General features: G+C 65.6%; 97 protein-coding genes and 2 tRNA genes (2 of these 99 only partly in view). 60 read left to right on the forward strand and 39 right to left on the reverse strand.

All coding sequences use genetic code 11. The annotated features are described in order from the left end of the window. The 6 genes from accB to IFT67_RS13505 form a co-directional block, all read left to right on the forward strand. Window positions 1-264: the 3' portion of an acetyl-CoA carboxylase biotin carboxyl carrier protein gene (accB, locus tag IFT67_RS13480; RefSeq protein ID WP_107955192.1), read on the forward strand. It extends 225 nt beyond the left edge of the window; the window shows 264 of its 489 coding nt (coding positions 226-489); its start codon lies beyond the left edge, outside the window; it ends in the stop codon at window positions 262-264. Beyond that, entirely contained in the window at window positions 264-1,616 is a 1,353-nt protein-coding gene (accC, locus tag IFT67_RS13485) for an acetyl-CoA carboxylase biotin carboxylase subunit (RefSeq protein WP_192238774.1), read from the forward strand. Before accB ends, accC begins: the two co-directional genes overlap by 1 nt. Window positions 1,617-1,798: 182 nt before the next feature. After that, window positions 1,799-2,134 carry an ArsC/Spx/MgsR family protein gene (locus IFT67_RS13490; RefSeq protein ID WP_192238775.1) on the forward strand — a complete coding sequence of 112 codons (336 nt, stop codon included), beginning with the start codon at window positions 1,799-1,801 and terminating at the stop codon, window positions 2,132-2,134. A gap of 181 nt (window positions 2,135-2,315) precedes the next feature. Then, window positions 2,316-2,654: a P-II family nitrogen regulator gene (locus IFT67_RS13495; RefSeq protein ID WP_055875939.1), complete on the forward strand. Its 339-nt coding sequence runs from the start codon at window positions 2,316-2,318 to the stop codon at window positions 2,652-2,654. A gap of 143 nt (window positions 2,655-2,797) precedes the next feature. Continuing rightward, window positions 2,798-4,210: a type I glutamate--ammonia ligase gene (gene glnA / locus IFT67_RS13500; RefSeq protein ID WP_056062965.1), complete on the forward strand. Its 1,413-nt coding sequence runs from the start codon at window positions 2,798-2,800 to the stop codon at window positions 4,208-4,210. 588 nt (window positions 4,211-4,798) lie between these two features. Beyond that, window positions 4,799-6,136 carry an AarF/UbiB family protein gene (locus tag IFT67_RS13505; protein ID WP_192238776.1) on the forward strand — a complete coding sequence of 446 codons (1,338 nt, stop codon included), beginning with the start codon at window positions 4,799-4,801 and terminating at the stop codon, window positions 6,134-6,136. 3 nt (window positions 6,137-6,139) lie between these two features. Here the strand turns inward: IFT67_RS13505 and IFT67_RS13510 are convergent, their stop codons facing one another. Both IFT67_RS13510 and IFT67_RS13515 read right to left on the reverse strand, forming a co-directional pair. Continuing rightward, window positions 6,140-7,156 (reverse strand): phytase, encoded by a 1,017-nt coding sequence (locus IFT67_RS13510; RefSeq protein ID WP_192239130.1) that lies wholly within the window; start codon window positions 7,154-7,156, stop codon window positions 6,140-6,142. 5 nt (window positions 7,157-7,161) lie between these two features. Then, window positions 7,162-10,224: a TonB-dependent receptor gene (locus tag IFT67_RS13515; protein ID WP_192238777.1), complete on the reverse strand. Its 3,063-nt coding sequence runs from the start codon at window positions 10,222-10,224 to the stop codon at window positions 7,162-7,164. 264 nt (window positions 10,225-10,488) lie between these two features. On the opposite strand from IFT67_RS13515, the gene IFT67_RS13520 reads away from it, so the two are divergent. Then, the gene (locus IFT67_RS13520) at window positions 10,489-13,086 is read left to right on the forward strand and encodes a TonB-dependent receptor (RefSeq protein WP_192238778.1); all 2,598 of its coding nucleotides are present in this window, start codon (window positions 10,489-10,491) and stop codon (window positions 13,084-13,086) included. A gap of 63 nt (window positions 13,087-13,149) precedes the next feature. Here the strand turns inward: IFT67_RS13520 and IFT67_RS13525 are convergent, their stop codons facing one another. From IFT67_RS13525 to IFT67_RS13540, 4 genes are all read right to left on the reverse strand, one after another. Continuing rightward, window positions 13,150-14,487, reverse strand: coding sequence for a sensor histidine kinase (locus IFT67_RS13525; RefSeq protein ID WP_192238779.1), 1,338 nt, complete (start codon window positions 14,485-14,487; stop codon window positions 13,150-13,152). After that, the gene (locus tag IFT67_RS13530; protein ID WP_192238780.1) at window positions 14,487-15,167 is read right to left on the reverse strand and encodes a response regulator transcription factor; all 681 of its coding nucleotides are present in this window, start codon (window positions 15,165-15,167) and stop codon (window positions 14,487-14,489) included. The genes IFT67_RS13525 and IFT67_RS13530 overlap by 1 nt, the downstream gene beginning before the upstream one ends. Continuing rightward, the gene (locus IFT67_RS13535; protein ID WP_192238781.1) at window positions 15,167-16,192 is read right to left on the reverse strand and encodes a LacI family DNA-binding transcriptional regulator; all 1,026 of its coding nucleotides are present in this window, start codon (window positions 16,190-16,192) and stop codon (window positions 15,167-15,169) included. Before IFT67_RS13535 ends, IFT67_RS13530 begins: the two co-directional genes overlap by 1 nt. 61 nt (window positions 16,193-16,253) lie before the next feature. Further along, window positions 16,254-17,228, reverse strand: coding sequence for a quinone oxidoreductase family protein (locus IFT67_RS13540; RefSeq protein WP_192238782.1), 975 nt, complete (start codon window positions 17,226-17,228; stop codon window positions 16,254-16,256). A gap of 105 nt (window positions 17,229-17,333) precedes the next feature. On the opposite strand from IFT67_RS13540, the gene IFT67_RS13545 reads away from it, so the two are divergent. Next, entirely contained in the window at window positions 17,334-18,758 is a 1,425-nt protein-coding gene (locus IFT67_RS13545) for an aldehyde dehydrogenase family protein (RefSeq protein WP_192238783.1), read from the forward strand. Window positions 18,759-18,821: 63 nt separating this feature from the next. Here IFT67_RS13545 and IFT67_RS13550 read toward each other — a convergent pair whose 3' ends face one another. The 5 genes from IFT67_RS13550 to IFT67_RS13570 all read right to left on the reverse strand — a co-directional run bounded on the left by IFT67_RS13550 (window position 18,822) and on the right by IFT67_RS13570 (window position 25,040). Next, on the reverse strand, window positions 18,822-19,106 hold the full coding sequence (locus tag IFT67_RS13550; RefSeq protein ID WP_192238784.1) for a CsbD family protein: 285 nt from the start codon (window positions 19,104-19,106) through the stop codon (window positions 18,822-18,824). 83 nt (window positions 19,107-19,189) lie between these two features. Then, window positions 19,190-21,910: a methionine synthase gene (metH, locus tag IFT67_RS13555; protein WP_192238785.1), complete on the reverse strand. Its 2,721-nt coding sequence runs from the start codon at window positions 21,908-21,910 to the stop codon at window positions 19,190-19,192. A gap of 134 nt (window positions 21,911-22,044) precedes the next feature. Continuing rightward, entirely contained in the window at window positions 22,045-23,103 is a 1,059-nt protein-coding gene (locus IFT67_RS13560) for a homocysteine S-methyltransferase family protein (protein WP_192238786.1), read from the reverse strand. A gap of 42 nt (window positions 23,104-23,145) precedes the next feature. Continuing rightward, window positions 23,146-24,090: a methylenetetrahydrofolate reductase gene (metF, locus tag IFT67_RS13565; protein WP_192238787.1), complete on the reverse strand. Its 945-nt coding sequence runs from the start codon at window positions 24,088-24,090 to the stop codon at window positions 23,146-23,148. Beyond that, window positions 24,087-25,040: an ArsR/SmtB family transcription factor gene (locus IFT67_RS13570; protein ID WP_192238788.1), complete on the reverse strand. Its 954-nt coding sequence runs from the start codon at window positions 25,038-25,040 to the stop codon at window positions 24,087-24,089. Before IFT67_RS13570 ends, metF begins: the two co-directional genes overlap by 4 nt. A 193-nt stretch (window positions 25,041-25,233) precedes the next feature. On the opposite strand from IFT67_RS13570, the gene IFT67_RS13575 reads away from it, so the two are divergent. From IFT67_RS13575 to IFT67_RS13585, 3 genes are all read left to right on the forward strand, one after another. Then, window positions 25,234-25,605 carry a hypothetical protein gene (locus IFT67_RS13575; RefSeq protein ID WP_107963640.1) on the forward strand — a complete coding sequence of 124 codons (372 nt, stop codon included), beginning with the start codon at window positions 25,234-25,236 and terminating at the stop codon, window positions 25,603-25,605. Window positions 25,606-25,722: 117 nt separating this feature from the next. After that, window positions 25,723-25,920 carry a hypothetical protein gene (locus IFT67_RS13580; RefSeq protein ID WP_342450619.1) on the forward strand — a complete coding sequence of 66 codons (198 nt, stop codon included), beginning with the start codon at window positions 25,723-25,725 and terminating at the stop codon, window positions 25,918-25,920. Beyond that, on the forward strand, window positions 25,917-26,864 hold the full coding sequence (locus IFT67_RS13585; RefSeq protein WP_192238790.1) for an aldo/keto reductase: 948 nt from the start codon (window positions 25,917-25,919) through the stop codon (window positions 26,862-26,864). The genes IFT67_RS13580 and IFT67_RS13585 overlap by 4 nt, the downstream gene beginning before the upstream one ends. Before the next feature lie 144 nt (window positions 26,865-27,008). Here the strand turns inward: IFT67_RS13585 and IFT67_RS13590 are convergent, their stop codons facing one another. Beyond that, window positions 27,009-28,391 (reverse strand): helix-turn-helix domain-containing protein, encoded by a 1,383-nt coding sequence (locus IFT67_RS13590; RefSeq protein ID WP_107963643.1) that lies wholly within the window; start codon window positions 28,389-28,391, stop codon window positions 27,009-27,011. Between the two features lie 191 nt (window positions 28,392-28,582). On the opposite strand from IFT67_RS13590, the gene IFT67_RS13595 reads away from it, so the two are divergent. The 3 genes from IFT67_RS13595 (at window position 28,583) to IFT67_RS13605 (ending at window position 30,739) form a co-directional block, all read left to right on the forward strand. Next, window positions 28,583-28,747: a hypothetical protein gene (locus IFT67_RS13595; protein ID WP_164913371.1), complete on the forward strand. Its 165-nt coding sequence runs from the start codon at window positions 28,583-28,585 to the stop codon at window positions 28,745-28,747. 301 nt (window positions 28,748-29,048) lie between these two features. Beyond that, on the forward strand, window positions 29,049-30,035 hold the full coding sequence (locus IFT67_RS13600; protein WP_192238791.1) for a cation diffusion facilitator family transporter: 987 nt from the start codon (window positions 29,049-29,051) through the stop codon (window positions 30,033-30,035). A 56-nt stretch (window positions 30,036-30,091) separates the two neighbouring features. Continuing rightward, on the forward strand, window positions 30,092-30,739 hold the full coding sequence (locus IFT67_RS13605; protein WP_192238792.1) for a hypothetical protein: 648 nt from the start codon (window positions 30,092-30,094) through the stop codon (window positions 30,737-30,739). Here IFT67_RS13605 and IFT67_RS13610 read toward each other — a convergent pair. Both IFT67_RS13610 and IFT67_RS13615 read right to left on the reverse strand, forming a co-directional pair. Next, on the reverse strand, window positions 30,736-31,347 hold the full coding sequence (locus IFT67_RS13610) for a DUF4893 domain-containing protein (protein WP_244647392.1): 612 nt from the start codon (window positions 31,345-31,347) through the stop codon (window positions 30,736-30,738). The two genes, IFT67_RS13605 and IFT67_RS13610, sit on opposite strands and share 4 nt — an antisense overlap. Before the next feature lie 100 nt (window positions 31,348-31,447). Further along, entirely contained in the window at window positions 31,448-32,233 is a 786-nt protein-coding gene (locus IFT67_RS13615) for a 3-hydroxybutyrate dehydrogenase (protein ID WP_192238793.1), read from the reverse strand. 100 nt (window positions 32,234-32,333) lie between these two features. On the opposite strand from IFT67_RS13615, the gene ypfJ reads away from it, so the two are divergent. Next, window positions 32,334-33,251, forward strand: coding sequence for a KPN_02809 family neutral zinc metallopeptidase (gene ypfJ / locus IFT67_RS13620; RefSeq protein ID WP_192238794.1), 918 nt, complete (start codon window positions 32,334-32,336; stop codon window positions 33,249-33,251). A gap of 173 nt (window positions 33,252-33,424) precedes the next feature. On the opposite strand, the gene IFT67_RS13625 is transcribed toward ypfJ, so the two are convergent. The 3 genes from IFT67_RS13625 to IFT67_RS13635 are packed head-to-tail and all read right to left on the reverse strand — an operon-like array spanning window position 33,425 to window position 34,502. Then, window positions 33,425-33,706, reverse strand: coding sequence for a DUF427 domain-containing protein (locus IFT67_RS13625; RefSeq protein ID WP_192238795.1), 282 nt, complete (start codon window positions 33,704-33,706; stop codon window positions 33,425-33,427). Window positions 33,707-33,717: 11 nt separating this feature from the next. Next, a complete protein-coding gene (locus IFT67_RS13630; RefSeq protein ID WP_192238796.1) occupies window positions 33,718-34,074 on the reverse strand; it encodes an ArsC family reductase in 357 nt (118 codons plus the stop codon). 47 nt (window positions 34,075-34,121) lie between these two features. Beyond that, window positions 34,122-34,502, reverse strand: coding sequence for a hypothetical protein (locus IFT67_RS13635; protein ID WP_192238797.1), 381 nt, complete (start codon window positions 34,500-34,502; stop codon window positions 34,122-34,124). Between the two features lie 91 nt (window positions 34,503-34,593). Between IFT67_RS13635 and IFT67_RS13640 the strand changes: the two genes are divergently transcribed. Genes IFT67_RS13640 through IFT67_RS13655 form a run of 4 tightly spaced genes read left to right on the forward strand, consistent with a single transcriptional unit; the run spans window position 34,594 to window position 39,391 of the window. After that, window positions 34,594-36,639, forward strand: coding sequence for an NAD(+) synthase (locus tag IFT67_RS13640; RefSeq protein ID WP_192238798.1), 2,046 nt, complete (start codon window positions 34,594-34,596; stop codon window positions 36,637-36,639). A gap of 54 nt (window positions 36,640-36,693) precedes the next feature. Continuing rightward, window positions 36,694-37,551 carry a CDP-alcohol phosphatidyltransferase family protein gene (locus IFT67_RS13645; protein ID WP_107963653.1) on the forward strand — a complete coding sequence of 286 codons (858 nt, stop codon included), beginning with the start codon at window positions 36,694-36,696 and terminating at the stop codon, window positions 37,549-37,551. 15 nt (window positions 37,552-37,566) lie between these two features. After that, entirely contained in the window at window positions 37,567-38,658 is a 1,092-nt protein-coding gene (locus tag IFT67_RS13650; RefSeq protein WP_056050788.1) for an inositol-3-phosphate synthase, read from the forward strand. Between the two features lies 1 nt (window position 38,659). Further along, window positions 38,660-39,391 (forward strand): phosphocholine cytidylyltransferase family protein, encoded by a 732-nt coding sequence (locus IFT67_RS13655; RefSeq protein ID WP_192238799.1) that lies wholly within the window; start codon window positions 38,660-38,662, stop codon window positions 39,389-39,391. An 87-nt stretch (window positions 39,392-39,478) separates the two neighbouring features. Here IFT67_RS13655 and IFT67_RS13660 read toward each other — a convergent pair whose 3' ends face one another. The 3 genes from IFT67_RS13660 to ettA are packed head-to-tail and all read right to left on the reverse strand — an operon-like array spanning window position 39,479 to window position 42,901. Next, window positions 39,479-40,672 carry a sensor histidine kinase gene (locus IFT67_RS13660; protein WP_192238800.1) on the reverse strand — a complete coding sequence of 398 codons (1,194 nt, stop codon included), beginning with the start codon at window positions 40,670-40,672 and terminating at the stop codon, window positions 39,479-39,481. 2 nt (window positions 40,673-40,674) lie between these two features. Continuing rightward, window positions 40,675-41,217, reverse strand: a complete 543-nt coding sequence (locus IFT67_RS13665; protein WP_192238801.1) for a CYTH domain-containing protein — start codon at window positions 41,215-41,217, stop codon at window positions 40,675-40,677. Between the two features lie 4 nt (window positions 41,218-41,221). Beyond that, on the reverse strand, window positions 41,222-42,901 hold the full coding sequence (gene ettA / locus IFT67_RS13670) for an energy-dependent translational throttle protein EttA (protein WP_056050793.1): 1,680 nt from the start codon (window positions 42,899-42,901) through the stop codon (window positions 41,222-41,224). A 121-nt stretch (window positions 42,902-43,022) separates the two neighbouring features. Between ettA and IFT67_RS13675 the strand changes: the two genes are divergently transcribed. From IFT67_RS13675 to IFT67_RS13685, 3 genes are all read left to right on the forward strand, one after another. Next, window positions 43,023-44,426, forward strand: coding sequence for a M20/M25/M40 family metallo-hydrolase (locus IFT67_RS13675; RefSeq protein ID WP_192238802.1), 1,404 nt, complete (start codon window positions 43,023-43,025; stop codon window positions 44,424-44,426). A gap of 154 nt (window positions 44,427-44,580) precedes the next feature. After that, window positions 44,581-44,847 (forward strand): hypothetical protein, encoded by a 267-nt coding sequence (locus IFT67_RS13680; RefSeq protein ID WP_107963659.1) that lies wholly within the window; start codon window positions 44,581-44,583, stop codon window positions 44,845-44,847. Window positions 44,848-44,968: 121 nt separating this feature from the next. Further along, window positions 44,969-45,044 (forward strand) — tRNA-Ile (locus tag IFT67_RS13685). Window positions 45,045-45,249: 205 nt separating this feature from the next. Here the strand turns inward: IFT67_RS13685 and mutL are convergent. Beyond that, entirely contained in the window at window positions 45,250-47,055 is a 1,806-nt protein-coding gene (gene mutL, locus IFT67_RS13690) for a DNA mismatch repair endonuclease MutL (RefSeq protein WP_192238803.1), read from the reverse strand. 141 nt (window positions 47,056-47,196) lie between these two features. Here mutL and IFT67_RS13695 point away from each other — a divergent pair, with 141 nt between their 5' ends. The 6 genes from IFT67_RS13695 (at window position 47,197) to IFT67_RS13720 (ending at window position 53,151) form a co-directional block, all read left to right on the forward strand. After that, on the forward strand, window positions 47,197-48,240 hold the full coding sequence (locus tag IFT67_RS13695) for a rod shape-determining protein (protein WP_055878614.1): 1,044 nt from the start codon (window positions 47,197-47,199) through the stop codon (window positions 48,238-48,240). 106 nt (window positions 48,241-48,346) lie between these two features. Beyond that, entirely contained in the window at window positions 48,347-49,219 is an 873-nt protein-coding gene (gene mreC / locus IFT67_RS13700) for a rod shape-determining protein MreC (RefSeq protein ID WP_192238804.1), read from the forward strand. Further along, complete coding sequence (gene mreD, locus IFT67_RS13705; RefSeq protein WP_342344952.1) at window positions 49,216-49,746, forward strand: rod shape-determining protein MreD; 531 nt, start codon at window positions 49,216-49,218, stop codon at window positions 49,744-49,746. The genes mreC and mreD overlap by 4 nt, the downstream gene beginning before the upstream one ends. A 26-nt stretch (window positions 49,747-49,772) precedes the next feature. Continuing rightward, window positions 49,773-51,815: a penicillin-binding protein 2 gene (mrdA, locus tag IFT67_RS13710; protein WP_192239132.1), complete on the forward strand. Its 2,043-nt coding sequence runs from the start codon at window positions 49,773-49,775 to the stop codon at window positions 51,813-51,815. Window positions 51,816-51,853: 38 nt separating this feature from the next. Next, window positions 51,854-52,918, forward strand: coding sequence for a rod shape-determining protein RodA (gene rodA / locus IFT67_RS13715; RefSeq protein ID WP_192239134.1), 1,065 nt, complete (start codon window positions 51,854-51,856; stop codon window positions 52,916-52,918). Between the two features lie 157 nt (window positions 52,919-53,075). Then, a tRNA-Lys gene (locus IFT67_RS13720) sits at window positions 53,076-53,151 on the forward strand. 209 nt (window positions 53,152-53,360) lie between these two features. Here IFT67_RS13720 and IFT67_RS13725 read toward each other — a convergent pair. Beyond that, window positions 53,361-54,230, reverse strand: a complete 870-nt coding sequence (locus tag IFT67_RS13725) for a LysR family transcriptional regulator (protein ID WP_192238805.1) — start codon at window positions 54,228-54,230, stop codon at window positions 53,361-53,363. 88 nt (window positions 54,231-54,318) lie between these two features. Here IFT67_RS13725 and IFT67_RS13730 point away from each other — a divergent pair, with 88 nt between their 5' ends. The 14 genes from IFT67_RS13730 to rpsU all read left to right on the forward strand — a co-directional run bounded on the left by IFT67_RS13730 (window position 54,319) and on the right by rpsU (window position 71,633). Beyond that, window positions 54,319-54,819, forward strand: coding sequence for a lactoylglutathione lyase family protein (locus tag IFT67_RS13730; protein ID WP_132741042.1), 501 nt, complete (start codon window positions 54,319-54,321; stop codon window positions 54,817-54,819). 39 nt (window positions 54,820-54,858) lie between these two features. Further along, on the forward strand, window positions 54,859-55,977 hold the full coding sequence (locus tag IFT67_RS13735) for an NADH:flavin oxidoreductase/NADH oxidase (RefSeq protein WP_192238806.1): 1,119 nt from the start codon (window positions 54,859-54,861) through the stop codon (window positions 55,975-55,977). 30 nt (window positions 55,978-56,007) lie between these two features. Continuing rightward, entirely contained in the window at window positions 56,008-56,517 is a 510-nt protein-coding gene (locus IFT67_RS13740; RefSeq protein WP_192238807.1) for an SRPBCC family protein, read from the forward strand. Between the two features lie 110 nt (window positions 56,518-56,627). Continuing rightward, the gene (locus IFT67_RS13745; protein ID WP_192238808.1) at window positions 56,628-58,382 is read left to right on the forward strand and encodes a tannase/feruloyl esterase family alpha/beta hydrolase; all 1,755 of its coding nucleotides are present in this window, start codon (window positions 56,628-56,630) and stop codon (window positions 58,380-58,382) included. Window positions 58,383-58,621: 239 nt separating this feature from the next. Continuing rightward, window positions 58,622-58,867 (forward strand): hypothetical protein, encoded by a 246-nt coding sequence (locus IFT67_RS13750; RefSeq protein WP_192238809.1) that lies wholly within the window; start codon window positions 58,622-58,624, stop codon window positions 58,865-58,867. A 141-nt stretch (window positions 58,868-59,008) separates the two neighbouring features. After that, the gene (locus IFT67_RS13755) at window positions 59,009-59,161 is read left to right on the forward strand and encodes a hypothetical protein (RefSeq protein ID WP_192239176.1); all 153 of its coding nucleotides are present in this window, start codon (window positions 59,009-59,011) and stop codon (window positions 59,159-59,161) included. After that, the gene (locus IFT67_RS13760) at window positions 59,100-59,507 is read left to right on the forward strand and encodes a hypothetical protein (protein WP_192238810.1); all 408 of its coding nucleotides are present in this window, start codon (window positions 59,100-59,102) and stop codon (window positions 59,505-59,507) included. The genes IFT67_RS13755 and IFT67_RS13760 overlap by 62 nt, the downstream gene beginning before the upstream one ends. 129 nt (window positions 59,508-59,636) lie before the next feature. Further along, window positions 59,637-61,862, forward strand: a complete 2,226-nt coding sequence (gene katG / locus IFT67_RS13765; RefSeq protein WP_192238811.1) for a catalase/peroxidase HPI — start codon at window positions 59,637-59,639, stop codon at window positions 61,860-61,862. Window positions 61,863-62,221: 359 nt separating this feature from the next. After that, window positions 62,222-63,382 (forward strand): glycosyltransferase family 4 protein, encoded by a 1,161-nt coding sequence (locus IFT67_RS13770; RefSeq protein ID WP_192238812.1) that lies wholly within the window; start codon window positions 62,222-62,224, stop codon window positions 63,380-63,382. An 81-nt stretch (window positions 63,383-63,463) separates the two neighbouring features. Then, entirely contained in the window at window positions 63,464-65,779 is a 2,316-nt protein-coding gene (glf, locus tag IFT67_RS13775) for a UDP-galactopyranose mutase (protein WP_342450620.1), read from the forward strand. Beyond that, entirely contained in the window at window positions 65,776-67,839 is a 2,064-nt protein-coding gene (locus IFT67_RS20410) for a glycosyltransferase (RefSeq protein WP_197983074.1), read from the forward strand. The genes glf and IFT67_RS20410 overlap by 4 nt, the downstream gene beginning before the upstream one ends. Next, complete coding sequence (locus IFT67_RS20415; protein WP_197983075.1) at window positions 67,832-68,932, forward strand: zinc-dependent alcohol dehydrogenase; 1,101 nt, start codon at window positions 67,832-67,834, stop codon at window positions 68,930-68,932. Before IFT67_RS20410 ends, IFT67_RS20415 begins: the two co-directional genes overlap by 8 nt. Then, window positions 68,929-71,178 carry a glycosyltransferase family 4 protein gene (locus IFT67_RS13785; RefSeq protein ID WP_192238813.1) on the forward strand — a complete coding sequence of 750 codons (2,250 nt, stop codon included), beginning with the start codon at window positions 68,929-68,931 and terminating at the stop codon, window positions 71,176-71,178. The genes IFT67_RS20415 and IFT67_RS13785 overlap by 4 nt, the downstream gene beginning before the upstream one ends. Before the next feature lie 254 nt (window positions 71,179-71,432). Beyond that, window positions 71,433-71,633 (forward strand): 30S ribosomal protein S21, encoded by a 201-nt coding sequence (gene rpsU / locus IFT67_RS13790; protein WP_031393196.1) that lies wholly within the window; start codon window positions 71,433-71,435, stop codon window positions 71,631-71,633. A gap of 343 nt (window positions 71,634-71,976) precedes the next feature. Here the strand turns inward: rpsU and IFT67_RS13795 are convergent, their stop codons facing one another. From IFT67_RS13795 to IFT67_RS13825, 7 genes are all read right to left on the reverse strand, one after another. Continuing rightward, window positions 71,977-73,128, reverse strand: a complete 1,152-nt coding sequence (locus IFT67_RS13795; protein ID WP_192238814.1) for a PepSY domain-containing protein — start codon at window positions 73,126-73,128, stop codon at window positions 71,977-71,979. 43 nt (window positions 73,129-73,171) lie between these two features. Further along, a complete protein-coding gene (locus IFT67_RS13800; protein WP_192238815.1) occupies window positions 73,172-75,379 on the reverse strand; it encodes a TonB-dependent receptor in 2,208 nt (735 codons plus the stop codon). A 62-nt stretch (window positions 75,380-75,441) separates the two neighbouring features. Next, entirely contained in the window at window positions 75,442-76,590 is a 1,149-nt protein-coding gene (locus IFT67_RS13805; RefSeq protein ID WP_192238816.1) for a CobW family GTP-binding protein, read from the reverse strand. Beyond that, complete coding sequence (locus tag IFT67_RS13810) at window positions 76,587-77,426, reverse strand: HoxN/HupN/NixA family nickel/cobalt transporter (RefSeq protein ID WP_244647393.1); 840 nt, start codon at window positions 77,424-77,426, stop codon at window positions 76,587-76,589. The genes IFT67_RS13805 and IFT67_RS13810 overlap by 4 nt, the downstream gene beginning before the upstream one ends. Beyond that, on the reverse strand, window positions 77,423-77,632 hold the full coding sequence (locus IFT67_RS13815) for a DUF1289 domain-containing protein (RefSeq protein ID WP_107963680.1): 210 nt from the start codon (window positions 77,630-77,632) through the stop codon (window positions 77,423-77,425). Before IFT67_RS13815 ends, IFT67_RS13810 begins: the two co-directional genes overlap by 4 nt. Then, window positions 77,629-78,645: a WD40 repeat domain-containing protein gene (locus tag IFT67_RS13820; RefSeq protein WP_244647394.1), complete on the reverse strand. Its 1,017-nt coding sequence runs from the start codon at window positions 78,643-78,645 to the stop codon at window positions 77,629-77,631. The genes IFT67_RS13815 and IFT67_RS13820 overlap by 4 nt, the downstream gene beginning before the upstream one ends. A gap of 8 nt (window positions 78,646-78,653) precedes the next feature. Next, a complete protein-coding gene (locus tag IFT67_RS13825) occupies window positions 78,654-79,628 on the reverse strand; it encodes a CobW family GTP-binding protein (RefSeq protein WP_342450621.1) in 975 nt (324 codons plus the stop codon). A 688-nt stretch (window positions 79,629-80,316) separates the two neighbouring features. On the opposite strand from IFT67_RS13825, the gene IFT67_RS13830 reads away from it, so the two are divergent. Next, complete coding sequence (locus IFT67_RS13830) at window positions 80,317-83,100, forward strand: TonB-dependent receptor (RefSeq protein WP_192238819.1); 2,784 nt, start codon at window positions 80,317-80,319, stop codon at window positions 83,098-83,100. Between the two features lie 289 nt (window positions 83,101-83,389). Here the strand turns inward: IFT67_RS13830 and IFT67_RS13835 are convergent, their stop codons facing one another. From IFT67_RS13835 to IFT67_RS13845, 3 genes are all read right to left on the reverse strand, one after another. Then, on the reverse strand, window positions 83,390-84,865 hold the full coding sequence (locus IFT67_RS13835) for an MFS transporter (protein WP_192238820.1): 1,476 nt from the start codon (window positions 84,863-84,865) through the stop codon (window positions 83,390-83,392). Then, complete coding sequence (locus IFT67_RS13840; protein ID WP_342450622.1) at window positions 84,862-85,353, reverse strand: CocE/NonD family hydrolase C-terminal non-catalytic domain-containing protein; 492 nt, start codon at window positions 85,351-85,353, stop codon at window positions 84,862-84,864. Before IFT67_RS13840 ends, IFT67_RS13835 begins: the two co-directional genes overlap by 4 nt. Before the next feature lie 449 nt (window positions 85,354-85,802). After that, window positions 85,803-86,672: an SDR family oxidoreductase gene (locus tag IFT67_RS13845; RefSeq protein ID WP_192238821.1), complete on the reverse strand. Its 870-nt coding sequence runs from the start codon at window positions 86,670-86,672 to the stop codon at window positions 85,803-85,805. Between the two features lie 100 nt (window positions 86,673-86,772). Between IFT67_RS13845 and IFT67_RS13850 the strand changes: the two genes are divergently transcribed. After that, window positions 86,773-87,666, forward strand: coding sequence for a LysR family transcriptional regulator (locus IFT67_RS13850; protein ID WP_192238822.1), 894 nt, complete (start codon window positions 86,773-86,775; stop codon window positions 87,664-87,666). 91 nt (window positions 87,667-87,757) lie between these two features. On the opposite strand, the gene IFT67_RS13855 is transcribed toward IFT67_RS13850, so the two are convergent. The 3 genes from IFT67_RS13855 to IFT67_RS13865 form a co-directional block, all read right to left on the reverse strand. Beyond that, window positions 87,758-89,176 (reverse strand): hypothetical protein, encoded by a 1,419-nt coding sequence (locus tag IFT67_RS13855; protein ID WP_192239177.1) that lies wholly within the window; start codon window positions 89,174-89,176, stop codon window positions 87,758-87,760. Next, entirely contained in the window at window positions 89,173-89,790 is a 618-nt protein-coding gene (locus tag IFT67_RS13860; protein WP_192238823.1) for a hypothetical protein, read from the reverse strand. Before IFT67_RS13860 ends, IFT67_RS13855 begins: the two co-directional genes overlap by 4 nt. A 251-nt stretch (window positions 89,791-90,041) precedes the next feature. Beyond that, window positions 90,042-90,929, reverse strand: coding sequence for a LysR family transcriptional regulator (locus IFT67_RS13865; RefSeq protein ID WP_192238824.1), 888 nt, complete (start codon window positions 90,927-90,929; stop codon window positions 90,042-90,044). Window positions 90,930-91,024: 95 nt separating this feature from the next. Here IFT67_RS13865 and IFT67_RS13870 point away from each other — a divergent pair, with 95 nt between their 5' ends. Next, entirely contained in the window at window positions 91,025-92,128 is a 1,104-nt protein-coding gene (locus IFT67_RS13870; protein ID WP_192238825.1) for an aldo/keto reductase, read from the forward strand. Window positions 92,129-92,256: 128 nt separating this feature from the next. Next, window positions 92,257-93,201 carry an NAD(P)/FAD-dependent oxidoreductase gene (locus tag IFT67_RS13875; RefSeq protein WP_192238826.1) on the forward strand — a complete coding sequence of 315 codons (945 nt, stop codon included), beginning with the start codon at window positions 92,257-92,259 and terminating at the stop codon, window positions 93,199-93,201. 140 nt (window positions 93,202-93,341) lie between these two features. Here the strand turns inward: IFT67_RS13875 and IFT67_RS13880 are convergent, their stop codons facing one another. Further along, window positions 93,342-94,358 carry a GlxA family transcriptional regulator gene (locus tag IFT67_RS13880; protein WP_192238827.1) on the reverse strand — a complete coding sequence of 339 codons (1,017 nt, stop codon included), beginning with the start codon at window positions 94,356-94,358 and terminating at the stop codon, window positions 93,342-93,344. Between the two features lie 265 nt (window positions 94,359-94,623). Here IFT67_RS13880 and IFT67_RS13885 point away from each other — a divergent pair, with 265 nt between their 5' ends. Then, complete coding sequence (locus IFT67_RS13885; RefSeq protein WP_197983076.1) at window positions 94,624-95,451, forward strand: alpha/beta fold hydrolase; 828 nt, start codon at window positions 94,624-94,626, stop codon at window positions 95,449-95,451. Between the two features lie 112 nt (window positions 95,452-95,563). Further along, window positions 95,564-96,247: an HD domain-containing protein gene (locus tag IFT67_RS13890; protein WP_197983077.1), complete on the forward strand. Its 684-nt coding sequence runs from the start codon at window positions 95,564-95,566 to the stop codon at window positions 96,245-96,247. A gap of 229 nt (window positions 96,248-96,476) precedes the next feature. On the opposite strand, the gene IFT67_RS13895 is transcribed toward IFT67_RS13890, so the two are convergent. Beyond that, window positions 96,477-97,238: an energy transducer TonB gene (locus tag IFT67_RS13895; protein WP_342450623.1), complete on the reverse strand. Its 762-nt coding sequence runs from the start codon at window positions 97,236-97,238 to the stop codon at window positions 96,477-96,479. A gap of 9 nt (window positions 97,239-97,247) precedes the next feature. Continuing rightward, a complete protein-coding gene (locus IFT67_RS13900; RefSeq protein WP_192238828.1) occupies window positions 97,248-99,332 on the reverse strand; it encodes a TonB-dependent receptor, heme/hemoglobin family in 2,085 nt (694 codons plus the stop codon). Window positions 99,333-99,467: 135 nt separating this feature from the next. Here IFT67_RS13900 and IFT67_RS13905 point away from each other — a divergent pair, with 135 nt between their 5' ends. Further along, window positions 99,468-100,262: a DUF4198 domain-containing protein gene (locus IFT67_RS13905; protein ID WP_192238829.1), complete on the forward strand. Its 795-nt coding sequence runs from the start codon at window positions 99,468-99,470 to the stop codon at window positions 100,260-100,262. Between the two features lie 20 nt (window positions 100,263-100,282). Beyond that, window positions 100,283-100,768: an EF-hand domain-containing protein gene (locus IFT67_RS13910; protein ID WP_192238830.1), complete on the forward strand. Its 486-nt coding sequence runs from the start codon at window positions 100,283-100,285 to the stop codon at window positions 100,766-100,768. 242 nt (window positions 100,769-101,010) lie between these two features. Here IFT67_RS13910 and IFT67_RS13915 read toward each other — a convergent pair whose 3' ends face one another. Beyond that, window positions 101,011-101,469: a TetR/AcrR family transcriptional regulator gene (locus IFT67_RS13915; protein WP_192238831.1), complete on the reverse strand. Its 459-nt coding sequence runs from the start codon at window positions 101,467-101,469 to the stop codon at window positions 101,011-101,013. 435 nt (window positions 101,470-101,904) lie between these two features. Here IFT67_RS13915 and IFT67_RS13920 point away from each other — a divergent pair, with 435 nt between their 5' ends. From IFT67_RS13920 to IFT67_RS13965, 10 genes are all read left to right on the forward strand, one after another. After that, the gene (locus IFT67_RS13920) at window positions 101,905-102,150 is read left to right on the forward strand and encodes a hypothetical protein (protein ID WP_192238832.1); all 246 of its coding nucleotides are present in this window, start codon (window positions 101,905-101,907) and stop codon (window positions 102,148-102,150) included. 287 nt (window positions 102,151-102,437) lie between these two features. Beyond that, window positions 102,438-104,957: a TonB-dependent receptor gene (locus IFT67_RS13925; protein WP_192238833.1), complete on the forward strand. Its 2,520-nt coding sequence runs from the start codon at window positions 102,438-102,440 to the stop codon at window positions 104,955-104,957. 8 nt (window positions 104,958-104,965) lie between these two features. Beyond that, complete coding sequence (locus IFT67_RS13930) at window positions 104,966-106,135, forward strand: YdcF family protein (protein ID WP_244647397.1); 1,170 nt, start codon at window positions 104,966-104,968, stop codon at window positions 106,133-106,135. Window positions 106,136-106,152: 17 nt separating this feature from the next. Beyond that, a complete protein-coding gene (locus IFT67_RS13935; protein WP_192238834.1) occupies window positions 106,153-107,142 on the forward strand; it encodes a phospholipase C/P1 nuclease family protein in 990 nt (329 codons plus the stop codon). 123 nt (window positions 107,143-107,265) lie between these two features. Beyond that, complete coding sequence (locus tag IFT67_RS13940) at window positions 107,266-107,844, forward strand: ANTAR domain-containing response regulator (RefSeq protein WP_192238835.1); 579 nt, start codon at window positions 107,266-107,268, stop codon at window positions 107,842-107,844. Continuing rightward, the gene (locus tag IFT67_RS13945; protein WP_192238836.1) at window positions 107,844-109,058 is read left to right on the forward strand and encodes a CmpA/NrtA family ABC transporter substrate-binding protein; all 1,215 of its coding nucleotides are present in this window, start codon (window positions 107,844-107,846) and stop codon (window positions 109,056-109,058) included. The genes IFT67_RS13940 and IFT67_RS13945 overlap by 1 nt, the downstream gene beginning before the upstream one ends. A gap of 296 nt (window positions 109,059-109,354) precedes the next feature. After that, a complete protein-coding gene (locus IFT67_RS13950; protein WP_192238837.1) occupies window positions 109,355-110,737 on the forward strand; it encodes an MFS transporter in 1,383 nt (460 codons plus the stop codon). Between the two features lie 38 nt (window positions 110,738-110,775). Continuing rightward, entirely contained in the window at window positions 110,776-113,289 is a 2,514-nt protein-coding gene (nirB, locus tag IFT67_RS13955) for a nitrite reductase large subunit NirB (RefSeq protein WP_192238838.1), read from the forward strand. Beyond that, window positions 113,286-113,624 (forward strand): nitrite reductase small subunit NirD, encoded by a 339-nt coding sequence (gene nirD / locus IFT67_RS13960; RefSeq protein ID WP_192238839.1) that lies wholly within the window; start codon window positions 113,286-113,288, stop codon window positions 113,622-113,624. Before nirB ends, nirD begins: the two co-directional genes overlap by 4 nt. A 246-nt stretch (window positions 113,625-113,870) precedes the next feature. Beyond that, window positions 113,871-115,343, forward strand: partial view of a nitrate reductase gene (locus tag IFT67_RS13965; protein WP_192238840.1) — the 5' portion only. Its footprint extends 1,122 nt past the window's final position; the window shows 1,473 of its 2,595 coding nt (coding positions 1-1,473); the start codon lies at window positions 113,871-113,873; the stop codon falls past the right edge of the window.

Here is a 115,343-nt window from a genome sequence, read left to right on the forward strand (position 1 = left end):
GAGGTGGGCGCGTCCGCCCCCGCGATCAGCGCGAGCGCGGTCAAGTCGCCGATGGTCGGCACCGTCTATCTCGCCGCCAACCCCGAGGCGAAGCCGTTCTCGACGGTCGGCCAGAAGGTCAATGCGGGCGACACGTTGCTGATCATCGAGGCGATGAAGGTGATGAACACGATCGTCGCGCCGTCGGCCGGCACCGTGACCGCGATCCTGGTCGAGAACGGCCAGCCGGTCGAGTTCGACCAGCCCCTCGTTGTGGTCGAATAATGCCGCAAATCAAGAAACTGCTCATTGCGAATCGCGGCGAGATCGCCCTGCGGATTCACCGTGCCTGCCACGAGATGGGCATCAAGACGGTGGCCGTGCACTCGACTGCCGACGCCGACGCGATGCACGTCCGGCTGGCGGACGAGGCGATCTGCATCGGACCGCCGTCCGCCGCGGACAGCTATCTGAACATCCCGAACATCATCTCCGCCGCCGAAATCTCGGGCGCGGACGCGATCCATCCGGGCTACGGCTTCCTCAGCGAGAACGCGCAGTTCGCCGAAATCGTCGAGCTGCACAACATCCTGTTCGTCGGGCCAAAGCCCGAGCACATCCGGACGATGGGCGACAAGGTCCAGGCCAAGCGGACCGCGGGCGCTCTCGGGCTGCCGCTCGTCCCCGGTTCGGACGGCGCGATCAGCGACATCGCCGAGGCGAAGCGCATCGCCGAGGACATCGGCTATCCGGTGATCATCAAGGCCGCTAGCGGCGGCGGCGGTCGCGGGATGAAGGTCGTCAACGACGCCGAAGACCTCGAAACGCAGATGCAGCAGGCCGGCAGCGAGGCGAAGGCCGCGTTCGGCGACGCCACCGTCTACATGGAAAAATACCTCGGCAATCCGCGGCATATCGAGTTCCAGATCTTCGGCGATGGTGAGGGTAACGCGATCCACTTGGGCGAGCGCGACTGCTCGTTGCAGCGCCGCCACCAGAAGGTGCTCGAGGAAGCCCCCTCGCCGATCATCACCGCCGAAGAGCGCGAGCGGATGGGCGGGATCGTCGCCAAGGCGATGGCCGACATGGGCTATCGCGGCGCGGGGACGATCGAGTTCCTGTGGGAAGCGGGCGAGTTCTACTTCATCGAGATGAACACGCGCCTTCAAGTCGAGCATCCGGTGACCGAGATGATCACCGGGCTGGACCTGGTACGCGAGCAGATCCGCGTGGCCGAGGGTCATCCGCTGACGCTGCGGCAGGAAGACGTCCAGTTCCGCGGTCATGCGATCGAGTGCCGCATCAACGCCGAGGATCCGCGCACGTTCGCGCCGTCGCCGGGGCTGGTGAAGGTGTATCATGCGCCAGGCGGGATGCATGTTCGCGTCGATAGCGGGCTGTATGCGGGGTACCGCGTGCCGCCTTACTACGACTCGATGATCGCCAAGCTGATCGTTTACGGGACGACTCGGCAGGGTGCGCTGCGCCGGTTGCGGCGTGCGCTCGAGGAGATGGTGATCGAGGGCGTCACGACAACGATCCCGCTACACCGTGCGCTGCTCGACGATCCTGAGTTCCAGGAAGGCGCGTATACGATCAAGTGGCTGGAAGAGTGGTTGGCAAAGCAGGGGGCGTAACTATTCCGTCTCCCTTTGGGAGAGGGAGGGAGCCGCAAAGCGGCGGAAGGGTGAGGGTGAGGTGTTGCGAATGTTCCGCCCCCGCCCTCACCCCGCGCCGCTGACGCGGCTAGCCCCTCTCCCGGTGGGAGAGGGGTCTGCACCACCAGCTTGGTGTTTCAGACTATGATAACGGAGCATTCGTGAAGGCGACGATCTACCACAACCCGCGTTGCTCGAAGTCCCGCGAGGCGCTCACGCTGCTGCAAGACGCAGGGGCGGACGTCACGATCATCGAATACCTCAAGACCCCGCCCTCCCGCGCGGAACTCGCCCGCCTCTATGACCGGGCGGGCATGACGCCGCGCCAGGGGCTCCGCATGGCCGAGGACGGCGCAAAGGCCGTGAAGCACGGCGACGCCGAGGCGATCCTCGATGCGATGATGATCGATCCGCTGCTGATCGAGCGCCCACTGGTCGAGACCGACAAGGGCGTCCGGCTCGGCCGCCCGATCGCGCGGCTGCACGAAATCCTGTGATCGGCTCCGCTGCCCTTGGATTGCGCACGCACCGTTCAGGTGCCGCAATTTCGGGCAGTGAAATCAACGATATTCCGCGGTTGCCCGAGGGCGCCCCGGCTGGCACGCTTGGTGCAAGGCGCCCTTCAGGGCGTACAGCTCGTCCGAAAGGGCGAGGGTTTCAACAATCGGGGGCGTACCTGTGAAAAAGATCGAAGCCATCATCAAGCCGTTCAAGCTGGATGAGGTGAAGGAAGCGCTGCACGAGATCGGCGTGAGCGGCATCACCGTGACCGAGGCCAAGGGCTTCGGCCGGCAGAAGGGCCACACCGAACTGTACCGCGGCGCGGAATATGTCGTCGACTTCCTGCCCAAGGTGAAGCTCGAGGTCGTCGTCGAGGACGGGCTCGCGCAACGCGTCGTCGAGGCGATCGCTGCGGCCGCGCAGACCGGCCGGATCGGCGACGGCAAGATCTTCGTCATCCCGGTCGAGAGCGCGCTCCGCATCCGCACGGGCGAACGCGACGACGACGCAATCTAGTTCCTAGCCATGCATATTGCGTTGACGACGAGTGACGACATCGTCATTTGACGCGACGCAACATTGTGTGGAAATTCCGTTCCATACCGCAATTAGATTCCCCGCATGATGCGGCGGAAATCTCAAAACGAAGGGCAAGCATCATGGCGAATTCGGCCTCCGACGTTCTCAATATGATCAAGGACCAGGAGATCGAGTGGGTCGATCTGCGGTTCACCGATCCCAAGGGCAAGTGGCAGCATCTGACGATGGTCGCGAGCCTGATCGGCGAAGACGAGCTGACCGACGGCCTGATGTTCGACGGCTCGTCGATCGAGGGCTGGAAGGCGATCAACGAGAGCGACATGACGCTCAAGCCCGATCTCGACGCGGTCTATGTCGATCCGTTCTCGGCGACGCCTATGATGATCCTGATCTGCGACATCAGCGATCCGTCGACCGGCGAGCTGTACGCCCGCGATCCGCGCTCGACCGCCAAGCGCGCCGAGGCGTATCTGCTGACCACCGGCGTCGGCGACACCGTGTATGTCGGCCCCGAAGCCGAATTCTTCATGTTCGACGACGTCCGCTTCGAGAACAGCTATTCGACCAGCTATTACAAGATCGACGACATCGAGCTGCCGGGCAATTCGGGGCGCGAATATGAGGGCGGCAACCTCGGCCACCGTCCGCGCGCCAAGGGCGGTTACTTCCCGGTCGCGCCGGTCGACAGCGCCGTCGACATCCGCGGCGAGATGGTCTCGACGATGATCGAGATGGGCCTGCCCTGCGACAAGCATCACCACGAGGTCGCGGCTGCACAGCATGAGCTGGGCCTGACCTTCGGCACGCTGACGCAGACCGCGGATCGCATGCAGATCTACAAGTATGTCGTCCACCAGGTCGCACATGCGTACGGCAAGACGGCGACGTTCATGCCGAAGCCGATCAAGGAGGACAATGGTTCGGGGATGCACACGCACTTCTCGATCTGGGAAGGCAAGACGCCGCTGTTCGCCGGCAACGGCTATGCGGGTCTCAGCGACATGTGCCTGTATTTCATCGGCGGCATCATCAAGCACGCCAAGGCGGTCAACGCGTTCACCAACCCGTCAACCAACAGCTACAAGCGCCTCGTCCCCGGTTACGAAGCACCGGTGCTGCTCGCCTATTCGGCGCGCAACCGCTCGGCATCGTGCCGCATTCCGTACGGCACCGGCCCCAAGGCGAAGCGCGTCGAAGTGCGCTTCCCGGACGCGCTGGCCAACCCGTATCTCGCCTATGCGGCGCTGATGATGGCCGGCATGGACGGCATCCTCAACAAGATCCATCCGGGCGAAGCGATGGACAAGAACCTGTACGACCTGCCGCCGGCAGAGCTTGCGCAGGTCCCGACCGTCGCGGGTTCGCTCCGCGAGGCGCTCGAATGCCTGCTCGCGGATCACGACTTCCTGCTGAAGGGCGACGTGTTCTCGAAGGATCAGATCGAGAGCTATGTCGAGATCAAGTACGCAGAGGTTGCGCGTTGGGAGATGACGCCGAGCCCGGTCGAGTATGACATGTACTACAGCGGATAAAGCGCGACCACGCTCGCGCCGATCCGCGCAGCGGATATCCGCTGTCGGCCGGCGTCGTGTAGCGACGACCGACGGCGTGGCTTTGCCACGGCGCTGAATGGGAAGAGGGCGCCCGGAGCAATCCGGGCGCCCTTTTTTAGATCCTCCCCTGCAAGGGGAGGTGGCTGGCGCAGCCAGACGGAGGGGTATCGCCGCTCTTGGATAGGGCGGATACCCCTCCGTCCGCCAAGAGGCTGCCACCTCCCCTTGCAGGGGAGGATCACGTTGCATGCAGCCCCTCCCGTCATTCCCGCGGAGGCGGGAACCCATACTGGCTGACGGCGCGATCGAAGTGCGAGTGGTCGAGTTTATGGATCCCCGCCTGCGCGGGAATGACGATGGGGTCGAGGATGACGGACGGCATGGCCCGATGTCCGCGCCAAGCTTGTTTCCTCGCGAAGCCGGGGACCCAGACTGGGCTCCCGCCTTCGCGGGAGAACAAGAGGGGGTAGCCTCGGTTAACTTCGCGCGTTGGGTCCGATTGATCGACCGCTAGAGTCACCCATATCCCAATCGCAACGCACCGCCCCCAAAACCCAAGGAACACCCGTGACCGAAGACAACGGCAACAGCGCCGGACGCGCAATCCCCAGCGGCCGCCTCGCCCGTCTCGGCGTCTTCGGCAAACTCGCGGGCGGCGTCGCCGGCGGAGTCGTCGCTGAAGGCGCCCGCCGTCTCGCAAACGGCGAACGCCCCAAGATCGGTGACCTCCTCCTGACACCCGCCAACGCCACGCGCGTCGCCGACCAACTCTCTCACCTCCGCGGCGCCGCGATGAAGCTGGGGCAGATGATCTCGATGGACGCGGGCGACATGCTCCCGCCCGAGCTCGCGACCATCCTCGCCCGCCTGCGCAACAACGCGAACCACATGCCGCCGCAGCAGCTCGATCGCGTACTCGCCGCCGAGTGGGGCAAGGACTGGCGCCGCAGATTCGCACATTTCCAGGCGCACCCGGTCGCCGCTGCTTCGATCGGCCAGGTCCACCGCGCGCGCCGGCCCGACGGCACCGAACTGGCGATCAAGGTCCAGTATCCCGGCGTGAAGGAGAGCATCGACGCGGACGTCGACAACGTCGCGACGCTGCTGCGCGTGTCGGGCATGCTCCCGAAGTCTCTCGACATCGCGCCGTTGCTCGACGAGGCGAAGAAGCAGCTGCACGAGGAAGCCGATTATCTCCGTGAAGCGCAGATGCTCGCGCGCTACGGCGAGTTGCTCGCCGACCAGTCGCAGTTCGTCGTACCGAAGCTCTATTCCGAGCTCACCACGCCACGCGTCCTCGCGATGAGCTTCGTCTCCGGCGTGCCCGTCGAGACGCTGGAGACCGCGCCGCAGAACGTCCGCGACCGCGTGATGCACGACCTGATCTCGCTCGTGCTGCGCGAGCTGTTCGACTGGCGGCTGATGCAGACCGATCCGAACTTTGCCAACTACCGCTGGCAGCCCGAGACGGAAAAGCTGGTCCTGCTCGATTTCGGCGCCGCCCGCCCCCTCCCCGCCGAGACCGGCGAAGGCTATCGCCGCCTGCTCACCGCAGCGCTAGCCGGCGACCGTGACGCGGTGCGCGAAGCCGCTATCGCCGCTGGTTTCCTTGGCGAGGCAGCCGTGCATGAGCACCGCGCACTGGTCGACCGCATGATCGACGTCATCCTCGTCGAACTCGCCAAGCCCGGCCCGTTCGACTTCGGCGACCGCGCGTTCGTTGGCGTGCTGCGCGAACAGGGTACCGAGATCGCCCGCGACCGCGACACCTGGCATCTGCCCCCGATCGACACGCTGTTCGTCCAGCGCAAGATCAGCGGCACCGCCCTGCTCGCCGCGCGCCTGAAGGCGCGGGTCGATATCCGCACTATGGTCGCCGCCTATTGTGGCGGCGCGCCATCGTGAGGATCAGCGTAACTTCAGCGCGCGCTTCACGCCGGCCCAGCTGACGTATTTGAAGTTCTGCGTGGCGGGGGCGTTGTCGCCGTCCTGTGCGACGAACAGGCCTTGGGGATAGGCGGGGCCGAAGTTGCCGAGCGCCAGTTCGATCCCGTCAGTATCGCTCGTCCCGTCGATCGCGCCCCCGCCGATACGGAAGCGCCCGGCATAGGTGACGGCCGGCAGGCGGTAGAGCGTGTAGGCGTTGTCGCCCTGGCTCGACACGACGAGATAGCCGCCGTTCCTGCCCGACGGGGCGAGTGCGATGCCTTCCGCGTCGGCGACCAGCGTCTTGCCGTCGACCTTGGCGATCGGGGTTGCCGTGACCGGCGCGGTTGGGTCTGCGTCGAACCGCCAGAGGCCGACATCTTCCTCGGCGACGTAGAGCTGCCCGGTGCGGTCGTCGACGACGCAACCTTCCGACTGGGTGCCGAGCTTCATCGAGCGGACCGTCGTGACCTTGGGCGATGCGCCGGACAGGTCGATCGCGACCTGGTCGATGCGGCCGTCCTTCAGCACGACGAAGCCGAACAGCGCGTGATCGCGCGCGCGGGTCCAGAAGCACATGCCGTAAGCCTCGCCCGGACCGACCGGGAAGCGGCCGAGGGGCACGAGCTTTGCCGCCGCCGTGTCGAGCGTGAACAGCGAGACATGTGCGGTAGCGATGTCGGCCCGGTCGCTGGCAGCGGCGATCACGCGCGTCCCGAGATCGCGGAGGTCGACGTTGTTGAGCCGCGCGGCCGGGGTGAAGCTGAGGCGCTTGCCGGTCAGGCTGTAGACGTGGATGCCCGCTTTCTTGTCGGTGCCGATGACGAGGCTTCTCGCCGGATCGCCCGCATTGCGCCAGATCGCGGGATCGTCCGCGGCATCGGCGGCGGTGTCGACCGGGTCGGTCTCGGCGGTTGCCGCGACTGTCGGCGCCTCGACCGCCACCGGGACCGACGTCGTTGCACATCCCGCGAGCAGCAACGCAGCAAAGGGAAGCATACGCATCAGAACGTCACCCGCACGCCGCCGGTGTAGCGCCGGCCGAACGTCTCATGCTCGATAGTGTAGGCCGACGATCCGACATAGCGGCGGCCTGGACCGTTCAGCAGGTTGGCGAAATCGCCGTAGATCTCGACGTTGCCGTTGATCGCATAGCGCACGGACGCGTCGAGTTCGTTGTCCTTTGCCCAGTAGAAATCGCCGCCGTCGACGCCGCGGACCGTGCCGCCGACATCGGCCACTGCACCTATCGCATCGAGCCATGCGGAGCGGTTCTGGTACGAAACTCGGGCCGAGAAGCCGTATTTCTCGTAATAGGCGATCAGATTGTAGATTGCGTCCGATGCACCCGGCAGGCGAACTTTCCGCGACGGGATCGCGCCGGTTGCTGGCGTATCGGCGCGGCTCTTGTTGATCGTCGCGTTGAGCTGGACGCCGAAGCCGCCCATCCAGTCGGGCAGGCCGAGATCGGCGGTGAAGGGGTCGAGCTGCTGCTGGATCGCACCCTCGATCCCCATGATGTAGCCTTTGCCGCCGTTGATGATGGTCGAGTAGACATAGCCCGACCGATCGACACCGGCGGCGTTCAGGTTGGTCTGGCCGTAGGTCCGGGCCGAGTCGAACAGGACATCGGTGACGTCCTTGTAATAGGCGCCGATCGACAGGAAACCGCGCGGCATCGTGTAATACTCGACGTAGAGATCGACGCCCTTGGCCTTTTCGGGCTTCGCGTCGGGGTTGCCGCCGGAGATGGTCGCGTTCGCGTCGTTGATGCTGAGATTGGGGCGCAACTGGTCGTAGTCAGGACGCGCGGCGCCGGTGTTGAACGACAGCCGCGCCTTCATCCGGTCGTTGACGTCCCAGTTCACGTGCAGGCTTGGATAGACGAGAGTCTGGCTCGATTTCACGTCGATCAGGCCGAGCGACGAGAACGCACGGGCGTCGTTGCGGATGTGCTCGACGCGCGCGCCACCGATGACGCTGCCCCAGTTGGTGGTCGTCGTCGCCATCGCGTAGGCGGAATAGACCTTCTCGCCGACGTCGTAGAAATTGGCGTCGGTGGACACGAACGGATTGACCGCCTTGGCTTGCTCGACCAGCGCCAGGATCTTGTCACGATCGAAATACTGGAACGTGTAGCCGAGCGGGATCTCGCCCTGGAACCCGCCCGGCTTGGCGATGGCGGCGTACCCGGTCGGAATGCCTGCCGCGGCGAACTGGGCGGGGGTGCTCAGGTCGATCAGATACTCGTTCGCGGTCTTGGTGCGATCGTCGTAGCGGAGACCGGCCGCGAACACCGTCTGCGCGCCGAACACCGAGGCCTCGCGGCTGATGTCGAGCTTGGCGGTATACGCCTCGGTCACATCTTTTGCCTTCAGCGAACGTAGCCGCGTCAGCGTACGCGGGAAGTCCTCGATCGCCGTCACCTGCGCGCCGCGCGAGAAGGTGCCGTCGGCGTTGCGGATCGTCCGGAACAGCTGGACCTTGGCGAGTTGCGGATCGGTCAGGTCATAGCCGACGGTCAGGCGGTTGGCGGCGTTCGCGCCGTTGGTGCCGAACGACGGGCTGTCATAGTTCAGCTGCGCAGGCTGCGAGCGATCGTCGATCGACCGCGTGTAGTTGCCGCGCCATGCGACCTTCCACTCGCCGAGTTCATGATCGCCACCGATCGTGTTGGTGAACACCGACTGCTTGTATTTGCGGACGGTGAAATTCGAGTTGAGATCGATTCCGTAGACCGTGCCGAGCAGCGGCGTGTTGCCGGTGCAGACATCCGCGTAACCCGTTGTCCCCGACGCGGGCCGCGTGTTGACGGTGCAGGCGGCGGTGCCGTTGGGCGTGCGCGACTGCTGGTCGTCGAGATCGAAAATGTAGTTGTTGCGCTGTTCGTCGTCCTCGAACGCGGAATAGATCGTCTCCGCGAACAGCTTGTGGCCGGGTGCCGGGCGCCAGTCGAGCCGGGTCGACAGCGAGTAGTTCTTCCGCGTCAGGCGATACAGCTTGTTCTCGGTCTCGCGCGCCCATTTGCGGTTTTCGAAGCCGGGCCGGAGATCGCGATCGACCGTCTCGAAATCGGTCTCGAAATTGTCGGTGACCATGCCGCGACGATACAGGCTGGCGGACGAGACGATGCCGAACTCGCCGATGCCGGTGTCGATCCGGTCGGAGATGACGAGCGAGCCCTCATATTCGGTCTTCTTGCCGAGTTCGACATGACCGACGCCGCCCTTGGCCTGCACCTTCATGCCCGGATAATCGAACGCCGAGCGCGTGATGATGTCGACGTTGCCCGCGATCGTCTCGCCGGTCATGTCGGGGGTGACGGCCTTGCGCACGATGATCTGCGACGCGATCGCCGAGGGGATCGAATCGAAGCGGGCGTCGCGGCCTTCGGGGCTGACGACGTTGATGCCGTCGATCGAGAGCGTGGTCCAGTTGATCGGCGCGCCGCGCAGCGTGATGTAGCGCGCCTGGCCCTGGTCGCGCTGGACACCGACGCCCGGCAGGCGGCTGACCGCCTGTGCGACGTTCTGATCGGGCAGGCGTCCGATCGAATCGGAGGCGATGACCGAGACGAGCGAGGGGCTGGTGCGCTGGATCTGGAGCGCCGCAGCTTCGGATTCCGCGATCGGCCGCGAGCCGGATACGACGATCTCGTCGCCCTCGCCTGCTTTCGCACCGACTTCGATGGTCATCGCGACGTCGAGCGTCACGGCAGTATCGGCGACCGTCACCGTCCGGCGTGCGTCGGGGAAGCCGACATAACGGATCACGAGTTCGTGCGTGCCGGCGGGGACACCAAGCAGCGAGAACCGTCCGGTGCGATCAACCACGGTCGACAGGTCGAGCGCCGGGATCGAGACCGACGCGCCGTCGAGATATTCGCCGCTGCCGGCCTGCGACACGGTACCGACGACCGAGCCCGCCGCACGCGGCGCTCCGACCGGAGTCGCGGCGTCGGGACGCGCATGCGCGCTGGCGATGGTCAACGGAGTCAGCGCACAGCCGGTGAGCAGTACGTGCGCGAGGACGCGACCGCGGACGCGGGTCGACAGGTTCGATTTCATGGTATTCCCCCGGGTGGTCCCGGCTTCTTCAGCCGGCTTGGGAGGCGCGGTAGCGGCCTCGCATGGCAACGCCGTTACGTCTGCATGACAAAGACATGACAGACGGTTCATCCGCAACCTGCTCACGCTCGCGCGAGGGCAGTGTCACATTAAACGAGCATTAAAATCGTCGGACACGGAATTCTTATATTCGTAACGGACGTGCCACGACCGCCGCCTATCGCGCCCCTCAAGGCAAACACTGCCGAAAAAGGGAAACTCTCGATGTTGAATTCAGCAAGCCTGCGCTTGCGGCTGCTGGCCGGCGCCGCCCTGACGGTCGCGATCGCGTCGCCAGTGTTCGCAGCCCCCGCGCCGACCGCCGCCAAGGATATGGCGTCCGCTGCCGCTGCTGCAGACCCCGCGATCGATCCGGCGCCCGCGGCTGCCGAACCCGCCGCTGCCGAGCCCGCCGACCAGACCGGTCTTGGCGAAATCGTCGTCACGGCGACCAAGCGCGAGACCAATCTGCAGAAGACGCCGATCGCGATCAGCGTACTGACCGCCGCCGCGCTGACCGACCGCCACGTGCAGAGCCTGTACGACCTCGCCGACGGTACGGTGCCCAGCTTGCGCATCGCCACCTTCGAAGCACGCCAGTCCGCCCTCACCATCGGCATCCGCGGCATTGTGCCGCTCGACGCCAACCAGCCCGCGCGCGAGCAGGGCGTCGGCATCTATATCGACGGCGTCTATCTCGGCCGCCAGCACGGCCTGAACGCCGCGCTGTTCGACATCGAGCGTGTCGAAGTCCTGAAGGGACCGCAGGGAACGCTGTTCGGCCGCAACACCGAAGGCGGCGCGCTCAGCCTCGTCAGCCGCGCCCCCAGCGGCAAGCTCGAAGGCCGCGCCGAAGGCGGCATCGCCAACTATGGCGGCTATAACGGCGACTTCCACCTCGACCTGCCCAAGTTCGCCGGTTTCAGCGTCAAGCTGGACGGTGTGCTGCAGCATCAGGACGCGACGACGAAGAACCCGTTCGAGGGTGCGGCCGGCTTCAACTATTTCGATCGCAAGGGCGGCCGCGCCGCGGTGCGTTGGCAGCCGACCAGCACCATCACCAACGATTTCGCGTACGATGTCGCCAAGGACAAGAACACCCCGTTCTACAGCCAGCTGCTGAACTACAATCCCAATGGCTGCGCGAACGGCGCGGTCACTGCGTCCACCACGTGCGTGTTGCCGAGCGTCAACTACACCTCGCTCACCGGCGGTCCGGTCAAGGCGCTGCTTCCGGGCGTGGTCGTCAACGGCGACAGCCGCATGAAGACCGCCGATATCGGCGTGCCGCAGCAGGTCAGCGTCGACAAGACGCACGGTTTCACCAATTCGCTGAAGTGGAACCTCGGCTCCGAGCTCGAACTGCGTTCGATCACCGCATGGCGCGGCGTCGACGTCGAGCAGTATGACAATAGCGGCGGTGCGCATCGCCCGCCGCTGGTCAACCTGACCGCCAACTGCACCGCGGCCGCGCCGTGCGCCTTCAGCCGCTACAGCCTCGCCGACCTGCGCCAGCACCAGTTCAGCCAGGAATTCCAGGCAGTCGGCACAATCGACTCCGTCGACTACGTCGCGGGCCTCTATTACTTCAACGAGCATGTCAGCGACGATGCCGCGACGCCGAGTTCGCTCGGTGCGGTGGCGACGACGACCAACGGTGTCGTGACCGGCGCGAACATCGTGTCGATCCCGTTCTGCACCGGCAACACGCCCGCCTTCGTCGGCACCGCGGTCAACGGCTGCTCGATCGATCGCGCCTCGGAAGTCTGGTCGAAGAGCTATGCGGCGTACGCCCAGGCGACGTGGAACGCGACCGACGTGCTGCACCTCACCGTCGGCGGTCGCTATACCAAGGACAAGAAGCGCGGCGTCCTGCACTATTTCAACAATCTGAACTACGACACCGCCACCCCGGCACAGCTTGCGGCCAATGGCTACACCCCGCTGGACAAGACCTGGAACCGGTTCAATCCGATGGTCACGCTGGCCTATGACCTGAACGACGACACGCATGTCTATGCGAAATACTCGACCGGCTATCGCGCCGGTGGCGCCAGCTCGCGTACGCCGAACTATCTCGCGTTCGAGCCCGAGGATCTGAAGTCGTACGAAGTCGGCCTGAAGGCGGACTTCTGGCAGCATCGGGCGCGCCTGAACCTTGCCGGCTACATCATGGACCGGAAGAACAGCCAGGAAGACGTCAGCTTCATCACGTTCGCGAACAGCGCCAACGTGAACGTCCTGCGCGTCGTCAATGCACCGGGTATCACCAAGATCCGCGGCATCGAGGCGGACCTGACGGTAGCACCGGTGGAAGGCCTGACGCTCAACGCGTCCTATGCCTATACCTACACCAAGATACCGCCGGTTCCGGTCAGCTTCACGGTGGGCGCCAACACGTCGACGGTGCTGCAGCAGTTCTACATCCCGTTCACGCCGCGCAACGCGGCCAGCGGTTCTGCCGACTATGCGATCCCGGTCGGCGGCGGCGACACCAAGGTGAAGTTCCACCTCGACGGCAACTATTCGCAGGCGACGCAGGCGTTCGACCAGTTCGCCACCAAGGCCGACGCGTCGTTCCTGGTCAACGGCCGGATCGCGCTGGCGAACGTACAGGTCGGGTCGGCCTCCGACGTGACCTTCTCGGTGTGGGCCCGCAACGTGCTCGACAAGCAGTATGTCTTCCGTCGCGATCCCTCGAACAGCCTGCCGGGCGCGCCCACCAGCAGCCTGACGGCGGGTCCGATCGGCAACGTGCTGGGCGATTACGGCAACTTCAACGCGCCGCGCACCTACGGGATGGACGTGTCGGTCAAGTTCTGATCGATCCGATCGCCGGCGACGACGAACCCGAGCAGGCGACACGCCTGTTCGGGTTTCTTCGTTTCAGCGCACGGGCAAGGTGATGACGACGCGCAGCCCGGGTGCTGCATCTTCCAGTGCGATCGTGCCGCGGTGAAGCCGGGCCATCGCCTCGATCAGCGCCAGACCCAGGCCATGCCCGCTGTCGTGACGACTTGCATCAAGTCGGCCGAACCGCCGCAACGCCAGCTTGCACTGGTCCGCGGGGATGCCGGGACCGGTATCGGTGACGACCAGCGTCGCCACAGCGACGGTCGCGCCGACCTGTATCGCGATCTGCGTACCGACCGGCGTATGACGGATACCGTTCTCGATCAGGTTCACGAGCATCTGGCCGAGCAGATGCCGATCGCCCACGATCTCGGCCGGGGCGGCGGCGTCGAAAACCAGCGTCCGGCCACTATCGGCGACCACCGGCTGCATCATCGTCACGATCTCGTCGGCCAGCGCCGCCAGATCGAGCGACGCGAACGCCGCGCGACGGTCGCCCCCCTCTATTTCGGCGATCCGCAGCATCGCCGCGAACATCTCGAGCAGTTCGTCGCTCATCGCAATCGCTGCGTCGAGATCGTCGCGTTGCGCCTCGCTCTCCGCCCGTCGCCGGGACAAGGCAAGCTGGCTTCGCAGACGTGCCAGCGGCGTGCGAAGATCATGCGCTATATCGTTGGATACGTTGCTGATGCTCGCCATCAGATCGGATATTCGATCGAGCATGCGGTTGAACGCGATCGCCTGTTGCGCGAACTCGCCGCCCGATCGGTCGACCGGCACGCGGCGCGTCATGTCGCCGTCGATGATTGCATCGACGGTCCGCCGCGTCTCGCCGATCCGCCGGCTGATGGTGACGACGAAGACCGACAGGCCGCAGACGACGATCAGCAGGATCGACCCGAAACCGATCAGGTAGATGCCGATCCGCGCGGGACCGTAATCGTCGAACGGTTCGGTCTCGGCGACCGTCGTCAGCGTCATGCCGCCACCGACGTCGCGAACCAGCGCGCGCCCGGCGGAAAGGCCGATGATCCGATCGCGGCCGTGCAAGGTGGAAAAACCGAGCGGCAGGCGACGCGGCATCCTGATATTGCCGCCAAGGGCGTGGCCTTCGGCATCGAGCAGCAGGAAGCCGATGTCGCCGGTATCGCGCTGGCGGGTCGCTGCATTTATTCGGCGAACGAGTTCCTCGGGGCTCCGATCGCCGAACGCTCCGGCGATTTCGTCAAAGACGGCCTGGATGCGGCGGTCGACCAGACGCTCGATCGTCCTGAGCGTCACCGAATAGATCGCGAAACCAGTGCCGAGCGTCACCACCAGGAACGCCAGCAGAAATGCCAGCGTCAGCGTGCGCAGCGACCGTAAGCGCATCAGCCGCGCAACATGTAGCCGACGCCGCGCACCGTCAGGATCGGGTCCTCGCTGCCATCGGCGGTCAGCTTCACGCGCAGGTGGCGGACATAGACGTCGACGATGTTGGTGGTCGGCGCGAAGTCGTAGCCCCACACGCGTTCGACCAGCATCGCCCGCGTCAGCACCGTATCGGCGTTCGCGACGAACTCGTTGAGCAACTTGAATTCGAGCTTGCCGAGGTCGATCGCGGTACCGGCACGCCATGCCCGGAACCGGGTCGGGCTGACAACGATGTCGCCTGCGCGGATCGTATCGGCGCTGCCCGCGGTCCACCCACGAGCGCGTACCAGCGCGAGCAGCCGGGCGTTCAGTTCGACCGCGGCGATCGGCTTGACCACATAATCGTCCGCGCCGGCCTCCAGCCCCTCGACCTTCTCGACCGAACGACCGAGCGCGCTGAGCATGATGACCGGCAGCGTCATGTTCCCGCTCCGCAGCCGTTCGAGCACCGAAATGCCGTCGATCCGAGGGAGCATCCGATCGAGCACGACCGCGTCGAACGGCTGACTATCCACCGCGGCGAGCGCCTCGCGACCGTCGGCTGCGACCGTCACGGCATGATCGAACCCGCGCAGTTCCTCGGCCATCCCTTGCGCGAACACGCCATCGTCTTCGACCAGCAGAATGTTCAGGCTCATCACGCGGTATCGCGCGCGACGAGGACGGGCTGCATTTCCACGGAGGGGGCATCCTCGCCGGCGATGCGGGCGAACAGCGCCGTGACCATCGCGCGCGCGCCAGTGGCGATATCCTGCCGAACCGTGGTGAGCCGCGGCACGGTCTGCTCGGCGAACGGGAGATCGTCGAAGCCGGTCACGGGGATGTCGCCCGGTACCTGGATCTCGCGATCGGCGAGCGCCCGGACGGTCCGCATCGCGATCACGTCCGACGCCGCGGCGATACCGTCGATCGACCCCAGCACCGTATCGAGATGCGCCGCGATCTCGGCGGGCATCACGTCCGACGCCAGATGCGTGTCGAGTTGCAGCGGTCTGGCCAGCCCGGCCGACGCCGCCGCATCGCACAGTCCGCTATAGCGTTCTTCGAGTTCGAGCGTGCGGACTTCGCCGAAAAAGGCGAGCCGCCGACACCCGCGCGCGATCAGTCGCTCGCCGGCGAGCCGTCCCCCGAGCCGGTTGTCGACGCCCACCGCACAATGGACCTGTCCCGGTCGATGCCCACCCCAGACGACCATCGGCCGATACCGCGCCGCAACGCGCTCGATCGCCGCGAACTGGTCCGACTGGCCGATCAGCAAGACGCCGTCGAGCATGCCCGAATCGACGATCCGCTCGAGCCAGTCGTCGGCATCGGGGATGATCCGCGACAACAGCAGGTCATAGCCGTGCTCGGTCAGCGCATCGGCGATATGGCCGAGGATCGTCATGAAGAACGGATCGGACAGATGCTGGCGACGCTCATGGCCGAGCGGCACGACGACGCCGATCAGGCCGGTGCGCTGGACGCGCAGACGGCGGGCCATCTGGTTCGGGCGAAAGCCGTGCGTGGCCGCCAGTGCCTGGATCCGCTCCCGCGTATCGCGCGCGACGAGCGGATTGTCCGCCAGTGCGCGAGATACGGTGCCGGCGTGCACCCCGGCGAGCCGCGCGAGTTCCGCGATGTTGCGGATACGCGCGGCGGGCGGAAGGATCGGTTCGCTCATCCGCCGACCCTAGCGCGTCATACCGGGCGTGGCGACACCGGCGGCAAGCAGCAGCGGATCGTCAGGTCAGCAGGATCGTGCTGCCGGACGTGTCGCCCGCTTCGACGGCACGATGCGCGTCCGCCGCCTGTTCGAGCGGGAAGGTCCGACCGATCTCCGGCGTGATCGCACCGCTTTTCACCATCGCGAAGACGCGGTCGAGGCCGGCTCGTTTCTCGTCCGGCGTCGCGTAATAATCGAACAGCGTCGGCCGGGTGACGAACAGTGACCCGTTGCGCGCCAATATTCCCAGGTTGACGCCGTCGACCACCCCGCCCGCATTGCCGTAGCTGACGATCAGCCCGCGTCGCGCGGCGCTGGCGAGCGACGCGGCCCAGGTCGCGCCACCGACGCCATCGAGCACGACGGGCACGCCCTCGCCCCCGGTGATCTCGCGCACGCGCGCGGCGATGTCCTCGGATTTGTGGAGAATGACGTGGTCCGCGCCCGCCTTCGTCGTGCGCGCGGCCTTGTCGTCGCTGCCGACGCTCGCGATCACGGTGGCGCCGATATGCTTGAGCCAGCCGACCAGGATATGGCCGACGCCACCCGCCGCCGCATGAACTAGGACAGTCTGTCCCGCCTCGACATTCGCACAGCGCTCGACGAGGAACTCTGCGGTGCAGCCCTTGAGCAGGATCGCCGCAGCGGTGCGATCGTCGAGCCAGTCGGGCAACGCGAACAGTTCGGCAGCCGGCACGTTGCGCTCGGTCGCATAGGCGCCGCGGGTCGGGCCGAAGGTACCGACGCGGTCACCAGGCGCGAAATCGGCCACGCCTTCACCCACTGCCATCACCACGCCGACCGCCTCGCTGCCGAGGCCCGACGGCAGGTCGATCGGGTACACGCCGCTGCGGTGATAGGTGTCGATATAGTTCAGCCCGACCACGGTGTTGCGCATCCACACCTCGCCCTTGCCCGGCGCGGGCAAGGCGACATCGTGCCACTGGATGACGTCCGGACCGCCGGTCGTCTCGATTTTCGCCACTCGTGCCATCTCGGCCTCCCGTTGATTCAAGGCCGCACCCTATAGAACGCGTTTCGGGTTGCAACCGATCGGCGGCGAGCCCATTCCTTCGCCAGACAAGATGCGGAGAGGCACATGAAGAGCTATCTGAACCAGTATATCGACGGCGCTTGGGTCGCGAGCGAAGGCGGCACCGTCTACCAGGTGATCGACCCGTCGACCGAACAGCCGTGCACGGAGATCACGCTCGGCACTGCTGCCGACGTCGACAAGGCGGTCGCCGCAGCCCGAACCGCGTTCGAGAGCTGGAGCCAGACGAGCGTGCAGAAGCGGCTCGACGTGCTCGGCCGGATCATGACCGAATACAAGGCGCGGATGCCCGATCTGGCGAAGGCGATGTCGCAGGAGATGGGCGCGCCGATGGCGCTCGCGTCGATGGCGCAGGCGCCCACCGGCCTCGCGCATTTCTCGGCGACCGCGAAGGCATTGGCGGCATTCGAGTTCTCGGAAGTCATCGGCAAGGCGACCGTCGTGCACGAGCCACTCGGCGTCGTCGCGATGATCACGCCGTGGAACTGGCCGCTGAACCAGATCTGCGCGAAAGTCGCCCCTGCCCTTGCTGCCGGCGACACGATGATCCTGAAGCCGTCCGAGGAGGCGCCGTCGTGCGCGATAATCCTGGCGGAGATCATGGATGCGGCAGGCGTACCGGCGGGCGTCTTCAACCTGATCAACGGTGACGGTCCGGGCGTCGGCGCGGCGCTGTGTTCGCACCGCGACGTCGACATGGTGAGCTTCACCGGCTCGACGCGCGCCGGGATCGCCGTTGCCTTGGCGGCCGCACCGACGGTGAAACGCGTGCACCAGGAACTGGGCGGCAAGGCGGCGAACCTCGTGCTGGAAGGCTCCGACCTCGCGGCCGTACTGCCGGCAACGGTTGCTGGTGTACTTGCGAATTCCGGGCAGAGCTGCATCGCGCCGACCCGCCTGCTGGTGCATGCGAGCCAGATTGCCGAGGCAACTGCGATCGTGAAGTCGATGATGGAGCAGACCAAGGTCGGCGATCCCGCCGAGATGGGCCAGCACATCGGCCCGGTCGTCAACAAGGCGCAGTTCGACAAGATCCAGGGGCTGATCCAGTCCGCGATCGACGAAGGCGCGACGCTGGTGACCGGCGGGGTCGGGCGTCCGGATGGGCGCAATGCGGGCTATTACATCCAGCCGACGCTGTTCACCGACGTACGGCCGGACATGCGGATTGCGCAGGAGGAGACGTTCGGACCGGTCGCGACGATCACCGCGTACAACGACCGCGACGAGGGTATCCGTATCGCCAACGCGACGGAATACGGGCTATCCGCAACGATCTCGGGAGACGCGACGGAGGCGGCCAAGGTTGCGCCGAGACTGCGCGCGGGGCTTGTGACGATCAATTCTTGGAGCCCGGACATCGGCGCGCCCTTCGGCGGCTACAAACAGTCGGGCAATGGGCGTGAGAATGGCCGCTATGGCCTGACCGATTTCATGGAAGTGAAGACGGTACTGGGTCTGCCGGCCTGATTTGACAGGCCGGGCGAGAAACGACGTTCCGCTGGCACGCAACGGAACGTCGTCGATCGCGGATTACTTGCCGCGCAGCGTGTTGATCAACGCGATGCCGAGCACGCCGGCGACTGCCGCTGCGGTGAACGGACGCTCACGCGAGAACTGCTGCACATAATCGATCAGCGGACGGACATTGTCCTCGACGACGTCCTTGGCTTGGCCGATCGTCTTCTGCACGGTGCCACCGAGCTGATCCGCAACGCCTTCGCTCTGCAGCGACTTGTCGCCGACTGCGCCGCCAACGGTTTCCTTGAGCTTGCCGCCGAGGTCGTTTGCCGTGCCGGTGAGGGTGTCGCTGTTCACAGATCGTCTCCTTGAGTGGAATCGGCGTGGTTGCCGATGAGCTTGCAGAAACAGGCGTCGCTCGATCTTGTTCCGCGACCGGATCAATCGAGGTTGGGGCGCAACCAGCGTTCGGCGGTCTTGAGGTCCGCGCCACGTCGCGCGGCGTAATCCTCGAGCTGGTCGCGACCGACGCGGGCTACCCCGAAATACTCCGCTTGCGGGTGGCCAAAATAGAAGCCCGAGACGGCGGCGGTCGGGAACATCGCGAAGCTCTCGGTCAGTTCGAGCCCGGTCGCGGTCTCGGCGTCGAGCAGGTCGAACAGGATCGGCTTGAGGCCGTGGTCCGGGCAGGCGGGATAGCCCGGCGCCGGACGGATGCCGCGATACTGCTCCTTGATCATCGCTTCGTTGGTGAGCTGCTCGTCGGGCGCGTAGCCCCAGAGATCGGTGCGGACGTGCTTGTGGAGGCGTTCGGCGAAGGCTTCGGCGAAGCGGTCGGCGAGCGCCTTCAACAGGATGTCGTTGTAATCGTCGTTATCCGCCTTGAAGCGCGCGATGTGCGGGTCGATGCCGTGGATACCGACAGCGAAGCCGCCGAACCAGTCGTCCGAGGTGTCGACGAAATCGGCGAGGCACATGTTGGCGCGGCCTTCGCGCTTGGCGATCTGCTGGCGGAGCATGGGGAGACGCACCTCTTCCCCCCCGCCCGCTTGCGGGAGGGGGTTGGGGGGTGGGCTCGCGCCATCCTGAAGCGTGCCGGTGGAGGAGAGCGCGTGCCCACCCCCGGCCCCTCCCGCTTGCGGGAGGGGGGAAGCAAGGACGACCACATCATCACCCTCGCGGCGCGCGGGCCACAGCCCTGCGACCCCGCGCGGGGTCAGCCACTTCTCCGCGACGATCGTATCGAGCATTGCCTGCGCATCCGCATACAGCGAACTCGCGCTTTCGCCGACGACCTCGTCAGTCAGGATCGCGGGGAAATTTCCCGCCAGCTCCCACGCGCGAAAGAACGGCGTCCAGTCGATATAGTCGCGCAGGTCCGACAGATCCCAATCCGCGAATACATGCACGCCCGGCTTTACCGGTGCAGGCGGCTTCATCGCGAAGTCCGCCACGAACCCGCGCGCGCGGGCGGTTTCCAGCGGGAGCAACTCGCTCTGCCCCTTGTTCGCGCGCGAGATCCGCACCGCTTCATATTCGTCGGCGGTCTTCGTCACGAACTCGTCGCGGATCGTGTCCGACACCAAGGTCGACGCAACACCCACAGCGCGGCTCGCATCGAGCACATGCACGACCGGGCCGTCATAGGCCGGCGCGATCCGCAGCGCGGTGTGCACCTTCGACGTCGTCGCGCCGCCGATCAGCAGCGGCATCGTCATCCCCGCGCGCTTCATCTCCTCGGCGACCGTCACCATCTCGTCCAGCGACGGCGTGATCAGCCCGCTGAGCCCGATCATGTCCGCGTCGTTCTCGTTCGCAGACTCGAGAATCTTCGACCACGGCACCATCACACCGAGATCGACCACGTCGAAGCCGTTGCACTGCAGCACCACGCCGACGATGTTCTTGCCGATGTCATGCACGTCGCCCTTGACGGTCGCCATGATGATCTTGCCCTTGCCGCGCGCTCCGGGCTCCTTGGCCGCCTCGATATACGGCAGCAGATGCGCGACCGCCTTCTTCATCACGCGCGCCGACTTCACGACCTGCGGCAGGAACATCTTGCCCGATCCGAACAGGTCGCCGACCACGTTCATGCCGTCCATCAACGGCCCCTCGATCACCTCGATGGGGCGCCCGCCGTTGCCGGCGATGATCAACCGCGCTTCCTCGGTATCCTCGACGACGTGAAGATCGATGCCCTTGACCAGCGCATATTCGAGCCGCTTGTTGACGCCGAGCGAGCGCCATTCCGCCGCCGCCTTCTCGGCGACCACGTCGGTGCCGCGATAGCGTTCGGCGAGCGCGACCAGCCGGTCGCCCGCCTCGGGATCGGTGTTGAGCACGACGTCCTCGACCGCTTGCCGCAGTTCGGGATCGATGTCGTCGTAGATGTCGAGCTGGCCGGCGTTGACGATCGCCATGTCCATGCCCGCGGGGATCGCGTAATACAGGAACACGCTGTGCATCGCGCGGCGCACGGGCTCGTTGCCGCGGAACGAGAAGCTGAAGTTCGAGAGCCCGCCCGAGATATGGACGTGTGGGCAGCGCGCCTTGATCTCCTTGCACGCCTCGATGAAGTCGACGCCGTAGTTGTTATGCTCCTCGATCCCCGTCGCGACCGCGAAGACGTTGGGATCGAAGATGATGTCCTCGGGCGGAAAACCGATCCCGACGAGCAGCTTGTACGCGCGCTCGCAGATCTCGACCTTCCGATCCTTGGTGTCCGCCTGCCCGACTTCGTCGAACGCCATCACGACGACCGCCGCACCGTACGCCATGCATTTCCGCGCCTGGGCGAGGAACTGCTCCTCGCCCTCCTTCATGCTGATCGAATTGACGATCGGCTTGCCGCTGACGCACTTTAGACCCGCCTCGATCACGCTCCATTTCGAGCTGTCGACCATGAACGGGATGCGCGCGATGTCGGGCTCGGCGGCGATCAGTTTCAGGAACGTCGTCATCGCGTGATGCGCGTCGAGCAGCCCCTCGTCCATGTTGACGTCGAGCACCTGCGCGCCGCTCTCGACCTGCTGGCGCGCGACCTCGACCGCGGCAGGATAGTCGCCCGCCATGATCAGCTTCTTGAAGCGCGCCGAGCCGGTGACGTTGGTGCGCTCGCCGATGTTGACGAAGGAGGTGGAGGAAGTGGTCGTGGTCATCGGTTCGTTTCTTCCCCCCCTCCCGCAAGCGGGAGGGGGTCGGGGGGTGGGCGCCCGCCATCCGCGGGCCGTATCGTTGGAGGAGAGCGCGAGCCCACCCCCTGCCCCCTCCCGCATGCGGGAGGGGAAAGAAGTCAGGCTGCCATCGTGAACGGTTCGAGGCCGGCGAGCTTGGTTCGCACTTCAGGCCGAGCCACAGCCCGCGGCTCGAGCCCGCGGACACCGTCGGCCATCGCCTTGATATGCGCAGGCGTCGACCCGCAGCAGCCGCCGAGCACGTTGACCTGCTTTGCTACCGCCCACTCGCCGACCAGCCCCGCGGTCGTCTCCGGCTGCTCGTCATACTCGCCGAGTTCGTTCGGAAGCCCCGCGTTAGGATAGACCATGATCAACGTATCGGCGATCGCCGACAACGTCTTCACATGCGGCCGCAGCTGCTCCGCCCCGAACGAGCAGTTCAGCCCGATCGTGATCGGTTTGGCATGCCGTACCGCATGCCAGAACGCCTCGACCGTATGCCCCGACAGGTTGCGCCCCGAGAGATCGGTCAACGTCATCGACATCATGATCGGCACGTCGCGGCCGAGAGCGTCGCCAGCCTCAATCGCCGCCATGATCCCGGCCTTGGCGTTGAGCGTGTCGAACACCGTCTCGATCAGGATGAAGTCGACGCCGACCCCCTCGCCGCCTTCGAGCAACGCGTCGATCTGCTCGCGGTAGACGCCCTTGAGGTAGTCGAAGTCGATCTCGCGATAGCCGGGATCGTTGACGTCGGGCGACAGCGACAGCGTCTTGTTGGTCGGCCCGATCGCCCCGGCGACGAAGCGCGGACGGCCGTCCTTCGCCTCGTACTCGGTGGCGAGCGCGCGGGCGATCCGCGCGGACTCGACGTTGATCTCGCGCACAAGATGCTCGGCGCCGTAATCGGCCTGCGAAATGACGTTCGCGCTGAACGTGTTGGTCGAGACGATGTCCGACCCCGCCTCGAGATATTCGCGCGTGATCGTATCGGGGACGTCCGGCTTGGTGATCGCCAGGATGTCGTTGTTGCCCTTCTGGTCGTGCGACAAGCCGAGCGACCCTGCGTAAGCCGCCTCGTCGAGCTTCCAGTTCTGGATCTCGGTCCCGAACGCGCCGTCAGTGATCAGGATGCGCTTGGCGGCTTCCGCGTTGAAACGTTCACGTGGTGTCATCGTTTTCACTCCCCCCTCCCGCCAGCGGGAGGATAGCAGAAGTTACGCCGCGGCGGCCTTGTCGACCGGCTTCGCGCGCACGCCGAGCATGTGGCAGATCGCGTAGGCCAGTTCCGCGCGGTTGAGCGTGTAGAAGTGGAAATCCTTCACCCCGCCTGCGTACAGCCGCCGGCACATCTCGGCCGCGATTGTCGCCGCCACGAGCTGCCGAGCGGACGGATGATCGTCGAGCCCCTCGAACAACCGGTCCATCCACGCCGGGATCTCAGCGCCACACAGCCCCGCGAACTTCCGCGTCTGCGCGACGTTCGACACCGGCAGGATCCCCGGCAGGATCTGCGCGGTGATCCCGGCCGCCGCAACCCGGTCGCGAAACCGGAAATACGCCTCGGGCGAGAAGAAGAACTGCGTGATCGCGCGGGTCGCACCGGCATCGATCTTACGCTTCAGATTGTCGATGTCGGCGTCGTGACCGCCCGATTCCGGATGGCATTCGGGATACGCCGCGACCGAGATCTCGAACGGATGCAGCTTCCGCAAGCCAGCGACCAGTGCCGCCGCATTCTCATATCCGCCCGGGTGCGCCTGATACGGCTGGCCCAGCGTCGGCATGTCGCCGCGGAGTGCGACGATGTGGCGAACGCCGGCCGCCCAATATTCCTCGGCAACCTGGTCGATCTCGGCCTTGGTCGCCTCGACGCAGGTCAGATGCGCGGCGGCGTTCATCGACGTCTCGCGCTGGATCCGCGCCACCGTCGCATGGGTCCGCTCGCGCGTGGACCCGCCCGCGCCGTACGTCACCGACACGAAATCGGGCGCGAGCGGCTCCAGCGTGCGGATCGCCTCCCAGAGCTGCGTCTCCATTTTCTCGCTCTTCGGAGGGAAGAACTCGAAGCTGATGCCGACATCACCCGCAAGATCCGCGAACAGCGGTTCTTCGAGCGCGCGGCGCGCTTCGGCCAGTTGGGGGATCGAAATGTTCGTCATGCCGCCTTCACCTCACGCAAGCTCGTGCCGATCTTCCGACCGAGCCATAATTTCACCGTCAACTCGCCGCCCTCGAGCGTTTCCACGCGCGCCGTCTGCAAACCCGCCGCCTCGAACCACGCCGCCATCTGCTCGTCCGCGAACCCGAGACGCGTATGCGCATCGCGCAACCGCAGTTCCTCGCGGTCGTGGCTCGCGAAGTCGGCGATCAGCAACCGACCGCCGGGAGCCAGCACCCGCGCCGCCTCGCTCACCGCAGCCCCCGGCTGCTGCGCGAAGTGCAGCACGTGATGCAGGATCGCGACGTCCGCCGCGGCATCCGCCATCGGGAGGGCATACAGGTCCGCCTGTCGCAGCTCGGCATGCGTCATGTCGTGCAGCTTTGCCCGCGCGAGCCGCAGCATCTCCGAACTGCGATCGATCCCGAGCGCGACCGTCGCGCGTCCGCCGAACAGTTCGAGCATCCGCCCGGTGCCCGTACCGATGTCGATCAGGGTACCGACCGGCGCATCGCCGAGCACGGCGGCCATCGCCGCCTCGACCTCGCTGTCGGCGACGTGCAGCGACCGGATCGCGTCCCACTCGTCGGCATGCCCTTCGAACCACGCCGCAGCACTCGCTGCCCGGTCCGCGCGCACCGCCGCAAGCCGCGCTGCGTCCGCGACCGCCCAGTGATCCGGCTCGGCCTTCGCCCAGACGTCGAGTGCGCCCGCGACCGGCTCGACCACGTCCGCAGACCCCAGCGCGACGAACACCCAGCTGCCTTCCTTGCGACGCTCGGCAAGGCCAGCATCGCACAGGATCTTCACATGGCGCGAGACGCGTGGCTGGCTCTGACCGAGCACTTGGGCAAGCTCGCCGACCGACAGCTCCATCCGCCGCAACAGCGCGAGGATCCGCAACCGGGTCGCGTCCGCCAAAGCACGGAAGATTTCGAGCGCCATCGTCATGCAAAGACATATAAAGAATTCTTTATATGAGGTCAACGCAGGCGTGCGCGTCTTCGACATTGGCCATGTCCGCCCGCGACTTATCGCATCGGGGCCGATCGTGACGGATCGGAAACGCTTTATCCGCGTTCGATTGCGCTATGGGCTGGGCATTACCCGGTCCACAAGACGACATCCACGGGAGTAGATACCTATGAAGAAGTTCCTGATCCCCGCCCTCGCCCTGACCGCCGGCCTCGCAGCTTGCAGCAACAACGCGCAGGACCAGACCGCACAGGCCGCCAACGCGATCGCCGCCGATGCGAGCGCGACCACCGCCAATGCCGTCGACGACGTCAGCGCCGCCAGCGATCGCGCACTGGGCTCGGCCGAGCGTTCGCTCGATAACGCCGGTGCGCGCATCGACAACTCGACCGACCATCTCGACGCCAAGGCCGACCGCGCCGGTGACCGCATCGAAGCCGGTGCAGACCGGGCAGGCGCTGCGATCAGCAACGGTGCAGACCGCGCCGCCGACGCCACCGGCAACGCGCTGACTCGCGCCGGCAACGCGATCAAGGACTAAGCCTTGCCAAGGCGCCCCCACTTCTCCGTCATCCCAGCGAAAGCTGGGATCTCCCGGTTCAGGTCACGAAGACCGACACGGATAGATACCAGCTTTCGCTGGCATGACGGTGTGGTGGTGGGGGCGCTGTTTGCTATTTCATCGCTCGCGGCGTGCTCGCCCGCGAGCGAACCCGGCGCCGTCACCGCCGACGAATCACACCAGTTGAACGAAGCCGCCGCGATGCTCGATGCGAACAGCGTCGATCTGAATGCGGTCGCCGCCGCTCCTGAAGATACTGAACTCCCCTCGAATCAAAGCGATCAGACCCGATGACCCTCCGCCGCCTCGGCTCGACCGATCTGAAGATCGCCCCGCTCGTCCTCGGCGGCAACGTGTTCGGCTGGACCGCCGACCGCGCCGCCAGCTTCGCCGTGCTCGACGCGTTCGTCGCCGGCGGCGGCACGATGATCGACACCGCGGACGTCTATTCGGCTTGGGTCGATGGCCATCAGGGCGGTGAATCCGAGAACATGATCGGCGAATGGCTGAAGGCCAGCGGCAAGCGCGACGACGTGCTGATCGCGACCAAGGTCGGCATGCTCCCCGGCGAAGGCGGCGAGAAGCTAGCCCCCGCGCGTATCGCCGCCGCTGCCGAAGCCTCGCTCAAGCGCCTCGGTACCGATCGCATCGATCTGTATTACGCACACCAGGACGACGATTCGCAGACGCAGGAGGTTGTCCTCGAAGCGTTCGGCAAGCTGGTCGATGCGGGGAAAGTCCGCGTGATCGGCGCATCGAACTTCCACGCCGCCCGCCTGAAGTCTGCGGTCGAGGCGGCCAAGACCTCGGACCTGCCGCGCTATCATGTGCTCCAGCCCGAATATAACCTCGTCAGCCGCACCAAGTTCGAGGGCGAATTGCAGGATTACTGCGTCACCGAGAACATCGGTGTGCTGCCCTATTACGGCCTCGCCTCGGGCTTCCTCACTGGCAAGTACCGGACGAAGGACGATCTGGGCCAGAGCGTTCGCGGCGGTCGGATGGGCGAATTGCTCGAAGGTACCGGCAAGGCTGTCCTCGATGCGATGGACTCGGTGGTCGAAGCTACTGGCGCGACCCACGCGCAGGTTGCGCTGGCGTGGTTGATTGCGCAGCCGGGCGTTACGGCACCGATCGCGAGCGCCACGAGCGTGAAGCAGGTTGAAGACCTGTTGCCTGCGATGACGCTGGAGTTGAGCAAGGACCAGTTGGACGCGCTGATGGTCGCTGGCGCCTGACCACTTGATCCTCCCCCGCCAGGGGGAGGTGTCGCCGAAGGTGACGGAGGGGGAGGACGCGCAACAGAGGTTGGCCCTTCCTCCCCCTCCGTCAGGCAAGCGCCTGCCACCTCCCCCTTGCGGGGGAGGATTAGAAGGGCTCCCTTAGTCACCCGCAAACGTCAGCGCGGACGTCCGCCGCTCGCGCTCGTTGATCAGCAGGGCCCGCCCGGCCGGCGCTACCGATCGTTGCGGGCAATCGTTGCGGAAACAGGCGCGGCAGCCGAGCCCTATCGGCATCGCCCTCCCCGCCAGATCGAAGCCGCTTGCCGCCGCCAGCACACCCGCCTGCGCCGCCGCGACGCCGAGACCGATCGCGAACTCGGCGTGCACTGCGCCAAATCGGCTGCCCTGCGGCGTCACGGTACGCGCCATCGTCAGCCAGCGCGCGCCATCCTCCAGTTCGACCAGCTGCACCATAAGGCTGCCCGGCCGGTCGAATGCATGATGCAACCGCCACAATGGACAGCGCCCGTCCGCCTCGACCAGCGCCGCACCGCTGGCGCCGGGATAGCGCTTCGACGCCTGCCCCGCCCTATCGATACGGATCATGAAAAACGGCAAGCCGCGTGCGCCGACCCGTTGCAACGTCGTCAGCCGGTGCGCGACCTGTTCGAAGCCAGCGCCGAACCGGCGTTGCAACAGCTCGATGTCGTACCCCGTCGTCTCGCATCCACGGAGGAAACGCGCGTACGGCATCATCAGCGCGGCGGCGAAATAGCCGAGGAGGTGGCGGCGATAGAGCCTTTCCGCCGCGCGATCGGTGAACCCTGCGCCTTTGGCGAGCGCATCGATCTCCGCCTTCGCCTCGATCTGCCCAAGCTGGAACGCGACCGCGAACGTGCGTGAGGCCGGGTCGAGCATCTCGCTCAACTGCAACTGGCGCGCGTGCAGGTCGAGGCGGCGCAGCGTGTCGGGGAGCACGTCGGCGGGCAGCACGCGGATGGTCAGGCCGTGCTTGGCGCGCAGCCGCTCGGCGATCGCGCCGTAGAGATCGCCCGCACCGAGCCGCAATTCGTCCGCGAGCGCCTCGGCCGCGGCGTCGAGGTCGGCGAAATGATTGCGCCAACGCTCGATCTCGCGACGGACGAGCGTGACCGGATCGTCGCCCGCTTCGACCACCGCGCCGCCGCCGATCCGGTCGAACACGCGCGCAAATGCCGCCGCACCGCCGGGGGCACTGGCGAGCCATTCCTCGACTTCGTTACGGTCGATCTCGAGGTCGGCGAACATCGGGTCGGCCAGCCGTCGCCGGATCGCATCCGCGCCGCCGCCCGGTTCACCGGCCGCGAGCGAGCGCGGATCGAAGTCGAAGCTCTCGGCGAGCTTGATCAGCAGCGTCGCGGAGATCGGCCGCTGGTTGCGCTCGACGAGGTTGAGATAGCTCGGGCTGATCGCGAGCATGTCGGCCATCGCCGCCTGAGTCAGCCCCGCCCCGCGCCGCAAGCGACGGATCGCATGCCCCGCCAGCAATTTCCGTTCCGCCATCGCAAACCCTCCTGTCACGATGTTTACAGAACGACACGTGTTCTACAAGCTGGGCGGACACCGCGACGTTGCGGCGGCTCGGGACCATCTTCCAACTAGCCGGCCCTGAACGCTATTGGCTGTGCATCGCCTCTCTCGGCACATGATGCGTGTAAAGAGAGAGACAAGACGATCATCGAAGGAGGCAAGCCATGCAGACGACCACCGAACAACCCCGCGCCCGCGCCGTCTTCTCGACCAACGATTTCGCGCTGATGAAGGAAGTCCTCGGCGAGATGATCAGCAAGACCTCGATCGACGACGAACGGCTGACGCGGATGAGCGCGCTGTACCACCGCCTCGGCCGGCTCGGCTAAACCGCTTCACACAGTTTCCTGGGGAGGAAAGGATCCCGCCGGTGGCTCGTCCATCGGCGGGTATTCCTGTTTAAAAGGACGGTGCGCTCCCGAAGCCCGTCATCCTGGCGAAAGTCAGGATCCAGGGTAACGGGCGCTGGAGCTTGTGGCTCTGGATCCTGACTTTCGTCAGGATGACGGAGTGGGGGTGGCGGGTGCGTCCGCCTACCAGGGCACCGTCGACCTCACGCCGGACTGAGCATCCTCAACACGTTGCGAAGGCCGCCCTTTCCAACCCCGCCCCCTCGTGTAGGACGGCGGGATGGCCAAGACACTGACCGCTCGCATCAAGGACGACATCGTCCTCTACGGCGCCCTCGCCGCCAATCTTGGGATCGGCGTGGCGAAATTCGTTGCGGCCGGGATGACCGGATCGTCGTCGATGCTGACCGAGGGCTTCCACTCGGTGGTCGACAGCGGCAACCAGGTGTTGCTGCTCTACGGTCAGAAAAAGGCCAAACGTCCCGCCGACGAAGCACACCCGTTCGGCTATGGCCGCGAACTCTATTTCTGGGCGTTCGTCGTCGCGATCTTGATCTTCGCGATCGGCGCGGGCGTGTCGATCTTCGAGGGTTGGCGGCATATCCGGCAGCCCGAACCGCTTACCAGCCCGACCATCAACTACGTCGTCCTCGCGATCTCGTTCGCGCTCGAGGGCAGTAGCTGGACGATTGCGGTGCGCGAATTCTCCAAGTCGAAGGGCGACATGGGCTGGTGGCAGGCGATCCACCGCTCGAAGGACCCCGCCGGTTTCATCGTGCTGTTCGAGGATTCCGCGGCGCTGGCAGGTCTCGTCATCGCCGGGATCGGCATCTGGGCGAGCCATGCGTTCAACGATCCGCGGATCGACGGCGCCGCCTCGATCGCGATCGGCCTGATCCTCGCGCTGGTCGCGGTATTGCTCGCGCGCGAATCGAAGGGTTTGCTGATCGGCGAGCGTGCCGACCCGGCGGTGATCGCGACGATCCGCAAGATCGTCGCGGCGCATCCCGCGATCGTCTCGGTCAATCACGTCCGTACGATCCACACCGCACCCGAGAGCATCTTCGCGGCGATCAGTGCGGACTTCGACGATTCGGTGACGATGGGCGACGGCGAGACGCTGATCGAGGCGATCGAAACCGAGCTGCGCGCTGCCGTCCCGACGCTCTCCTCGATCTATATCCGGCCTGAAAAGCGCGAGAACGCGACGCTCGCTCAAACCTCTGCGACGCCGGTCAGCGACGGTGTATCTACCACGTCACACTGATTAAAATCAGCCTCATCCCACTGGTAAGGCTCGATATTCCAAAATAATATCAAGTGATGAGACCGCTACTTCGGCTGATCGCCCTGCTCTGCCTGTGCCTGGGATACGCACTCCCCGCACAGGCTGCCGTCACCATCACCTTCTGGAGCCACGAACTCGGGAACAGCTTCCCGCACGCGTTTTTCACGTTGCGCGGGATACCCGAAGCGGGCGGCGCACCGGTGGATACCAACGCCGGCTTCACTGCGAAATCCGTCTCACCAGCGCTGCTGATGGGGCCGGTCGCCGGCAAGCTGGACATTGCCAAACCGGGCTATGTTGCGGGCAGCGATGCGCAATTCTCAGTGGTGATGAGTGATGCGCAATATGTGGCGGTACTCCGGTTGGTCGAAGCCTGGAGCGAGGGTAAGCCAGACAGCGTCTACCGCCTGTCGGATCACAATTGCGTGACGTTCGTGAAGGAAGCGGCGCGGATCGTCGGACTGACCGGACTGGATCAGCCAAAGCTGATGAAGAAACCGCGCTCGTATCTGAAGGCGGTCGTCGCTGCGAACACCGGGCGGGTGACCGTCCTCGATCTCCACGGCAAAGCCTATCTTGCCGGCTTGCAACCGATCGCGCCCGCGACTGCTATTACCGCGGCAGGTGCCCGAGGCATCGTGACGTCCACCGTACCGCCGCCGGTTCCAGTCGCACCCCGCTAGGACGCGGGGACCAGTTCGACCACGTCGAGCACCGATTCGAACCGAGGATAGGGCAGCACCACCCGCCAGCGGCGCGTGCCGATCCGCTCGATGAGGCCGGCCATGTCGCGGCTGGCATCGCGGCCGTACCGCATCGGGCGCTTCTCATCGCCAAGCTCCATCGTCCCCAGGAAGACGGCGCGCGAATCAGTGTCGACGTAGATCCTCCCGACCGGCCGCTGCGAGCCATCGAGCTTGACGAGGCTGACGACATCGCCGTCGTCGTTCGCGTCGATCCGGCAGGCAAACGCCGTCGACGCGGCGAACGTCGGACCGATGCCGCCGCGTGCACCGAGCTTGAACGTACGGCACCGATAGGCGCCCGACGGTGGCAGCGCATCGGCGAGCGAGCGGTCCGGATCGAACAGCTGGGGCTCCTTCGCGATCTCGCGCGGATCGACCTCGGCGAGCGCATCGACCCAGGCGCCGCGCCAACCGCGCAATCGCCCGCGATCGGCGACGGTAGCGACCCGGCGCCAATCCCTCTCGCGATCGTCCCTGTCGCCACCGTCATTCCGCGACGCAGGTGCCGCACAGGCCGCGCCGACGCTGCATCCGAGCATCATCATGCAGGCCGCTATTCTCGAAACACGCATCGCCATCGAACCAATCTGCATACCGAAGCTAAGCCTGTATCTCTATGAACAGCAAAGCTTTTTTCGCGCTCGATCAGGCCGCCGTCCAGCCGCCGTCCATCGACAAATTGGCGCCGGTGATCGCCTTGGCCTCGTCGCGGCACAGGAACAGCGCGAACGCCGCGACTTGTTCGGGCGTGACGAATTCCTTGGTCGGTTGCGCGGCGAGCAGCACGTCGTTCATCACCTGGTCGCGCGTCAGCCCGCGTGCCGCCATCGTGTCGGGGATCTGGTTCTCGACCAGCGGCGTCCAGACATAGCCCGGCGAGATGCAATTGACGGTGATGCCGTCGGTTGCGGTCTCCAGCGCGATCGTCTTGGTGAGCCCGGCGATCGCGTGCTTGGCCATGACGTAGGCGGACTTGTTCGGGCTTGCGACCAGCGAGTGCGCGGACGCGGTCGAAATGATCCGCCCCCAGCCCTTCGCGCGCATGTGCGGCACTGCGGCGCGCATCATGTGCCAGGCAGACGACAGGTTGATCGCGATGATCGCGTCGAACTTGTCGACCGGGAAGTCGGCGATCCCCGCGACGTGCTGGATGCCGGCGTTGTTGACGACGATGTCGACGCTGCCGGTTTCGGCTGCGGCACGGGCGACCATTGCGGCGATCTGGTCGGGCTTGGTCATGTCCGCCGGATCGTAGAGTGCGACCGCACCGCTGACCTGAGCCAACGCCGCCCGCTCGCGTTCGATCGCGTCCGCGTCGCCGAAGCCGTTGAGGACTACCGCGGCGCCCTCGGTGGCGAATGCCTTTGCGTAGGCGAGTCCGATCCCGGAGGTGGATCCGGTGATGACCGCGGTCTTGCCCTTCAGGAACATGCACACTCCTCACGCTATCGCGCCGCAAGCAGCGCGGCCTTGCAACTCTACCGCCACCTTGCGCATTTCGTTCCCAACCAGAAACGAAAAGGGGCTTATCATGCGGCTCGACGATTACGATCCGAACATCAACGTCGAGGACCAGCGCGGGTCGGGCGGCGGAGGCGGCGGCTTTGGCGGCGGCGGTGGCGGCCTGTTGATGGGGTTGTTGCCGATGATCGGCAGCCGCTTCGGATGCGGCGGGATCGTCGTAGTGCTGATCCTGATGGCGGTGTTCGGCGGCATGGGCGGGCTCGGCGGGCTGCTCGGTGGCGGACAGACTTCGGCACCGACGACGCAGAGCGGATCGCCGCGTGCCGGCACCGACACGACGTCGAGCTGCAACCTGACCCCGGAGAGCAAGGCCGCGTGCAACGCGTTCAGCTCGGCCGACAACACCTGGGAGGCGATCTTCCAGAAGAACGGCCAGCGTTTCGAGGCACCGAAGCTGGTGTTCTTCGATGGCAATGGCCAGTCGGGTTGCGGCGCCGCGCAGTCCGCAATGGGGCCGTTCTATTGCCCGACCGATCAGGGCATCTATCTCGACACGAGCTTCTTCAACGAGCTGTCGACGCGGTTCAAGGCCGAGGGCGATTTCGCGCAGGATTACGTGATCGCACACGAGTTCGGCCATCACATCCAGAAGCTGCTCGGCACCAATGCGCAGGTCCAGCAGGCGCAGCGGCAGGCGAGCGAGACCGAGGGCAACGCGCTGTCGGTGCGGCTCGAACTCCAGGCGGATTGCTATGCGGGCGTGTGGGCGGCGGCCAACCGGTCGCGGCTCGAACCCGGCGATATCCAGGAGGGCATGACGGCTGCACAGGCGATCGGCGACGATACGTTGCAGAAGCAGTCGCAGGGCCGCGTCGTGCCGGACAGCTTCACGCACGGGACATCGGCACAGCGCCAGTCGTGGCTGAAGCGCGGGCTGGAGAGCGGCGATCCGCAGCAGTGCGACACGTTCTCGGGCGCGATCTGAGCTGATACGAACTGGCGGCCTCCCCCTTCGAGGGGGGGCGTCGCTCGGTTCGCATTGGCTAAACCCGTCACCCCAGCGAAAGCTGGGGTATCCCCCGTGGTTCGCGACGCGTGTCTAACGCAAATGTCCCAGCTTTCGCTGGGATGACGGCGAAGCGTAAGCGCCGCGTCTCTTCATCTGACCATCACGCCCTTCCAGAACGCATAGCGATCCTTGATCTCGGCCGCCGCCGACTTGGGATCGGGATAATACCAGACCGCATCAACATTGCGCTTCCCGTCGACGACGAGGGTCTTGTAACTCGCCACACCCTTCCACGGGCAGTTCGAGTGCGTCGCGCTATCCTCCAGCAGCGCCGGATCGACGCTGTCGGCAGGAAAATAATGATTGCCCTCGACGACGACGGTGTCGTCGGATCGTGCGATCTCGCGACCATTCCAACTTGCAACCGGCATGCTGATCTCCTTCAGGCGCGCCCCAGCCCCGCCACCTCATACGCCTCGGGCTTGAAGCCGACCAGAAGCGTCTCGCCGGTATCGAGCACCGGGCGCTTGATCATCGATGGTTGCGCCAGCATCAGCGCGGTGGCCTTCGCCACATCCAGATCCGCGCGATCCGCTTCGGGCAGCTTCCGAAACGTCGTGCCCGCACGGTTGAGCAAGACTTCCCATCCAACCCGACCGATCCAGTCGTCGAGGTGCGCAGCGTCGATACCCGCGGCCTTGTAGTCGTGGAACGCGTACGCGACATCGTGCGCCTCGAGCCAATTCCGCGCCTTCTTGATCGTGTCGCAATTCTTGATGCCGAATATCGTGATCGTCAAAATCGTCTCCGTGTCGCTGGATGGCTAGTCGCGCTAGCGGCTCGATCTCATATCGGGCCGTCCTGTTTCCTTCCACCGGCATTGCGCCGCGAAGTCGCTCGGAGGCGACCGAAGAGTGCGGACAGCATGACCGCCGGAACGGCCAGGATGGCGAGAAACGCGACGCCGACGATCAGTAGCCCGCCAAATTCCGTATTCACCCACATCACGGGCAGCTGTGCGACCGTGACGATCGCTCCTGCCGACCACCCTCGCCTGCCAAACGCAAAGCCGCCGAAGGCCGACAGAATCAGCGAACCGGGGTACCAGATCAACCAGTAGCCAGCCGCATCCCAAGGCTCCTTTGCGCCGGAGACATGGCTTACGAGCAGCCAGTACAGCACGCTGACGACCGCGAGGACGAACACCTGGACCATGCGGAGTTTCATGCTCGCAGTCTCTCACAGGATCGCGCGTCATGCCACCGCCGACGGGATCAAGCCGGTAGCGTGACGCAGCGCGGGCGTTTATCGGTGCGTCATGACGCATCCATTCTACGCGATCCATAGCCACGGGCTGATCCGGGTAGCCGCCGCGACGCCGCGGGCTTCGGTGGGGGATACCGGCGCCAATGCCGAGGCTACGATCGCCTTGGCGCGCGAGGCGGATGCGAAGGGCGTCGACCTCGTCGTGTTCCCGGAGCTGAACCTTACCTCCTACGCGATCGACGATCTGCATCTCCAGACCGCGCAGCAGCGCGCGACGCTGGCCGCGATCGCGACGGTGGTCGAGGCGAGCGCGAGCTTGCGGCCGGTGCTGCTGGTTGGCGCAGCGCTGGTGCGGAACGGACGGCTGTATAACTGCGCGCTGGCGATCGCGCGCGGGCGCGTACTCGGCGTGATCCCGAAGACGTTCCTGCCGAATTACCGCGAGTTCTACGAGAAGCGGTGGTTCGCGAGTGGTGCCGGTATGATCGGACTGACGATTGACCTCAACGGCGAGGCCGTGCCGTTCGGGACCGACCTGATCTTCGCCGCGCGCGACCTGCCCGGCTTCGTGTTCCATGCCGAGATTTGCGAGGATTACTGGGCCCCCACCCCGCCCTCGACCGCGGGCGCGCTCGCGGGGGCGCTGATCTGCTGCAACCTGTCCGCGTCGAACATCGTCATCGGGAAAGCGCGCGACCGGGCGATGCTGGCGGCAGCGCAGTCGGCCCGCGCGGTCTGTGCGTATGTCTATTCCGCCGCCGGACCGGGAGAGAGCACCACCGAAGTCGCCTGGGACGGCCAGGGACTGGTTCACGAACTCGGCGAGCAGATCGCGGAGTCGGCGCGGTTCTCGACCGAGCCCGAACTGGTCGTCGCCGACGTCGACTGCGAACGGATTACACAGGAACGGCTGCGGACCGGCACGTTCAACGATGCGGCAATGTTCGCCGGCAATCCCGAGACACGCTTCCGACGGATCGCGTTCGATCACGCGCCGGTACGTGAGGACACTGGCCTCGAACGCGCGATCCGCCGTTTCCCGTTCGTCCCGAACGATCCGGCGCGGCGCGACGACGATTGCTACGAGGCGTTCAACATCCAGGTGGAGGCACTGTCGAAGCGCCTCGTCGCCGCGCATGCCGAGACGATCGTGATCGGCGTATCCGGCGGCCTCGACTCGACGCACGCGCTGATCGTTGCGGCCAAGGCGATGGACCGGCTTGGACGCCCGCGGACTAACATTCTCGGCTTCACGATGCCCGGCTTTGCGACCGGCGAAGGGACCAAGACGAACGCGTGGGCGCTGATGCGCGCGCTCGGCGTCACCGCGGAAGAGATCGACATCCGCCCCGCCGCCACGCGAATGTTGCAGGACATCGGCCATCCCTTCAGCGAGGGCGAACCCGTCTACGACATCACCTTCGAGAACGTGCAGGCAGGCCTGCGCACCGACTACCTCTTCCGCCTTGCCAACCAGCGCCGCGGGATCGTGCTCGGCACCGGCGATCTCAGCGAGATGGCGCTCGGCTGGTGCACCTACGGCGTCGGCGACCAGATGAGCCATTACGCGGTGAACAGCGGCGTGCCCAAGACGCTGATCCAGTTCCTGATCCGCTGGTGTATCCGCACCGACCAGTATGACGCGGCGACCGACGCGATCCTGTCGACGATCCTCGCGCAGGAGATTTCGCCCGAGCTCGTTCCGGCGGGGGCGGACGGCGCCCTGCAGAGCACCGAGTCGATGATCGGGCCGTACGCGCTGAACGACTTCTTCGCGCACTACGTGATCCGCCACGGGCTCGCGCCATCGAAGATCGCGTTCCTCGCCTGGCATGCGTGGCGCGATGCGAGTGTTGGGGCGTGGCCGGAGGACCTGCCGGCGGACGCGCGCGTCGCCTACGACCTGCCGACGATCCGCCACTGGCTGGAGAAATTTCTCTTCCGCTTCTTCACGACCAGCCAGTTCAAGCGGTCGGCGATGCCCAACGGCCCGAAGGTCTCGGCCGGCGGTGCGCTGTCGCCGCGGGGCGACTGGCGGGCCCCGTCCGACGGTATCGCAACGGCTTGGATCGAAGAATTGCGGTCAAGCGTTCCGTAGGGTTAGTCGTGCCACCTTGCATAAATGGCCTGCGCGGCGCATTATGAAAATCCTATGACAGTGGCTCCACCGGATGGATCGCGCGATCGCCGGATCGAGATCCCATCCAATCTTTGGCTGATTCACCCGGCGGGCCGCGCGTTGCTTCCGCTTGCGCTGTCGCGCGGGATTTCAGCGAATTCGGTGTCGGTAGCAGGGCTTTGTCTCGGCGGAGCGGCCGCTCTCGCGTACACGCAATGGGGAAACTGGGCGCTCGCGCTGGTCGGCCTGGTGCTGTCGATGGGGTGGCTGATCGCCGACGGACTCGATGGCATGGTGGCACGCGCGACCAAGACCGCGAGCCCGCTCGGCCGCATGCTCGACGGGTTGTGCGATCACGGCGTCTTCGCACTGATCTACGTCTCGCTCGCGCTGACGATCGATACGCCCGAGGCCTGGATACTCGCTTTTGCCGCCGGTGGCGCACACGCCGTTCAGTCGAACATGTACGAGGGCGAGCGTTCGCGCTTCCATCGTCGCATCAAGGGCGTGGCGCTCGAAGCGCCCCCCGTGCCGACCGGCAACGCGCTCGTCCGCTTCTACGACGGCATCGCCGGCAGTATCGACCGGATCGCCATGCCGTTCGAGCGCACGCTCGGCCAGTCGACCGATCCGGTCGCACTTGGCGCCCTGTACGGTGCCCGCGCCGTCGCGCCTTTGCGCTTCATGGCCTTGCTTACCGCGAATGTCCGGGTATGGGCGATCTTCGTCGCCTGCTTCGCGGGCAATCCACGCATCTTCTGGTGGTTCGAGATCGTCCCTCTGACGCTCGTGGCCATCGTCGGGCTCGTTTGGCACCGTCGTGTCGAACGCGCTTTCGTCCGTAGCACAATGTCGCGACCGAAGACCGCGTCGCGCATGCATCTTTCGTAAGGAACAGGGTCAGTAATGAATAGCATTCGGATCGCCGTGGTCGGCATCGGCAACTGCGCGAGCTCGCTCGTCCAGGGCCTCGAGCATTATCGCGAGGGGGCAAACGACCAGGTTGGCCTGATGCATTTCGACATGGGTGGCTACAAGCCAAGCGACATCAAGGTCGTTGCGGCCTGGGACGTCGATCGGCGGAAAGTCGGCAAGGACGTCGCCGAGGCGATTTTCGCCAAGCCGAACTGCACCGCGGTGTTCGCACCCAATGTCGGCAACACCGGCACGATCGTGAAGATGGGCAAGAAGCTGGACGGCGTTGCCGACCACATGGCCGACTTCAAGGACGACCGTACGTTCCTCGTTTCGGACGCCGCCGAGCCGACCCGTGAGGAGGTCATAGCGGAGCTGAAGGCATCGGGCGCCGACGTGCTGATGAACTACCTGCCGGTCGGTTCGCAGGAAGCCACCGAATTCTACGCCGAGTGCGCGATCGAAGCAGGCGTTGCGTTCGTCAACAACATCCCCGTCTTCATCGCCTCGAACCCCGTTTGGGCGAAGAAGTTCGAAGACGCCGGCGTCGCGATCATCGGCGACGACATCAAGGCGCAGCTCGGCGCGACGATCGTCCACCGCGTGCTGACCGACCTGTTCGCCAAGCGCGGCGTGAAGCTGGATCGCACCTACCAGCTCAACACCGGCGGCAACACCGACTTTCTCAACATGTCGAACCATCGCCGGCTCGAGTCGAAGAAGATCTCGAAGACCGAAGCGGTCCAGTCGGTCGCGGCCGAGCGCATGGACGACGACAACGTTCACATCGGTCCGTCGGACTATGTGCCCTGGCAGAACGACAACAAGGTCTGCTTCCTGCGCATGGAAGGCCAGCTGTTCGGCGGCGTGCCGATGAACATCGAGCTGCGTCTTTCGGTCGAGGACAGCCCCAACTCGGCGGGTGTCGCGATCGACATGATCCGTTGCGCCAAGATCGCCAAGGATCGCGGCATCGCCGGCGTGATCGACCCTGCATCGGCGTATTTCTGCAAGCATCCGCGCACGCAGATGACCGACGATCTCGCGCAGATCGAAGTCGAGCGGTTCATCAAGGCCGCCTGAGATGATCGACACGCCCCGGATTCAAACGGCGATCATACTCGCCGCCGGGGAAGGCAGCCGCCTTCGCACCTCCGCCCCGTACAAGCCGCTCTGCGCGGTCGCGGGGCGGCCGTTGATCGCCCACGCGCTAGAAGGACTGGCGGAAGCGGGCTTTGCGCGGGCGATCGTGACGGTAAGTTACGGGCGTGAGGCGATCGAAGCGTATCTCGCGAGCCGGCGCTGGCCGCTGGCCGTCGAGACTGTGCTGGCGGATCACCGCGAACCCAATGGCGTTTCGGTACTGGCAGCGCGCGAGGCGCTGGCCGGTAGCGAAGCGATCCTCGCGATGTGCGACCACCTCGTCAGCCCCGAACTCTACGCGCGCATGGCGAGGGCCGGCGCTGGCGGTGGTCTGCGCCTCGGCATCGACCGACGGCTCGGTCATGACTGGGTCGACCCGGAGGACGTCACTTGCGTCGCGACCGACGGCGACCGCATCGTCGCGATCGGCAAGGGTCTCGAACCGCACGACTGCTACGACACCGGCGTCTTCGCGATCGGTCCTGCGCTCTCGGACGCGCTGGCAACGTTGGCGAGTCCATCGCTCACAGAAGGCGTCCGCCTGCTGGCTGCACAGGGCCTAGCCCGGATCGTGGATTGCAGCGACATCGACTGGATCGACGTCGACGACGCCCCCGCGCTGGCGAAGGCCGAGGCTTGGATGGCGACCAAGGCGGATGCCGTCGCGGCGTAAGCCACCGTTCCCTGCGAACGCAGGAGCCCAGAATACCAAACGAAACGCTCCTGACCCTGGACTCCTGCGTTCGCAGGAGAACAGTGGCTAGCCTGCGACCTCGACCCGCGGATCGGGCACGTCCAGCGTCGCGCACGTCCCGACCGCACCATTCTCGATCGTCACGGTCCCGCGCAACTGCCGCGCGAGGCTGCCGATCATCCGCATCCCGAGGCTTTTGCGCGACGCCGTCTTCAGGTCGAAGTCGGCCGGCAACCCGCCGCCCTCGTCCGACACCGTCAGCACGATCCGCCCGTCAGCGCTCCGCACCGTGACCAGGATCACACCGCCGTCGTCGCCATACGCATATTTGATCGCGTTGGTGACCAGCTCGGTGACCAGCAACCCCATCGGAATTGCGATGTCCGCGCTGATCAGGATCGCCTCGATGTCGCACTCAATCCGGTGGGTGAGCGATTGCTCCCCCAGCCCCGTCGCGATCCCGCAGACCAGATCGTTCAGCGCGACGATGCCGACCTGATCGCCACGCCAGAGCTGGTCATGCGTCTGCGCGATCGCGGTGATCCGCGCCTGCGCGTCGCCGAGCAGCCGCCGGATTCGCGGATCGTCGTCCTCCTGCATCTGGAGGTTGAGCATCGCCGAGACCAGCGCGAGGCTGTTCTTGACGCGGTGGCTGGCCTCCCGCGTGAGAAGCTCCTGGTGCTCCATCGCCTCGCTCAGCCGCTGCTCCGCCTGTTGCCGCTCGATCGCGACGCCGATGAGGTTCGCAAACCCCTGCATGAACGCGAAATCGGCGGGCTCGAACTGGCCCTCGTCGGGGCTGTCGACCTCGAGCACGCCGAAGCGCTTGCCCGACGTTTCGACCAGCACGTTGATCGCGCGCCGGATATTGTGCCGCGCCATAAACTCGGGCGTCCGGAAACGCTGTTCGTTCTCCAGATGGTTCGAGATCACCGGCTGCCCGGTCTCCAAAGCAAAACCTGCCGGCGACCCAAGATCGGTCCGCATCTCGGTCGACCCGACCACCCCCGGCTCCCAGCCGATGCCGGCACGCACCAGCAGCGTGTCCTGCTCGGGGCGATATTCGAGAAACTTGCAGTATTTCGACCGCATCCCCTCGCCGCACAGCTCGGTCGCGCGCTGCAACATCGGCTGCAGATCCCGCGCCCGCAAAGCCTCGATCCCGAAATCGGCGAGGATCGACTGCTGGCGAAGACGATATTCGAGTTCGCCTGCGCCAGGGGGCTGATCGCCGCCGGGAGATTGTTCGATAACCGTCATACTCACTCGATGTTACTGGCAATAAGTCTCGTCACGCCTGCCGCATCCAGCAGGCTCAATCGCCCACCCTGAAATCGCGGATCATGCGTAACTTCCGCGATTGCCCATTCGGGGCTGACGATTGACGTCAACGCGGCCGCGTCGTCCTGCTCGATCTCGGCGAGTTCGAGCCCGGCGAGCGCTCCTTCGAACAGGTCGATGCCGAAGTCCGCACCCACCGGATACCGGCGTTTCCTCAACGATCGTGCCGGCAGTTTCGCCAGCAGGTGATACTCGTCCCGATCGAGATACGTCGTGACCGTCGGCCTGCTCAGTACATCGGCAACGTCGTATTTCTTACCGATCTTCAGGACCACACGCCCCGACACGCTATCGGTCATGGCGCGCAGCCTCAGCCGCGTGCCCTCGATGTACCGGTCCTCGATCAGGATATACGGCGCGTCGGTCAGATCGGGCCGACGCGCAGGATCGACGAGAAACCGGCGCTCACGCTCGACATCCGCGTATTTGTGAGCGACCAGTTCCTCGTCGAGCCCCCGCAACATCAGGTCAGCGCGTCAGCTTCTTATAGGACAGCGCGGTAGGACGATCCGCCGCATCGCCCAGACGGCGGCGCTTGTCCTCTTCGTAGGATTCGAAATTGCCCTCGAACCATTCGACATGGCTGTTGCCCTCGAACGCCAGGATGTGCGTGGCGAGACGATCCAGGAAGAAGCGATCGTGGCTGATCACTACCGCGCACCCTGCGAAATTCTCGATCGCTTCCTCGAGCGCGCCCAAGGTCTCGACATCGAGATCGTTGGTGGGCTCGTCGAGCAGCAGCACGTTGCCGCCGCGCTTCAACATCTTGGCGATGTTGACGCGGTTGCGCTCGCCGCCCGACAGCTTGCCGACGTTCTTCTGCTGGTCCTGGCCCTTGAAGTTGAACGCCCCGACATAGGCGCGCGTCGACTGGTCGAACCCGTTGACCTTCATCGAGTCGAGGCCGTCGGAAATCTCCTCCCAGACGTTCTTCTTGTCGTCGAGATGATCGCGGCTCTGGTCGACATAGCCGAGCCGCACGGTCGAACCCTTGTCGATCGTGCCGCTGTCCGGCGTCTCCTGCCCAGTGATCAGCTTGAACAGCGTCGACTTGCCGGCGCCGTTGGGACCGATGACGCCAACGATACCGCCCGCGGGCAGCGTGAACGAGAGGTTCTCGAACAGCAGCTTGTCGCCGTAAGCCTTGGAAACGTTCTCGAGCTCGATGACCTTGCCGCCGAGACGCTCGGGCACCTGGATGACGATCTGCGCCTTGCCCGGCGAGCGGTTCTCCTGTGCGGAGACGAGGCGTTCGAAGTTGGCGATACGCGCCTTGGACTTGGTCTGGCGCGCCTTGGCACCCTGACGAATCCATTCGAGCTCGTTCTTGATCGCGGTCTGACGACCGGACTCCTCACGATCCTCCTGCTCAAGGCGCTTGGCCTTCTTCTCGAGATACGTCGAGTAATTGCCCTCATACGGGAAATACTTGCCGCGATCGAGTTCGAGCACCCAGCCAACGACGTTGTCGAGGAAATAGCGGTCATGGGTGATCATCAGCACCGCGCCCGCGTAATCCTTCAGATGATTCTCCAGCCACTGGACGCTCTCCGCATCGAGATGGTTGGTGGGCTCGTCAAGCAGAAGGATACCCGGCTTCTGGATCAGCAGGCGGGTCAGCGCGACGCGGCGCTTCTCACCACCCGACAGCTTGTCGACCGGCCAGTCGCCCGGCGGGCAGCGAAGCGCTTCCATCGCGACCTCGAGCTGGTTGTCGAGCGTCCAGCCGTCGACCGCGTCGATCTTTTCCTGGAGCGTGCCCATCTCTTCGAGCAGCGCGTCGAAGTCGGTGTCGTCCTGGGGATCGCCCATCTCGGCCGAAATCGCGTTGAAACGGTCGACCATGTCCGCAACGCCGCGCGCGCCGTCCTTGACGTTCTCCAGCACGGTCTTCGAGGCGTCGAGCTGCGGCTCCTGCTCCAGATAGCCGACCGTGACGTTCTCGCCCGGCCATGCCTCGCCGGTATAATCCTTGTCGATGCCGGCCATGATCTTGATCAGCGTCGACTTGCCCGCACCGTTGGGGCCGACGATGCCGATCTTGGCGCCATGATAGAATTGCAGGTTGATGTTCGACAGCACCGGCTTGGGCGCGCCGGGGAAGGTCTTCGTCATGTCCTTCATGACATAGGCATATTGGCCGGCCACGGGGGTCTCCGTTCGGGTGTTCGTGAGGGCGGGATTGATCTGCGCATGTAAGGGCAGGCGCGAAGGTTGGCAACGCGCGCGCTCGGACCTAACGGTGGGTCGACACCAAGGGGAATAGCCGATGACGCGTATCGCACCATTTCTGGCGGCCTGTGCCGTCATCACCGCCGTTCCCGTCGTGGCGCAGCGCGCCGCTGCGCCTGCGACCGCGGTCGACGCCAAGGTCGCAGCACTCCGTGACAAGGCGCTGACCGACGATACGGCGTACAAGATCGTCGAGGGCATCACGACCGAGGTCGGCCCGCGGATGACGGGCACCGAAGCGGCACCGCGGGCGCGCGCATGGTCGGTGGCGAAGCTGAAGGCGCTGGGGTTCAAGAATGTGCGGATCGAGCCATACCAGCTGCCGGTCTGGTCGCGCGGCACGGAGGGTGGTGAGTTGGTCGCCCCCTATGCGCAGAAGCTGCATCTGGTCGGCCTTGGTAATTCGGGCGCAACGCCGCCGGGCGGGCTGACCCTGCCGATCGTCTATTTCCCGACGTATAACGACTTGGCGCTCGCCGCCGACGGCAGCCTGAAGGGCAAGATCGCTTTCGTGTCGAACGCGATGCAGCCGACCCAGGACGGGTCGAGCTATGGATCGCAGGGCACCGCGCGCTTCGTCGGACCAAACGTCGCCGCCAAGAAGGGCGCGGCGGCGATCGTGATCCGGTCGATCGGTACCGATCACGGTCGCGGGCCGCACGCGGGCAACACCAATTTCGAGGCGGGCGTGACGCCGATCCCTGCCGCCGCGCTGTCGGTCGCGGACGCCGAGCATGTCGAGCGGCTGGTGAAGCTCGGCAAGCCGGTGACGCTGAAACTGGTGCTCGAAGACAAGCAGATCGGGATGCGGGACTCGGGCAACGTCGTCGCCGAGGTTCCGGGCACCGACCCCAAGGCGGGCATCGTGCTGGTCGGCGGCCATCTCGACAGCTGGGATCTCGGCACCGGCGCGATCGACGACGGCGCGGGCATCGCGATCACCGCGGCGGCCGCCAAGATCGTCATGGACAGCGGACAGCGCCCACGTCGCACGATCCGCGTCGTCTGGTTCGGTGACGAGGAGAGCGGCGGCTTCGGTGGAGCCGCCTACGCCAAGGCGCACGCTGGCGAACGTCACGCGACCGCCGCCGAATCGGATTTCGGTGCCGATCGCGTCTGGCGGTTCGAGAGCAGCCTGCCCGCCGCCGCCAAGCCCATCGAGGACCGTCTGGCCGTCGCGCTCGCGCCGCTCGGGATCGTTCGCGGGGCCGGTGCCCCCCACGGCGGCACAGATGTCGGACCGACGATCGCCACGGGGGTCGCCGGAATCGACCTCAACCAGTCGGGCCTGCGCTACTTCGACTACCACCACACGCCCGAGGACACGCTCGGTCTGATCGACCCCGAACAGCTTCGCCAGAACGTCGCGGCCTGGACCACGGTGATCGCCACGGTGGCCAATGCGCCTGAGGAAATCGGGTCAATTGTGCCTCATAAGTGACGAATTGCATGAACCAATCTGTCATCGTTCTGCCGCAAACCTTGCGGACAGATGAATTTAGCGGATTGACCCCCCGCCGGGTGCCGCTATTTGACGTGACTTCGCGACGGCAATCGGGTCGGCCGCGAGTGAAACTATGCTTGGGAGCATTCGAATGAAGAAGATCGTTCTGATCGCTGCTGCCGCCGGCCTGATGTCCGTCGCAGCATGCAGCAAGTCGCCAGAAGCAGCCGCAGTCGAGAACAACGCGGACATGCTGGCTGACAACATGGAAATGCAGGCTGACAACATGGACGCGCTGGCGGACAACACCTCGAACGCAGTCGCTACCGACGTGCTCGAGAACGCTGCCGACAACATGAACGCAGCTGCCGACAACGTCCGTGACGCTGCCGACGAGAAGACCGACAACATGAACTAAGACCCTGTTGGGCGTTCGCGCTCGATAGAGTATTAGTGTCGGAAAGGGCGTTCCTTCGGGAGCGCCCTTTTTCTTTGTGCCTTTTGCTTTGCGGATGCTTGCGCTAACGCAGGCGCCGGTGGGGCCTGTAGCTCAACGGTTAGAGCTGGCCGCTCATAACGGCTAGGTTGCGGGTTCGATTCCTGCCGGGCCCACCAATTTTTCTCGCCAGACGACACATGGCTCTTTCGCCCGCTGCGACGTGTGGACGTGGCGATGAGCGTATCCTGCGTGAGCCCCTCCGCGATCCGAGACGCGTCCCTCGCCGCATCGGCCGGATGTGACGCCAGAAGCTTCAGGATCGCATGGCCCAACGACGCCGGCGACTCATGTCAGCAGGTCGGCGCCAGACTGGCTCGCCACCTATTTGCGGCCAAAGAGTTTTTCCACATCGGAGAGGCTGATCTTCACCCAGGTGGGACGCCCGTGGTTGCATTGGCCGGAATGCGGCGTGACTTCCATTTCGCGGAGCAGCGCGTTCATTTCGGTGACCGACAGGATGCGACCGGCGCGGACGGAGCCGTGGCAGGCCATCGTCCCGGCTACCGCGTCAAGGCGCTCCTTTAGGGAGAGCGCTTCGTCGAAGGCGGCGAGTTCGTCGGCTAGGTCTGTGACGAGGCCTTTAGGGTCGCTTTGGCCGAGCAAGGCTGGGGTGGCGCGGACCAGCATGGCATGGGGGCCGAAGCGTTCGAGGTCGAGGCCGAACTCGGACAGTTCCTCGGCGCGGGATTCGAGGCGGTCGCAGGCGGATTCGTCGAGTTCGACGACTTCGGGGATTAGCAGCGCCTGGCTGGCGATCGTGCCGCCGATCAGGGCCGCGCGCATGCGTTCGAGGACGAGGCGTTCGTGGGCAGCGTGCTGGTCGACGAGGACGAGGCCGTCTTCGGCTTCGGCGACTATGTAGGTCTTGGCGACTTGGCCTCTGGCTACGCCCATCGGGAAGGCTGCGGTTTGCGGCGGAGGTGTCCAGGCGGGTTCTGCGCGCGCCTGCGGGGGTGACGCGAAGAAGGTTGGGCGAGAGTCGTTTACCGCGCCGTAGCTTCTGTTTTCCAGGGGGAGCCTTTGGAGCGTGCCCTCACCTTCCCATCCGCTTTGCGGACGGGCCCCTTCCTCTCCCCCGGGGGGAGAGGAGATGTTTTCCGGTTGCCACATCGAAAGGGCGGACTCGCTGGCGCGTTGGCTGCGGTGGCCGGCGGCGTCGAGGGCTCGGCGGAGACCGGAGACTATGAGGCCTCTCACCATTGCGGGGTCGCGGAAGCGGACTTCGGTCTTGGCGGGGTGGACGTTGACGTCGACCTGGTCGGTCGGGATGTCGAGGAACAGCGCCACCACCGCGTGGCGGTCGCGCGGGAGCATCTCGGCATAGGCACCGCGGATCGCGCCCATCAGCAGGCGGTCCTTTACCGGTCGGCCGTTGACGAAGAGATACTGGTGGTCGGCGATGCCGCGATTGTAGGTTGGCAGGCTCGCGACGCCGCCGAGCACCAGACCTTCGCGCTCCAGGTCGATCGCGACCGAATTGTCGGCGAGCGCGCGGTCGGTGAGCGTCGCCACCCTGCCCGGCCGGTCCTCGACCTGCATCGCCGACAGCGCACGGCGGCCGTCATGCTCCAGCGTGAAACCGATGTCGGGCCGCGCCATCGCGAGCCGGCGAACGACGTCGAGACAGGCGGCGTATTCGGCGCGCGGGGAGCGGAGGAACTTGCGGCGGGCGGGGACGCGGGCGAACAGATCCTCGACCACGACGCGCGTGCCGGGCGGGAGTGCGGCGGGGCCTTCGCGTTCGACGCGGCCATTGTCGACGGTCCGTGCCCAGCCTTCGGCGCCGCGAATCCGGCTTTCGATCGTGAGGCGCGCGACGCTCGCGATCGACGGCAAGGCCTCGCCGCGAAAACCGAGCGTCACGACCGATTCGATGAACTCGTCGGGCAGCTTGGAAGTGGCGTGGCGTTCGAGCGCCAAGGCCATATCGGCGGGAGTCATCCCGCAGCCGTCGTCGGCGACTTCGATCCGCGAAGTGCCTCCTTCCACAAGGAGAATCGCGATGCGGCCCGCGCCTGCGTCGATCGCGTTTTCGACTAACTCCTTCAACGCGCTGGCGGGTCTTTCCACCACTTCACCGGCGGCGATGCGATTGACCAGATGCTCGGGGAGACGCCGTATTGACATGGGTTTGCGTCTAGACCAAGCGACGGCATCCCGCGACCCGCAAACGCAAGCACCCGGTGAGTTGAACACCGGCGGGCCACGCGAGATTTTTGTGCGATGGGCTGCCCGTCCGGCGGCCAAGGATTACGGGACCCTGATTGAATGGCCTTCTACTCGCGTTTCTTCAAGTTCATGTCGCACGACATGGCGATCGACCTCGGCACCGCGAACACCGTCGTCTACGTCCGTGGCCGCGGCATCGTCCTGAACGAGCCGTCGGTGGTCGCGGTCGAGACGATCAACGGCATCAAGCGCGTCAAGGCGGTCGGCGACGACGCCAAGATGATGATGGGCAAGACGCCGGGCAACATCGAGGCGATCCGGCCTTTGCGCGACGGCGTGATCGCGGACATCGACGTCGCCGAGCAGATGATCAAGTATTTCATCCAGAAGGTCCACGGTCCGCGCAAGTTCGCGCGCTGGCCCGAGATCGTGATCTGCGTGCCGTCGGGTTCGACCAAGGTCGAGCGCCGGGCGATCCGCGATGCCGCGTCGAACGCTGGCGCGTCGCAGGTCTGGCTGATCGAGGAGCCGATGGCGGCGGCGATCGGCGCGGACATGCCGGTCACCGAACCGATCGGTTCGATGGTCGTCGACATCGGTGGCGGCACGACCGAAGTCGCGGTGCTGTCGCTCCGCGGTCTCGCCTACACGACGTCGGTACGCGTCGGCGGCGACAAGATGGACGAGGCGATCGTCTCGTACGTCCGCCGCAACCATAACCTGCTGATCGGCGAAGCGACGGCAGAGCGGATCAAGAAGGAGGTCGGCATCGCCAAGCCGCCGGTCGACGGCATCGGCATGATCATCCAGATTAAGGGCCGCGATCTCGTCAACGGCGTGCCCAAGGAGATCCAGATCAACCAGGGCCAGATCGCCGAAGCGCTGAGCGAGCCGGTCGCGACGATCGTCGAGGGCGTCCGCGTCGCGCTCGAGAACACTGCGCCGGAACTGGCCGCGGACATCGTCGATCAGGGCATCGTGCTCACCGGCGGCGGCGCGCTGCTCCAGGGTCTGGACGAAGTGCTTCGCGACGAAACCGGCCTGCCGGTGACGGTCGCCGAGGACCCGCTGACCTGCGTGGCGCTCGGCACCGGCCGCGCGCTCGAGGATCCGTTGTTCCGCGGCGTGCTGATGAGCGGCTAAGAGTTTGTTTTTGCTTTAAGACACGCGGACACGAAATCGCGTCGTCCGAGTCGCGGGGGTAGGTCCCCCTGCGCTTTGGCAGCGCCCGAGACAGGGGGACAGGCGCATGGCGCCAGCCCGCGACCGGCGTACGGGGTTTTCCCGGCGTCGGCAATATGGTGTGTTCATGGGCTATGTGCTCGCCGTCGCTGGTGCGGTGGTGGGCCTGGTGCTGCTTGTCGCGTCGACGTTCAATCCGCCCGCCTTTTCCGCGCTGCGGATGGGCGTCGCGGGGGTGACGACGCCGGTGTCGACCGGACTCGCCACGGTCGGATCGTCGATCTCGGGCATCCCCGATGCGATCGGCAATTACTTTTTCGTGAAGCAGGAGAACGTCGCGTTGCGGGCGGATCGCGAGCGGACGCGGGCGTTGCTGATGCGCGCGCGGACGATCGCGTATGACAATCGCCGGTTGCGCTCATTGCTCGCGATCCGCGAACGCTCGACCGCGCCAGTCGTAACCGCACGGCTGGTGAGTTCGAGCGCGTCGAGCGGGCGGCGCTATGCGTTGCTCAATGCGGGTCGCTGGAACGGCGTCTTGCCCGGCATGCCCGTGCGCGGTCCCGACGGGCTGATCGGTCGCGTGGTCGAGACTGGCCCCAACGCGGCGCGCATCCTGTTGCTCAGCGACGGCGACAGCATCGTGCCCGTCCGCCGCACGCGCGACGGGATGCCGGCGATCGCCGCGGGGCGCGGCGACGGTATGATCGACATCCGCTCGGTCAACGCCACCAACGTCCGCTTCAACGCGGGCGACCTGTTCGTGACGACCGGCACCGGCGGGATCTACGCGCCCGGCGTGCCCGTCGCGCGCGTGACCAAGGCGGGGTCGGACTCGGTGATGGCGCGCGCCTTCGCCGATCCCGACACGCTCGACTTCGCGCTGGTCGAGCGGATGTTCATGCCCGTGCCCCCGCCTCGCCCGGTGACCCAGCAATGATGCCGCCGCGCCTGGTCGACAGCGTCGACTACAAGCCGTTCGAGACCAAGATTCCCGCTGGCCGGTCGCGCGCGATCCCCTGGGCGACCGTAATTGCCGGGTCGCTGGTCACGATCATCCCGGTGGTCGCGACGATCCCGCTGCTCCCGCCGTTCGGGTTCGTCATGCTGCTCGCGTGGCGGTTGCTCGCACGGTTCGCGTTCAAGCCGTGGGCCGCAGCCCCGCTCGGCTTCTTCGACGACCTCGTCAGCGGCCAGCCGCTCGGCAGCGCGGTGCTGATGTGGTCGCTCGCGTTCGTCGCGATCGACATGATCGAACAGCGGCTCGCGTTTCGTGATTATTGGCAGGACTGGCTGATCGCCGGCGGGCTGATCGCGGCATGCATCCTTGCCGGCCGCTTCATCGCAGTGCCGGTCGGCGCGCATGTCGACACGATCCTGATCGCGCAGATCGCGGTGACGATCCTCATGTTCCCGCTGGCGGCCCGCATCGTCGCGGCGATCCAGAACAAGCGCGGTGCCGAGTGAGGAATACCCCGCGGATCGTCACCGAGATGTCGCAGGCGTACAGCTTCTCGCGGCGCGCGTGGATGCTGGGCGCAGCACAGGGCGGCGTTGGCTTGCTGCTGGCAGGGCGGATGGCGTGGCTGTCGATCGCGCAGAACGAGCGCTACACGATGTTGTCGGAAAGCAACCGCGTCAACATGACGTTGCTGCCGCCCCGCCGCGGCTGGATCGTTGACCGCCACGGCGTGCCGATCGCCAACAACCGGACCGATTTCCGCGTCGACATCATCCCCGACCGTCTCCGCGACAAGGAGCGCGTGCTGCCGCTGCTCGGCCGCATCCTCCAGCTGCCGCCCGAGGAAGTCGAGCGGATTGCGATCGATCTCGAACATGCGGCGGGGTTCCAGCCGGTCCAGGTCGCGGAGAATCTCGATTGGGAGCGGTTCGCCGCGGTCAGCGTCCGCCTGCCCGAACTGCCCGGCGTCGCACCGACGCGTGGGTTTGCGCGCAGCTATCCGGCCGGCGCCGCGGTCGCGCACCTGACCGGCTATGTCGGCGTACCCAACGCCGAACAGTACAAGAAGACGCGCGACCCGTTGCTCGTCACCCCCGGCTTCAAGCTCGGCAAGGACGGGCTCGAGAAGATGCTGGAGGCCGAACTCCGCGGCGTCGCCGGCGCCAAGCGCGTCGAGGTCACCGCGCGCGGCAAGCTGGTCGCCGAACTCGCCACCAAGCCCGACGTCCCCGGCAAGACCGCGCGGCTGACGATCGACGCAGGGCTTCAGGAATACGCGGCAAGGCGACTCGGCACGAACTCCGGCTCGGTCGTCGTGCTCGACACCCGTACCGGCGAGATGCTCGCGATGGTGTCGATGCCTGCCTATGATCCGAACAGCTTTTCGGACGGGATCAGCCATCTCGAATGGCAGATGCTGAGCGACGACGATCACGTGCCGCTGATGAACAAGGTCACGCAGGGGCTGTATCCGCCGGGGTCGACCGTCAAGCCGATGAACGGCCTTGCGCTGATGAACGCCGGCGTCGATCCGATGACCCGCGTCAATTGTTCGGGCGCGATGCGGCTCGGGACCAGCGTGTTCCATTGCCACAAGAAGAGCGGCCACGGCCCGCTCGATCTCAAGAACGCGATCATGCAGAGCTGCGACATCTATTTCTACGAGATGGCGCGGCGGGTCGGCTACAACGCGATCGCGCCGATCGCGCGCACGCTCGGGCTCGGTCAGAAGTTCGACCTGCCCTTCTCGACGCAGCGCTATGGCACCGTGCCCGATCCGGCGTGGAAGCTGAAGAAATACAAGCACGACTGGACCGTCGCGGATTCGCTCAACGCGTCGATCGGCCAGGGCTATGTGCTCGCCAACCCGTTGCAGCTCGCGGTGATGGCCGCGCGGCTCGCATCCGGCCGCGCGTTGCAGCCGAGCATCCTTGCGAGCCATGTCCACCGCGACTCTCCTGCCCTCGCGATCGACTCCGAGCATCTCGCGCGCGTCCGCGATGCGATGTTCGGGGTGATCAACCAGGGCGGCACCGGCGGCGCGGCGAAACTGCTGATCCCCGGCGTCGCGATCGCAGGGAAGACCGGCACCGCGCAGGTCCGCCGCATCACGATGGCGGAGCGGCGTTCGGGCGTGCTCAAGAACGGGCAGCTGCCGTTCAAGATGCGCGACCATGCGCTCTTCATCGGTTTCGCGCCCGCCGATAACCCGCGCTATGCGCTCGCGGTCGTGCTCGAGCATAACGGCCATACCGTCCGCAATCTTGACACGCCGATGATCGGCCGCGACATCATGACCTATATGCTCGACCGCGAGCGTGCGTTGAAGTCGCTTGCCGAAGTCGAACCGACCTGGGGCGGCGATATCCGCACGCGCATGGCGGCGACCGCGGAAGCCTACCGCAAGGCGCAATCCGCGCCACCCGCCGCGATCGCCACCAAGACCGACGCGATCGTGCCCAGCGACGCCCCCGCAGTCGCCAACGCCACCGACATGGCCAACGCCACGCAGGAAGCGCTGACCGCGCCCGGTGCGACCGTAGCCGAAGACGACTCGAGGGACCGTCAGCCGTGAACCGCATCGTCCCCGAACCGCTCGCCAAGCTGCCATGGATGGTGATCCTGCTGGTGGTCGCGATCGGCTGTTTCGGCCAGGTCGTGCTGTATTCGGCAGCAGGCGGCTCGCTGCACCCCTGGGCATTGTCGCAGGGCATCCGCTTCTTCGTGCTGCTGGCCGGTGCGATCGGCCTCTCCTACGTCCCCGAGGGCGTCTGGAAGGCAGGATCGCTGCCGACCTATGCGATCCTCGTCGTCTCGTTGCTCGCGGTCGAACTGCTGGGGAAAGTCTCGGGTGGCTCGCAACGCTGGCTCGATCTCGGTTTCATCCGCCTGCAGCCGTCCGAGTTCATGAAACCGGCGATCGTGCTCGCCTGCGCCAGATTCTACGACATGCTGCCCCCCAACGAGACGCGACGGTTCGGCGCGGTCTGGCCGGCGGCGATGCTGATCGGCGTGCCCGCGGCGCTGGTGATGCTCCAGCCCGATCTCGGCACCGCGCTGATGATCTGCGCGGGCGGCGCGACGGTGATGTTCCTCGCCGGCATCCCGCTGCGGCTGTTCGTCGGCGGCGCGATCGGCGCGGCCGTCGCGATCCCGCTCGCGATCAACTTCGCGCTGCACGACTATCAGCGCAACCGCATACTTATCTTTCTCGATCCCGAAAGCGACCCGCTCGGTACCGGCTATCACATCAGCCAGTCGAAGATCGCGATCGGCTCGGGCGGAATCTGGGGCAAGGGCTTCCTCCAGGGCACGCAGAGCCATCTCGACTACCTCCCCGAAGGGCATACCGACTTCGTCTTCGCGACGATGGCGGAGGAATGGGGCCTGGTCGGCGGCTGCCTGCTGATCCTCGCGTTCCTGCTGGTGATCCGCTGGGGCATCGAGGTCGGCCAGCGCGCGCAGACCCGCTTCGGCAGGCTGGCGGCGGCGGGCCTGTCGACGACGATCTTCTTCTACGTCGCGATCAACCTGATGATGGTGATGGGCCTCGCGCCCGTCGTCGGCATCCCGTTGCCGCTGGTGAGCTTCGGCAGCTCGGCGCAGATGACCGTGTTGCTGTGCCTCGGCATTTTGATGTCGATCGACCGCCAGAACCGCAAGACGGTCGGCTGGTAGGGCAAAAAACCGACTTATTTCGCGAAAAAGCGGCGCGATCGACGAAAACGGACTCGGATCGACGAAAAGGGGGTTGCGGCCCCCGATGAGTCTGCTAACAGCGCGCCTCCAGCAGCGGGGCGCCACACCAGGGCGCCACTCAAAACCGCCCCGGAATGGACGCATAGCTCAGTTGGTAGAGCAGCTGACTCTTAATCAGCGGGTCCTTGGTTCGAGCCCAAGTGCGTCCACCATTTCTTCTTAATCGCCAGACACCTGACTCCACTCCCTTCACTAGCGTGAGTTGGAATGGGCTGGCACCGCGATTAGTTGGCGATCGTGACCGGAGCCTTCTCTCTTGGCTGCGGCGTTACCTGATTTGCGCTCGGCATCCCGTCAGCCTGCTCCCCAGGCTGCTCAGCCGCTGGACATTCGGCAGCGCTTTTATCAAGCCGCCTCCGCCCTAGCGGCTTATCTCGGCTTTCAGATATCGGAGAACATGGCCGGCCCGCGCCGACAGCGGCCATTCGGATCGGTGGATCAACCACAGCGTGTCCACGACCGCGACACCTTCGACGACACGGATGTGCGACGCCTTGTCGAACGCCTGACGGGCGTAACGCGGGAGTACGGTGAAGCCCAATCCGCGCGCGACCGGCTCGAGGATCAGGCTGATCTGGTTGCTGAAGCCGCGCACGGGCAAGCGGCGCACGCCCGGATTGCCGTCGAACCGCCGCGACAGCAGACGGGTCGCCATTGCCTGGCCGTCCGGGTGATCGATGAACCCGATCCGCTCCAGATCGTGCCAGTCGCGAACCGTCTCGCCGGCGGGAACGATGAGTTCGAGTGGCTCTTCGAGGAACGGCGTCGCCGTCAGGCGCGGGTCTTCGCTACGGGTGGTGGCAATACCCAGCTCGGAACGATTGGACGCGACCGCATCGATGACCTCGCTGTCCGGCGCGAAACGATGGCGGATTACCAGACCGGGCTCGGCGCGTTGCAGATCGAGTAACAGCGAATAGAGCAGCAATCCTACGCTACCCGGCGTGACGAGATCGAGCGCGCCGCGCAACGCATCGGTATCCGCCAACTTCGCCGCCAGCCGCTTGTCCGCGGCTTCTAGTTCGCGTGCATACTCGAGCAGCGCGAGGCCGGCAGGCGTCCACTCCAGCCGGCGCGAGCGACGGATCACGATGGCACCGAGCCGGGTTTCGAGCTGGCCGACATGCTGGCTGACCGCAGCCTGCGTCAGATCGAGGACCGCGGCGGCGCGCGTGAAGCTGCCGGCCTCGGCCAGCGCGACGGCACTACGGATCCAGAGCGGGTTCAGCATAACCATAATTTATCGATGCCATAAGGAGACGCTGGTTTCGCTAATAATCGACCGCCTCCATCTGGTTCGGACAGCAAGAGGACACGTGATGGTCGCCCCCTACCCCCGCAGTTTTTCGCATATCGGCCTGTCGGTCACCGATCTCGACCAAGCCGTGACGTTCTACACCGACGTGCTCGGCTGGTATCTGATCATGCCGCCGACGACGGTTGCCGAGGACGACAGCGCGATCGGCGTGATGTGCACCGATGTGTTCGGCGCCGGCTGGGGATCGTTCAGGATCGCGCATCTCTCTACGGGCGACCGCGTCGGCGTGGAGATGTTCGAGTTCCGGAATGCGGAAAAGCGCGAGAATAACTTCGAATATTGGAAATCGGGCATCTTTCATTTCTGCGTGCAGGACCCCGACGTCGAAGGTCTCGCCGCCAAAATCGTCGCGGCGGGCGGTAAGCAGCGGATGCCGGTGCGCGAATACTTCCCCGGCGAGAAGCCGTTCCGGATGGTCTATATGGAGGATCCGTTCGGCAACATCCTCGAACTGTACAGCCATAGCTATGAGCTGACCTACTCGGCCGGTGCCTATTCCTGACCGGCGGCCCGCCCGCTTCCCGTACAAGAGAGACGTTCCATGGCAGCGCTTTTCACGCCCTTCACGCTGAAGGACGTCACCCTTCGCAACCGCATCGGCATTCCGCCCATGTGCCAGTATAGCGCCGTCGACGGCGTCACCACCGACTGGCACCTCGCACACTACACCGGCATGGCGCGCGGCGGCGCGGGGCTGGTGATCGTCGAGGCTACCGCGGTGTCGCCGGAGGGGCGGATCACGCCTGGTTGCACAGGGTTGTGGAACGACGACCAGGTGCCGGGCATGGCGGCGATTGCCAAGGCGATCAAGACGGCGGGCGCGGTCGCGGGCATCCAGATCGGTCATGCCGGCCGCAAGGCGAGCGCCAACAAGCCCTGGGAAGGCGACGACCATATCGCGAACGACGCTCCTGGCGGCTGGCAGACGATTTCGCCATCCGCGATCGCGTTCGGGGGTGGCTTGCCGAAGGTCCCGACCGAGATGTCGCTCGACGATATCGCGCGCGTAAAGGCGGACTTCGTGTCCGCGGCCGAGCGCGCGCGCGACGCCGGGTTCGAATGGCTCGAACTGCATTTCGCGCATGGCTATCTCGCGCAGAGCTTTTTCTCCGTCCACGCCAATACGCGCACCGACCAATATGGCGGCAGCGCGGAGAACCGCGGCCGCTTCCTGCTCGAGACATTGCAGGCGGTGCGTGCGGTGTGGCCGGGCAACCTGCCGCTCACCGCGCGGTTCGGCGTGCTCGAATTCGACGACCGCGACGAGGAGACGATGGCCGAAGCGATCGCCCTCGTCCGTCGGTTCAAGGACAATGGCCTCGATTTCCTGAGCGTCAGCATGGGCTTTTCGACACCCGATGCGACCATTCCGTGGGGCCCTGCCTTCATGGCGCCGATCGCCGCGCGCGTCCGTGCCGAAACCGGGCTGCCGGTCGGCACGGCATGGGGCATGGACATCCCCGCCGACGCAGAGCGGTCGATCGTCGATGGTCAGCTCGACATACCGATGATGGCGCGCGCTCATCTCGCCGATCCGCATTATCCGTTCCGCGTCGCGCGCGAACTGGGGGTGCCGAAGGCGTCGTCGGTATTACCCGATCAATACGCCCATTGGCTGGCACGCTATCCGGGACCGCAAAACGGCGACCCGATCGATTAACTCCGTTCACCGGGACCAAGGACAAGACGCATGAGCGACATCATCTGGCCTGCGGGATACGTGCCCGGCTTCACCGACAATTTCTGTTCCAACGAGATGATCGTCACCGGCCTGACCGCTGCCGACATCTGGCCGTTCCTCAACATCCCGACGCGCTGGCCGACCTATTATCCGAATTCGGCCGATGTACGGTTCCATGACGGCAAGGGCCCCGAGCTCGATGCAGACGTACGCTTCTTCTTCTCGACGTTCGGCTTTCCAGTCGAAGCGCAGGTCGTCGAGCATGTCGCGCCGGTCGTCGGCCAGCCCGCACGCGTGGCCTGGCATGGCTGGTCCGGCGAAGGCGCGGATCGTCTCGATGTCCACCATGCCTGGCTGATCGAGGACCTGTCGGGTGGCCGCGTGCGTATCCTGACGCAGGAGACCCAGAACGGTGCGCCGGCAAAGGAACTCGCAAAGGCGAACCCCAACCCGATGATCAACGGCCACCAGGACTGGCTTGTCGGACTGGTCGCCGCGGTTCGCGGCGTCACCGGCTGAGCCTGTCAGAACAGTATCGGCGTCGGGATGCTTCCTGGCACAGATGCGCGCTTGATGAGCACGTCGCGTCGGATACCAACGCTGCATAACGAAGTATTGAGGAACGAGAGATGGTCAGGCGCATGCAAGTGACGCTACGGGCGTTGGGCGCAGCAATGGCGACGTTCGTGCTTGCCGCAGGGGGGCAGCCTGTCGTGGCACGAACCACCACGTCGCTCGCCGCGGTGCCTGCCCAACGCAGCTGCGCATCTCTTGCCACGCTGAATGCATCGACCATGCACACGGGCAAGGTAACGATTGCCGCGGCAACCGTTACCACCACCACCGCCGGACAATTCTGCGAAGTCCGCGGCACGATCGCCCCCGCGCCCAGCTCGACCATCGATTTTCAGGTTCATTTGCCGGTGACCAAATGGACGCAGCGCTATGTACAGGTCGGCTGCGGCGGCCTTTGCGGGAACGTCAACGTCGCGATCGACAACGCCAGCGGCTGCGCGCCTGCGCTGAACGGCGAATTCGTCGTTGCCGCCAACGACATGGGCGCAAAAGTACCAGAGGGCGGCCCAATGGGCAGCTTCGCGACCGATCCTGAAAAGCGCATCGATTTCGCCTATCGCGGCAACCACGTCACCGCGCTCGTCGCGAAGTCGCTGATCCGCGTCTTCTACGGCCGACAGCAACGCCACGCCTACTTCACCGGTTGCTCGGACGGCGGGCGCGAAGGACTGATGGAAGCGCAGCGTTACCCCAACGATTTCGACGGCGTGTCCGCAGGCGCGCCTGCAATGAACTTCCAGGTACAAAACAGCTTCTACCATGCATGGATGGCGTCGGCGAACCTCGACGCGGCGGGCAAGCCAATCCTGCTCGCCGCCAAGATACCGGTGCTTCATGCTGCGGTGCTGGCGCATTGCGACGCGATGGATGGGCTGAAGGACGGGCTGCTGTCGGATCCCCGCGCCTGCCGGGTGGATACCGATTGGGTTGCCTGCAAGCCCGGCGCCACTGCTACCGATGCCTGCCTGACCGCGCGCGAAGCGGCGATCGTCCGTCGCATCTATGACGGCCCACGCGCACCGGATGGTCGCAGCTTTCTTGTTGGCGGTCCGCAGCCCGGATCCGAGCTGCAATGGGACTTTATTCCTGCCAGTGCGACCGATCGGTCGATGAGCGCGATGCTGGGCGCAGCGATGCGGCGCTACATGATCTTCCCGCAATCGCCTGCCCCCAGTGCGCTGGTCGACGACTTCTCGTTCGATGCCAGGACCTTTGCCGAGGTGACGCGGCTGCACGGACTGAACGATGCCACCAATCCAGATCTGCGTCCCTTCGCGCAGCACGGTGGGCGGATGATCTTGTGGCATGGCTGGTCGGACACCTCGATTTCCCCGATGACATCGATAGCGTATTACAAAGCGGTGCAGCAATTGATGGGCGCGCGGTCCGCAGATGCCATGCTGCGACTGTTCATGCTTCCCGGCACGGGCCATTGCGGCGGTGGCGATGGCTTTGCGCAGGTCGATACGCTGACTCCGCTGATGGCATGGGTCGAAGCTGGTCATGCGCCGGCGCAGCTGACCGCCGACAAAGTGGCGGACCTTGCCAAAGGTCCTCGGGGCGGGTTGCCGGGGGCCGACCAGTCGGGAAAGCAGTTACCGCTCGCCAGCCCTGCGGCCACCGTCCTGGCCAGACGCACGATCTACCCCTTCCCCGCCATCCCGCGCCCGGGACGCAGCGGTAACGTTGCAGGGAAAAGCGTCATCATCGAACAGCCCGTGATCGACTGGCACGGTGCCGACCTGTTTCGACCGGGGTTTCAGCGCGCGTACAGCGTTCGCGATAATGCACTCGTCGCCGACCGCTGAATTGGCAAAACCGATACGCGCGACGCTTCGTGGACGGCGTTGAGGTCGCATCGATCATCAAGATATCGATGCATCTGCTCGTCATCATATATACCGAGCCGTTTATCGGCATGCAGAATGCCACACGTGCCTAACGATCGGAGCCCATAACAATGCAGCGAAACGTCCTTGTCGCCCTGTCGATCGTAGCGCTGGTTGGCTCTACCTCGGCTTGGGCCGTTGGAGATGTTCCCGTTCGAATGAAGCCCAAGCAGGTGGCAAGCTTCTATCGGTCGATCCGGCCCCTGCTCGTTTCCGATGGCGTACCGTGTCCGCTGAACCAGCACCCCGTGTCGGGCGTCATTACCGGAGGCGCGTCCCCGCAAGGCGGCAGCCAGCAAACCGTCCTGACGTTCGACAAGGGCGCGAAGGTTACCGTGTCACGCACGTGGAACCGCTCGGCAACGGGCACGCCCGCGACGATAGAAATCGTGTGTTCGCTGTGAAGGCCGACCGAATGGCCACCGAGACAAGCCGCATTGGGAACCGGCGTATGATATGCGGCCGACGCCTTCTTGCGAACGGCTCGCATCTACTCGAGCAGGACGCGTCGGGCACATGATCGTATCTGCAGGGGTTGCTCGAGCATGCCGAAGACCAGTGCCAGGGATATCGACGCGATCGCGACCGAGGGCAGCGGGTCCTACACGACGCGCCGGATGAGTTCGGCCACCGGGCTTGCACTGTCGATCCGCGACACGCCGCAGTCGGTCAGCGTCGTTACCGCCAGCAGATCATGATCTCGCCAATGGCTGGCATTTCCAGGCGGCGTACAACCGCTCGTCCAACACCCGCGACGGCTATGACGTCGCCGCCTATTACGGTGCGCCCGATCGCGACGGCATCGGCGTCCACATCAACCCGAGCTATTCGCACGCCGACACCACGCAAGATCGCGAGGCCGTTTCGCTTCCGAAGCGCGCCCAGCCCCTACCCAAGACGCAACCGGAAAAGGCGGGCGCAACGCTGACACTGGTCGTGCCCGTCGAATTTCTTTCGCTGATATCGAGCAGGTTACACGCATGGGTCAGTCCGTCCCCCGCTCGGAAGATCCAGAACAGTCTGCCGCACGACAACGACCGATAGGCTCGCCATCCGCCGATCTGTGATCGACTGTCGTGATCTATCCTGCCCGAATAATCGATTGGACAAATGTCCATCAAATCCTGCATCTTAGGTCCAAGCACGGAATACTCATCGAGAGAGGACGCCAAGATGGCCGATTACGAACAGCCCAAGAGCAGCGGTTGCCCCATGGGCCCCAACGGCGGCGGCGAGGTCAAGGCCCGCTCGCTGCTCGGTCGTACCAACAAGGATTGGTGGCCGGATGCGCTGCCGATCGACATGCTGCACCAGCACGGCGTCTCCCCCGACCCGATGGGCGAAGAGTTCGACTATGCCGAGTCGTTCCAGCAGCTCGACTATGCCGCGCTCAAGGCGGACCTGACCGCGCTGATGACCGACAGCAAGTCCTGGTGGCCTGCCGATTACGGTCACTACGGCCCGTTCATGATCCGCATGGCGTGGCACGCCGCCGGCACTTACCGCGTGACCGATGGTCGCGGCGGGTCGTCGTCGGGTCAGCAGCGTTTCGAGCCGCTCAACTCGTGGCCGGACAACGGCAACCTCGACAAGGCACGTCGTCTGTTGTGGCCGCTGAAGCAGAAGTATGGCAAGAACATCAGCTGGGCCGATCTGTTCATCCTCGCCGGCAACGTCGCGATCGAGAGCATGGGCGGACCGATCTTCGGTTTCGCAGGCGGCCGCAAGGACGTCTTCGCCTCCGAGGGCGACACGTTCTGGGGTGCCGAGGAGCTGTGGGTCAACGAGGGTGCGCAGACCCGCATCAGCGAAGACATGCCCGAGCTCGAGGGCCCGCTCGCCGCGATCCAGATGGGTCTCATCTACGTCAATCCGGAAGGCCCGGGCGGTGATCCGAACCCGCTGCTGTCGGCACGCGACATGAAGGCGACCTTCCTGCGGATGGCGATGAACTCCGAGGAAACCGTCGCGCTGACCGCCGGCGGCCACGCGTTCGGCAAGTCGCACGGCGCCAAGCCCGCACCGCATTTCAAGGCACCGTCTTCGGAATCCGTGCACATGCAGGGTCTTGGCTGGCTGACCGACAGCGAGGAGATTGGCCAGGGCCACATCACGACTTCGGGTATCGAGGGCGCATGGTCGAACAACCCGACCAAGTGGACCGGCGATTACCTGCGCCTGCTGTTCAAGTACGACTATGAGCTGACCGAGAGCCCGGCCGGCGCAAAGCAGTGGCAGCCGGTCAACCCGGCACCCGAGGACATGGCACCCGACGCACGCGATCCCAACAAGCGCGTGCCGACGATGATGACCACCGCCGACATGGCGCTGAAGATGGACCCCGAGTTCCGCGAGATCGCGCTGCGTTTCCGTGACGATCAGTCGGCACTCGACGACGCGTTCGCACGCGCCTGGTTCAAGCTGACGCACCGCGACATGGGTCCGCGCGTTCGGTATCTCGGGCCTGAGGTTCCGGAAGAGACGCTGATCTGGCAGGATCCGGTTCCTGAGGGCACCGCGCCGTCGGACGCCGACGTTGCAGCGTTCAAGGATGCCGTGCTGTCGAGCGGGCTGACGATCGGCCAGCTGGTCAAGACCGCCTGGGCGTCGGCATCGAGCTATCGCCGGTCGGACCACCGCGGTGGTGCGAACGGGGCGCGCATCGCGCTCGCCCCGCAGAAGGACTGGCCGGTCAACGAGCCCGAGCAGCTGAGCAAGGTCCTGGCCAAGCTCAACGAGTTGCGCGGCGACATGTCGCTGGCCGACGCGATCGTGATGGCCGGTTCGGCAGCGGTCGAGAAGGCGGCGCGCGATGCCGGTCACGACGTGTCGGTGCCGTTCCTCGGTGGACGCGGCGATGCGACGCAGGAGTGGACCGATGTCGAGAGCTTCGTGTGGATGGAGCCGCAGGCCGATGGCTTCCGCAACTACCTGAAGACGCGCCACCCGGTGAAGACCGAGGAACTGCTGCTCGACAAGGCTTCGCTGCTCGGCCTGTCCGCGCCGGAGATGACCGTTCTGGTCGGTGGCCTGCGCGTGCTCGGCGCGAACTTCGGTGATGCGCCCGAGGGTGTACTCACCGAGCGTAAGGGTCAGTTGACCAACGACTTCTTCGTCAACCTCCTCGACAACGACACGTTCTGGGACTTGGTCGACACGTCGAGCGACGAGAAGTTCATCGGCTACGATCGTGGCGGTCGCGAGAAGAAGTGGCAGGCGACCCGTACCGACCTGATCTTCGGCTCGAACTCGCAGCTGCGCGCGACGGCCGAAGTCTATGCCGAGAACGGTCACGAGCAGAAGTTCGTTCGCGACTTCGTCAAGGCGTGGGTCAAGGTCATGAATGCCGATCGTTTCGACGTCACGGCAAAGCCTGTATCGTCCAACCAGGCGACCTGAGCTTCGGTGACAGGCAGACAAGCCGTGCTGGTCTGGGCGACGTTCCAGACGAGCACGGCTTGTCCGCCATTACTCGTTATAATTGTCGTGACGATGGCATGAACTTCGATCGTTACCCTGTCTCCAGCTACCGCCCTCGACAGCGATCCTTGTCGGGCTGGCTGACAAAGGTCCAAGGCGTTCTCGCCGAACGGCGTCGGAAGATGGCCAAGCCCGGCAGCGCCAGGGACTGATTGTGACGTCGCCAGAGTGCCTTGCGACGTTCGGTGCGTTCCCAGCCCTGATCCAACCCGCTATCATCGCGTACTCGGATCAGGTGAACGACGGTGCGGATACCGTCGGCAAAGGGGAGGTCACAGATGGCGGCACCGTTGACGGCTCGGCGATCGGTCGTCGTCATCAGCGACTGGGTCGATGGCCAACATCCTGGACACGATCGCCCGTCATCTACCCTGCTGCCAGCACACGCGACCAATCCGAAAAGCCAGCCGTGGATCGGCGATCTCGCGCCCGTTGACGTGACGGGCGGGTATCTGGAGCGGCTGCCACTCGCGCTGATCGCCGCTGGCATCGTCGATCAGGCCGAGATCTGGCATCATTGGCGCGGCGAGGACGAGCCTCCATTCCGCAGGGACAACGCCGTTCTGGCGCGCCGCGCCTTCCGGATTGAAAACGAGCATGCCCCCTTTGCCTCGTCGCAGATGAATGCGTTCGTCGAAGCGTTCGGCGCGCCGCATATCCTCGTCGTGTTCGGTTTGGGCGTCGCGCCCGACCTGCTAGCGCTGTGTGCGAACAGCATCATCCTCTACAATTCGATCGACGCGCCCTCGCTACGCGTACCGCCAGAAGTCAGCGAGCATTTCGATCTCGTCATCACCGGCGCGCAGTGGCAGTCGGACGAAGTCGAGGCGCGCCACCCCGGCATGCGCACCGCGATCCTGCCGGTCGGGCCTGAGTTCGCCGCGATCGACCAGTTCCGTCCGCTCGGCACGCCCAAGGACGTCGACCTGATCTACGTCGCCGCCGCGCAGCCGTACAAGCGCCACGACATCCTGTTCGATGCCCTCGCGCCACTGCCGCGCGACGTCCGCGCGCTCTGCGTGTTCGGATACGGCGAGGATGCCGACGCACTCCGCCGCCGCGCGCAAGAGCAGAACCTCTCGATCGAGTTCGTCGGGCCACCAGGCGTGCCTATCGAAGAGGTCAACCGCCTGATGAACCGCGCCAGGTTCGGCGTCGTCTGCGGCATCGACGACGGCGCGCCCGCGATCCTCACCGAATACATGCTCGCCGGCCTGCCCGTACTCGCCAATGCGGCATTACGCTGCGGATTGCAGTTCATCCTGCCCGAGACCGGCATGACGGCTTCGACGAACGGGTTTGCCGATGCAATTCTTACAATGCGCGAAACCTACGAAGAATTCCGGCCCCGCCAAGCCGTGTTGGAACGTTGGACTTGGCAGCATAGCGTTGTGCGTTTGAGGGCAATTATCCAGCAAATACATGATGCAAAGCAATGACATTTACATAGTCAGGTTTGAGGTGTGGGCTTAGGTTCGATCGACAACGCGGATAACCGCGGATTTGCGGATTGGAAGAGCGTGCACGGTATCGGACCTATTCTCACGCCCTCGAAGTCCGACGATGCCGCCCCGCCGCCGCTGATCTGCTTCTCGCACCTGCGCTGGGATTTCGTCACGCAGCGCCCGCAGCATCTGATGAAGCGGTTCGCGCAGAATCACAGCGTGTTCGTTTGGGAAGAACACATCCCCTGCGACCACCCGCTGCCGTTCCTCGAACATCACCCGTTTCCCGCCGACAATGTAATCGCGCTGCGCCCGCGGTTGCCGCATTGGTGGAACGCCGAGCAGGTCGAGGCGGGCTTGCGGCAACTCCTCGACATGCTGGTCGCGACGAGCATTCGCGCCGAGCCCGTCCTCTGGTTCTACACCCCGATGATGCTCCCCTTCGCCGAGCATCTCGACGCCGCCGCGGTCGTCTACGATTGCATGGACGAACTGTCCGCGTTCCGCTTCGCCGACCCCGCCCTGCTCGATCGCGAAACGCGGCTGCTCGCGCGCGCCGACCTTGTCTTCACCGGCGGCTACAGTCTCTACGAAGCCAAGCGCGACCGCCACCGCGACGTCCACGCCTTCCCCTCCGCCGTCGACGTTGCGCACTTCGCGCAAGCCCGCGCCGGCAACAACGAACCCGAAGACCAGCGCCATATCCCCGGCCCGAAGCTCGGCTTCTTCGGCGTAATCGACGAGCGCATCGACCTCGCGCTGCTCGACGCGGTCGCCGCTCAGCGACCCGACTGGTCATTCATCATGATCGGCCCGGTCGTGAAGATCGACCCCGCGCACCTGCCGCGCCGCGCCAACATCCACTGGCTCGGCGGACGCGGTTACAACGAACTCCCGGCATACCTTTCCGGCTGGAACGTCGCGCTGATGCCGTTCGCGATCAACGCCGCGACGCGCTTCATCAGCCCGACCAAGACGCCCGAATATCTCGCCGGCGGCCTGCCCGTCGTCTCGACCCCGATCGTCGACGTGATCCGCCATTACGGCGACGCAGCGGCGGTCGCGATCGCGTCCGACGCTCCCACGTTCGTCACCGCCTGCGAGGCCGCCCTTGCCCTCCCCCGCGAAGGCGCATGGCGAGACGAAGCCGACAGCCTGCTCGCCACGCAATCCTGGGACCGCACGCAAACCGCCATGGCAACCGAGATTGACCGCATCTTAAACGGTAAAAAATACGCTCCCGCCCCGAAACGCGAACGCTACGACACGCTGATCGTCGGCGCAGGGTTCGCCGGTGCGGTCCTCGCCGAACGCCTGGCCAGCGACAGCGGCCAGCGCGTCCTCGTCGTCGACCGCCGCCCGCACATCGGCGGCAACGCGTATGACGAACACGACGCGGCGGGCGTGCTGATCCACCGCTACGGCCCGCACATCTTCCACACCAATTCCGCCGACGTGTTCGACTACCTCTCGCGCTTCACCGAGTGGCGCCCCTACGAACACAGAGTGCTGGCAAACGTCGACGACAAGCTCGTGCCGATGCCGATCAACCGCACCACGCTCAACGACCTCTACGGCCTCTCGCTCGAGAACGACGCGGAAGCCGCCGCCTTCCTCGCCAGCCGCGCGGAATCGGTCGAGGACATCCGCACCTCCGAAGACGTGGTCGTCGCCGCGGTCGGCCGCGATCTCTACGAGACGTTCTTCCGCGGCTACACTCGGAAGCAATGGGGCCTCGATCCGTCCGAACTCGACCGCGCCGTCACCGCGCGCGTGCCGACCCGCACCTCGACCGACGACCGCTATTTCACCGACAAGTTCCAGGCCATGCCGGCCAACGGCTACACCCGGATGTTCGAGGCGATGCTCGACCACCCCGGCATCACGCTCGATCTCGGCGTCGAATACCGCGACGTGATCGACCGCATCGACGTCGACCACATCGTCTTCACCGGCCCGATCGACGAATATTTCGACTTCCGCTTCGGCAAGCTGCCGTATCGCAGCCTCCAGTTCCGCCACGAGACGCACGACGTCGCGCAGTTCCAGCCGGTCGCGGTCGTCAACTATCCCGACGAAGCCGTGCCGCAGACGCGCATCACCGAATACAAGCACCTCACCGGCCAACTCCACGCAAAGACCAGCATCAGCTACGAATTTCCGAGCGCGGAGGGCGACCCCTATTACCCGATCCCCCGCCCCGAAAACCAGGCGCTGTTCAAACGCTACGAGGCGCTCGCCGATGCGGAGGAAGGCGTGACCTTCGTCGGCCGGCTCGCGACGTATCGCTACTACAATATGGACCAGGTCGTCGGACAGGCGCTCGCCACTTATCGCCGCATGGTCGCCAAGTCCGCGGTCCTCGAGACCCCCGTGATGGCCGCCGAATGACCCGCATCTGCCTGCTGACCGACAGCCTCGCCCCATCCGGCGTCGGCGCGCACATGATGACGCTCGCCGGAGGATTGGACGGAGACGAGATCGTCGTCGCCGCGCGGCTCGGCACGGGCCTGCTCGAACACGCGGCCGCCAGGGGTTATGCGGTGAAAGCGCTCGACGACGATGCCAACCTCGCACGCTGGATGCAGCGATCGGCCCCGGATATCGTCCACGTTCATGCTGGGATCGGCTGGGAAGGCCATGCCGCGGTCCGTGCCGCGCATGCCGCTGGCGTACCAGTCGTCCGTACCGAGCATCTGCCCTACCTGTTGACCGACGCGGCGCAGCGCGACGAGCACCGTGATACGGCAACGGCGCTGGCAGGACTGATCTGCGTCTCGGATGCGGTCAGCGACAGCTATCGTGCCGCGGGCATTGATCCCGCGCTCGTCGCGACGATCCACAACGGCGTCGGCGCGCACAAACCCTCGCGCTCGCGCGACGCCCTCCGCAGCGAATGGGGCGTCGGCAATGCCCCCGTCCTGCTCATGGTAGCACGCTTCGCCGAGCAAAAAGGCCATGCGCTCCTGCTCAATGCGTTGCCGGCGATCCGCGCCGCGCATCCCGACGTGATCGTGCTGCTCGTCGGCGAAGGCCCCCTCCTCACCCAGACCGCGCGCGCGATTGCAGCAAAGGATCTGGCCGGCACCGTCCGCATGCTCGGCACGCGCAACGACGTCGCCGACCTGATGACGCTCGCAGACCTGCTCGTCCTGCCCTCCGCGTTCGAAGGCCTGCCGCTGGTTGCGCTCGAAGCGATGGCCGCGGGTCTCCCCGTCGTCGCCACCGTCGCACCCGGCAATGCCGAAGCGATCGAGGACGGCGTCACCGGTTGCCTGACCGCCGCAGACCCGGCCAGTTTCGCCGATGCGATCGTCACGCTGCTCGCTGACCGCGACAGCCTGAAAATAATGGCCAGCGCGTCGATCGAACGCCAGCAAGACCTATTCTCGGCCGATCGCATGATCGCCGACACGCGCGCGGTCTACGCCGCCGTGCAAGACCAAAACACAAAGGGAGACGGCGTGGAGCGGACACGGATCGGGTTCATCGGCGCAGGCGGCATCGCCAATCGCCATTTCGGCGTGCTGGAGCAGTTCGACGACGTCGCGATCGTCGCGGTCGCCGATGTCGACATGGCCCGCGCGACCGAGGCGGCCGCCCGCTTCGGCGCGCGCGCGTTCGACGATGCCGCCGCAATGCTAGCCGCGGTCGAGCTCGACGCGCTCTACATCTGCGTGCCGCCGTTCGCGCACGGCGAACCCGAACGCCTCGCCATCGAGCACAAACTCCCGTTCTTCGTCGAGAAGCCCGTCGCGCTAAATCTCGGCACCGCGGAGGACGTCGCAGCGGCAGTCGACCGGCTCGGCCTCGTCACCGCGGTCGGCTATCACTGGCGCTATCTCGACACGGTGGACGAAGTGAAGGCGCTGCTTTCCGCGACCCCCGCCCGCCTATTGTCCGGCTATTGGCTAGACTCCACCCCGCCGCCGCGCTGGTGGTGGAAGAAGGACGCATCGGGCGGCCAGATGCTCGAACAGACGACGCATCTCGTCGATCTCGCGCGCTATCTCGTCGGCGACGTAGTCCGCGTCTACGGCCAGTCGGGCCATGTCGACCGCGCCGCCTTCCCCGGCCTCGACGTCGCGACGACGAGCACCGCGATGCTCACCTTCGCCAGCGGCGCGATCGCCAATTTCGCGTCCACCTGCCTGCTGAACTGGAATCACCGCGTCGGCCTGCATCTGTTCGGCGAAGGCCTCGCGATCGAACTGACCGACCGCGACGTGATGATCGACATCGGCCGCGGCCGCCCGGTCCGCGGCACCGGCAGCGATCCGGTCGTGCTCGAGGATCGCGACTTCATCGACGCGGTCCGCGGGGGCGAAAACCGCATCCGCTGCCCCTACCCCGCCGCGCTCGAAACGCTCCGCCTCGCGCTGGCGATCGAACGCTCCGCCGTCGAAGGCCGCGCGATCGACGTCCGCGAGCGGGAGGTGATCCATGTCTGAGTGGCGCCACGTCCGCTCGCTCGGCGTCGAACGTCCCGGCCAGGCGTATTTCTTCGGCTATGACGAGGCGCCCCCGGGCGACGGCCAGGTCCGGCTCGACCTGCTCTACACCGGGTTTTCCGCCGGGACCGAGCTCACCTTCGTCAAGAACAGCAACCCGTATCTCCACTCCCGCTGGGACGCAGGGCGCGGCGTCTTCGTCCCCGGCGAGCCCAGCGCGCACTATCCCGTGCCGTTCCTCGGCTACATGGAATGCGCGCGCGTCAGCGACAGCCGGGTCGACGATTTCGCGAACGGCGACGTCGTCGGCACCGTGTTCGGGCACAAGACCGGCCACACCGCGGACCCGTTCAACGACCTGCTGACCAAGCTCCCGCCCGAACTCGATCCGATCCTTGGCATCTATATCGGCCAGATGGGTCCGATCGCCGCCAACGGCATTCTCCACGCAGACGCAGAACTGCTCGGCCCCAACGTCGTCAACCTCGGCGACGGCATCCGCGGTCGCCCCGCTTTGGTGATCGGCGCGGGCATCGTCGGCATGCTGACCGCGCTGTTCGCACAAGCCGCCGGTGCCAGCGAAGTCGTGATCGCCGACCCGTCCCCCTTCCGCCGCCTGCGCGCCGAATGCCTCGGCATCACCGCGATGACCGAGGACCAGGCCTGGGCCTACGCCAAGGCACGCTGGCTCCACGGCGGCGATGATCGCGGCGCGGACGTCGTGTTCCAGACCCGCGCCGAAGCCGCCAGCCTCCACGCCGCGATGCGCGCACTGAGGCCGCAGGGCACGGTGATCGACCTCGCCTTCTATCAGGGCGGCGCCGACCGGCTGCGGCTCGGCGAGGAATTTCACCACAACGGCCTCAACCTCCGCTGCGCCCAGATCAACCGCGTCCCCCGCGGGCTCGGTTTCCAGTGGGACCGCCGCCGCCTTGCCAACGAAACGGTGAAGCTGTTGCTCGCCCGCGGCCCCGAGATCCGGGCGCAGCTCATCACGCACGTCGTGCCCTACGACGACGCCCCAGCCTTCATCGCGCGGCTGGTCGGCGAGCGACCCGAATTCCTCCAGATCGTCTTCAAGGTCGGCGATTGAGTACCGCACTCACTGCCGACGCCCGCCCGATCCGCATCCTGTTCGTCTTCGCCTGGCTCGTCGTCGGCGGCGAGGAGACGGAGGTGCGCCTGCTCGCCCAGGCGCTCGATCCGACGCGCTACCGGATCGAGGTCGTCGCGTGCTTCCGAAAAGACGGCATGCCCGAGCAGACGCACGCGCAATTGGAAGCGATCGGCGTGCCCGTCGACCGCACGCCCTACGCGCTCGGCTTCGACGAGACCGTCGCCTACCTCGCGAGCAAGCTGCCTGCGTACGACGTCGTCGTCTCATGCCAGAACGTCGCGGACATCTACCCCGCGCTCGAACGCATGCACCTCCGCCCGCCGTTGATCGAACATGGCGGCCTCGTCTCCGAAGCGCTCGCCGGCCCCAAGCATTTCACCGCGCGCTACGTCGGCGTCTGCGCCTCGATCCGCGACGCCGCCGCGAGCCGCCTGCCCGGCCGCGAACACCACGCCGTCGAGATCCCGTCGATGGTCGACACGCGCGCCTTCGACCCTGCGCGTCGCACCCCCGTGCGGGCGGCACTCGGCATCGCCGAAGACGTACCACTGATCGGCTGGCTAGGCCGGCTCGACCCGAAAAAGCGCGTCGAGGATTTCATCGAAGCCGCCGCGCTCGTCCACGCCCGCCACCCCCGCGCGCGCTTCGTGGTAATCGGCGGACCCGACGCCTTTATCCCCGAATACGCCGCCGCGCTCCGTAACCGCGCGCAAGCCCTCGGCCTGGACGGCGCACTAACCTTCCTCGGCGACCGCGACGACGTGCCCGACCTGCTTGCCGCGCTCGACATCTTCGTCTGGCTGTCGCGCGGCGAAGGCATGCCGCACGTCATCGCCGAAGCCGGCGCCGCACGCCTCCCCGTCATCGCAACGCGCGACAACGGCTCCGAACAACAGATCGTCGACGGGGTCAGCGGCCTGTTCGTGCCCCACGAAGACCCATCCGCAGTTGCCGCCGCGATCACGAAACTGCTCGAAGACGCCGCACTTCGAAACCGCCTCGGCACCGCCCTCCGCGCCAAGGTCGACAATGAGTACGCCGTCGCCGCCGTCGTCCCCCGCTGGGAAGACCTGTTGGTGGAAGTGCTGTCCGACCGGCCGCAGCTACCCCGCCCCACCGGGCTCTTCCGAAGCTTCCTGCAAGGCGGCTTCGAATCCTCGACGCACCGCCGCGCGCACGATCGCAAGCGCGTCGACGTCATCGCCGCCAGCCACCACGACATCCTCGCCGCGCATGATTACAGCGAACTCGCCAAGCTCGGCATCCTGACGGTCCGCGACGGCCTGCGCTGGCATCTGATCGAGCGCGAACCCGGCCGCTACGACTGGTCCAGCCTAGATCGCCAGCTGGAAGCCGCCAAGGCGATCGGCACCGAAGTCATCTGGGACCTGCTGCATTACGGCTGGCCCGACGACATCGACATCTGGACGCCCGCCTTCGTCACGCGCTTTGCGGCCTTTGCCGCCGCTGCCGCGCGCCATATCGGCCCGGCCGCACCCGGCGAGACCCGCTTCTACGCCCCCGTCAACGAGATCTCGTTCTTCGCCTGGGGCGGCGGCGACGCAGCCTATCTCAACCCGTTCGCCCGAGGCCGCGGCTACGAACTCAAGGTCCAACTCGCCCGCGCGTCGATTGCGGCGATGGAGGCGATCCTCGCGGTCGATCCCGCCGCAAGGTTCGTCCACGCCGACCCGGTCATCAACGTCATCACCGACCCCACCCGCCCACACGACGCCCCCGCCGCCGAAGGCCACCGCCTAGCGCAATACCAGGCCTGGGACATGATCGCCGGCAAGGCTTGGCCACAGATCGGCGGCCGCTCAGCGCTGCTCGATATCGTCGGCGTCAATTTCTACCACAACAACCAGTGGGTCCACGGCGGTCCAGCGCTGACGTACGATCACCCGCTCAGCCGCCCGCTCCATGCGATCCTCGCCGACGCCTATGCACGCTACGGCCGCCCGATCTTCATCGCCGAAACCGGCATCGAAGGCAGCGCCCGCCCCGCCTGGCTCCGCATGATCCTGCGCGAGGTGAAGATCGCCCAATCGCTCGGCGTGCCCGTCGAGGGAATATGCCTCTACCCGATCCTCGATCACCCCGGCTGGGACGACGATCGCTACTGCCCCAACGGTTTGCTCGTCTGCTCGCCGGTGCTCGCAGACCGCGTACCGGACGCCTTACTCGCCGACGTCATCCGGACTGCGACGCTCGGAGTATGATCTCCACAACCCATTTCCGTATCGGCGGCCGACCAAAACCCCCTGTAATGGCTATCGCCTGATCGTATCGAACGCTGTTTCCATTCCGTCGCAAATGGCATCTTGGTCGCTTACGTCACCGTGTGAACGGGAGTTCCCGTCGCCCACCCTCCTTCAAAAGGAGTCGGTCGGCACTACGCGAGCACTTGGCAATGTCCGTTCACGATCATAAAGCGTCTGAGATTCGAACAACCCCCCGCCACGAGTTAACCACCATGCAGATCATCGTCCGCGACAACAACGTCGACCAAGCCCTCCGCGCCCTGAAAAAGAAGCTGCAGCGTGAGGGTGTATATCGCGAAATGAAGCTGCGCCGGCATTACGAGAAGCCGTCCGAGAAGCGGGCGCGTGAACATGCCGCGGCCGTCAGCCGTGCGCGCAAGGCGGATCGCAAGCGCGCCGAACGCGATAATTGAACGGTGACGCCGTCGTACCGGTGATAGGTCGCGGATAGCTGAGACCGCTCTACTGATCCCCGACGAAGGTGCCTTTACCTTCGTCGGGACCTCGTCGGTCGCTGAGAACTGGAATTGCATCGCCCGCCGGTGGACCTCGTGGATACATGGGGTCGACTCGCGGGCACGCTGGTCGGCCCGGCTCTCGTCCATGCCGAGGGCACGGCACCCGCGCGTCCGCAACCTCGTGTCCCCTGCGTTCCTGCGACATACGGCACGCCTGGGTTTCTCGCCTACACGTTCCGGAGGCGCTGACGATGACGGCTCACTTCCTCTATCTGTTCGATCCGCTGTGTGGCTGGTGCTACGGCGCATCCGCGGGACCGCCGCGCTCGCGAAACATCCGGGCGTCACTGTCGAGACCCTGCCGACCGGCCTGTTCGCCGGCGATGGTGCCCGGACGCTCGGCAGCGAGATGCGCGACCATATCCTCGCCAGCGATCGCCGCATCGCGATCGTAGGTCCGCGCCGTACCGTCCGGTTGCCAGCCGACCAGCAGACTCCGACCGCCCACCGCCATCAGGTCGATCTGCCTGGTGTCTGCCGGGACTCCAGCCGGAACCTCCGTGGGCAATACGTCGCGAAGTGCGACGCCAGCATAGCGGCTCATCTGTTCGGCGGTCGGCTGCCCGCGCGAGAACAGACGGCCATGGTCCATCGACAGCCAGCCGCTCAGCGTCCAGCTCAGGACGAATCCGCTTGCGAACAAACCGAGCAGATGATGCCACCGCATCCACCGTCTGCGGTACGGGGTCAGCGACGGCCTGTGCCGACGTCGTGCCGCCAGCATCCGCACGATCCCCAGGATCGTACCGGCGATCGCCACCAGCAGCGCCACGAACGACACGATCCAGACCGTCCGGTCCCACGCCGTGAAGCTCGACCGCAGCGGCGTGAAATACGCCCAGTGCAGTACCGCACCGACCCAGTTCCACCCGCGATCGGCGGCGTTGGTGCGTTGCACCAGTTCGCCGGTCTTCGCGGATAGATAGAGGTTCGTGCGTCGCCCGTCGGCAACCGCCGGTCGGTAGAACGGACGAAGCGGATCGAACCGATCGTGAACGACCCACTGGTCGTAGGCGATCGCGACGCGCGAGGTCAGGCCAAAGGGGGCAGTCCAGTTCGCCGCAACCTGATCGGGACCAAGATCGCGCAGCCGCCGCCCCGATCGCGCATCGATCGCGATCGTCCCTTCCGGCGTCGTAGCGATGTACGCCGGCGTCCCGCCGCGCTGGACGAGGCGCAAGGCCGTCGGACGTCCTGCCGCTATCGCTGCCGCACGCGGTGATATCGTCACTGCGCGAACGTCGATCGGAGACTCCAGCCGCAGTTGGTCGGCATGCGACAACGACGGGAACGGCTTGAACAGCAAGACCGCCCCGCTCGCGAACCAGAGTGCGAAGACCAGACAGGTGGCGACGCCGAGCCAGCGGTGGAACCAGACGAGCTTTCGCATCGCCTCGCGCCGCAATGTCTTCTCGCCCCGCCACGCCTTCGCCCTAGAACCGGGCAAGCACGCTCACCTCGAACCGGCGCGGCTCGCCCAGCATGACCTGCGCGGGATAATAGATGTCCGCCCACTGTACGAAGGTCGTGTTCCAGACATTGTTGACCCGCCCGGTCAGCGACCAGCGCGGCGTCAAGGCATAGGTCGCGTAGACGATGCCCGTCGCATACGGCTTCAGCACGAGATCGTTGGCGGTATTGCCATAGCGCTTGCCGACATATTTGACGCCCCCGCCCGCCTCCAGCGGCAGTCCGGCGATGTGCTGCACCGTCGTCCAGATGTTGCCGACCCACCGCGGCACGTTGGGCGGGGTATTGCCCGACGCCGCGATTCCGTAGTTCGGATCGACGAAGTTGCCGTAGGCCGCATCGACATAGGTGCCATTCGCGATCACCGCCCACGCGGGCGTCACACGCATCTCGCCCGACACCTCGATCCCGCGCGACGTCTGGCGGCCGACGTTGCCGACGGTGTCGATCGCGACCTGGGTGAGGATATTCTCGCGCTTGATGTCGTACACCGCGAGCGTGAGCGATCCCCTGCCCTTCATCAGATCGGCTTTCAGCCCTGCCTCGATCTGGCGCGACGCGCTCAGCTGAAAATTCTGGCCGGCGTTGACCAGGAAGATGTTGGCGCCGACCGGGTCCTTGCCGGTACTGTACGAGGCGTAGGCGGTGACGCTCGGCGCGACGTCGTAGACGAGGCCCGCGCGCCAGTTGAACAGCCGGTAGGTCCGGTCGAAGCTCGACGCGGCGCTGAAGCTGCCATCGACGTTGAAATTCTCGCGCGTCAGATACAGGCGTTCGGCGCGCACGCCGGTCACCAGCTTGAGCGACGGCGTGAGATCGAGCGCATCCTCGCCGAACAGCGCGATCTGATCCCAGCGGGTCGGCGACACGCGCTTGTCGATCGCACCGAAAAGACCGGGGCTGGGGTTCAGCGGATCGACGCTGTCGCCGTCGGGAAAGCCACGGCTGCGGACGAAATCGAGATGGCTGTAGTCGATGCCGACGACCAGCGTGTTCGCAAGTCCGAACACCGTGTCCTTGTGCGTCAGGCTGAACCGATCGCCGAACAGGTCCTGATTGTGGAACACGAAGAAGCGGTCGCGGTCGATCAGCTTGGTGGTGGTGTCGAATACATAGTTCTCGGCATTGATCCATTGCCGGTCCGCGTGGAAATAATACGCCGTATTCGACAGACTGAGATGGTCGGAAGGCGACCAGTCGATCACGAGCCGCGGCCACACCTGCCAGCTCTTCGCGCGGTTTTCCGACACGTTGTAATTGATGAAGCGTGTCCGGCGATCGACGACATCGCCGTTGGCCGCCGACAGGATTCCACCGATCGGATCGGCGGCAAACGATGCCGGGACCAGCGGCGTGCCGAAATAGGTGGACAGGTTGTCCTTGAGATAATCGACGCTGAACTCGATCGACAGCGTGTCGCGCGGCTTGAACAGCAACGCACCGGTGGCGTTGAACGAGGTGGAACCGGCGCGATCGACGAAGCCGTCGGTGCGATGATAGCTGACGTCGGCGCGGGCGGCGAGCGTATCGCCGATCCGGTGATTGCCGCCGAGGCCGACGCTGGCGGTATCGAACGACGCATAAGATACGAGGGCCTGGAGGCTGTCGGCGGTGAAATCCGGGGTCTTGTTGATGATGTTGACCGCACCCCCGATCGCGCCCTGCCCGTACAACACCGAGGCGGGCCCCTTGAGCACGTCGATGCCGGCGATGTTGAAGGTATTGCCCGGCCGGTTGATCATGTTCGCGGGCCCGAGATACAGCCCGTTGTGCAGCACCGTGATCTGCTCGCCGGTAAAGCCGCGCATCGAGAACAGCGAGGGATCGCCCGGCGAACCGCCCGAGGTGACGCCCGGCAGGCTGACCGTCGCCTCCTCGACGGTCCGAAACCCGCGGGTCAGGATCTCGTCGGCGCCGATCCGGTCGATCGTTGCAGGCGTCTCGCGGTTCGACAGGCCGAGGCGGCTTCCCGTCGGCGCTGCGACGTCGAACTGCCGCAGCCGCCAGCCGGTGACCGTGATGTCCTCGCCCGCACCCGTTGCGGGTCGCGCTGTCGCCGGCTCGCGGTCCTGGGCGATTGCGGTCGACGCGCAGCACAACGCCGTGGCGGCCGCGGCGCCGCGCGCCCATGAGTATCCGATCGTCGCGCGCACCGTTGTTGCCCGTTTCATGTCGTCTTCCCGCCCCTGTGGTCGTCGCCAGCGTCGCAGCGATCGTGATGTGCGTCGGTCGCTTACGCGATCAGTCCATCGCCTGGCCCCGGGATCGTGCCGTCCCGTCCGACCAGGCCGAAATGCTCCAGCCCGAGCGTCATCAGGGTCAGGGTACCGCGCAGATCGGCTTCGTCGAGATCGCGCGTGATGAACACGATCCGGCTCCGGCGATCGTCGCTCGGCCATGCGTCGAGCCGGACCGGCGGGTGGAAGATGTGCTGGACGCCGTGGATCACCATCGGTCGATCGACGCCCTCGACGTTGACGATGCCCTTCACGCGCAGGATATCGGCGCCCTTGAACATCGTCAGGATTCCCAGCCAGCGCTCGAACGCGAGCGCCGGCAGCGGGGCGTCGAACGTCAGGCAGACGGCCCGGATCCGGTCGCCGTGGCGATCGACGTCGTGATGATGGTGGCCGTGATGATGACCGTGGCCGTGGCCCGGCCCATGTCCATGGCCATGATCGGCGCTCGCATAGGCTTCGGCGTTGAGCCAGCGACGGACGTCGTGGCTCTTGGTCGTCGGATCGTACAGCCCGGCCTCGAACAGCAGCGCCGGATCGACCGCGCCATCGACCGATATCGTGATCGGCGCCGCGGGGTTGAGCGCATGCAGGCGCGCTTCCAGCGTCGCCCGCTCCGCCGCATCGACGAGATCGGTCTTGGTCAGCAGCAGCCGGTCGGCGACCGCGGCTTGCTTGATCGACTCCTCCTGCGAGTCGAGGGTCGCCATTCCCGTCGCCGCATCGACCGTGGTGATGACCCCGTCGAGCCGGTACAGCGTCTGCAGCCGTTCGTCGGTCATCAGCGTGTGCAGGATCGGTGCGGGATCGGCGAGCCCCGTCGTCTCGATCACCACGCGATCGAACCAGCACTTGCCGTCGCGCGCGAACCGCCAGGGGGCCTCGCGCAGCGTCCGCAACAGGTCGCCGCGGATGGTGCAGCACAAACAGCCGCCCATCATCTCGACTACCATGTCGTCCTGGCTGCGGACGATCAGGTCGTGGTCGAGGCCGATCGACCCGAATTCATTGATGATGACCAGCGCCCGCGCCATCCGCGGATCGCGCACCAGCCGATTGAGCACCGTCGTCTTGCCGCTGCCGAGGAAGCCCGTCAGGACCGAGACGGGGATCAGCGCCCCTGGTCCGCTCAGCAGGCGCGTCATGCCGAACCTCCGGACACGGGCCGAAGGTCGATGCTGCGCGCGATCCATGCGCCCCGTGCGAGCGATAGCGCGACGAGCGTCGCTGCACCGACGCCAATCGCGGTGAAGGTCCGATCGTCGATGGCTACGGCATAGCCCGCCGCCTCGAACGCCGCGAACATTGCCATGCCGTACGACAGGCCGACGATCAGCCATCCGACTCCGCGGCGATACCGCATCACCGAACTGCCCGCGCCCCGGCCTGCCCCCTGGCTCGATCGCAACAGGCGGCTGACGATCTGGCTGTCGAGCGTATCGGCGAGCACCATGCCGACCGTGAACGCCAGCGCGATGCCGGCGGCGGCGGCCGGCCCGCCCCGGGTCGTCGCCGCCGCGCCCCAGGCCGCAGCCTGCGTCGCGGTATCGAACACCAGCCCGAACACCATGCCGATGGCGACGACCGCGGCGGGGTGCGTGCTGGACCGGAGCGATCGGGGTACCAGGCCCGCGCGCCACCCGACCGGCGCATAGTCACGATGCCGCAACAGCGCGGCAAGATTGAGCGTGCCGACGAGGATCAGCAACGCGATCACCATCGTATCGACCAGCAGCGCGGCCCAGCTCGGGACCACGATCCAGTGCGCGAACAGCGAAACGCCGATCGCGACGCTCGCCACCGCCAGACTGTGGCCGAGCGCGAACAGCGTGCCGGTCCAGGGCGACAGCCGCGGCCGCTCCTCGACCATGCGGAAGACGATATTGTCGATCACCGCGACATGATCGGGATCGAGCCCGTGGCGCAGCCCGAGGACGAACATCAGGCCCAGCGTGGGCATCGCAAACGTGGAGTCTATCATGATGGGTCTTCCAGATCCGGGTGGGCGGCAACGATGCCCCGCGCGGCCAGCTTGGCGAGGCGCCGGGGCAGGTCGGCCTGGATACCCAGCAAGGTCGGCCGCGCCGCCTTGCGCCAGCCGCGACATTCGACCTGAGTCCGCCCGCAGGCGACGCACCAGCCGGTCCGGCCGTCGAAGCGGCAGATATCGATGCACGGGCTCTTCACGCGCGCGCGGCCATGTCGAGGATGCCGATCCTGCCGTCCCGGTCGCCCCAGCCGAGCCGGGTGCCCGCGTCGTTCCAGCACAGCGTGGTGATCGCCGCACCGTCATCATCGACCAGCAGCGGGCGATCGTCGCCGGTCTGGGTCAGGACGACGACGCCATCGTCGTAACCGACCGCCAGCAAATCGCCCCGAGGATGGAAGGCGACGCGCGTGACGATCGTGCCGCGCCGCTCGGCCAGCAGCAACGCCGGCTTGTCCATCGGGCCGTCCTCGCCGTCGAACGGCCACAGGATCGCGCACGCGTCGCCGCTCGTCGCTAGCCACGCGCCACGCCGATCCCACGAGAAGCTGCGCGTCTTGGCCGCATAGCCCGACATCCGCATGTCGCGCAGATCGGGCAGCCGCCAGCCATGCAGTCCGGTCTCCTGCAACGCGGTGACGACATGGCGACCGTCCGCGCTCATCGTGCAGGCGAGGTGCGCGCCGGCCCAATCGAGCGCAACCCGTCCGCTGCCCGCGGTCGAGGCATGGAACAGCGTCGCACCGTTGTAATGCGCGACGGCCAGCCTCTTGCCCTTGCCGTCGAGCGCGAGCCCGCCGATCGTCGATCCGGTGGCATAGCGATGCGACGGTGCGGTCGCGCCGCGCTTCCAGACGACCGCCTCGCGGCCGACGCCGGCGACGATCAGCCCTGATGCCGGGCTCGCGACCAGATGCTCGACCCAGCGCCGTTCGAACCGTCCCAGCTCCAGAGTATCGCCATCCTTCGTGACGCGGCACACCCGGCCATCGTCGCCGCCGGTGACGATGCCGCGTCCGTCGGGATGACGGCACGCCGCCAGGATCGCGCCGCCGTGCACCGGATGCGCGGCAACCTCGCCCGCATCGGCCATGTGCCGCACGCTGCCGTCGCCAAGCGTCAGCAGCGCGTCGTCGCCGAGCCAAAGGATCGCGGTTGCCTCCGCGCCGACCGCGACACGCCGGCCATGGCTTCTCACCAGGGGTGCATTCATCGCGTCGATCATGCGGTGGCAGGAACCGCACAGGCCTCGAACCCGGCCCGCAACGCGACGGGATCGAGGTTGCGACCGATAAACACCATTCGGCTGGTGCGGACCTCATCCGGCTTCCAGTCGCGCTGATGGTCGCCGTCGAGCAGCATGTGAACGCCCTGCACGACGTAGCGCTGATCCTCGTCGGGGAAGGACAGCACCCCCTTCAATCGCAGGATGTCCTGCCCCTGCACGGCCGTCAGCCGACGCAGCCAGGGCATGAACAATTCCGGCCGGATCGCCGTTGCCGAACGCAGCGATACCGAGGTGATCGAATCGTCATGGTTGTGATCGTTCTCCGACAGGAAATCGGGTTCGATCTGGAGTATGCGATCGAGGTCGAACGCGCCGCGTTCCAGCACCTCCTCGAGCGGGACGACGCAGTTCTGGGTCTCGTGCACCCGGGCCTGCCCGTTGATCGCGCGGATGCGATGCCGCACCGTCTCGAGTTCCTGCGTCGTGACCAGATCGATCTTGTTGAGCAGGATCACGTCGGCAAAGGCGATCTGCTCCTCGGCCTCATGGCTGTCGTCGAGCCGTGCGAGGACGTGGCGCGCGTCGACGACCGTGACGATCGCGTCGAGGCTCGCGCGCGCACGAACGTCATCGTCCATGAAAAACGTCTGCGCGACGGGGGCGGGATCGGCGAGACCGGTGGTTTCGATGATGATCGCGTCGAAGCCGTCCTTGCGCTTCATCAGCCCTTCGATGATGCGGATCAGATCGCCGCGGACGGTACAGCAGATGCACCCGTTGTTCATCTCGAACACCTCTTCGTCGGCATCGACGATCAGGTCGTTGTCGATGCCGATCTCGCCGAACTCGTTGACGATGACGGCGTATTTCCGGCCATGGTTCTCGCTGAGGATGCGGTTCAGCAGCGTCGTCTTGACCGCCCCCAGATAGCCGGTGAGAACGGTGACGGGAATGAGCGGTGATGGCACGACAGGTCCAATGCAATAGTATATCATCTCTTGATAGGCGAAATTGCGGGTGGCTGCAATGGTCCGAGAGCGGAGTTTTTTGGCGCTGACCGACACTCGCCGCCTTGTGGAACCATGCAGGATCTGGGCCCCGCGCAGGGCTTCCAGACACGGCAGAGACATCCGGCGGCATGATCGACCGCTTTCGTGTCTCCGCCGTTTTGACCGTGCCCCATAACATATTGGTATTGCCTCGGTCGGTGCACCAGAGGTTCGGCAGGGAGCGGCCGCATATTCGATCGCAAGGCCACATCTCGCTCGGCCGAATCGGCTCCTTCAATCGCCAACCAATAGATACACCGTTCAACTGAACAGTAGAATGTCTCTCCCGTGCTCCTTGTACGTTGCTGCAAGATAAGCGGTGATAAGATTCGCCTTATATCGCGAATATACATTCCGTTTTATCTGAAATAGCAGTTCTATCAAATTTTCCTTAAATAATAAGGCAGTTGTTTCGTTGTGAAACTCGACTCTTACGTTCAGCAGATGACAGATCGAGAATATATCGCCGACGTCACGAAACAGTCATTCGCTACAACTACGGCGACGATCGCGAGCGGCTTCAGACCAGCCGCGCTCCGTCAGGGAGGCCCAATGTATGACCAGTTTTGCGAGAGCATTATACTGCCCCTTGCCGTCGGCCTGCGTCATGGTCGCGATTCTGTCCCCTGTATCGGCGCTGGCACAGGCCGATGCGAGGACCAACACCGATACAGCCGTCGCGACGGCTCCGAACCCAGCAACACGCGCGCGCGCTGCTGACGAGCAGACCCGTTCGGCTTCGACGGCCGGTTCGGCCGCGCCGGCGCAGCCAGATACGAAACCCGAGGATCGCGACATCGTCGTGACCGGCCTGCGCGGTAGCCTGGAGAGCGCGATCAATGCGCGGCGCGCCGCCAACGGGTTGACCGACAGCATCTTCGCCAAGGACATCGCGGCGTTCCCGGACACCAACCTCGCCGAGAGCATCCAGCGCATTCCCGGCGTGCAGATCACGCGCGACGCCGGCGAAGGGCGGCAGATCGCAGTGCGCGGCCTGAACGGCGATTTCACGCGCGTCCGGCTGAACGGCATGGAGGCGCTCGCGACCACGGGATCGAGCGATCAGCGCGGTGGCGTCAACCGGTCGCGGTCGTTCGATCTCAACATCTTCGCCTCCGAACTGTTCAGCCGCGTCGATGTGGTCAAGGCGCGTTCCGCCTCGCTGGACGAGGGCGGTATCGCCGCGACCGTCGACCTGCATACGCTGCGCCCGTTCGACAATCCCGGCCTGCACGTCGTCACCTCGGCGCAGGCGTTCTACGCGACCCGCGCGGACAAGGTCGCGCCGCGCGCGGCGCTGGTGATATCGGATACCACCGAGGACGGTGTGTGGGGCGCGCTGATCTCCGCCGCCTATTCGCGTCGCCAGGTAATCGAGGACGGCCATCAGACGCTCCGCTGGCAAAGCGGCGGCTGGAATCTCGCCAACGTCTCGTCGTGGATCGACCCCGCCCTGCGCGCGCGGCTGAACGGAACGGGCAGCGACGCGCTGTTCTATCCCCGCACGCCACGGTATTTCATTTTCGACAACGACCAGAAGCGGCTCGGCCTGACCGGCGCGTTCCAGTTTCGGCCGAGCGACGCGTTCCATATCGATCTCGACCTCCTCTACGCCAAGCTCCATTCGACGCGGATCGAACATTCGCTCGACGCGCAGTCGTTCAGCCGCACCGATGCGACCGGGCTCCGCCAGACCACGATCCGCAGCATGACCGTCGAGGGCAACGACATCGTCGCCGCCGATTTCGGCAATGTCGACAATCGATCCGACAACCGGCTCGACACCAACGACACCAAATTCCACCAGATCGCGCTGACCACCATCTGGAAACCGGCCGACCGGCTGACGATCGACGCGCTCGTCGGCGTCGAGGGCTCGAACTACACCGTCGATACGCGGACGTTCCAGTTGCTGACCGACAACCACGACTTTTCGTATGATTACCGCGACAACGACCGCGTGCCGACGATGGGCTACGGCGTGTCGCTTACCGATCCGACGGCGTGGCGGCTCGACGTCTATCGCCCGCGCGTCAATATCGTGAAGAACGACTACCGGATCGGCAAGCTGAACATCGCCTATGACGCGACCGACTGGGCGATCCTGAAGGCAGGCGCGACGTACACGCGCTATGTCTTCGACACCGTCGATTTCGGGCAGGACAGCACCGCGTTGCGCGGTCGCGCGGTTGGCGATCTCGTCTACACCGACTCGCCGTACAGCTTCGGCAAGGCGCTCGGCGTTTCCGCGGCAACGCCGCGACAGTGGCTGTTCGTCGATTTCGACAAGGCGCTGCCGCTGATCGATCCGAACGGCACGCCGCTGACGCAGAACCGCGAGAATGATCGACGCGTCAAGGAAGAGGTCGTCGCCGGCTATGCGCAGGTCGATCTGAAGAGCGAGATCGCGGGCATGCCGCTCAGGGGCGACGTCGGCGTTCGCGTGGCCCGCACGCAGACGACCGCGACGGGCGCGGTGATCGTCGGCGGCGTGGCTCAGCCGGTGACGTTCGAGCGCCGCTATACCGACTGGCTGCCATCGGCCAATTTCGTGCTCGAGATGGCGCCCAAGGTGCAGCTGCGGTTCAGCGCCAACCGCAACATCACCCGGCCGACGCTGACCTCGCTGACGCCCGGCGGGCAGGTTCAGGTCAACACGCGGACCGTGTCGGTCGGCAATCCCGAACTCGATCCGTTCCGCGCGGACTCGGTCGACCTGTCGCTCGAATGGTATCCGACACGCGACGGGTTCTTCGCGATCGGGCCGTTCTTCAAGCGCATCAAGAGCTTCATCACCAGCCAGACGGTCGAGCAGAGCTATGCCGCCTCGGGCTATCCGCTCGCGTTCCTCGGCGACCAGCGGATCGCGCGACCGGAGGACATCTTCTTCTTCACGCAGCCGGTGAACGGCCCCGGCACGTCGTTGAAGGGGATCGAGGTAATCGCGCAGCAGGCGTTCACCTTCCTGCCCGGCGCGCTTCGCAATCTAGGCGGGATCGTCAATTACACGCGGACCAGTTCGGACACGGATTACGCGCTGACCGCGACGACCAGCGTGCGGAAACCGCTGATCGGCCTGTCCAAGCAATCGGCCAATGCGACGCTGTACTATGAGACAAAACGGTACGGCGGTCGCGTGTCGGCGAATTATCGCGGACGATATCTGACCGCGGTGCCGGGCGCGAACGGCAACGACGTCGCCGGGGTGAACGCCGCGACCTATGTCGACGCGTCGCTGTTCTGGAACGTCACCGATCGCCTCACGATGACGCTCGAGGGGGTCAATCTGACCAATCAGGCGGAGGACCAGTTCGTCGACAGCGCCGACCGCGTCAACAGCTACTCGAAGAGCGGCCGGCAGCTGATGGCCGGCGTCCGGTGGCGGATGTGATGATCCGATCCGTCGCGCCGACCACCTCCCGTTGCCGGATGGCGCGGTCGCCCAAGCGGCACTGGCCATAGCCCTGCCCGGTTAGCGGCGATGATCAGGGACCGAACCCCGACAGTCGGAGGCAGGAGGTTTCCGAACTCGCGACACTATTTCTTGGGAACGACCATTATACGCAACTCGGTCGAACGGGTAGGGTTGCAGGAGAGTCAGAGCGGGATTCTTCGACGTCAACTTGATGACCGTGGTTGGCGGTGGAGGATCGGATGGTTCGTGCACGCTCGGCGAACGATCATGCGATCGATTCCAGAGCCCGGTTGCGGGTGCGGGGGCCGAATGCGCCGATCACGACGATGACGACCGCGTAGGCGGCGCAGATGAATGCGAACACACCCGTCACGCCGCCCTGACGGAGCAGGAACGCGATCGCGAACGCGTTGAGCATCGCCGTGACGCGACTGAACGAATAGACGAAACCGACGGCCTTCGCCCGGATCCGGGTGGGAAATATCTCCGCCTGATAGGCGTGATACGCAAACGAGATGATGTTGCCCGCGACCGTCAACACGATGCCGATCAGCACCAGCAAGAGCGGCGCGGTAGCGACCGCGAACAGCCCGCCCGCCAGCACGATCGTGACCGCGCCCGATACGATGATCCACTTGCGCTCGAACCGATCGCCGATCACCAGCCCGAGCATCGGCCCGATCGGCGCAGCCAGCGCGATGATCGTGGTGTATGCCATGCTCTTCGTCACGGTAATGCCGTGTTCGATCAGCAACGTCGGGACCCAGTTCGTGAACCCGAAATAGCCGATCGTCTGGGCGATGTTGAACACCACCATCATGATCGTCCGACTGCGATACGGCGGCCGGAACAGCTCGGCGAAACGCCCCGCGCCGGCCACCGGCTCGATCATGGCGGGTATGGGAAGCGCCATGCCCTGCCCTTGCTCGCTGCCACGTTCGAGCCGCTCGACGATCGCGCGGGCTTCGCTCAAGCGTCCCCGCTGGACGAGCCAGCGCGGGCTTTCGGGCAGACGCAGGCGGATATACCATGCCGCGAGTGCGCTGCTTGCGCCGATCAGCACCACCCAGCGCCAGCCGTCGAGGCCCAGCGGGGCTATCGGTACCAATAGCCACGACAGGCCGGCGACGATCGGGACCGCGCAGAAACCGATCGTCTGGCACAAGGCGTTCGCGCGACCGCGCAACGATCTCGGTACGAACTCGCAGATATAGGTATCGATCGTGACCATCTCGATCCCCAGTCCGATGCCGGCGGCGAACCGGTGCAGGCTGATCGCGGTCGCGCTGTGTTGAAACGCCATCGATACGGAGGCGGCGGTGTATCCGAGCAGGGCCCAAGTGAAGATCGCACGTCGCCCGAACCTGTCGTTCAAGGCGCCGGCAACCAAGGTGCCGACCGTCAACCCCGCGAAGAGTGCGGCGATGAACGCTGCGATGCCGGTCATGCCGAAGGCACCGGCGGTGGTCGTGGTGAACAGACCGCTGCGCACCAGTCCCGGCGCGATATAGGCGGACAGCAGCATGTCGTAGAGTTCGAAGAAGAACGCGAGGCTCAGCAAGCCGACGATGGTCCAGACGCCGCGCGTCGCCGGGAGGCGATCGAGCCGCGCGATGATGGCGGCGCCATCGTTCGGGTCTGGCGTGTCCGCCGCGATCGGTGGACTATATGCGCCGTCGACCGAACGCCCCCGTGGACGTGTAGGAGGAAAATCCCGACCGGGCACGACCACGCGCTTCATTTGACCACCGGCAGGCTGATATGGCTTCGATCCGGGCCGGCAACAGCAATCCCCTGCATCGCCTTCACGTAATACTCCGGCTCGGCGAAGACGATGTTCGGGACGAAGGTGTGCGGATTGCGATCGTGGAGCGGGAACCTGCTCGATTGCACCTGTACCATGATCTTGTGCCCCGGCAGGAAGACATGGTTGATCGTCGGCGGCGCGAAACCATACTTCAGCGGCACGTTCCAGCGCCACCATTTCGCCGTATCGGCGTCCCATCCGATCGCACCCACTGCGCTGCCGTCGAATATCCCCTGCCCGTCATACCAGGGAGCCATTGTCCGATAGACCATGTCGTTGCCGTCATCCTTCGCCTCGAGCGCCCGATAGACCGCGGGCGCGCCGCAGCTATCCTCCTGCTCCCCCAGGCCGTCGACGATCATCGTGCGAACCTTGAGCGGCGGATCGGCGAGCGTCCGGTCCATTGCAGCACCGACCAGCACGACTCATAGAGCGGATGTGTGACAAGCTTGCGATAAAAGCCGGATGCACGATCGACGCCTACGGCACGGCGCGACGACAAAACGGCGAGACGACACAATAGCGAGGCGGAAACGCATCATTGTCGGCCTTTCACGATCAAGGACCCGCGGTGCATTACCGACACTGATTTCCAGGTACAATATCTCATTACATGAAAACCGGGCCATGTTGGGCGCGTGCTTCGCACGGACCAGGAACGGTCGGTTACCCGCTCGCCAGGGGCTGGGACTTGCCCAACCATTCGACGAGGATGTCGATCAACGCCGGCTCGATCATCGGACATGCCTCGCGGGAACTCCGTGCAAAATTAGCACGCAACGATCCTCGCTCGGCATAAACCCTTTGTGACGCAACGCGACCTGCCGATGCTGACGTGCATCGACAGGTGGCTGATCGGCGGTGCAGTGGATCAGACCGAAGCGGCGATCTCGGTCGCGAAATCGCGATACGAGCGCAGCGGGCGGCCCAGCATCGCGGTCAGGCGATCGACGTCGCCGGCTTCGGGCACCATGCCGTCGGTCAGGAAGCGCTCGCACATCAGGCGCATATCAAGGGCCATCCAGGCCGGGGCATAGCTCCGCATGTTCTGCTCGAACGCGGCGGTATCGTTGCCGGCATAGTGGATCGTCCGGCTCAGCGCTTCGGACCAGATGCCGGCGACATCGGTGCCGGTCAGCGTATCGGGGCCGACGACGTTGATCCGATCGAGCGGCAGCGGCGCGGCGGACTGCTCGCGGCGGACGAGTTCGATCGCGGCGATCTCGCCGAGGTCGCGCGCGTCGATCATCGCCAGGCCCTTGTCGCCGATCGGCATCGGGTACACGCCGTGACCGAGCACCACGTCCTTGATCGCGCGATCATTGTCGATGAAATAGGCCGGGCGCAGGATGGTCGCGTTGAAGCCCATCTGCGCCAGCATCCGCTCGACACCGAACTTGCCGGCGAAGTGCGGCACGTTCACGTAGATATCGCTGTGGATCACCGAGAGATAGACGATCCGCTCGATCCCGGCATCGCGCGCCAGATTGAGCGCGAGCAGCGCCTGGGTGAATTCGTCGGGAACCACGGCGTTCAGCAGGAACAGCGTGGAGACGCCGGAAAAGGCGGCGCGCATCGCATCGACGTCGAGCAGGTCGCCCTTGACGACGGCAACGCCCGCCGGGAGATCGGCCTTGGACGGATCGCGGACGAGCGCACGGACGTCGGCGCCGCGCGCGAGAAGCTGATCGACGACGTTGCGGCCGACGGTGCCGGTTGCACCGGTAACGAGAATGGTCATGGGAAACGCTCCTGAGTGGCTTGGGACACCTCCTATTTAGTGATCCACATTCGCGCCGATAGCTGCCAATACTAGACACCCCGTCTCACTGGTGGATCATATGGACCTTCTCGCCCTTGCCGATTTCAACCTGGTCGCCCGCCATGGCGGCGTCGGCAAGGCCGCACGGGCGACCGGCCGGCCCAAGGCGACACTGTCGCGGCGTGTCACCGAGCTCGAGGCCGCGCTAGGCCTGCGCCTGTTCGAACGCGGCGCCCGGACGCTGAAGCTTACACAAGAGGGCAAGACCCTCCACGCCCGCTCCGCCGCGCTGCTGACGGAGCTTGAGGAAACGACCGCGGCGATCGCATCGGGCGGCGGCGAGCCGCGTGGAAAGCTGCGGATCAGCGCGCCGCTGCTGTTCTCGCAGATCGCGATGGGCAAGCTGGCAGCAGGATTCTCGCTCCAATATCCCGACATGGTCCTGGAGGTCACGAGCGAAGACCGCTCCGTCGACATGGTCGAGGAGGGCTATGACCTGGCGATCCGCGTCAACCCGCATCCCGACGAAAGCCTCGTCGGGCGCGCCTTCCTGCACGACCGGCTTGTCGTCGTAGCAGGGACTGGCGTGGCAAGACCGCAGGACGGCGACGTGGCGCCTGCGGTCGGGCACGGATTGGACAAGGGACGCTCGTCGTGGATCGTGAAGTCGGAGGCTGGCCCGAAGACGATCGCGTTCGCCCCGGTGCTCAACCTGTCGTCGCTCGTGATGGTCCGCGATGCAGTCCTCATGGGTGCCGGCGCCGCGCGCCTGCCGGTATCGCTGGTCAGCCGCGATCTGGCGGCGGGCAGACTGGTGCATTGGGGCGACGTGGACGCGCCGGACACGGCGTTGTGGGCGCTCTACCCTTCACGGCGTCTGCTGAACGCTCGCGTTTCAGCGTTTCTCGATCATCTGAAGCGAGCCTTCCCCAAAGGGACGCCAGACGAGCTTGCCGCGTTCATCGAGCTATGAAACGGCTGTTCCAGTCGGAAACCCCAGCCCTCTAATAGATGGCGCCCCCCTCCCCCCGTGCACCCGCCCCAACTACACGCTCTCGCCGTAGCTATGGCTGCCGCTCGTATCTCCCGTTGTCGAAGGTATCCGGAACCAGCGCGCGACCGACGATGCGCAGACGCAGCGTATCGAATGGTCGCGCCATCAACTGTCGCATGTCCATGCCGACGCGGATGATCCCGCTGCGCGCGGGTGCAAAGCTGACCGCGACGGAGCCCGCCTTTGTCTTGGCGTGGATCATCGCACCGACTGCGTTTGCAGACACCTCGCCGGGAACGAGGGCCAAGCCATTCCTATCGGTGACCAGCCGTTGCTCGGTACCATCGGCGAAATGCAGCGCCACGGTGATGCCGCGAGCCGGCGTATCGGACTCCGGGTCGAGGATCTGGATACCAAGCCCGGGGGGCGAGCCGGGCGTGTTTCCGGCGGGCTCGTCAGGCGGCATCGTGCACACCGCCGGCAGTGTGGGATCGGCGAGCGCGGGCTCCGGCAAACCAGCGGCGTGCGCCGCGTCCAGCGCCGCCTGCCGGGCATTCAGCCAATCGTGCACAGCCTGTCGCACGCGGTCCGCACCCGGCCGATCGGTACCCGCGCCCGTGGCCGCGGGCTTCGCCATCAAGCTCGCCGCAAGCGTTTCGACGGTCGACCTCGCAGCGATCGCCGTGCGCAAAGCCGTGGCGGCGCGCTCCCGGCGAACGCGCAAAGCCGGGACGCCGGCCTCCCCGGATGTCGCCATGACTTCCGGTGCGGGAAAGATGGGGCAGCGCACGCGGATGGCGGCCTCGATCGCGCTGCGCTTGCGTGTGCGGCGTTCCTGCTCGGCTTCGTCCGTCCACGGCCCGGTCGAGAGATAGGAAAACAGCGGCTTTCGCACGATCGGCGCGGCCGTGACGAGCACGACCTCGTCATGCTCGACGTACCACGCGCCCTGCGCATCCTGATCCAGCGCACCGTAGCTCAACGACCAGACGAACAGCCCGTCAGGTCGCAGCAGAAGCTCAGATCCGGTTTCCATCACGCCCATGAGATAATAATGCCCGACCAGCGAGCCCTGCGTCGCCATGCTTCCCTCGATCCGTCGATTGGCGGGTGCATCCTTTAGCTTGGGCGCCCCGGGCTGACTTGGCGCGTCCAGCGCGTCGAGAAGATGGCAACTCTTGCCGGGCGTGAGGTCGGCAAAGCCGGTCACCGTTAGAACATTGCGGCTGCCCTCTTCGCTGAAGCGGGCGATGACGTCCGCATAGGCTGGCGTACCGTCCTTACGATAGCGCGCCACCGCCGTCGCGCCCGCCGCGTCGCGGAGCAGATAGCGCGAGCTGGCTAGATCGCAACGCGTGAGGATGACCTCATCCTTCTCGATCGACAGCGTCCCTGTAAAGCTGTCCAGCCCGGTGTCCTCCGCGACCGTGACCGACGGCGCGACGACCATCAGCAACGCGGCGGCGATGCGATGCACGCGCAGGCTCAAAGCGGCGCCCCGTCCTTGTCGAGCATCTCGAACCGGTAGGTGCAGCCGTAGAAGGTCTTGCCGGGATGCGTCGTCGCGTTGGAGACGGTTCGCGCGACGACAAAATGGCTGCCGTAGCTTTCTCCCTGTCCCGCGTGCTCGGTGACGTCCTTCAGAATGCGCTCGCCTATGAACTTGCGGAACGGGACCGAGGCCTTCGCCTGCGCGGGGGGCATCCTGCCGGTTTCGCCGAGCGCGTCGATCATCGGTTCGGCGGACATGGCGTTTTCGACCTGCTCGGAGCGCGCAAGCGTCGTCGGGTCTGGAAGATCGAGGATGGCGACGACCGCGTTGCTCGTGAAGGCGATCCGGCGTGTGCTGTACGCGCCGACGACGGTGATCGCGTGTGGCAGTTCATATTCCGCCATGAACGCATTGCGCGAGGCGACCCGCTTCCAGCGGCGTTTTTGCGCGACGTTCTCTTCGCCGTCGATCGCCATGGCGAACTGCGTGTAGCTGGGCACGTCGAGGCGGCAGTCTATCGCGTCGACTTCCGAAGTCTCCGCAGGCCCGATATTCGGAGTATCGCCGAGCTGAAGCAGTGACGCCAGCGCCAGGGCGTATAAAATGACCATCCGCGCATCATAAACTCGCAGAAAGCTTTTGCCAGCAGCAGCCGCGCGCGAGATCTTGGAACGCGCAAGACAAGGGTTCGAACTGCGCTACCATCGTGATCAAGCCCCCTGCCGGTCCTGTCACCCCCCCCCCCCCGAGATCGTAGCCGTCGGATCGCACATTACTACGCGAAACCTCGGCGAATGTGGCAAGTCCGCTGTACCTAGCACTGGGCTAAGCCGTCCCCACGCCGGCGAACGCTCCCGTACGATCAGACGCGCATCGCCGCCACGAAGGCCTGGAAAGCGACGGTGGGTTGGCGGCGGCTGGGATAATAGAGGTGGTTCGGGGCCAGTATGGGGGCCCAGCCGGCGAGCACTTCGACCAGCGTACCGCCAGCCAGTTGCAGCGCGGCGTGCGGCAGCGGCAGGCAAGTCACGCCAAGCCCTACAATCGCGGCGTCGCGCATCACGTCGATATCGTTGGTGATGAAGTCGCCGCGGACCGACCGTTCCACCGTCCGGCCATCGCGCTCGAATTCCCATCGGTGAACGACGCCGGACGACGTGTACCGGTAACACAGGCACCGATGCGCGACGAGATCGTCGGGATCGAGCGGTGCGGGATGATCGGCGAGGTAGGCCGGGGCGGCGACGAAGACGAGCGGCACCGGCGCGCTGATGCGGACCGATATCATGTCAGCCTGCAGCGTCTGCGCGTGCCGGACCCCGCAGTCGAAACGGTCCGCGACGATGTCGACGAACCCGTCGTCGACCACCAGTTCGACGGCGATGTCGGGATAGGCGCGCGCAAAGTCGGCCAGCCGCGGCAGGATGGCGTAGATCGCCGCGACCCGGTGCGCGCTGACCCGGATCCGCCCCGCCGGCCGCTCGCGGGCATTGTCGAGATCGGCCAGCGCGTCCGCGACCGAGGCGATCGCCGGCCTCAACCGCGCCAGCAGTTCCTCGCCTGCGGGCGTCGGCGCCAGCGACCGGGTGGTACGGTCGAGCAGCCTGACGCCCAGTTTCGTCTCCAGCGACCGCATCGCATGGCTGAGCGCAGAGGCGGACAATCCAAGCCGCGTCGCCGCTCGTGCGAAGCTGCCAGCCTCGACGATCGTTTCGAACACCGCGAGACCTGACCAGAGATCACGATCCATTCCTGAACATCCTTCAGCAACCCATGCGCCGCAGATGATCTAATCCTCGGGCGGTCCGGCGTCCATCTGGAGGCGACACAACGCAGGACGCCACCATGACCCTCGACACCTATCGCCCGCTCGGCTGCTCCGGCCTTCTCGTCAGCCCGCTGGCACTGGGCACGATGACCTTCGGTACGCCGCGATGGGGACTGGACGAGAGCGGCAGCCGCGCGGTGTTCGATCGCTACACCGATCTGGGCGGCAATTTCATCGACACCGCCGACGTCTATGCGGGCGGGCGATCGGAAGAGATGGTGGGCAGTTTCGTCGCCGCGCGATCGTCGCGGGACCGGCTGGTGATCGCGACGAAATCGGGGTTTGCGACCGGCCGCGGCTATCACGCGGGCGGCAATGGCGCGCGCCACATCCTGGCGTCCGTCGAAGGATCGCTCCGCCGCCTCCGGACGGACTTCATCGACCTGTACTGGGTGCATGTCTGGGACGGCATCACGCCGCCCGAGGAACTGCTACGGACGATGACCGCGCTCGTCGCAGCGGGCAAGATCCGCTATTGGGGCATATCCAATACCCCGGCATGGTACGTCGCCGAACTCGCGACGCTGGCGCGGGTACAGGGCGATCCGGCGCCGATCGGCCTGCAATATTTCTATTCGCTCGTCGAACGCGGGGTCGAAGCCGAGCACCTGCCGCTCGCGCGATCGGCGGGCATGGGGCTCGTGCCATGGAGCCCCCTCGCCTATGGCCTGCTCACCGGCAAATACGACCGCGCGACCGTCGAGGCAGGTCCGAAGCGCGCGGGTGGCGTCCCCAACCAGGCCGGGCAGGACGACGCCGCGCGGCCCGTCGACGACAAGCGGCTCGATGGCGACAATCCGTTCGGCGACACGCTGTTCACCGAGCGCAACTGGCAGATCCTCGACGAACTGAAGCGCGTTGCCGCGGAAATCGACGAGACGCCGGCGCGCGTCGCGCTCTCCTGGGTGGTCGGGCAGCCCGGCGTCGCATCGACGCTGATGGGCGTGAGCCGGGCGGAGCAGGTAACCGACAATGTCGCCGCGCTCAGCCTCGACCTGCCACCCGAGCACCGTGCTGCGCTCGATGCGGTGAGCGGTGGCAACCTGCCGTTTCTCTACGGCCTGTTCGCCCCTGCCGTGCGCAACCAGGTCGTCTTCGGCGGCGGAGACGTTCGAAGCTGACGCGTCATCCTGGAGCCGCCCGCCCGAGACGAAATCTACGCGTGGTCGGCTCCAATCGACAAACTCCGCGTTTGAAGCTGTCCGGTCGGCAGCACGTTCGTTTGCTGCACGCCGGCACGGGGGTAGTCATGCGGATCGGAATCATCGGGGCGGGAATGGCGGGCCTGTCCTGCGCGCAGGCGCTTCGCCATCAGGGTCACGATGTCATCGTGTTCGACAAGGGCCGCGGGCCGGGTGGCCGCATGTCGACCCGCCGCATCGACACCCCGCTGGGTGAAGCCGCGTTCGATCACGGCGCGCAATATCTGACGGCACGCGACCCCGCGTTCGTCGCGCAGGTCGACCACTGGGCGAAAGACGGCCACGTCGCACGCTGGTCGCCCGCCGGCGCCGATGCGTGGGTGGGGACGCCGGCGATGAACGCGCCGATCCGCGCGATGGCGAGCGACGGCGACGTCCGCTGGAACACGGCCATCGACGCCCCGACTTATGACGGCGAATGGCGGATGGGCAACGAACGGTTCGACGCGGCGATCGTCGCGGTGCCCGCCGAACAGGTCGCACCCTTGGTTGCCGCCCACGATGTCGCGCTGGCTGATGCAGCCCGTTCCGCAGTCTCCGATCCGTGCTGGACCGTCATGGCAGCAGTCGACGGCCCCGTACCGATCGATCGCGATCGGCTCACGGATCTCGGCATCATCGGATCCGCCGTCCGCAACTCGGCCAAACCAGCGCGGACCGGACCGGAGGCCTGGGTCCTTCAGGCCAGTGCGGATTGGTCGCGCGCGCATCTCGAAGACGCTCCGGACACGGTCCGACGCGCGCTTCTCGCAGCGTTCGCGGAGCATATCGGCGCCGGGTCGCCTGCCGTCATCGCGACCAGCGTCCACCGCTGGCGGTATGCGAAGGTCGGCGCGTTGAACCACGGCGCGCTCTGGAACGCGGATATCCGGCTCGGCGCCTGCGGCGACTGGCTCCTCGGACCGCGGATCGAGGCCGCCTGGCTGTCGGGGCAGCATCTAGCGGAACTCGCAAGTCGTACATTATCGGCGGATGCCGAAGAACCTCGCTGATGCGGATATCCGTTGCGCCGCCGCCGCGATGCCGAGGAACAGGATACGACCATGCGTCAGCCCCCGAACGGGTCTACCCAATCCCGAGCGTCAAAACGGATGCGCGACGTGCCGGCACACCGTAACCGCCGCTTCGCGTATCAGTCCGTCGAAACCAGGTGATGCCCGAACCTCTTTCTGTAGTCGCTGGGACTGAGCCCGGTTATCTTGAAAAAGATCAGCCTGAACGAGGCAGGGTCGCCATAGCCGACATCCTGTCCAACCTGGCTTATCGACATTTTCGAAGTCTCGAGAAGCTCGCGCGCCTTTTCGATGCGTAGATGTTGGTGATATTCGCTGGGCCGCAATCCTGTCGCGCCACGAAAGCGACGCGCGAACGTCCGCATTTCCAGTCCCGACCAATTGGCCATTTCGGTAACGCTTGCCTTGGTCGGCCCGCACGCGTGAAGCTGATTTTGCGCCTTTAGGATCGCCGCATCGCCGTGATCCATCTGTGGCGAAAAGGTCTTGTAGAAGCGTTGCTCGCGTCCCGGCGGATCGATCATCATGAAGCGCGCGGTCTCCATCATCGCGACGGCGCCTAACAGTCGCCGAACCACGACGAGCCCGAGATCGGTCCAGGCCATGACGCCGCCCACCGTGATCAGATCGTCCTCCTCCGTCAGCAAGGCGTCGAAATCGACGTGAACGGCGGGAAACATCGTCGCCAGATCGGGGGCGCAAATCAGATGGGTCGTCGCCCGACGCCCATCGAGCAGTCCGGTTTGCGCAAGCAGGAACGTACCGCCGCAGATCGATCCCAGCACCGCGCCTTCGGCGTGGCGCGCGGTCAGCCAGTCCGACCATTTGCTGTCGTGCTCGATGCCCAGCGCTGCGGTTTCGCAGGGTGGAATGATGATGACATCCGGGCCGGGATGCCCCTCCATCGGTGTCGCATCGGGAACCGTGTCGAACGTCCGCACGATTCCTGAGCCGCCGGTATCGGAAAAATGGCTGAGCCGGATCACCGGCATGTCGCTCGCCAGACGTATCCGGCTCAAGTCGTCGGTAATGCGAAACAGGTCGGTCAGACCGTGCACGATCCCGAGCATCACCTTTTCACGCAGGACGATGGCGATCTCGATGGGTGGGGGAGCATGAGTGGGGGTCGCCACCATTTGTCGTTTATCCCTCGCATTTTGTCGGATCGGCCGATCACGGCATCACTAGATGCAAGTTAATACATCGTTGTAGGCAACAAGGCCGACACTATTCGGGGATCACACCATGCCAACGCCCAATAATTGCGAAATACAACCACTAATCAGTGGCTCACGGCGCGACATGATGTTGGGAACCGCGATCATATCCGCACTCGCGCTTAGTGGCGAAAGCTTGGCTGGATCCCCGAAAAACGTCCAACACGACTCAGGAGTCAAGACCATGAGCACGATAACCGTCAAGGATGGCACCGAAATCTTCTACAAGGAGTGGGGCGTCGGTCAGCCTATCGTGTTCCATCACGGCTGGCCGCTGAGTGGCGACGATTGGGATGCACAGATGATGTATTTCGCCGAGCGCGGCTACCGAGTCGTGGCGCATGATCGTCGCGGACACGGCCGGTCGAGCCCCGCCTCCAAGGGCAACGACATGGACACCTATGCCGCCGACGTCGCCGCGGTCACCGCGCATCTCGGACTTCGCAATGCCATCCATATCGGCCACTCGACCGGCGGCGGCGAAGCGATCCGCTATGTCGCGAAATACGGAAGCAACGGTCGCGTCGCCAAGGCGGTGCTGATCGGCGCGATCCCACCACGGTTGGGGCGTTCGCCGACCAATCCCAACGGCGTGCCGCCCGAAGCCATCGACGGCATCCGCGCCGGTGTCGCCGCCAATCGCGCGGACTTCTACAACGGCTTTGCGACCGGTCCGTTCTACGGCTTCAACCGCCCGGACGCCAAGGTAATGCCCGCGGTCTCGGCCAACTGGATGCGGCAGGCGATGGTCGGCGACATCAAGGCGCAATATGACTGCATCACCGCATTCGCGGACACCGATTTCACCGCCGACCTGCAATCGATCGACCAGCCCGTGCTGATCCTGCACGGCGAGGACGACCAGGTCTGTCCGATCGACACGACCGGCCGGGTCGCGGTCAAGCTGCTCAAGAACGGCTCGATCAAGACCTATCCGGGCTATCCGCACGGGATGGCGACGATCCACGGCGACGTGCTGAACCCCGATATCCTGGCATTCATCCGCAGCTGAACCGAACCCCGGACGAGTATGGCGGGCGGTGATCGTCCGCCCGCCATCTCCGCCCCTTTCCATCACCTTTCCATCAAGTCGCCGCGACACGCGAGCGCGCGGGAGATCCGCCATGTCCATCGCAGACGTCATCGCGCCCGGATCCGTCACCCTGTCCCACGGGCAGTTGCGCGACCGCTTCGCCGACCTTGCCGAAACGCCGGCGATCCTGAAAGCGTTCGAGTTCGCCCGCACGCGGATGTCGCCGGTGCTGTTCAACCATGTGACGCGCTCCTGGATATTCGCCGCCAAGATCGGCGCGCGCCGTGCCGAGCCGTTCGATGCCGAGATCGTCGCGGTGACGACGTTGCTGCACGACATGGGCTTCACGGCGCACGGCGAAGGACCGCACCGGTTCGAGGTCAACGGTGCCAACGTCGCGCGCGCGTTCGTTCAGGATCTCGGCTTCGACGATCGCCGCGCGCAGCTCGTGTGGGACGGTATCGCGCTGCACGTCACGCACTCGATCAGCCTGTTCAAGGAAACCGAGGTCGCGTTGTCCTCGCGCGGGATCGGCGTGGATTTTGGGGTCGGCGGCTATGCGATGCTCGACCCGGCCGAGATCGCCGCAGTCATCGACGCGGTCCCCCGGCTCGATTTCAAGCGCGAATTCGCAGGTTGCGCGATCGCTATGGCCACGCGCCAACCCGAGTCTACCTACGACACCTTCATCCGCGATTTCGGCGAGCGCTACGTCCCCGACTACCGCGCCCCTTCCTGGGTCGATGCCATCGCCGCCGGCCCGTTCGCGGAATGACTGCCTCCTGAAAACAGGATCTCGTCGATCAGCTACGAAGCACGGAATGATTGCCGATAGTGAACGGCATCCGGAGCAGTTTCGGACCGACCCATATTCCAGCGTAACAGGGAAAGCGTGACAGCGTGCTGGCGCGCCGGATCACCGCGATCTCGGTGCCGAAAACCGCGAGACGTACGCTGGAGAATGCTGGGCACGACCATGATCCACCAATTTGCGCATCGGTCGGTCAACCCGGCAGGACGAAGTCGACCGGCGCGGTGATTTCGAACCGCTCGCCGGGCAGGTCGTTCGGCGCAGGAGGATAGGGCGACGCGCGACGCAACATCGCCGCCGCCTCGTCGTCTAGCGCTGCCCGCCCGCAGGCGGCAAGCACCCTGCCCTCGATCAGCCGTCCTGTACGATCGATCACGAAGAACACGCGCACCACGCCCTCCTCGCGCCGCATGCGTGCGTGTTTGGGATAGGTTTTGTGCGCGAGCAGCCAGGATCGCACCTTGGCCGCATAGGAACGGCTGGTGCCCGGCGGCGCGTTCGCATCGAGCCCGTCGCGCGCGCCGCGACGGGCCGGCGCAGAGGCTGGAGCAGCGGCGGCATTTGCAGCCGAGCTCGCGGGGGCTGCCGCGCGATCGGCCGGCGAAGCCGCCGGCGCGGTCGAGGGCGCGGTCGACGGCACCGATACCGACGGCGGTGCTGCCGGTGCCGGGATCGCCGCGGGTGCCGATACCGGCGGCGGCGCGAGGACCGCAGGCGCCGGGACGCGTGGCGCAGGCGTCACCGCGCTTGCCGCGGCCGGCGGATCGGCTGCTTCGGCCTCGTCCGCGCCGTCTTCCGTCCCCTGCAGCACGGCAAGGTCCATCACGGTGAGCGTCGCCCGTTCCTTGCGTGGTGCGCGTTGCCCCACGCCGAGCGTCAGCAGCGCGGCGAGCAATGCTCCGTTGACGAGCAACGCCGCAAGCGCGGGCATACCGATACGGAACGACGCGGGCACCTCCGTCGCCTAGAAGGTATTGGCGACGGAGAATTTGAACGTCCGCCCTTCGGCCGGCAGCGACGACAAATGCCGCTGGAAATATTTGTCGAACACGTTGTCGATGCCGATGCGGAACTCGAAGTCTTTCGAGTCGCCGATGCGTGGCTTGAACGCGAGAAACAGGTTCTGCACCGCATAACCCGATGTCGCGAGCGCCACGCTAGAAACCTTGGTCTGCTTCTCCGCGAATTCCCCTGTCCAGCCGCCCGACAGACCCGAGACGGGATCGGCATAGCCGAGCGTCAGGCGATATTCGTTCGCCGGCACGGTGTTCAGATACACGTCGTTGAGCCGGTCCTTGCCGTCGATGATCGCCAGGTTGCCGCGCGCGAAGAAGCCGCCCGCACCATATTCGGCCTCGACCTCGACACCCTTGAAACGCGATCGTCCGACATTGACGAAATAGGCGGAATTGGCCGTCCCGCGCGTGATCAGGTTCTTGATATCGTTCTGGAACGCGGTCGTCTTGATGCGGAGCTTGTCGCGCTCGCCGAGCACGCCGTTGAACGACAAGGTGAAGCCGCCCTCGTAATTGTTCGATTCCTCGGGGCGCAGGTTGAGGCTGGTATTGGTCGCGGTTGCACTGGTGCGGCTGTAGAGTTCGTCGAGGACGGGCATGCGCACGGTATGCGCGACCGAGCCGAACAGCGAGAACCAGTCGGTCAGCGCATAGATCCCCGCGAGTTTCGGCGAGACGCCGCTATCCTTCACGCGTGCAGTGCCTGGGATCGGCACGAGCACCCCATTCGCCAGCGTCTGTCCGGGTTTCAGGTCGGTCCAGTCGACGCGCACGCCGGGGATGATCGTCAGCTTGTCGGACCACAAGACCTCGAGTTGGCCGAACACTCCATATTTGCTCATGTCGCCTTCGGGATGCGTCGGGCCACCGGGGGTGATGATCCCCGTCACCGAACTTTTGCGGGGATTGCGGCGCTTCTGCTCACTCCACTGGCCGCCGAGGAACAGGAACGCGTTCCAGTCGCCGCCGAGGTCGAAACTCGACCGGTTCTGCAGCTTGGCCTGCTTCGTCGCGTAGGAGAATTCGGAATAGTCGAGCGCGCCGAGGAAAGTCGTCTCGGTCTGATGGATGTTGGAATCCGCGTAGGACGCCTGCGCCTCGACATTGAACCAGGTGCTGCCGTTGAAGTCGTTTTCATAACCAACCACCGCGGTCTTGTCGTGGACGTCGCGGCGCACCGGTGCCGTGCCGAGTGCTTCGGCCTGGTCGTAGATCTGCGTGCTGTCGCTCACCCAATCCTGATACGACGCCCAGAATGCGTGCTTGCGATTGCCGCCGATCGCAACGCGTGCCTTGACCAGCCACGAGTCCGAGGTGGCGTTGGACGGGATGACGCGGTTGCCGTTCCCATCCTCGTAATGATCGGCGCGACGACGGTTGTAGGTACCGAGCAGTTCGACCGCCTCGACCGGCTGGAACGCGACGATCCCCGACAGCACGGTGGCTTCGGCGTTGGTTTCGGTGCCGGCCTTGAGGCGGACCGCGACCTTGTCACCGTTGCTTAGAAAATCCGACGCATCCTTGGTCGTGAAATTGACGACCCCGGCGAGTGCGCCAGCGCCGTACAGCGTCGACGATGCGGGCCCACGGAGCACCTCGACGCGCTTGTAGAGTTCGGGCTCGCTGAAGAACGCGCCCATCCGGTATTGCTCGAAGAATTTGGTCACGCCGTCGACCGTCATCAGGATGCGGCTGTCGGAATCGGCGAGCCCGGTACCAAGGCCGCGGATGTTGAAACCCTGGCCGAGAGCACTCACGCCACCCTGCACGCTGACGCCCGGAATGCCCTCGAGCATGTCGCCGATCGTGGTGGCCTGAAGCTGGTCGATATCGTCCTGGTCGAGCACCGTCACCGCCTGCGGAGTGTCGATCGCGACCTTCTCCGCTCCGGCCGAGATCACGAGGCGATCGAGCGACAGCTGCGTGGTTTCGTCCGCAGGCGTGCCCTCGGCCTGCGTGGTCTGCGCGGTGGCAGACAATGGCAGCGTGAGCAGGGTCGCGCTGGCGAGCAGCAGGCTGGTGAGACGACGCATGGTGATAACCCCCGATGGTGGCGGCCAGCGAATTCGCTGCCCCCGTAACGATGGCGGCTTCAATAGCGGCCGAAATTGATATTGCAACAGATTCTCATTAGCGATATTGCAACGTCAGAACAGAGGGGCGATCACATGAAAACCATCAGAAACCGCATCGCAGCGTTGGGCGCCGTCATGCTGCTTGGCAGCACGACCGGTGCGGGCGCGCACATGCCGCAGGTGCTGCCGAGCGCGTTCGATACGGGCCAGCGCGATCACGTCACGGTGCAGGCGACGTTCGGCGAAGATGCGTTCGTTCCCGAAATCGCCATGCGCGATGCGCCGTTCGCGCTCGTGCTTCCCGATGGCAGCGCAGGCCCGGTCGGCCCGATCACCTACCTGCGTGATCTGGCGATCTTCGAGGCCGATCTGAAGACGCCCGGTACCTATCGGATCACCAGCGGCCAGCGCCTCGGCCGGATGGGCAAGATGTTCCAGGTCGGCGGCAAATGGATGATGGGCGGCGAAGACGGCAAGCCTCCTGCTGGCGCCACGCCGGTCGCGGTGCAGAGCACGACGCTCGCCGACGCCTATGTCACGCGCGGCCAACCCAGCAACGCCGCGCTGCAACCGCGCAACCAAGGCCTCGAGATACAGCCGATCACGCATCCCAGCAGCATTGCCGCCGGGTCCGACGCGGCGTTCGTGCTGCTGTTCGACGGCAAGCCGCTCGGCGGCACCGACGTCACGCTGTTCCGCGCCGCGGGCAACCACGACGGCCGTAAGGTCGCGGCGCAACTGAAGTCCGACGCCGCGGGCAAGTTCACGCTGAAACCCGGCGACGCCGGCGATTATCTCATACTCGTCCGCCATCGGACGACCGCGCCGACGGGTGCCGAGACGCCATACCGCAGCTACACCTACACGCTCGCGTTCGACGCGGCGTGAGCCTTTCCACGGAGACCATGATGACCCTACGCCTTCTCGCCGTCGCCTGCGCCGTCACGCTTGCCGCCCCCGCCCTCGCCGCGTCCCACGACCCCAAGACGTTCCTGCAGGAGCACGATACCAACCATGATGGACAGGTGCCCCGCGCGGAATTCGACGCCGCACGCGACGCGCGGTTCAAGGCGACCGACGCGAACGGCGACGGCTGGGTCTCCGATGCCGAATATCTCTCCGAATATCAGGCGCGGCTCGAAGCCGATCTCGCGCATTCCGACATGACCGACGAGAAGAAGACCGAGGAACGCCAACGCCAGGTGCGCCAGACGCACGTCCGCTTCGGGGTACTCGACACGAACAAGAACCAGCGCATGGAAAAGGCGGAATACGACGTATCGGGCGCGCGCGCCTTTGCGATGAACGATGCCGACAAGAATGGCGTGATCACCGCGAGCGATACAGCCGCGACCGAAGCACGCCGCAAGGCGCGCAACGCCGAAGGAAGTTGAGCGCGAGCGCAATATCCTCAACAAGCATCGATAAGCGGGCGGGATAGCGTTTCGGTACGACGGAGCGCTCCCATCTGCTGCGCCGAAGCGTCCACGACGCGGCTCGATCACCGTCGCCAGCTACGTAGCCCTGGTTCATGGTTTTGCCCACTCCAGTTGGAAATTTCCGTCATAAGGCCAAGCCGGAAGGACGAGCGGGATCGCGTCGGTTCAGTCCGTAATCGTGAAGCATGGCACCTGGATCACCGCGCAGGCGCAGCGTCCAGCAGCAGCCTCGCCGCGTCGCGATTGGCTGCGGCGATGGCGTGGTTCGCCGTCGTCTGCGCCATGACTATCGCGCCCTGGATCAAGGACAGGATCTGCAGGACGGACTTCTCCGGATCGCGCAGTTCCAGGGGAGCGAGGATATCGGCGACCAGCTCATGCAGGCTCGGGAAATAGGCGGCGATCGTGGCGTGGACTTCGGGCGCGTCCGCATCCGGACCGAACTCGGCGAGCCCTTTCACGGACGGACATCCGCGGAACGGTGGCTTCTGGAACGACACGTCCAGCGCGTCGAAGATCGCCAGGATGCGCTCAACGGGGGACAGGCTGGCGCGTTCCGTCGCAGTCGCAAGCATCTCCAACCAGACGACGGTCTTGTGCCGTAGATACTCGGCGATCAGTCGCGCCTTGGACGGGAAGTGCTTGTAAAAGGTCATCTTCGCCACGCCGCTTTCGGCGATGCACGCCGGTCAGACTGGTCTGCACCGTGTTGTTGTCGCGGTTCGCCAACAGCAGGTTCGATCCGTCGACAAAGGCTTGCTGGACTAGCAACGTGTTCGAAAGCGTACCCGACGGCGAACCGATGGTCTTGCCGTCCATCGGCCCACGGGCGAGTTCGCCGTATGCGCGGAAATGCTCGCCGATGTGGACGTCGGCACCGACGAAGATGCGGTAGCTGTCCTGGCGCCGATGCTCGGATTTCCGGCCCTGCGGATTGAAGAAATAGTTTACGCGCGTGCGCAGTTCTCCGGACAAGGTCAGGTATAGAAATCCGGCCTGGGGGGATCCTGAAAGCCGATTGGGCGTCCCGCGGCCTCGCCCCCCCTCTCGAAATGGTGCTGCAGTCGAGGCTTGCGGCCGCGCTGCTATCGATGGCGATCGACGGGCGCGGTGTCGCCTGGGTGCCGCTCTCACTGGCGCAGTCGGCGCTTGCAGCGGGCAAGGTCATACTGGCGGCCGATGTTACATATTCGACCAAGATTGCAATCGCCCTCGTCCGGCCGGCGATAGCGTTGTCGAAGGTGTCCGAGGCGCTGTGGGCATCCGCCTGCGGACCCGGTGGTACGAAGGGAAGCTTCGCCGTCCCCCTCCCCCACATCATCACTGCGCCGCGGTGACCTCTCGCTCCCGAGCGTCGCGGGTGCAGCACCGGCCAAGCAGCGAACGCGCTCTCCATCCCGTCACCGGTTGAAGCGGTTTGGTGGCTGTTACCGGCATAGCAATGCGGAGCCACAACCAATATTTCCGCGGCGGGACCGAGCACCGATAACGAGAGGACCGGCTGCCCGAGTGCCGAACGTAGTAGAATTGGTCTTTTTTTGGTCATTTAATTCAAGATGTAACAATTCCCCCCCAACGGAACCGGGTCGGCATTTTGCCAAATCAGAGTTCCTGTGGGGGGTTCATGCTCAAATCCGTTCTCGCATGTGGTGCCGCGTTCATCGCGATGAGCACCGCGATCGCCACGCCGGCATGTGCTCAGACGGCAGACCCCGTCGCAGCGACCGAAGCCAATCCGGTCGAGGCAAGTGACTCCGCCGCGGACTCGCAGAACACCAAGAGCGACATCATCGTTACGGGTTCGACGCGCGCGCAACGCCGGTTCGATGCATCCTATGCTATCAACGTCGTCTCACAGGCAGACATCGAGAAGATCGCACCGGTCAATTTCGCTGACCTCATTGGCCAATTGCCGGGCTTCCAGACCGAGATCACCGGCGGCGAAGTCCAGAACATCTACCGTATCCGCGGCCTGCCGAACGACGGTGGCTTCGTCAGTTTCCAGCAGGACGGCCTGCCGCTGTTCCATGAGAATGACGGCGTGTTCTTCCGCGGCGACGCAATCCTGAAGCCCGATCTGATGACCGAGCGAGTCGAAGTCGTCCGCGGCGGTCCCGCCCCCGTCTACGCAAGCTATTCGGGCGCGATCGTCAATGCGATCGAAGTGACGGGGCGCGACGAGGTGCGCGGCAAGGCACAGGTCACGGTCGGCGATACCGGGCTCTACCGTGCAGACATCGTCCAGTCGGGGCCCCTCGGCGGAAAGACCTATTACGCGGTCGGCGGGTTCGTTCGCTATCACGACGGTTACCGCGACAATGGCTTTCCCAACGACAAGGGAGGGCAGTTCCGCGCCAACATCAAACACGACCTCGACAACGGCTCGCTCCGGCTCAGTGTCAACTACGTCAACGATCACAACGTGTTCTATCTACCCATCCCGACCGCCGACCCGCGCAACCCGGTGGTCTCGCTCGATCGCTATATCGACTATTTCTCGGGCACGATGAACTCGCCAGCGCTGCGCAACGTCAACCTGCGCTACCGCGACGGTGCCGGCGTGGTCCAGAATGAGTCGAGCGACCTCGCCGACGGTCGCCATATGCGAATGATCAACATCGGTACGCAATATGATGCCGATTTCGACGGCTGGCTGGTCTCCGCCAAGGCCGGCTTCACGATGGGCAAGCTCGATTTCAACGCGTTCTACTCGACCACCAACCCGGTCGATGCGAACAGCTTTGCAAGCGGCTATCGCGCCCGCGCGACGACCGCATTCGGTCCTGTTGCGTCGCTCGGTTATGTGCTGGCCGGTACCAGCACCGTCTACGATCCCTACGCCGCCTCCGGTCTGGTCGTGCAGGGCCAGTACCGAGACATCCATTCGAAATTCTATTCGAACCAGATCAACCTGTCGGTCGCCAAGAAGTTCGAGACCGGCTTCGGCAGCCACGACCTGAAGCTCGGCGTGTACGGCAGCCTCTACGGCGAGGACAGCCGGACGATCTATCAGAACTACCTGATCGAGGTGGCGGGCAAGCCGCGGACGCTCGACCTGATCGCCTATAATGCCGCCGGAACGCGGATCGGGTCCGTGACCGACAAAGGCGTGCTCAACTATGCCGCGACGCTGACCCGCGGCAATTCCGATGCGAAGATGATTGCACTCTTCGCCAACGACACCTGGGAGATCCTCCCCGGTCTCCGGTTCGACGCTGGCATCCGTCACGAACGCTACAGCTACAAGGGCTATGCCGCGCTGACGGGACAAGCAAATCTCGGCGACGCGACGACGCTGGCAGACGACACCACGCGTGCGTTCACCGGCGACATCATCAACCAGACCGGCAAGCCGCACGTCACCAACTGGACAGCGGGCGCCAATTACGACTTCAACCGCCATATCGGCGTGTATGGTCGCGCCTCGCATCTCGAGACGCCCCCGAGCGTGCAGACGGTGATGAGCATCAACCCGACCATCCTCACCACGATCGCCGATCAGTACGAAGCCGGACTGAAGCTGGCGGCGGGGCGTTCGTACCTGTACGTCACGGGCTTCTATACCAACTTCGATCCGCTCAACGCCTCGTTCCTGGCGTTCGACCCGAGCACGGGGCGCAACGACGTCAACATCCCCTTCATCGGCGAGGCGCAGGTCAAGGGCATCGAGTTCGACGGATCGCTCGCGCTGACGTCATGGTTCTCGCTCAACGGCGCGCTGACGATCAGCGACCCCAAATACAAGAACTTCCAGAGTTCGACCGGCGCCGATCCCGTCCAGGCCGAGGGCAAGCAGATCGTCCGCCAGCCGAAGATCTACGGCAACATCCGCCCGAGCTTCGACTTCGATCTCGGCGACAACGCGGTGTCGGTCTATGGTCGCTACACCTATATGGGTAAGCGCTTCGTCGACCTGTACAACAACACCGCACTACCAGCCTATGGCACGACCGGCGCGGGCGTGACCGTGCGGCATGGCACGTGGCAGGTGCAGGTGGTCGGCGACAATCTGTTCAACGCGCACGGCCTGACCGAAGGCAACACGCGTACCGATCAGTTGAGCGGCCAGGGTAGTTCGGAAGCGATTTACGGCCGTCCGATCTTCGGTCGCAACGTCCGGCTCGTGGTCGGCAAATCCTGGTGAGATACGGCTTGGCACTTGCCGCGGCGATCGTCGGCTTTGCGTGCGTACCTGCTGACGCCGAGCCGGTGGTTGCGCAGACGGTGGCCAAGCCGGTCGGCGACCGCTTGATCGGCACATTATCGCGCCGGCTGTTCCCGCTGTTCGACGCGATCGGCGCAGATCCGGCGGCGCTCGACAGGCTGAAAGCGAACCCTGCCGTCGCGGCAATGTTGGCGACGCGCGCCGGGCGGCGGACCGCCTGTGCCGACGACTTGACCTGCATCACGCAGGCACTGGTCTGGACGCCGTCCGAGTCCGCAACTCTCGCCGCCGGAATGCCGGAGCACATGTCGTCCGCCGATGACGGCGCCGCGGCGCAGACCAGGCGTGAGATCGAGGGGATCAACGTCGTCCTCCGCACTTTCGGTCTTGGCCAGCTACCACGTTACCCACAGATCGATGGGACCGGCCCGATCGATCCTTCGGAAACGCGCGCGCGATTGCAGGCCGCCGACTGGCTGTCGCGCACGCCCCGTGCGCGGTCGGCACAGGCACTCGACCCAAGTATGGACTTCGCATTGTCCCTGCTCGATGTCAGCGACCGCACCGACGCGATCGGCTTCGATCCACCGACCGGAGGCTTGAACGCCGCCGCCGTAAAGCGCGCGCGGTCGCTCGACTGGAAGCGGTGGCATTACACAGCAATGATCGTTACCGGTGTCGGCCCCGAGACGCCCGACACCGCGCTGAGCCCGTTCGGCAAATATCACATCCGCCTTGCCGCGGATCGCTTTGCGCGCGGCGATATCGCGCTGATCATCGTGACCGGCGGACGCGCCCATCCCCGCGCTACCCGGTTCACCGAGGCCGAGCAGATGCGCGCCGCGCTGATCGAGCGCTACGGCATACCGGCGGAGGCAATCGTCATCGAACCCTATGCGCGGCACACCACGACCAACCTACGCAACGCGACCCGTTTGCTTGCCACTCTCGGCGCGCCGTTCGACAAGGACGCGCTGATCATCTGCAATCCGGGCCAGAGCGAGACGATCGCCGGCGCCGCGTTCGCGCAGCGAAACCTGCTAGAACTAGGTTACGTCCCCGGGCAGGTCGGAAGGCGCGTCTCGCCGACTGAACTGGAGTTCCGGCCTTCGCCGCTATCCCTGCGGGCCGATCCGCGCGATCCCCTCGATCCCTGACCCGTCTGGAACCTGTGATGCGCCCTGCCCTGTTGACCACGATCGCCGCACTTGCCGTGTCCTGGATGCCCACGTCGGCGCAAGCCTGGGGCGGCACCGCGCACGCCGTCATCGACCGCGCGGCGATCGACGCAATCCCCAATGACGGCCCGGTCTTCCTGCGACGCCATGTCGACTACATCGCAGCATCGGCTTCGCTGCCGGACACGTGGCGTGGTTCGTCCGAGAACTTCTCGAAGATCGAGGAGGATCCCAATCACGGCTGGTTCCGCGAGCAGTTCACGTTCCTGAAGCCGATCCCTCGCTCCCGCTATGAATTCGTCATCGCGGTGTTCAAACAGCACGAGAAGATCAAGCGCACCGATCCCGCGACCGCCGCACGTACCAACGTGCGCTGGACCGGCACGCTCCCCTATGCCGCGATCGAAGCCTATGAGAGGATCGTGGTCTGCATGCGCGACGTTCGCGCCGCGCAGGCGGCGGGCCGGGGCGCCGCATTCGCCGAACAGCACTGCGCCTTCGACGTCATCCGCCTCGGTCACTATATCGGCGACGGCGCGCAACCTTTGCATGACTCGGTCAACAGCGACGGCTGGCGCGGGCCAAATCCGAACGGCTACACGACCGACAAATCGATCCACGGCCGGTTCGAAAGCCGCTTCGTCGATGGAATGAAGCTGACCGCGTCGGACATTGCACCACGGATAGGCATGCCCGGTCATCGCAAAGGCGACATGTTCGATGGAATACTCGCTTTTCTCGACGACTCCGGCGACAAGATGGAGCGCGTCTATAAATTGGAAAAGCGGGACGGCTTTTCCAATTTCGCCGATGGGGACGTACGTGCGCTCGTTTACGATCAAACGACTGCGGGGGCGGCAATGCTTCGTGACATGCTCTGCCGTGCGTGGTCCGAGAGTGCGACCGCGCCCGCCGAAACACGTCCCTCACCGATCGATTTCGAAAACCCTCGCTTCAACACCGAAACGGGCTCGGCACCTGACTGACTGCAGCAAGCGAAGATGATCGACCTGCCTCGAGGCGAGCGTCGCACCAGCTCTATTCGCCTTCTGCGCAACCTTGACCGATGTGGCCTCGCCATCAGGATCGGTGCAGCATAAGACCGCCCGATGCGGATCGCGATCATCGACACGAGCACGACACGGGCGGCGATCATCTCGGACGGCCTGCGCGAGGCGGGGCTCGACGATATCGTCGTGATCGACGGTACGCCGGGGATGGTCGCGGCGCTCGAGAGGGCGGCGCCCGAAGTGGTGTTGATCAACCTCGAGAACCCCAGCCGCGACGTGCTCGAGGAGTTTTTCGCGGTATCGCGCGCGCTGGCCCGGCCGATCGCGATGTTCGTCGACCAGAGCGACGCGGAATCCACCGCTGCCGCGGTCGATGCGGGGGTCTCGGCGTATATCGTCGACGGACTCGCGAAGCAGCGGATCAAGCCGGTCATCGACCTCGCGATCCGCCGGTTCCAGGCGTTCGCGCGGTTGCAGGCGGAGTTGCACGAGGCTCGCAGCGCACTCGCCGATCGCACCACCGTCGACCGTGCCAAGGCGATCGTGATGAAGCGCCGCGGCATCGACGAGCCGACCGCGTACGGCCTGCTCCGCGCGCAGGCGATGCGATCCAACCGCAGGATCGCCGAGATCGCCGACGCGATCATCACCAGCGATGCGCTCATGGGAGATTTGTGATGGCGCTCGACCGGGTCCGCATCGGTTTCCTCCCGCTCGTTGATGCGGCGCTGCCGATCCTCGCGCGCGAACGCGGGTTCGCTGAGGCCGAGGGGCTGGAGATCGAACTCGTCCGCGACATGACCTGGGCCACGGTGCGCGATCGGCTGCTGTACGGACATACCGACGCCGCGCACATGGTCGCGCCGCTAGCGATCGCGACGGCATTGGGGCGTGGGCGGCCAGCGGTGCCTATGGCGGTGCCGTTCGTGCTGGGGCTCAACGGCAATGCGATCACGCTGTCGCTGCCGCTTGCGGCACAGGTCATGGAGGGCGATGCGCTGGCCGATCCGGTGGTGCTGGGTGCGCGACTGAAGGCGGTCGCGACCGAGCGTGCTGCGGCGGGGCGGCGGCTGCGGTTCGGCGTGGTGCATCGCTACTCCAGCCATAACTACATGCTGCGCTACTGGCTCGCGGCGGTCGGCATCCGCCCGGATACCGACGTCGAGATTGTCACGACCAGCCCGACCTTCGCCGCCGATGCGCTGGCGGCGGGCGAAGTCGATGGCATCTGCGTCGGCGAGCCATGGAATGGCGTCGCGGTGGATCGCGGCGTCGGGCGGATCGCGCTGGTAACCGCGCAGGTCTGGCAGCGTGGCGTCGAAAAGGTGCTGGCGATGCGTGCGGAGACGCTGGTCGAGCGCGGCGACGTCGTCCACCGGCTGATCCGTGCACTGCACGCTGCCGCCGCGCAGTTCGTCGATCCCGATACGCGGGAAGAGAATGCAACGATCCTGTCTCGCCCGGAGTATCTCGATGCGCCGGTCGATGCGGTGTCGCGGGCGATCGGCGACCGGGTGCGGTTGGTGAAGGACGCGGTGCCGATCCACGTGCCCGATTTCATGTTCCAGTACCGCGAGGCGGCGAACTTCCCGTGGCGTAGTCAGGCGGCGTGGCTGTATTCGCAGATGGTACGCTGGGACGGCACGCCGTTCTCGGCCGAGGAGGCGGACGTCGCGCAAGGGGTGTTCCGTCCTGACGTGTATCGCACGGCGCTGGCGGGCTCGGGCGCGCCGTTGCCCAATGCGAGTTCGAAGCTCGAGGGGGCTATCGGCGCGGACAGCATCGGCGCGGGATCGACGCAGGGGCGGTTGATCCTCGGGCGCGATGCGTTCTTCGACCGGCGCGCGTTCGATCCGGATGATATCGAGGGGTATCTGGCCGGCTTGCCCTGAACTCTCTTTTCCCCTCCCTGGAAGGGAGGGGTGTTTTAGCGGCCAATCGCCTGGCCAAACCCAAATCTGCTGCACCCGCGAAATGACGCTTGCGCGATACGGCCACTTCGGTCATCTTCGCATCGTCCGGCAAGGGAGTCGGACACGAAATCATCGCGAGACCGGTTCCAACGACGGGACCTGACCGCGTAGGACGATCCACCGATCGTCCATAGGCAACGAAGCCGCTCCGACGCGTCCGCAAGGTCGCCGTCGGGGCGGCTTTTTCTTTGTCCGCCGCAGATGGAGGGCCGACCATGTTGTTCGCATCACCGGGTATCGACACCGCCGCGCCGAAAGCCACTAGGATCGACCTGTTCAGCGCCGCTACGCCGCAGATGCGCGCGTTTCATGTCACGTGGCTCGCGTTCTTCGTGTGCTTCTTCGCGTGGTTCGCCGCCGCGCCGTTGATGCCGCTGATCAAGGCCGAGTTCGGGCTGAGCAAAGACCAGATCGCCAACATCAACATCGCCGCGGTCGCGGTGACGATCCTGGTGCGCCTGGTGGTCGGGCCGCTCTGCGACCGGTTCGGCCCCCGGCGCACCTATACGTGGCTGCTGCTGATCGGTGCGATCCCGGTGTTCGGGCTGGCGTTCGCGCAGACCTACGAGACGTTCCTGTTCTTCCGCCTCGCGATCGGGGCGATCGGCGCGTCGTTCGTCATCACGCAATATCATACGAGCGTGATGTTCGCGCCCAACGTCGTCGGCACAGCCAACGCGACCGTCGGTGGCTGGGGCAATGCCGGCGGCGGCGCGGCACAGAGCCTGATGCCACTGGTCGTCGCGGCGCTGGTCGGCCTAGGCGTCGAGCACGCGTTCGGCTGGCGTGCGGCGATGTTCGTGCCGGGCGTGGCGATGCTCGCGATGGCGTTCGTGTATGCGCGCTACACGCAGGACACGCCGCAGGGCGACATCGTCGACCTCCGCGCAGCGGGCATCGAACTCGACGGCGGCAAGGCTACGGGCATGGCGATCTTCCGCCGCGCCGCCGCCAATTACCGCACCTGGATGCTGGCTGCGACCTATGGCGCGTGCTTCGGGGTCGAGATCTTCATTCATAATATTGCCGCAAGTTATTACGTCGATCGGTTCGGGCTTTCGCTGACCAATGCGGGGCTGGCAGCAGGGATCTTCGGCGGGCTTGCGCTCTTTGCCCGTGCGCTCGGGGGAATCGCCAGCGATCGGATCGCGCTCGTGAAGGGCCTCGACGGCCGCGCGCTGCTGTTGTTCGCGCTGATGCTCGGCGAAGGCGTCGGGCTGGTGCTGTTCGGTCATGCCGGCAGCGTCACGCTCGCGATCCTGGCGATGACGATGTTCGGGCTGTTCACGCACATGGCGTGCGGCGCGACCTATGCGCTGGTGCCGTTCATCGACCGCAAGGCGCTGGGGGGTGTCGCCGGGCTGATCGGCGCGGGCGGCAACATCGGCGCGGTCGCGGCGGGGTTCCTCAACAAGGCGTCGGCCACCCCGCAGCAATGCCTCATCGTGCTCGGCTACGTCGTCGCAGGCACCGCGGTCTGCGCGCTGGCCGTCCGCTTCTCCGCCACGCACAAATCGGACGAGCGCGCGCTGCTCGACGCGGCGCTCGACGCGCGGCGCACCAGCGACCGCTCGGTCAACGGCGCGCTCCCCGCATGACCCTCCCTTCCCCGGCTCCAACCCGACTGGACGATCTGATGGAACACCAAACCCCCTGCCCCGACACCCCCTTTTCCAAGCGGCGCGAGCACCTCGTCGTGATCGGCAACGGCATGGCCGGCTGTCGCGCGGTCGAGGAACTGATCGCGCGCGATCCGACCCGATACCGCGTGACGATCTTCGGTGCCGAGCCGCACGTGAACTACAACCGCATCATGCTGTCGCCGGTGCTGGCGGGCGAGAAGACGTTCGAGCAGATCGTCATCAACGATCACGCTTGGTACGCGACCAACACTATAGAGCTGGTGACGAGCGACCCGGTGCGGGCGATCGACCGCGCCGCAAAGACCGTCACCGCACGATCGGGGCTGACGGTATCGTACGACCGGCTGCTGATCGCGACCGGCTCCGATCCGTTCATCATCCCCGTCCCCGGCAAGGACCTGCCCGGCGTGATCTCGTTCCGCGACATGGCGGACGTCGACCACATGCTGGAGGCTGCGGGCAAGGGTGGAGCGGCGGTCGTCATCGGCGGCGGGCTGCTCGGGCTGGAGGCCGCACACGGGCTCACGCTGCGCGGGATGAAGGTCACGGTGATCCACCTGATGCCGACGCTGATGGAGCGGCAGCTCGACGAGGCGGCGGGGTGGTTGCTCAAGTCGGCGCTGGAATCGCGCGGTCAGGTCATTCTCACCGAGGCGAACACCGCCGAGATCGTTGGCGACACAAGCGTCGAGGGCGTGCTACTGAAAGACGGCACGCTGATCCCCGCGAGCCTCGTCGTCATGGCAGTCGGCATCCGCCCCTCCGTCGCCCTCGCGCGTGACGCCGGGCTGGAAATCGGCCGCGGGATCAAGGTCGACGACCACATGGTCACCAGCGACCCGTCGATCCTGGCGGTCGGCGAATGCGTCGAGCATGACGGCAACGTCTACGGCCTCGTCGCGCCGCTGTGGGACATGTGCCGCGCGCTCGCCGATGGATTGACCGACAGTCACAGCGGCTATCGCGGATCGGTGACCTCGACCAAATTGAAGGTCGCCGGGCTCGACGTGTTCTCGGCGGGTGACTTCTCCGGCGGCGGGGCGTGCGAGGACATCGTCCTGCGCGATGCGTCGCGCGGCATCTACAAGCGCGTCGTGGTCAAGGACGACCGGATCGTCGGCGCGGTGCTGTACGGCGACACGACCGATGGCGGCTGGTATTTCGACCTGCTCAAGCGGGCGGAAGACATCGCGCCGATCCGCGACATGCTGATCTTCGGCCAGTCGTTCGCCTCGGGAGGAGGCACTGCGGACCCTAAGGCGGCCGTTGCGGCGCTCTCCGACGATGCGGAGATCTGCGGCTGCAACGGCGTCACCAAGGGCCAGGTCGTGGCGTGCATCGGCGCCGGCAACGCGACGCTCGACGCGGTCCGCGCGACCTGCAAGGCGTCGGCATCGTGCGGATCGTGCACCGGGCTGGTCGAGACACTGCTCGCGGTCACGCTGGGCGACGAGTATTCGGGCGAACGTTCGGTCAAGACGATGTGCAAATGCACCAGCTTCGGCCACGACGACGTCCGCCGCGAGATCGTCGCGCAGGGCATGCGATCGATCCCCGAAGTCATGCAGAAGATGAGCTGGTCGACGCCGGACGGGTGTTCGTCGTGCCGGCCTGCGCTCAATTACTACCTGCTGTGCGCGTTGCCGGGCGACTATAAGGACGACCAGCAGAGCCGCTACGTCAACGAGCGCGTGCACGCGAACATCCAGAAGGACGGCACCTATTCGGTCGTGCCGCGGATGTGGGGTGGGCTCACCAACCCACGCGAGCTGCGCGCGATCGCCGACGTCGTCGAGAAATACGACGCACCGATGGTCAAGGTGACCGGCGGCCAGCGGCTCGACATCTTCGGGATCAAGAAGGAAGATCTGCCCGCGGTCTGGGCCGATCTCAACGCCGCCGGGATGGTCAGCGGGCATGCGTACGGCAAATCGCTGCGCACCGTGAAGACATGCGTCGGGTCGGACTGGTGCCGGTTCGGGACGCAGGATTCGACCGGGCTCGGCGTCAAGGTCGAGCGGATGACCTGGGGCAGTTGGATGCCGCACAAGTTCAAGATCGCGGTCAGCGGCTGCCCGCGCAACTGCGCCGAGGCGACGATCAAGGATTTCGGCGTGGTGTGCGTCGACAGCGGCTACGAGCTGTCGGTCGGCGGCAATGGCGGGATCAAGGTCCGCGCGACCGACTTCCTGTGCAAGGTAGCGACCGAAGAAGAGGCGATGCAGTACTGCGCCGCGTTCATCCAGTTGTACCGCGAGGAAGCGCGCTATTTGGAGCGGACCGCGCCGTGGATCGAGCGGATCGGAGTCGCGTATATCCGCGAACGGATCGCCGACGATCCGGAGGGCCGCGATGCGCTGGCTGCGCGGTTCCTGTTCTCGCAGCAGTTCACGCAGGACGACCCGTGGGCGGCACGCGCGGCGGGCGAGCACCGCGAACAGCATGCGCCGATGGCGCGCTTCACACCTCTGGACACGCCCGTCTTTCTCGGGAGGGAAATGGCATGATCGGCGAATGGCTCGATATCGGCTGGGTCGACGAGATCCCGGTCCGCGGCAGTCGTACGGTGCAGGTCGCCGGCGGCGACGACATCGCGGTGTTCCGCACCGGCGACGGCAAGGTCTTCGCGCTGGCGGATCGCTGCCCGCACAAGGGCGGCCGGCTGTCGCAGGGCATCGTGCACGGCGGCGCGGTGGCGTGCCCGCTGCACAACTGGCGGATCGCGCTGGATACGGGCGAGGCGCTCGGAGAGGACAAGGGGTGTACGCCGGTTATTCCGGTGAAGGTGAGCGGTGGGCGGGTGCTGCTCTGCCGCACCTCGACCATGAAGGCCGCCGCGTGATCGCGCCACTGCTCCCTCTCCCCGCTGAGGAGAGGGTCGGGGTGAGGGGTTGGGGCGCGTGCGGCCCGTCCCAACTGCCCCTCACCCAACCCTCTCCACGAGGGGGAGAGGGCTAATGGCTTCCACCCGCGTGATCGCGCCACTGCTCCCTCTCCCCTCTGGGGAGAGGGTCGGGGTGAGAGGTTGGGGCGCGTGCGGCTCGTCCCAACCCCTCACCCAACCCTCTCCCCAAGGGGGAGAGGGCTAATGGCGGCCGTGCGCACGACGTGCGCGTATTGCGGTGTCGGATGCGGTATCCTCGCCACCCCGACTGGCGAGCGCAGCGTCGCGATTAACGGCGACCCCGACCACCCCGCCAACACCGGCAAGCTCTGCTCGAAGGGCACCCACCTCGGCGAGACGATCGGACTCGAAGGCCGCCTGCTCACCCCAATGATCGGCCAGCGTCGCGCATCCTGGGACAAGGCACTCGACCTCGTCGCCAAACGCTTCCGCGACACGATCGCACAGCACGGCCCCAACAGCGTCGCCTTCTACGTCTCCGGACAATTGCTCACCGAGGACTATTACGTCGCCAACAAGCTGATGAAGGGCTTCATCGGCTCGGCCAACATCGACACCAATTCGCGGCTGTGCATGGCGAGCGCAGTCGCGGGCCACCTGCGCGCGTTCGGCGAGGATATCGTCCCCGCAAGCTACGACGATCTCGACGCCGCCGACCTGATCGTGCTGGTCGGATCGAACACCGCCTGGTGCCATCCGATCGTCTATCAACGCATCCGCGCGCGCTGCGACGCGGGCGCGAAGCTCGTGGTGATCGACCCGCGCCGGACCGAGACCGCGGACGAGGCCGACCTGCATCTCGCGATCCGCCCCGGCACCGACGTCGCGCTGATGAACGGCTTGCTAGCATGGTGCCGTGACGCGGGGGTGGTCGATTACGACTATCTCGCCGCGCACGTCGCGACACCCGATGCGTTCTGGGACCAGGTCGGCGAAGGCAGCGACCTGTGGTCGGTGGCGCGCATCTGCGACGTTCCGCCGCAGGACCTCCGGCGCTTCTTCGAACTGTTCGCCGCGACGCCGAAGACCGTCACTATGTTCAGCCAGGGCGTGAACCAGTCACTATCGGGCACCGATCAGGTCAACACGATCACCAACCTGCACCTCGCCACCGGGCGCATCGGCAAGCCGGGTGCGGCCCCCTTCTCGATCACCGGCCAGCCCAATGCGATGGGCGGTCGCGAGGTTGGCGGGCTCGCGTCGAGCCTCGCCGCGCACATGGATTTCGCGCCCGAGAACGTCGCCCGTGTCGGGCGGTTCTGGGCCGCGCCCAACATGGCGACCAAGCCGGGGCTGAAGGCGGTCGACCTCTTCCGCGAACTCGGCAACGGCCGGATCAAGGCGCTGTGGGTGATGGCGACCAACCCCGCGGTATCGATGCCCGACGCCGGCCGCGTGCGAGAGGCGTTGGCCGCCTGCCCGTTCGTCGTCGTCTCCGACGTGATCGAGACCACCGATACTTCGGTCCACGCGCATGTACGCCTGCCCGCCGCGGCATGGGGCGAGAAGGACGGCACCGTCACCAATTCGGACCGCACGATCAGCCGCCAGCGCGCGTTCATGGCCGCGCCCGGCGACGCAAAACCCGACTGGTGGATCATCTCCGAAGTCGGGCGGCGAATGGGGTGGAAGACGGCGTTTTCCTATGACCGCCCG

The sequence above is a fragment of the Sphingomonas sp. CFBP 13728 genome, assembly GCF_014841895.1.
Classification (GTDB): Bacteria; Pseudomonadota; Alphaproteobacteria; order Sphingomonadales; family Sphingomonadaceae; genus Sphingomonas.

Bases quoted from the DNA above. Each gene is read 5' to 3' on its own strand.
- IFT67_RS13915 (WP_192238831.1), bottom strand. From the start codon at position 101,469: ATGACCTTTTACAAGCACTTCCCGTCCAAGGCGCGACTGATCGCCGAG.
- IFT67_RS13865 (WP_192238824.1), bottom strand. From the start codon at position 90,929: ATGGATCGTGATCTCTGGTCAGGTCTCGCGGTGTTCGAAACGATCGTC.
- IFT67_RS13650 (WP_056050788.1), top strand. From the start codon at position 37,567: ATGAATAGCATTCGGATCGCCGTGGTCGGCATCGGCAACTGCGCGAGC.
- IFT67_RS13810 (WP_244647393.1), bottom strand. From the start codon at position 77,426: ATGATAGACTCCACGTTTGCGATGCCCACGCTGGGCCTGATGTTCGTC.
- IFT67_RS13795 (WP_192238814.1), bottom strand. From the start codon at position 73,128: ATGCGAAAGCTCGTCTGGTTCCACCGCTGGCTCGGCGTCGCCACCTGT.
- IFT67_RS13910 (WP_192238830.1), top strand. From the start codon at position 100,283: ATGACCCTACGCCTTCTCGCCGTCGCCTGCGCCGTCACGCTTGCCGCC.
- metF (WP_192238787.1), bottom strand. From the start codon at position 24,090: ATGACGAACATTTCGATCCCCCAACTGGCCGAAGCGCGCCGCGCGCTC.
- IFT67_RS13735 (WP_192238806.1), top strand. From the start codon at position 54,859: ATGGCAGCGCTTTTCACGCCCTTCACGCTGAAGGACGTCACCCTTCGC.
- IFT67_RS13940 (WP_192238835.1), top strand. From the start codon at position 107,266: ATGCGGATCGCGATCATCGACACGAGCACGACACGGGCGGCGATCATC.
- IFT67_RS13615 (WP_192238793.1), bottom strand. From the start codon at position 32,233: ATGTTCCTGAAGGGCAAGACCGCGGTCATCACCGGATCCACCTCCGGG.
- IFT67_RS13600 (WP_192238791.1), top strand. From the start codon at position 29,049: ATGGCCAAGACACTGACCGCTCGCATCAAGGACGACATCGTCCTCTAC.
- IFT67_RS13730 (WP_132741042.1), top strand. From the start codon at position 54,319: ATGGTCGCCCCCTACCCCCGCAGTTTTTCGCATATCGGCCTGTCGGTC.
- IFT67_RS13570 (WP_192238788.1), bottom strand. From the start codon at position 25,040: ATGACGATGGCGCTCGAAATCTTCCGTGCTTTGGCGGACGCGACCCGG.
- IFT67_RS13725 (WP_192238805.1), bottom strand. From the start codon at position 54,230: ATGCTGAACCCGCTCTGGATCCGTAGTGCCGTCGCGCTGGCCGAGGCC.
- nirD (WP_192238839.1), top strand. From the start codon at position 113,286: ATGATCGGCGAATGGCTCGATATCGGCTGGGTCGACGAGATCCCGGTC.
- IFT67_RS13525 (WP_192238779.1), bottom strand. From the start codon at position 14,487: ATGCGCTTACGGTCGCTGCGCACGCTGACGCTGGCATTTCTGCTGGCG.
- IFT67_RS13945 (WP_192238836.1), top strand. From the start codon at position 107,844: ATGGCGCTCGACCGGGTCCGCATCGGTTTCCTCCCGCTCGTTGATGCG.
- IFT67_RS13530 (WP_192238780.1), bottom strand. From the start codon at position 15,167: ATGAGCCTGAACATTCTGCTGGTCGAAGACGATGGCGTGTTCGCGCAA.
- mreD (WP_342344952.1), top strand. From the start codon at position 49,216: ATGATGCCGCCGCGCCTGGTCGACAGCGTCGACTACAAGCCGTTCGAG.
- mutL (WP_192238803.1), bottom strand. From the start codon at position 47,055: ATGTCAATACGGCGTCTCCCCGAGCATCTGGTCAATCGCATCGCCGCC.
- IFT67_RS13745 (WP_192238808.1), top strand. From the start codon at position 56,628: ATGGTCAGGCGCATGCAAGTGACGCTACGGGCGTTGGGCGCAGCAATG.
- IFT67_RS13835 (WP_192238820.1), bottom strand. From the start codon at position 84,865: ATGAAGCGCGTGGTCGTGCCCGGTCGGGATTTTCCTCCTACACGTCCA.
- IFT67_RS13635 (WP_192238797.1), bottom strand. From the start codon at position 34,502: ATGAAACTCCGCATGGTCCAGGTGTTCGTCCTCGCGGTCGTCAGCGTG.
- IFT67_RS13665 (WP_192238801.1), bottom strand. From the start codon at position 41,217: ATGTTGCGGGGGCTCGACGAGGAACTGGTCGCTCACAAATACGCGGAT.
- IFT67_RS13750 (WP_192238809.1), top strand. From the start codon at position 58,622: ATGAAGCCCAAGCAGGTGGCAAGCTTCTATCGGTCGATCCGGCCCCTG.
- IFT67_RS13755 (WP_192239176.1), top strand. From the start codon at position 59,009: ATGCCGAAGACCAGTGCCAGGGATATCGACGCGATCGCGACCGAGGGC.
- ypfJ (WP_192238794.1), top strand. From the start codon at position 32,334: ATGCGGCTCGACGATTACGATCCGAACATCAACGTCGAGGACCAGCGC.
- IFT67_RS13860 (WP_192238823.1), bottom strand. From the start codon at position 89,790: ATGGTCATTTTATACGCCCTGGCGCTGGCGTCACTGCTTCAGCTCGGC.
- IFT67_RS13845 (WP_192238821.1), bottom strand. From the start codon at position 86,672: ATGACCATTCTCGTTACCGGTGCAACCGGCACCGTCGGCCGCAACGTC.
- IFT67_RS13675 (WP_192238802.1), top strand. From the start codon at position 43,023: ATGACGCGTATCGCACCATTTCTGGCGGCCTGTGCCGTCATCACCGCC.
- IFT67_RS13540 (WP_192238782.1), bottom strand. From the start codon at position 17,228: ATGGCACGAGTGGCGAAAATCGAGACGACCGGCGGTCCGGACGTCATC.
- IFT67_RS13820 (WP_244647394.1), bottom strand. From the start codon at position 78,645: ATGAATGCACCCCTGGTGAGAAGCCATGGCCGGCGTGTCGCGGTCGGC.
- nirB (WP_192238838.1), top strand. From the start codon at position 110,776: ATGGAACACCAAACCCCCTGCCCCGACACCCCCTTTTCCAAGCGGCGC.
- accC (WP_192238774.1), top strand. From the start codon at position 264: ATGCCGCAAATCAAGAAACTGCTCATTGCGAATCGCGGCGAGATCGCC.
- IFT67_RS13800 (WP_192238815.1), bottom strand. From the start codon at position 75,379: ATGAAACGGGCAACAACGGTGCGCGCGACGATCGGATACTCATGGGCG.
- IFT67_RS13830 (WP_192238819.1), top strand. From the start codon at position 80,317: ATGGTCGCGATTCTGTCCCCTGTATCGGCGCTGGCACAGGCCGATGCG.
- IFT67_RS13605 (WP_192238792.1), top strand. From the start codon at position 30,092: ATGAGACCGCTACTTCGGCTGATCGCCCTGCTCTGCCTGTGCCTGGGA.
- IFT67_RS13515 (WP_192238777.1), bottom strand. From the start codon at position 10,224: ATGAAATCGAACCTGTCGACCCGCGTCCGCGGTCGCGTCCTCGCGCAC.
- IFT67_RS13740 (WP_192238807.1), top strand. From the start codon at position 56,008: ATGAGCGACATCATCTGGCCTGCGGGATACGTGCCCGGCTTCACCGAC.
- IFT67_RS13535 (WP_192238781.1), bottom strand. From the start codon at position 16,192: ATGAGCGAACCGATCCTTCCGCCCGCCGCGCGTATCCGCAACATCGCG.
- IFT67_RS13900 (WP_192238828.1), bottom strand. From the start codon at position 99,332: ATGCGTCGTCTCACCAGCCTGCTGCTCGCCAGCGCGACCCTGCTCACG.
- IFT67_RS13645 (WP_107963653.1), top strand. From the start codon at position 36,694: ATGACAGTGGCTCCACCGGATGGATCGCGCGATCGCCGGATCGAGATC.
- IFT67_RS13885 (WP_197983076.1), top strand. From the start codon at position 94,624: ATGAGCACGATAACCGTCAAGGATGGCACCGAAATCTTCTACAAGGAG.
- IFT67_RS13950 (WP_192238837.1), top strand. From the start codon at position 109,355: ATGTTGTTCGCATCACCGGGTATCGACACCGCCGCGCCGAAAGCCACT.
- IFT67_RS13585 (WP_192238790.1), top strand. From the start codon at position 25,917: ATGACCCTCCGCCGCCTCGGCTCGACCGATCTGAAGATCGCCCCGCTC.
- IFT67_RS13880 (WP_192238827.1), bottom strand. From the start codon at position 94,358: ATGGTGGCGACCCCCACTCATGCTCCCCCACCCATCGAGATCGCCATC.
- IFT67_RS13520 (WP_192238778.1), top strand. From the start codon at position 10,489: ATGTTGAATTCAGCAAGCCTGCGCTTGCGGCTGCTGGCCGGCGCCGCC.
- IFT67_RS13660 (WP_192238800.1), bottom strand. From the start codon at position 40,672: ATGACGGTTATCGAACAATCTCCCGGCGGCGATCAGCCCCCTGGCGCA.
- IFT67_RS13575 (WP_107963640.1), top strand. From the start codon at position 25,234: ATGAAGAAGTTCCTGATCCCCGCCCTCGCCCTGACCGCCGGCCTCGCA.
- IFT67_RS20410 (WP_197983074.1), top strand. From the start codon at position 65,776: ATGACCCGCATCTGCCTGCTGACCGACAGCCTCGCCCCATCCGGCGTC.
- rodA (WP_192239134.1), top strand. From the start codon at position 51,854: ATGGTGATCCTGCTGGTGGTCGCGATCGGCTGTTTCGGCCAGGTCGTG.
- IFT67_RS13920 (WP_192238832.1), top strand. From the start codon at position 101,905: ATGGCGATCGACGGGCGCGGTGTCGCCTGGGTGCCGCTCTCACTGGCG.
- rpsU (WP_031393196.1), top strand. From the start codon at position 71,433: ATGCAGATCATCGTCCGCGACAACAACGTCGACCAAGCCCTCCGCGCC.
- IFT67_RS13560 (WP_192238786.1), bottom strand. From the start codon at position 23,103: ATGACACCACGTGAACGTTTCAACGCGGAAGCCGCCAAGCGCATCCTG.
- IFT67_RS13875 (WP_192238826.1), top strand. From the start codon at position 92,257: ATGCGGATCGGAATCATCGGGGCGGGAATGGCGGGCCTGTCCTGCGCG.
- IFT67_RS13905 (WP_192238829.1), top strand. From the start codon at position 99,468: ATGAAAACCATCAGAAACCGCATCGCAGCGTTGGGCGCCGTCATGCTG.
- IFT67_RS13610 (WP_244647392.1), bottom strand. From the start codon at position 31,347: ATGATGATGCTCGGATGCAGCGTCGGCGCGGCCTGTGCGGCACCTGCG.
- IFT67_RS13805 (WP_192238816.1), bottom strand. From the start codon at position 76,590: ATGACGCGCCTGCTGAGCGGACCAGGGGCGCTGATCCCCGTCTCGGTC.
- IFT67_RS13935 (WP_192238834.1), top strand. From the start codon at position 106,153: ATGCGCCCTGCCCTGTTGACCACGATCGCCGCACTTGCCGTGTCCTGG.
- IFT67_RS20415 (WP_197983075.1), top strand. From the start codon at position 67,832: ATGTCTGAGTGGCGCCACGTCCGCTCGCTCGGCGTCGAACGTCCCGGC.
- IFT67_RS13625 (WP_192238795.1), bottom strand. From the start codon at position 33,706: ATGCCGGTTGCAAGTTGGAATGGTCGCGAGATCGCACGATCCGACGAC.
- mreC (WP_192238804.1), top strand. From the start codon at position 48,347: ATGGCGCCAGCCCGCGACCGGCGTACGGGGTTTTCCCGGCGTCGGCAA.
- IFT67_RS13850 (WP_192238822.1), top strand. From the start codon at position 86,773: ATGGACCTTCTCGCCCTTGCCGATTTCAACCTGGTCGCCCGCCATGGC.
- IFT67_RS13695 (WP_055878614.1), top strand. From the start codon at position 47,197: ATGGCCTTCTACTCGCGTTTCTTCAAGTTCATGTCGCACGACATGGCG.
- IFT67_RS13890 (WP_197983077.1), top strand. From the start codon at position 95,564: ATGTCCATCGCAGACGTCATCGCGCCCGGATCCGTCACCCTGTCCCAC.
- IFT67_RS13640 (WP_192238798.1), top strand. From the start codon at position 34,594: ATGACGCATCCATTCTACGCGATCCATAGCCACGGGCTGATCCGGGTA.
- IFT67_RS13590 (WP_107963643.1), bottom strand. From the start codon at position 28,391: ATGGCGGAACGGAAATTGCTGGCGGGGCATGCGATCCGTCGCTTGCGG.
- katG (WP_192238811.1), top strand. From the start codon at position 59,637: ATGGCCGATTACGAACAGCCCAAGAGCAGCGGTTGCCCCATGGGCCCC.
- IFT67_RS13655 (WP_192238799.1), top strand. From the start codon at position 38,660: ATGATCGACACGCCCCGGATTCAAACGGCGATCATACTCGCCGCCGGG.
- IFT67_RS13510 (WP_192239130.1), bottom strand. From the start codon at position 7,156: ATGCTTCCCTTTGCTGCGTTGCTGCTCGCGGGATGTGCAACGACGTCG.
- IFT67_RS13925 (WP_192238833.1), top strand. From the start codon at position 102,438: ATGCTCAAATCCGTTCTCGCATGTGGTGCCGCGTTCATCGCGATGAGC.
- IFT67_RS13595 (WP_164913371.1), top strand. From the start codon at position 28,583: ATGCAGACGACCACCGAACAACCCCGCGCCCGCGCCGTCTTCTCGACC.
- metH (WP_192238785.1), bottom strand. From the start codon at position 21,910: ATGACCACGACCACTTCCTCCACCTCCTTCGTCAACATCGGCGAGCGC.
- IFT67_RS13545 (WP_192238783.1), top strand. From the start codon at position 17,334: ATGAAGAGCTATCTGAACCAGTATATCGACGGCGCTTGGGTCGCGAGC.
- glnA (WP_056062965.1), top strand. From the start codon at position 2,798: ATGGCGAATTCGGCCTCCGACGTTCTCAATATGATCAAGGACCAGGAG.
- IFT67_RS13680 (WP_107963659.1), top strand. From the start codon at position 44,581: ATGAAGAAGATCGTTCTGATCGCTGCTGCCGCCGGCCTGATGTCCGTC.
- IFT67_RS13770 (WP_192238812.1), top strand. From the start codon at position 62,222: ATGGCGGCACCGTTGACGGCTCGGCGATCGGTCGTCGTCATCAGCGAC.
- mrdA (WP_192239132.1), top strand. From the start codon at position 49,773: ATGTCGCAGGCGTACAGCTTCTCGCGGCGCGCGTGGATGCTGGGCGCA.
- IFT67_RS13870 (WP_192238825.1), top strand. From the start codon at position 91,025: ATGACCCTCGACACCTATCGCCCGCTCGGCTGCTCCGGCCTTCTCGTC.